Raw genomic sequence first — 95,118 nt, forward strand, 5'->3', positions numbered from 1 at the left:
CTCTCGCCGAGACCTACCGCCAATGGCTCCTGACCGCTTGACAGCCAATAGGAGCATCATTCACCGACCCCTTTGCACCCGGGCCCGCTTCTTCGGCTTCCGGTGGATCCACCACTCGGCGAAGAGGAGGTTCACCACGAACGACACCCAGGCGGATGCGATCGCCGCGCCCTCGATCTCGGGCGCGCCGAACTGGATGCTCGGGTCGGTGAGTGCCCCCGGCACGTAGACCGCGACGAGGAACGTGGACGAGAACCGGTTGGTGACGATCGAGAAGGCCAGCGCGGTGCTCCGGATCATCCACTCCCGGTGGTCGGCGAACCGGCGCTGCCGCACCGCCCGGTAGCCGAGCAGGGTGAACGTCAGGAGCAGGATGCCCATCATCGTGTTCGCCACCTGCTGCGCCACGCCCGCGCTCGGGAACTGGGCCACGATCAGCGCCGCGATCGCGGTCGGGATCGCGGAGGCGACATAGACCCGCCCGCTCCACCGGTGCACCCGGGGATGGTGGGCGCGCAGCCACGGCCAGAGCTGCAGCACGGCGGCGCTCAGCATGATCGACCCGGTGAAGATGTGGGTCACGAGCGCCGGGTAGAAGGCGGGGCCACGGTCGGTCGGCACCAGGGACTGCGCCGGGTCCAGGCCCACGTAGCGCGGCAGGGACGTCGCGAGGAACAGGGCCGTCACGATGGCGAGCGGCGCTATCCAGGGGCGCCGCCACCAGCGGACCCGCTGCGGCGAACGAGCCGGGGCGGGGGTGGGCGTCGTGTCGGTTGCCATGCCATACCTGCTTTCGCCAGGACGGAGGGAACGGGAGAGTGGTCAGCGCCGGGCACGGAAGGCCAGGCCGGCCGACACCGCGAAGAGCAGGCCGAGGCCCAGGCACCAGATGATCGCGAGCGCCGCGACGCCGCCTGGGTCGGCGACCGTCGCGACGTCGCCGGCCAGGAGGCTGCGCACGGTCTCGATCACGGGCGTGACCGGCTGGTGCTCGGCGAACCCGCGCAGCCAGCTCGGCAGCGTGTCGACGGGCACGAACGCACTCGACACGTAGGGCAGGAACATCACGAAGAAGGAGAATCCGCCGGCGGCGTCGGGTGACCGGACGAGCACCCCGACGAGGGCGGCGAGCCACGTGATCCAGCCGACGAAGAGCAGGATCATGCCCACCGCGGCGAGCCACTCCAGTGGCGTCGCCTCGGGCCGGAAGCCCATCAGGATCGACACCCCGAAGACGACGGCGGTCGTGACCAGGTTCTTCACCAGGCTCGCCGCCACGTGACCCGAGAGCACGGTCCAGGCGGTGACGGGCATCGACCGGAGCCGTTCGACCATGCCGCTCGACATGTCGCGCTCCACGGCGAGTGCCGTGTTCGCGGCGCCGAACCCGGCCGCCAGCAGGATCACGCCCGGCGTCACGTAGTTGATGTAGTCGGTGCCGATGTCGACGGCGCCACCGAACACGAGCACGAACATCAGCAGGATGATCACGGGCAGCAGCACCGCGGTGATAATGGCGTCCACGTCGCGCGAGACGAGCCGCAAACCCCGGACCGTCATCGTCGAGACGTCTCTGAGCAAGTACGTCATGCCGCCACCTCCGCCGATCGCGCCGGGCGGTCCTGGCCGACGTGCCCGGTCAGGGCGAGAAAGACGTCGTCGAGGGTGGGCGCACGCACCTCCCAGTGCTCGGGAACCACCCCCGTCGCCTCGACCACGGAGAGCACCGACCGGACGTGCGCCACCGAGCCGTCCGTGGGAACCCGCACCCGCGCGCCGTCGACCGTCGCGGCGGTGACCGTCGCGGCGGTGAGCACGGGAGCGACCCGTCCGGCGTCGGCCGGGGAGACGAAGGTGAGCTCGACGCCCGCCTCGCCCACCTGGCGCTTGAGCTGCGCGGGCGTGCCCTCGGCGGCCACACGGCCGCCGTCCACGAGCGCCACCCGCTGGGCCAGCCGGTCGGCCTCCTCCAGGTACTGGGTGGTGAGGAAGACGCTGGTGCCCTCGTCGACGACGGCGCGGACGACGTCCCACAGGGCCTGCCGCGACCGCGGGTCGAGGCCGGTGGTGGGTTCGTCGAGGAACATGATCCGGGGCCGGGTCAGGAGGCCCGCCGCCAGGTCGAGCCGACGACGCATGCCGCCCGAGTACGTGTCGACGCGGCGGCTCGCGGCGTCCGCCAGGTCGAACGCCGTGAGCAGCTCCGCGACGCGGTCCCGCACCACGCGGCGCGGGAGGTGCGCGAGGTGGCCCATCATCGTGAGGTTCTCGGCGCCGGTCTGCTTGCCGTCGACGGCTACCTGCTGACCGGTGAGGCTGATGATCTCGCGGACCCGTCGCGCGTCCCGCACCACGTCGAAACCGGCAACGGTCGCGCGGCCGGCGTCAGGCCGCAGCAGCGTGGACAGGATGCGGACGGTGGTGGTCTTGCCCGCCCCGTTAGGGCCGAGCAGCGCGAGGACCGCTCCCTCCTCGAGCTCCAGGTCGAGCCCGTCCAGCACGGGCGGGCTCGTCGAGCCGCGTCTGGCGAAGGACTTGTGCAGGCCCTCGGCCGTGACGATCGCAGCCATGGTCTCCTCTTCTCTCTGGTCGTGAACGCTTACTGTTTACGTCCCACGCGTTTTAGTGTGGGGCGTAAACAGTATGTGGTCAAGAGAGTTTCGGATCGGCACGCGCCGTCGAGCAGGGCAGGATGGGGACCGATGAGCATCGACACCACGCCCGAGCCGGGCGAACCGCCGCGGGATCCCGTCGAGCGGCCCCAGGGCACAGGTCCGGAGACCGAGCTGCCCGCCGCCGTGCAGCGCCTCTGGGGCGCGGTGGCGCCGCGGCGGCGCGGGCCCAAGCCCGCCCTGTCGGCGGCACGGATCGTGCAGGCTGCGCTGGAGCTGGCCGACGCCGAGGGCCTAGCCGCCGTCTCGATGGCACGCATCGCGGAGGCCGTCGGGTACACGCCGATGGCGCTGTACCGGCACGTGGCCGGCAAGGAGGAGCTGCTCATCCTGATGTCGGACGCCGTGGCGGCCGACCTGCCGGTCCTCCCCGCCGAGGGCGGCTGGCGCGCCGGGCTCGAGGCCTGGACCCGGGCGCAGATCGAGCTGGGAATCTCCCGCCCATGGATGCTGGAGCTGCCCCTCTCCGCCGCGCCGCCCGGGCCGAACCGGGTGCGCTGGCTCGACCAGGCCTTCGGGGTCCTGCGCTCGATCGAGCTCCCCCCGGACGAGAAGCTCGCCGTGGTCGGCCTGCTCGCCCAGCACGTCCTGGGCGAGGCCCGCGTGCACATCGAGTCCAGGCGCGCGGCGGTCCAGCAGGTACGCCGCGAGGCCGGGCTGACCGACGCGACCCCGGAGTCGGAGCTCGACCCCGCCGCCATCAACGCGGCCAACCCCTACGCCGACTTCGAGACCGTCCTGGCCCGGTACGCCGACCCGACGACGTACCCGAACCTGTTCGAATCGTTCGCCACGTGGCCCGAGAACCCCACGACCGCGCCGTCCGACGACGACATCGCCTTTGGGATCAGCATCGTCCTGGACGGCATCGAGGCCTACCTCAGGCGCCGCGGCGCGATTCCCGACGACGAGTCCTGAGCCCCTCGGCACGCCGGCACGTGGGTCCTGGCGTGACCACAGGCAGCGGTTTTCGGACCTTGTGCACAGGTCGGCGGTCGGAGCGCGTGGAGTGTCGGTGGCGTGCGTCAGAGTGGTGCCGTGACAAGTGATCCCATGACAGACGGCAACACGACGGCGGCGACCGTGAGCACGGCCCTGCGCTGCTTCGGCGATGGCGACCCGCTCTACGAGGCGTACCACGACAAGGAGTGGGGCGTTCCGGTGCACGGCGAGCCGGCCCTGCTGGAGCGCATAGCCCTGGAGGGCTTCCAGTCCGGGCTCTCCTGGATCACCGTGCTGCGCAAGCGTCCCGCGTTCCGGGAAGTCTTCGAGGGCTTCGACCCGGAGCGCGTGGCGGCCTTCGGGCCGGACGACGTCGAGCGGCTGCTGACCGACACCCGCATCATCCGGAACCGCATGAAGATCGAGGCCACCGTCGACAACGCGCGGGCCGTCGTCGCGCTGCACGACTCCCGGCGCACGCTGGACGAGCTGTTCTGGTCGTTCGCCCCCGAGGCCGCCGGCCGGCGGCGTGCGGTCACCTTCGGGGACGTGCCGGCGTGGACCGAGGAGTCGAAGGCGATGAGCAAGGCGATGAAGAGGGTGGGGTTCCGGTTCATCGGACCCACCACCGCCTACGCGGCGATGCAGGCCTGCGGCCTGGTGGACGACCACCTGGCCGGCTGCCCGGTGGTGCTCGGCCGCACCGGTGCGGCCGAGCAGGGACCGGCTAGCTGAATGTCACAGCTCCGCGCACGGCTCCACGACCGGGACGACGGCGTCGCGCACCCACTCGGCGAGCGACGTCGCCGGCGGCCGCAGGATCACCGTGTCCACGCCGTGCTCGGCGAAACCGCGCATCTCCCTGACGAAGTCCGCGGTGTCACCCGGGCCGATCGCCGCCCCGCGGTGCAGCATCGTGACGCGGATGTCGGCGGGGTCGCGGCCGACGTCGGCGCAGTGCCGGTGCAGCACGTCCAGCAGGTGGCGCAGCCGCTCGGGAGTCTCGGCGAACAGGTTGCACGCGTCTGCGTACTGCGCGACGAGCTTGAGGGTCCGCTTCTCCCCGGACCCGCCGATCATGATCTCGGGCCCCGACAGCGGCGCCGGCGAGCAGAGCGTCTCGGCGAGCTGGTAGTGCTTCCCCTCGAACGGGCCGTTGTTGTCGAGGTCGTACATCTGCCGCGCGATCCGTACCGTCTCCTCGAGCATCTCGAAGCGGTCCTTGAGCGGCGGGAACGGCACCCCGAGCGCCGCATGCTCCTTGTCGTACCAGGCCGCGCCGATGCCGTAGGTGGCGCGACCACCCGAGACCACGTCGAGCGACGCGACGATCTTCGCCAGCAGACCCGGGTAGCGGTACGTCACGCCGGTCACCAGCGCGCCGAGCTGCACCTTCTCGGTCACTCCGGCCAGGTAGCCCAGAGTCGTGTACGCCTCCAGCATCGGGTCCGACGCCGGGAAGCCCTGATGCTCCATCTGGAAGTAGTGGTCCATCACGGAGACCCACGCGACACCGCCGTCGTCGGCGTACCGGGCGGCGTCCGCCAGCTCGGTCCGCATCCGCGCGGGTTCCATCGAGTCGTAACGCATGAAGTGGGTGCCGATTCGCATGTCTCGATCCTCCTACGCCGACGCGCGCCGTCAAACGCGGGATCGGGGCGAGACACGTCGTCAGGCGCGGGGCTCGATCATGGTGTCTGGGTCGGGGTCCACCGGCGCTCCGGTGCGTACCAGGACCTGCGCGACGAGCCACGTGATCGACTCGGCGGTCTCGTGCGGCGTCGCCGTGGGCTGCATGACATGGCTGAGCGCGGCCCGCACCACGATGTCGATGACCGTGGCGATCCGCTCCGGCTCCAGGTCGATCTCATAGGTGTCCACCCGGTCCTGCACCACTACCTTGATGGTGCCGAGCAGGGACTCGGAGTGGGTGGTGAGCAGGGGCAGCAGCTCGGTGTCCGCGCCGTGCGTCGCGGACACCACCGCGCGCAGCAGCTCGTTCCCCTCGGCGAGCACCAGCGTGTTCTCCAGGGCCGCGCGGATCGCGGCCAGCAGGTCGTCGGGGTGGCTGTCGAAGCCCTCGACGATCTTGAAGATGAACTTGGCCGACTCCGTCAGCACCATCGCCTCGGCGAGATCCTCCCGGCTGCCGACGGCGTTGTAGACGGTCTGCCTGCTCACGCCGGCCTCCGTGGCGAGGCGCCCCATCGTCACCTTCGACCAGCCGTCGGAACAGGTGAGGCGCGCCGCAGCCGCGATGATCCGACTCCGGCTGGAGATCGGATCCTCGTACCCGGCGGTCACCTCGGCCATACCTCGATCGTAGGCAACGGGTGGCTTCCGGTCAGGCAAAGCATCGCCGGACGGAAGATATTTCACCCTCCGGCCATTTCTCCCTGCGGATCGTCGGGCACGAGCGGCCCGAACCCCCGCAACCTGGAAACCCCATAGGGTGGCGAGCATGGACCTCGAAGAACGCCTTGCAGTCTTCATCGACTACGAGAACCTGGCGCTCGGCGCCCGGGAGCACCTGGGCGGGATGCAGTTCGACTTCGGCCCGATCGCCGACGCCCTCGCCGTGCGCGGACGGGTCGTCGCGCGCCGGGCCTACGCGGACTGGTCGTACTTCGACGAGGACCGGCGCATGCTGACCCGGCACCAGGTCGAGCTGATCGAGATGACGCAGCGGATGGGCGCCTCCCGCAAGAACGCCGCCGACATCAAGATGGTCGTCGACGCCATCGAGATGGCCTTCGAGCGCGACTACATCTCGACGTTCGTCATGTGCACGGGTGACAGCGACTTCTCCCCGCTCGTCCACAAGCTGCGCGAGCTGAACAAGCGCGTCATCGGCGTCGGCGTCGAGAAGTCGACGTCGCGCCTGCTGCCGGCCGCATGCGACGAGTTCCTCTTCTACGACCGCCTCGAAGGCGTCGAGGTGCCCGACGACGACCAGGCCGCTCCGGCGCCGAAGCGCGGCACCCGCTCCCGCAAGGCCGCGCCCGCGCCGGAGCGCGCCGCAGCGCAGAAGGCCCCCGCCGCGTCGCGTCGCGCCAAGGCCGCTGAGGCGGTGGCGGAGGCCGTCGCCGAGGCCCCGGCAGTCGAGATCGCCGCCGAGCCCGACTCGAAGCCCGCCACCCGTCGTCGCAAGAAGGCGGAGCCCGCACCGGCGCCCGTCGACGTCGCGCCGGAGGCCGAGATCGACACGAGCGAGCAGGAGGAGGAGGCCCCGGCGTCGAGCGACGCACCCATGGAGGTGCGCGTGGCGCAGACGCTCGCCGACCTGCAGTCGTCCACGAGCGGCGCCGTGACGGCGTCCGCCCTGAAGCGCACGCTGCTGCGCAAGGACCCGACGTTCAGCGAGTCCGACTACGGGTTCCGCACCTTCGGCGAGTTCCTGCGGTTCCTCGCGGACCGCGGGTTCGTCGAGCTGGCGACGGGGCCGTCGGCGGGCGACCCGGAAGTATCGCTGCCGGAGCAGGGCGACACCGACGCCGCGTTCGTGCTGCTGCGGACGGTGGTACAGGAGTCGAACGGCTCGGCCGCGCTGTCCGGTCTGAAGAACGCCGTACGCAAGAAGCGCCCGGACTTCTCCGAGAAGGCGCTCGGCTTCCGCGGGTTCCTCCAGTTCGCGAAGGCCGCGGAGACCGCCGGCGCCGTCTCCCTGGCCTGGGACGACGACGCCGACGACTACCTGGTCACCGCCTGACCCGGAGCGGAGTCGCAGGCTCGGGCAGCAATGATCACCGCCTGGTACCCGTCACTCGGCGAGCACGCCCGGCACCGTGGCGAGCCGACGGGTGAGCTCGGCCCCGTCCCGGCCCGCGACGGTCGACACCCGGGGGACGTCGGGACCGCCGTCGGATGAGCCGGCATCCGGCAGGTTCCCGGCGAGCACCTGCTGACCGCCTGTGAGCTGCCGGATCGCCACGGCACGGACGCGGCCAGGATGACGGCGCACGGCCCGCGCGTAGATCTCGACGTCGTGCTGGCCGTCATCGCCGAAGAGCACCCAGCGCACGTGCGGGAACCACGACATGAGGTGTTCGAGGCTCGCCTCCTTGTGCGCCTGGCCGCTGCGGAACCACCCGGTGAGGGTCGGTCCCCAGTCGGTCAGGAGCAGCGGGCCCCGCGGATAGTCGTGGCGCGAGAGGAAGGCGCGCAGCGTGCCCGCGGTGTTCCAGGCGCCGGTCGACAGGTAGAAGAAGGCGGCGTCCGGGTGCGCATCCTGTAGTGCCCGATACAGCTCGGGCATGCCCGGCACAGCCCGGCGGCTGCTGGAGTGCCGCACGAATGTGTTCCACACCGCTAGCAGCGGCCGCGGCACCGCCGTCACCATCGTGGTGTCGTCGATGTCGCTGACGACGCCGAACCTCGTCCGCTCGTCCAGCACCAGGACCGACGCGTCGGCCGTGGACGGGTCGGGACCGTCGAGGCACGTCAGGACCGCCGTCTGCCAGCCGGCGAGCAACGCCGCGCCGACGGGTACCTCGACGTCGACGTAGCCGGCGCGGTCGCTCACCACGACGGACGTGTGCTCGCCGACCTCGAGCCGCACCCGGCGACTGGGCGCCGGCACGGTGAGGAAGTGGCGGAACCCGCGCCGCCCGGCGCGGAGGAGGTCCCCGTCGGGCGAGACGGGCCGCGGCCGCGCGATCAGCACGCGGGCGAGCACCCGCACCTTGTCGGGTGTGCCGTACCCCGTGTAGGTCTCGATCCGGGGGCGCCAGCCGGCGCGGCGCAGCACCCACCCCGCCGCGGCGTAGAAGCGATCTTCCACCACCGCGGCGAGGTGCGGGCGCTGCGAGGGATGCGGGGTCGGGGTAGCCACACCGAATTGTGACCTGTTACTGACCGCCCATGCCCGTCGTTGCCACACCCTGCACGATGCGGCGCTGGAACAGCATGAACACGACCAGCAGCGGCAGCGCCGCGATCATCGCGGAGGCCATGTTCTGCGCGTACTGCACGCCGTAGGCGTCCTTCACGGTGGACAAGCCGACGGGCAGCGTCATGAACTGCGGGTCGGTGGTGATGATGAACGGCCACAGGAAGTTGTTCCAGGCGCCGATGAACACGAAGATCGCCACGGCCACGAGGATCGAGCGCGACAGCGGCAGCACGATCGTCCAGAACAGCCGCCACGAGCTCGCGCCGTCGATCCGTGCGGCGTCCAGCAGCTCCTGCGGGATGGCGTCGAAGAACCGCTTGAGGATGAACACCATCACGGGTGCCACCACCTGCGGCAGCACGATCCCCGCGAACGTGTCCACGAGCCCCAGGACCTGCATCTCCCGGAACAGGGGCACGATGAGGATCTGCCCGGGCATCATGATCGAGGCGATGGTGAGCCACTGCATCAGGGCCCGCCCCTTGAACAGAGTCTGCGAGAACGCGAAGGCCGCCATCGCGGAGATCAGCACGGTGAGCGCCGTCACCAGCACGGCGACCACCAGGCTGTTCCACATCCACAACGGCAGCTCGCTATTGCTGAGCACCTTCTGGTAGGCGTCGAGCGTCCAGCCCATGGTGGGCCACAACGACGCCGGGAGCGCGGCCTCGGCCTCGTGCTTGAAGCTCGTGACCGCGCCCCAGAACAGGGGCACGAGCCAAATCCCGGCGAGCACGACCAGCGCCGCGAGCGCCCCTGCCCGCGCCCAGGGCGACGGGCCGATGGTCAGCTTGGTGAGGGCCCGGTTCTCGGCCCGGTCCTGCGCAGCCTTCGTCCGGCGGACGGCGGAGATGTCGGCGACAGCCATCTCAGGCCTCCTTCCGGGCCGGCATCAGCCGTACCAGCGTGAACACGAGGATCAATGCGAAGAACACGTACGAGATCGCAGAGGCGTAGCCGAGCCGGTAGTTGGTGAAGCCCATGTCGTAGATGTACTCCAGGATGGGCCGTGTGCTGCCGTTCGGGCCGCCTTTGGTCAGCAGGTAGATCTGGTCGAACACCTTGAGCGAGGCCAGGAGCTGCAGCACCACGATGACGCCGGTGATGGTGCGTAGCTGGGGCAGCGTGATGGAGAACAGCCGCTGCCAGCCGCCTGCGCCGTCGATGGTGGCCGCCTCGTACTGCTGGGCCGGAATGCCCTGCAGTGCCGCGAGGTAGAGCAGGAAGTTGAAGCCCACGGTCCACCACACGGTGACCCCGGCGATGGAGAACATCGCGACGTTCTCGTCGGTGAGCCAGCCGAGGGGCTGCAGGCCCAGGCCTGTCATCCAGGTGTCGAGCAGGCCGATGTCGGGTTGGAACATCCAGTTGCTCAGGTGCCAGACCACGGCGCTGGTCAGCAGGTACGGCGCGAAGAACGACATCCGCCACACCCACTGTCCCGGCAGGCCCGTGTGCACGAGCAACGCCATCACGAGGGCAACCACCACCAGGGGGACGGTGCTGAGGATCGTGAACCACACGGTGTGCCACAGCGTCTGCCAGACCTGTGGATCGCTGAAGGCCTCGGCGTAGTTGGCGAAGCCGATGAACTCGCTGCCGGTGCCCGTGAGGCTCTGGTTCGTGAAGCTCATCCACAGGCCGTAGAGCGTCGGCAGCACCAGGAAGAGCCCGGTGGCCAGGGCGAACGGCGCGACGAACAGGTAGCCGGACCTGTCGCGCTCGCGCATGGACTTGCGGGCGGTCTCGGCGTGCGTACCGGGTCGGCTCGCGGAGGCCCTCCGGCCGGGCAGTGCCCGCCCCAGGGGCGCGGTGACACTGGCATTCGAGGCAGTCATCGTCGTCCTTCCTCTCAGGCGGGGTTGGGCTGGGCGAGGAACCGGTCCATCGCGCTCAGCATCCGGGTCACGGCGGTGCGGGCAGGGGCCTTGCCTGCGAGGGTGTCGGTCATGGCGTCGGCCATGCGCGTCTGGAAGTCGCTGCCGCCGCCCGTGAACCAGGCGTCGGGGTCGAAGACGGCGATCTCGGCGGCGGGCGCGTAGTCACGCTGTGGCGTGAGCTCCTGGTACTCGGGCTCCTCGACGATGGGCTGGTAGGCGGGGATGTGCCCGGCCGAGGCCCACGTCAGACCCTCTTTGAGGAGACCGGCGAGGACCCGGTACGTCGCCTCGCGCGCTGCGGCGTCCGGCGTGCCCTGCTTGGGCAGCACGAACGCGTGCGAGTCCGCATAGTTGGCCGGCGTGTCGAAGATCGCCGGGAACTGCGTGGCCCCGACCTCGGGCAGCGCCTCGCGGAACATCGGCAGGTCCCACTCGCCGGCGAATGTCATGCCTGTGCGTTCCGCCATGAAGCGGGCAGCGGCGGCGTTGCCGTCCTGGTTCTTCGCGGCGACGGTGCCGTCGAGCATGGCCTGGAGGAACTCGAAGACCTCGGTGGCGGCCTCCTCGTCGAGCGCGGCGGGGCGGCCCGGCGTCAGCTCGTAACCGCCGCCGTTCTGGGAATAGAGGCCCCAGAACATGCGCCAGCACCCGGCCGGGTCACGCTGGTAGCCCCAGCCGACGCCGGTCTCGCCCGTGACCTCGGCCAGCGCGCGTCCGGCCGCGAGGAAGTTGTCGGCACCGGCGACGGCGTCCAGGTCGAGCTTGCCGTCCGCCGTCGCGAGGCCCGCGTCCCCGATGATCGCCGGGTTGTGGAACACGATGTACGGATGGGTGTCCAGCGGCAGGGCGTAGAGCTGCCCGTCGAACTGGGCCTTCTCCCACACCGCGGGAGCGAAGTGCTCCTCGCGCACCCCGAGGTCGGCGAGCGCCTCGATGTCGAACGGCTCCAGGAGCCCGCCCGGCGCGTACCCGGCGAGCCGGGACATGTGCATGACGGCGGCCTCGGGCGGGCGCCCACCCGACGACGCCATCGCGAGCTTCGTGTAATACGGCGGCCCCCACTCGAGCGTCGTCGACTCGACGGCGATATCCGGGTTGGCCGACGCGACGACGCCCACCATCTCCTGCATGAGCGCGCCGTCACCGCCCGAGAAGAGGTCCCAGATCATCACCTGCGTCTTGCCGCTGCCTGCGGCGCTCGGCGTCGCGCAGCCGGCGAGCGTCCCGCCGAGCGCGACACCACCGGCACCGACCAGGGCTGCCCGCAGCAGATCGCGGCGGCTGAGGCCCCCCGAACTTGCCGCACGGCTGCGGTTTCTCGACACGGTCCCGGGGCTTCCTCGGCCCGGGACATCGCGTCCGCGTAGCACGGTCATCGTCGACCCTCCCATGGTGCAACGTTGCGATCCAACGTTGGATCACGATGGACTAGGCGGAGCGTCCCGTCAAGGGGTCGCGATGCGGAAGGAAGTGAAGGGTTGTCGGAACGAGCGGGTCGCCGCGTGGGCATCAAGGAGGTCGCCGCCGCGGCGGGCGTCTCCTGGAAGACCGTCTCCAACGTTGTCAACGACACGGGCCGGGTAGGCGACGCCACCCGGGCACGAGTTGAGGCGGTGATCGCCGAGCTGGGCTACCGGCCCAACCTCGCGGGACGCCAGCTGCGGCGGGGCCGCACCAACACGCTCGCGCTGGCCGTGCCCTGGGTGCACGCGCCCTACTTCTCGGTGCTGGCCCACGAGGTGATCGACGTCGGCAACGCCCGTGGCTACCGCGTGCTCATCGAGGAGACCCGGTCCTCGCGTGACACCGAGCTCGAGGTGGCGCGCGGCTTCGACGTCCAGGCGATCGACGGCATCATCTTCTCGCCGCTGGAGCTGACCCCGGCCGAGATCGACGAGGTGCGGGAGTCGGTGCCCCTCGTGCTGCTGGGCGAGCGGGCCGACCCGGACCCGGCCCGCGAGCGGCGGACGGACCATGTGAGCATCGACAACGTCGAGGCCGCGGCCCAGGTAACGGCCCATCTCCTGGAGGCCGGACGGCGCAGGCTCGGGTTCCTCGGCGCGGAGCCGCGCGGCGCCGGCCGCACCGGCGCGCAGCGTGTCCAGGGCTTCCTCGACGCGCACACCGCGGCCGGGCTCGAGGCCGACGAACGCTGGGTGCTCCAGGTGCCGCAGTTCTCCCGCTCGGCGGGCGCCGCGACCATCGAGTCGGTGCTGCCCAGGATCGATCAGATCGACGGACTGGTCTGTGCCAACGACGAGCTGGCCCTGGGCGCGCTGTACGCGCTGCGCCGGAACGGCGTGCGGGTCCCCGAGGACCTCGCCGTGACAGGCTGGGACAACACGGAGGACGGCCGGTTCTCGAACCCGTCGCTGACCACCGTCGCGCCAGACCTGCGCGCCATCGCGGAGACGGCGGTGGACCGGATCATCGCGCAGCTCGAGAAGCCCGCCATCGAGCCGGTCGACGCGCTGGTGCCGCACCGGCTGCTGATCCGGGAGAGCAGTCGCACGTAGGCTCGGGGCGCACACCACGACCTGGTTGTGGGCGCAACCGTTGCGACCACCCGCCCGTTTTAGGCGCAACGGTCACGCCCACAACTAAGCCCCAGACTGATACAACGTTGCATTCCGTGCGCAAGCCGTGTTGAATCACCGCGCACCTGTCGTAGACGCAACGGAGCAGCTGATGACCTTCCTCGACCGCTTCTCGCCCGCCGGCGTACCAACGGCCACCGCCGTACCGCGCCCCGAGTACCCCCGCCCGCAGATGGCCCGTGACCGATGGCTGAACCTCAACGGCACCTGGCAGTTCGAGATCGACTCGGGCGACTCCGGGCTCGAGCGCGGGCTCGTCGAGAACCCGCTCCAGAGCGAGATCGCCGTCCCGTTCGCGCCCGAGTCGCAGCTCTCCGGCATCGAGAACACCGACTTCCTCGAGGCGGTCTGGTACCGCCGCGAGGTCACCGTCCCGGCGGAGTGGGCCGCCGTCGGCGACGACCCGCACGTCCTGCTGCACTTCGGCGCGGTCGACCACGACACGACCGTGTGGGTCGACGGCACCGAGGTGGTGCGGCACCGCGGCGGGTTCACCCCGTTCACGGCCGATCTGCACGGCATCGCGCGCCCGGGCGACACGGTCACCGTCGTCGTGCGGGCCCGGGACACCCGGCACGGGCCGCAGGCCCGCGGCAAGCAGAGCAACCGCTACGCGAACTTCGAATGCAACTACACCCGCACGACGGGGATCTGGCAGACCGTGTGGCTCGAGCCCGTGCCGTCCGTGCACCTGCGCCGCCCGCGGATCACGCCGGACCTGGCCAGCTCGGCGTTCGACGTCGTGGTGCCGCTTTCGGCGAACCGGCGCGGCCACACCGTGACCGTCACCGTGACGGATGCCGACGGCGAGGTAGCGACCGCCACGGCCCGCGCCGACCTGGACCTGGCGCCCGCGCTGCGCGCCGTCGTCCCCGCGGACCGCGTGCGCACCTGGGGGCCGAGCGATCCACACCTGTACGGCGTCGACATCGAGCTGCGCGACGGGGACGGCGTCCTCGTCGACTCCGTGCGTTCCTACGCGGGCCTGCGCTCCGTCTCCATCGACGGGCAGGGGGTGCGGATCAACGGCGAGACGGTGTTCCAGCGCCTCGTGCTCGACCAGGGCTACTGGCCCGAGTCGCTGATGACCGCGCCCTCGGACGCCGCGCTCGCGCGCGACATCGAGCTCGGCCTCGCGGCCGGCTTCAACGGCGCCCGCCTGCACCAGAAGGTCTTCGAGGAGCGGTACCTGTTCCACGCGGACCGGCTCGGCTACCTCGTCTGGGGCGAGTTCGGCGACTGGGGCGTGAGCGGCTACGGCACGCCCGCCGACGGTCAGCGGCCGACGACGTCGTTCGTCGCCGAGTGGATGGAGGCGCTGCAGCGCGACCACTCGCACCCGTCGATCATCGGTTGGTGCCCGCTCAACGAGACGCACCAGGACCTGCACGACCGCATCACCCAGCTCGACGACGTCACCCGGGCCATGTGGCTCGCCACCAAGGTGGCCGACCCCTCCCGGCCGGTGCTGGACGCCAGCGGCTACTCGCACCGCGTCCTCGAGACCGACATCTGGGACTCGCACCTGTACGAGCAGGATCCGGAACGGTTCGCGGAGCTCGTGGGCGGCCTCGCCGAGGGGCGACCGTACGAGAACGCGCGCGACAACGGCACGAAGATGTCGGTGCCGTACCGCGGCCAGCCGTACTTCGTCAGCGAGTACGGCGGCATCTGGTGGAACCCGGACGTGGCGGCGACCGCGTCGGGAAACTCGCCGGATTCCTGGGGCTACGGCCAGCGGGTTGCGGATGAGGAGGAGTTCCATGTCCGGTTCCGCGGGCTGACCGACGCGCTCCTCGGGGACCCGCGGATGTTCGCCTACTGCTACACGCAGCTCACGGACGTGTTCCAGGAGGAGAACGGGATCTACCGGTTCGACCGCAGCGAGAAGCTCGACGTCGCGCGCGTGCGGGAGGTCCAGGTCCAGGTCGCGGCCGTGGAGGCGGCGGAGAACGCCGCGGTGTCGGCCGGCCGGGGCGTCTGACCAGGGACGGGGCTTGTAGGTCTCTTTAGTCTTTTTCACCACATATCACCCCGTCCACAGGGGCGCTTGGGGGGTGCACAATAGGCCGGTGACGTACCGGTTCCTCAAGCTCATCCTCTCGCTCCTCGTGCTCGTGCTTCTGCGCCCGCGCGTCACTGGCCTGCAGAACATCCCGAAGCGCGGCGCCGTGATCCTGGCGAGCAACCACCTGTCGTTCATCGACTCGCTGCTCATCCCGATCATGGCGCCGCGCCACGTCGCGTTCCTGGCCAAGGCCGAGTACTGGACCGGCAAGGGCCTCAAGGGGCGCATGTCCCGCTGGTTCTTCACCAAGATGGGCGACATCCCGGTACAGCGGGACGACCCGCGCGCCGGGCAGCGTTCCCTCGAGGACGCACTCGCCGTGCTGCAGCGTGGCGGCGCGTTCGGCATCTACCCCGAGGGCACCCGCTCGCGCGACGGCAAGCTGCACAAGGGGCACACCGGCGTCGCGTGGCTGGCGCTGACCGGCAAGGCGCCAGTCGTCCCCGTGGCACTGCTCGGGACGGACAAGGTCAAGCCCATCGGCAAGATGCCGCGGTTCGCGAAGGTCGAACTGCATTTCGGGGTGCCGATCGACCCGTCCCGCCAGATCGCGGCCGGCACCAAGCCCGCCCAGGCGCGGCGCGAGCTGACGGAACAGGTCATGCAGTCGATCCAGGCGATGAGCGGCCAGGAACGCGCCGACGACTGATCTGTCCAGCGCCCCCACGTTGCCGAGGTAGAACCGTGGCGAGGTAGGACCCTGGCGAGGTAGGACCCTGGCGAGGTAGAACTGCAGCGGACCATCGTGCGCTGCAGTCCTACCTCGCTGCAGTCCTACCTCGCCACGGTTCTACCTCGCTGCAGTCCTACCTCGGCGACTCCGGGCGTCAGAGGCGGGTGAGGCGGATCGCGTCCGCTATGACGTATGCCGTGCCCTGGGTCCAGCGGCTGACCGCCACGACGGTGCGGGTGCCCGCCGTCATCGCGTATGTGCCGAGCGAGAGCCAGGCGCCGCCACCCGTCGACTGGTCCACCCGGATCGTCGACGAGCCGCTCCCGGTGTAGACGATGAACGGCGTCGACGTGTTGTAACCGTCGATCCCCGGGAACCACGCCTCCACCCGGTAAGAGCCGTTGGACGGGATCGTCGCCGAGAACGTCGCCAGGTCGCTCACCTCGGCCGGCGTCGCGTAGCGGTAGCTGGCGCCGTAACGCTCGGCCGAGAAGGACGAGGTCAGCCACGATGCGCCCGCCGCGAAGCCCGCGGACGTGTTGTCGACGATGACCGACCAGCTGGAGCCCGCCAGGGCCGCCGCCACCTCCGAGCGCAGCTGCGGCAGCATCGAGTAGAGGACGTCGCCCGGGCAGGCCGTGGCCGTGTAGTCCCGGTGCCCGTAGATCTGGGTCGGGGCGATCCCGTACTGGTCGCAGATGTAGGCGCACAGCTCGACCAGCCGGCTCCAGAGCTGCGCGGGCGGCGTCGCGCTCGTGTAAGTGCCCTGGTTCTCGATCCCGATGGCCTGGCTGTTCTGGCCGGGGGCGTGCGCGCCCACCACCGTGCCGCTGCCGTTCTGCAGGCGGGACAGCGAACCGTGCCGGCCCTCCATGACGTATCCGCCGCGGCTCACCGTGAGGTGCTGGCCCGTGTCGACCCAGCCGTTGGCGAAGTGCCACTGCTGGATGTCGCGGGCGATCTGATAGCCGGCGGCCTGCGAGTAGTCGGTGACATTGGCCGACGCCGTGTGGTGGATCAGGATCTTGTTCGGGTTCGTCGAGACGGTGTCGATGGTGCCCCGGGCCGCGGCCGCACCCCAGGTGGCGCAGCTCGCGATGGTCGGCGCAGCGACCTCGACACCCGCCAGCGCACCCGGGGGTGCGTCGGCAGGGGCCTCGGGGTCGGGCGCCAGGGACGGCGGGGCGTCAGCGGCGCGCGCCGCGACGGCCTGCGTCGCAACGCGCGGGGCCGCTGCGGCCGGGGCAGCACCCGCGGGCGCCGCTATCGTCGCACCCGCGGCCCCGATGCCGAGGACGACGGCGCTGCGCAGCAGGTCGCGCCGGTCGAGGGAGCTGTGGTCGTCGTGACTGTCGTCGTCGTGACGGTGGTCGGTGGAGCTGGGGACGTGTTCGTGCACGGTAGGCCTCCACGGTTCGGTCGCGCTGGCACGGGCCGATTTCATCCGTAGTATCGGCCGACCGTGCATGCGCCCGATACATCACATCCGGGATATACCCCCCACGCGATACCGCCCCCGTCTGACACGCGCGAGCGCGCCGGGGTCAGGACTCTATCGTCTGGGTCTCCGACGAACCCTGGCCGATCGGCGTCGAACCGGCCGCGTGCGCCACCTCGATCTTGCGCGGCTTCGCCTCCTCGCTGACCGGGATCGTCAGTGAGAGCACGCCGTCCGTGTACGAGGCGGAGATGCTGTCGAGTGCGAGACCGCGGCCTACCGTGAGCTGCCGGGCGAATGTGCCCATGGGCCGCTCGCGGACCAGCCACTGCGCCTCGGTGTCCGTACGCTGCGAACGTTCGCAGCGGACCGTGAGCGTCCGGTCGTCGACCGAGACGTCGATGGTGCCCGGGTCTACACCGGGCAGGTCCATGGACAGGACGTAGTGGTCGCCCGTGCGGAACAGGTCCATCGGCATGCCGTCGGTCTGCCTCGCGTTGGTGGCGAACGTGCTGAACAGCCGCTCCATCTCCTGGAACGGGTCCCAATAGGTAGCCATCGCGCATCACCTCCTACGACGACGTGGCCCTGGCCCGTCCAGGGCCGTCGCGCTCGGCGGCGGCCTCGTCCGCCGCCCGGCTACGCCATCAATTTTGGCACTCTGACCCCGAGAGTGCCAAGACCTGATCCCGCTACGCGGACGTGTCACGCCCACAGATCACTCGGTGACCTGTGGGCCTGACACGTCGCAGGCTCCCGCTCTGGGGTCAGGCCGCGGCGCGGCCCGTCAGGCCTACCCGCTCCAGCAGGTCGAGGGCCGGGCGGTGCTTGTTGAACGTGTACACGTGCACGCCTGGCGCACCGGCGTCGAGCACCTCGCGGGCGAGCTTCGCGGAGTAGCAGATGCCGTGCTCGTGCTGTGCTTCGGGGTCGACGGCGCCGTCGGAACCGGTGAGCCGGTCGAGCTCCCGCAGCAGCTCCGAGGGTGCGACCACACCCGTCAGCTCCTCGACCCGGCGTAGTCGACGCGCCTCCGTGGCGGGTAGGACGCCGGCCAGGATCGGGATGGTCACGCCCGCCGCCCGGGCCGCCTCGACGAATCCCGTGTAGGACTCGGCGCGGTAGAAGAACTGGGTGATGGCGAAGCTCGCCCCCGCCTCCTGCTTCTCCAGGAGCCGCCGCACCTCCTGGTCGCGCGTGGTGCCGGCCCCGGGGTTGCCGTCCGGGAACGTCGCCACGGCGATGGTGAGCGGACGGGTCGCCGCCCGCAGCGCCGCGCTGGCGTGGGCGGCGGCACGGCGCTGGTCCACCTGCGTGAGCAGGCGGACCAGGTCGACGCTGGACCGCACCCCGTCCGACGCCGGGCGCCAGTGCGGCTCGTCGCGCGGCGGGTCCCCGCGCAGGGCGAGGAACGACCGCACGCCGGCCTCGAGGAACTCGTCGATCACCTCGGACACGTCCTCGCGGGACGCGCCCACGCAGGTCAGGTGGGCCACCGGCAGCACCGGTGTGCCGCGCAGCAGCGTGGCGAGCACCTCTCGCGACGTCGCCCGGTCGCCGCCGGCGGCGCCGTAGGTGACGGACACGAAGTCGGGGCGAGCCGCCACCAGCCGCTGCGCCGTCTCCCAGAAGTTGGGGGCGGCCTCGGGCCGACGCGGTGGCATCAGCTCGAACGACACTGTGGGACGCTGCGGGTATGCCTCGACGACCATGGCTGCTCCATCGGACCTGGCGTTAGCACCTTACGTCCACGCGCCACGTCAACGAGGCAGGAAGTCGGCAGGTTGCTGCGGTGTCAGGGAGCCAGGACTCTCGACCGCTCTGGATGGGATCGCCACCATGCTAAGCGATTGTCCAGCACTGGGACAGAATCCGTCCGGCGATCGAGACGCCCTGTCTTGTGCTACCCACCAGCTGCCCGAGGAGCTATTTCACCGACCCCGCCACCAGCCCGCCTACCAGGCGCTTCTCGATCGCCATGAACAGGATGACCACGGGCACGATCGCCACCACGGACACCCCGAACACGTAGTGCCACGACGTCTCGTACTGGCCCACGAACTTCGTCAGCGCCACCGACAGCGGTTGGTTGCCCGCCGTCGACAGCAGCACCAGCGAGGCCGCGAACTCGTTCCAGGACGCGACGAACGTGAACACGACCGCCGTCACGATCCCCGGCCACACGAGCGGCAGGTTGATCTTCGTCAGGACGGCGAACGTGCCGGCGCCGTCGAGCTGGGCCGCCTCGTCGACCTCCTTCGGGATGCCCGCGAAGAAGCTGTGCATGATCCAGACCGCGAACGAGAGGTTGAACGCCGCGTTGACCAGGATCATCGCGGCCCATGTGTCGAGGATCCCCCACGAGATGAACTGCCGGAACAGGCCCGAGGTCAGCACGGCGGGCTGCACCATCTGGGTCACGATCACGAGGAACAGGAAGACGAGCCGCCCCGGGAACCGGAACCGCGCCGTGTAGTAGGACGCGGGCAGCGCGACGGCGAGCACGAGCAGCGTCGCGCAGACCGAGATCACCAGAGTGGAGATCAGGTTCTGCAGCAGCGGGGTCTCGGGCGTCGACCACATCGTGGCGTAGTTCTCCCAGTGCCACTCCGTGGGGAAGTAGGTGGGATCGACCGACCTGATCTCCGCCTTGGTCTTCACCGAGCCGAAGAACATGATCAGGTACGGCAGCAGGAACACCACCAGCACCACGAGCCCGGCGAACATGCGTAGCAGCAGGGATCCGATCGGCACCTGGTCGGCGGTGTACTTCCGCACCCGCCGCCCGTTGCCCGACGTCGGACGGATCACCTTGCGCGGGGTCGTCGCCGAATCTGTGATCGCGGTCATCAGACCTCCTCCAGGGGGCGAACGGCCCGCACGTAGATGGCCACGATCCCGATGACCACCAGGAACGCGATGACGGACAGTGCGCTCGCCAGGTCGATCTGCCGCTGGTTCTGCATGTACTTGAAGATCATGGTCATGACGGTGTCGGCGTCGTACCCGGGGATGGACCCGGTCATGACGCGCAGGATGGGCAGGGAGTTGAACACGTTGATGATGTTGATCAGCACGGCCACGGAGATCGCGCCCCGCAGCTGCGGCAGCACCACGCTGAAATACGTCCGCACCCCGTTGGCACCGTCGATGCGCGCGGCCTCGACGGTCTCGCCGGGCACGGTCTGCAGGCCTGCCAGGATCGTGTAGGTGGTGAACGGCAGCGACACGAACACGGCGACCGCCATGGCCCACGCGAACGCGGTGCCTGCGTGCCGGGTCCAGCCGTAGCCCTCCGGCGTGTCGATCAGGCCGATGTCCACGAGGAACGAGTTGATGATGCCGAAGTACGGCTCCAGCCCGTAGTGCACGACCAGAGTGGTCATGACCACGCTCGCCGCCCACGGCACGATGACGGCCATACGCACCAGGCGACGGCCGGGGAACGCCTTGTTCAGCAGCGCCGCGAGGGCGAGCGAACCGAGCAGGGTGCAGGCGACGACGACGACCACCCAGATAACGGTGCGTCCGAGGATGGGCCAGAAGTACTGGAACCCCACCACCGTCGCGAAGTTCGCGAGGCCTACGCCCCCGTCGTCCACGCCGCTCTGGCTGATGTCGCGGGTCGAGTTCCAGAACATCAGGCCCACCGGGAACAGGACCACGGCCGCGATGAGTGCGACCGCGGGCCCGATCCACGGCAGGGCCTTCAAGAGGTCCTTCACAAGTGTTCCAATCAGCCCGCGTCGACCTGGGCCTGGATCTCGGCCAGGACGTCCTTGGCGGACTTGTTGCTGTCGAGCTGGCCGAAGAGCGCCTTGAACGCGGAGTCCGCGGCGGCCCAGTCGGGGTTGGTGCTCGGGTAGAACTGCGCGTCCGGCAGGGTCTCGAGGAACGGGGCGAGCGCCTCGTCGTCGGCCAGCTGCTCGGAACCCGACAGGGTGGTGGGCAGGAAGCCCTCGGCCTGGACCCACGGGACGTAGACGTCGGCGGTGTAGAGGTAGTCGAAGAAGGCGGTGATGGCCTCCTGCTTGTCGCCGTCGTTCTGGAACGCCATCAGGTGGTCCGCGACGCCCAGGGTGAACGGCCCGCCGTCCTTGGTGGGGATCGGGTGGATCGAGTACTCGAGGTCCGGGTTGTCGGACTCGATCTGGCCCACGCTCGGCGGCAGACCAACCTGCATGCCGAGCTTGCCCTGGACGAAGATGTCGAAGAGCGGGCTGCGGTCCGACGCACCGGCGTCGGCCTGCGTGGCACCCTCGTCGATCATCTTCTTGATGAACTCGGCACCCTCGAGGTTCTCGGGGGTGTCGATGGTGATCTGCTCGGCGTCCCCGAAGGACCCGCCCCCGCCCCACAGCCACACCGCGGCCTCGGCCTGCGCCTCCTCGGAGCCGAGCGGCATGCCGTAACCGGACACGCCACCGCCGAGCTCGGAGACCTGCTTCGCCGACGCGAGCAGCTCGTCCCAGGTGGTGGGAACCTCGGCGCCCGCCTCCTCGAGGAGCGCGTCGTTGACGAACAGCGCACGGGACGACGCGATCCACGGCAGGCCGTAGGTGGTGTCACCCACCTGGGCGTTCTCCAGGAACGTCGGCTGGAAGTCGGCGTAGGTCTCGTCGGAGGTGACCTCCTCGACCGGGTACAGGAGCTCGTCCTCGGCGAAGCCGGCGAAGGGGCCGCCGTTGTAGATGTCGGGTGCGTCGTTGCCCTGGATGCGGGTAGCGATGACCGACTCGAGGTTGTCCCAGGACTCGACCTGCAGCTCGACGTTGATGTCGGGGTTTTCCTCCTCGAATCCCGCGATCACGTCGTTCCACAGACCCTGGGTGGCGTCGGAGTAGGCGGGAACGAGCAGGTCGAGCGTGGTTGCGCCACCACCCTCCTCCCCGCCGCCGGAGCCGCCGAACCCGCAGGCTGTCAGTCCCGTTGTCGCGGCCAGCGTGATCGCCATGATCCCGCCGAACCTCTTGTACTGGGCCATTACCGTCCCTCGCTCTCTTCGTGGTGTCGGTCACGTTTTCACTTGGCCCCTAATCTGTCAAGGGTTCTAACAAACCTGTGACATACGGGTGACACGATGGACCCGAAGGGCCCGCGAGGCCAGCGGAGAAGCCAAAAAGGAGGGCCGCAGCGCGTCGCTGCGACCCTCCCCCGTTGTGCCTCCTGACCGAGGGCGGGGCCTCGTTCGAGGTGCCGCGGCCGCCCGGCGCCGATCAGCAGCTGCAGAGCTCGGGGATCCAGCCCGTGGAGCTGGCGAAGCGGGAGTTCCCCGGGTAGGTGACCTTCCAGTACCCCTCACGGGTCTTCACCACCGTCGAGATCCGTGCGTCGGACCCGATCGTCAGGTCCCGCACGAACACGGCCCGCCCCTCCTCGTACGGACCGTCGGCGTCGAACGAGAGGATCGCGTCGCCCGAGCGCAGCCGCAGCCACGAGAGGGTGCCGTCGTCGTCGATCCGCAGCACCCGCGTGGTGGCGTTGATCCGCGCGGGACGGCCGTCGGTCGCCTCCGTCGAGATCGTCGCGCGGGTCCAGGTGGCGCGCCGGAACTGCACCTTGTTGGCGTTGTGGACGTCGATCTGGTGCCGGACCCGCGTCCCGTCGGCCTTGCGCACCACCGCGAAGATCTCGACCCCCGCGTAGTACGTTCCGGGATCGATCGACCCGTGGAAGGGAATCCGCCCCCGACTCACCATGGCGGTGCTGCTGGTCCGGTCCATCACGATCGTGCGCTTACGCACCGGCTCGCGGTCGATCTTCTGGACCGTGACCTCGGCCTCTACCCGCGCCAGCCGCCCACCGGACGCCTTCACGGCGACGGTGTACCCGAACCTGGCGGGGTAGAGCTCCTGCGCGTCCACGTTGCCCCAGATCGTGGAACCAGAGGCGAACATCGACGTCGTCACGGTGGTGCCCCGGGACGTGCTGGTGTCGACGACCGGCAGTGCCTGCGCCGCCGGGGCGGTGACCAGGCCCGCGGCCAGAAGAGCCGTGGCGGCGGCGAGCGCCGTCAGACCTTGGCGGAAGGTGGAAGTACGAGACGTACTGGGCAGTGACATCGCAGTTTCCCGTCTGCTCGATGGCGCCTGTCCCAGCGGGCGGGTATCGCTCGCCGTCAGGCTTCACCACCGAGTACGGACGGGAATACCGGAACGTTGTGGGTGAAGAAAAAAGCTTCCCTAGCGTTCGGTGGAACCGATCATGGGCACGCCGAACGCCAGCCCGACGGCAAGGATGCCGCCCACGAACAGGAACGGCGACGACGCGCCCTCACCGATCGATCCGATGGCCATCAGCGCGAGCCCGCCCAGGAACACGGCGAAGCACACGATGAAGCGAACCAGCAGGGTCGCCGTGGGCTCCTGCTTCTGCCTGCGGGCCACCTCGAAATCACTCATGGGGCAAATCTACCGTCCTATCGGGTGGTGCCGACTGCCAGCTCGCCGACCTGCCCGTTGACCGTGACGGTCACCGTGGCCTCGCCGGCGCGCAGGGCCGTCACCTCGTGCGTGTCCGGGTCGAGCGCGAGCACCGTGCCGCGCGGGCAGTCCCACAGGGCGGCGCGGCCGGTCTCACCGGTGGTGCACACCCGCTCGCCGCCCCACGCCGACGACACCGGCCACGCGACCGGCACCTCACGGGTGTCGTCCTGTACGACGACGGCGCTCACCGCCGCCGAATCGCCCACCCGGAGCGACTCGGGGCCGGTCACCGTGACGCCCTCGGCGCGCGTGTTGACCTCCCAGGACAGCCACGTTCCCGTCGCGCCCGTGCCCGACGCCGGCCGGAGGCCCAGCATGGACCAGCCGGTGAAGCCGCCGTCGGCCGGAGTGCTGGCCGGGCCCTTCCCGGAGTTGCCGTTGACCAGGTACGGGACGCCGTCCTGGGTGCTCGCGTGGAAGACGCCGGCGTGCGCGTTCACCGACGCTATCGACTTGCCCGACGTCTCCTCGAAGTCCTCGTACCAGCCGCGCAGCGTGTCGGCCTCGAGCCGGTCGGTGAGCTGGCTGGCCTTGGTCGGCAGCGGGTCGTCCAGGGGGTGGTGGGCGAACACGACGACGCCGGTGACGGAACGGTCGGTGGCGGCGTCGTCGAGCGCTTCGCGCAGCATCCGCACCTGGGCGAAGTCCGCGCCCAGGCGGCCGGCCGACGAGTCGAGCATGACCAGCCGGGTGGTCCCACCGGCCCGGCCGGGCGTCGGCACGTCCAGCACCCGGGTCCGCTCGCCGAACTCCTCCTCGAAGTTCGCGATCGACCCGCCCATGACCTCGTGGTTGCCGGGCACGTAGTACCAGGGGAAGTCCGCGTCGGCGAGCTCCTCGGTGAGGATGCGCCGGGCGAGGTCGAAGTCCTCGGGGGCCGCCTCGTCGACCAGGTCGCCGTTGATGACCAGCAGGTCCGGGTCGTCGGCGACGATCTCGCGGAGCGCGTCCCGGGCGCCCGCCACCGCGCCGGACTCGGGGTTGCGCGCGACGAACTGCGCGTCCGACATCACCGCCACCCGCAGGGGTGCGCCGTCGGTCCCGCCGTCCGCGGCGACCGTCGGGTCCTCCACCCGGGGAGCCTCGGGCGCGTCCACATCGGGCGGCACCTGCGCCGCGATCGCGGAGAGGGTCAGCCCGCCGGAGTACTGCTGACCGGCCGTGGTCTCCAGCGCGCGAACGCGCTGCAGCTTCAGCGGGAACGCGACGCCGTCGGGCACCGGGAACGTGACCTGCCGCCACCCGGTCCAGGTGACCTCCGGGCCGTCGAGCTGCGTGACGACGCCGTCGCCCTGCCGCACCTGCAGCCGCAGCCAGGCACCGTTACCGTCGCCGTCCACCCACATCGTCACCGCGCGCGGCGAGCCGGGGAGCTCACGCCCGCCGGAGGCCGCCTCGGGCAGCACGGCGTACTGGCCGCGCGTCGCCGTGGACTGCGTGAAGTCGTAGGTCATGCGCAGGCCGCCCGCGCCGTCGTGCCCCGTCGCGGGCGCCACCGAGCCGCCGGGGGCCCGGTCGTGCGCGGACGTCCAGGAGGCGGCGTCGGCGAAGTCGGCGACCACCTCCTCCTCGAGGCTGACGGTCACCGCCACCTCGGTCGTCAGCTCGCGGCCGCCGGGGCCAGGCACGGACAGCTCGAAGGTGGTGCCGCCCACGGGTGCGAGCGCCCGCACCTCGAAGGATCCGTCGGGCGCGGGGACGAGCTCGGCGACGTCGTCGCCGCCCGTCACCGTGACGTCCCGGGCCTCGATCGGCGCGGCGAACCCCTGCGCGTCGTAACCAGTCAGGACCAGCGGTGCGGTCGCGTCGGCGTCGGCCAGCCCGATCACCGGCGTGGCCACACCGGTCCGGACCAGGGGGCCCAGCACCTCGACCTCGGTGGTACCGGAGGCGAGGCCCCAACGGCTCAGGGTCGCGGCGGTGACGACGGTGCTGCCGGGCCGCCGGCCGGTCACCACGCCGTCACGCACCGACGCCACCGATCCGTCACGGGTGCGCCACGCGGACGGCTCGGTGTCGACGGGACCCATCGCGTCGTCGTAGCCCTTGCCGACCAGGGTGCGGTGCAGGCCGGGGAAGACCCGGTCGGCATCGGCGGCCGGGACCGTGGTGCGCACGTCGAAGGCCGAGACCCGGCCGGATCCGGCCGGCACGAACAGGCCGAGGCCGTTCGCGTCGGAACGCTCGTAACCGTCGGACGGGCTGTTCAGGATCGTGGTGCCGGCGTCGCCGGGCAGCCGGGCGACCATCTCGGAGGAGCCGCCGCCGTCGAGGTTGATCGCGTCGTCGGCGCCGAGCTGGGCCATGAGCTCGCCCAGCTCGTACAGGTTCATGCCGATGCTGTGCGTCTGGCGGCCGTCGACGACCACGAAGTACGCGCGGGTCCCGGACTCGTCGAAGCCAACGGCGGTGCGCGGGTGCCGCAGCTCGACGTGGTCACCGGTCGCGCTGGTGACCTCGCCGTCCTCCAGCAACGGGTCCTCGACCCCGCCGCCGATGGCCACGGCGACGTCGGCGGCGTCCTCCCGTAGGCCGTAGTCCAGGTCGACGCGGTCTCCGGGGGCCAGGGTCGCGAGGGCATCGGCCGCGGCGCCGGGCCGGGCCACGACGGCACGCGTCCCGTCGGGCAGCTGCCCTCCTGCGGGCTGCCCGACCGCGGTCACGGTTCCGTCGGCGTCAACCCACACCTCGACGCCCTGCTCGCCCGCGGCGAGCGGACGGGCGCGCGTGAAGGTGCCCCAGCCGGCGTCGTACACGGCGACACCGCCGGCGGGCAGCGCGGTGACGTTGAGGCCGCTGACAGGGAACTCGGTGGAACCGTCGGTGGCCGAGCTCGTCGAGACCTTCCAGCTCACCGAGCCCTCGAGAAAGAGCTGCGCGAGCCGCCCCACGCCGTCGGGCCCGATCGCCACCGAACGCTCCCGGCCCGGCGACGCCGACTTGATCAGCGTTCCGTCGTCCACCGCCGCGCCCAGGGCGGCACCCGAGTTGTTGATGTCGAAGTAGTCGCCGTTGATCGCGGCGATCGCGCCCCGCGAGGCCGCCATCTGGGAGACCGTGGCGTTGCCGGCGATGTGGTCCGGGCCGACGTAGCCGACCTGCAGCCCTCCCATTGATGCCCGACCACCCGCCCCTGATGCCCGACCACCCGCCCCGGGCAGCGTGCCGTCGGCCGACGAGCCGAGATCTGCGACGAGCACCTCGCCGCTCAGCCAGCCGTCCTCGCCCATCCGCGCGAACCGCGTGAGCTCCAGCCCGGGCGCGATGCGCTGCTCCTCGAGCCGGGTGACAATCGCGTCGCCGTCGTCGTCGAGGGGAAGATGGGTGACATCTTCGGAAATTTCGACGGGCCGGCCGGACGCCAGCGGGGCGTTCGCGAACGGCGTCGGCGCCGTCAGCGCGGCGCCTGAACGGGGCACGTCCTCGGGCTCGGGAAGGGGCGTGGCGGCCGCGGCCGTCGTCGGGACGATGAGGAGAGCGGCGGTGATTCCGCAGGTCAGCGCATTGCTCAAGGTTGTGCGCGGCGTAACCGGATGCTCTGCGGACGTCACTCGTCGCATGCTCGTTCCTTCTGGGGCGTCGGGGGAGCGTTCTGCGGCAGCGTTGCGCGGCGAGGTTATGACCCGGCGGCGGGAGTGTGAATAGTGGCCGAACCGCAACGGTGTTCGCTGAGCGCGAAACATGGGCGAGTTCGGGTGACACTACGATGCGTTCGTGGCAAACACGTCCCCCGCTTTCGACCAGCGTCCTGCCCGTGTGCGCACGGACTGGGGCATCTCCGGCGCACTAGCCCTCACCGCCACCGATGCGCGCTCGTCGCTCGTGGTCGTCGTGGACGTGCTCTCCTTCTCCACCACGGTCACCGTCGCCTGTGAACAGGGCGCGGGCGTGTACCCGTTCCCGTATCACGATCCCGCCGGCGCGGCCCGGCTCGCGCGCACCATGCGTGCGGCCCTCGCCGGCCCGCGGTGGGAGGACGGCATCAGCATCTCCCCCGCGTCGCTGCAGGACCTCGACGCCGAGCGCCTCGTGATCCCGTCGCCCAGCGCGGCCCAGATCTGCCACACGATCGCCAACCGAGGTGCCCTCATCGTCGCGGGCAGCCTGCGCAACGCGAAGGCGGTGGCCGGGCTCGCCGCCGCACACCTGGACGCGTCCGAGAAGCACGACATCGTGCTTGTCCCCGTGGGCGAGCGGTGGCCCGACGACACGCTGCGCCCCGCGCTCGAGGACTACCTGGCCGTCGGTGCGATCGCGGCACGCCTCACCGCCATGCTGCCGTCCGTCAGCGTCTCCCCGGAGACCGCAGCGACCGTCACCCTGTGGAAGGGCACCAAGGACATCGTCGACTCGGTGGGCGGCACCGCGAGCGGCCGCGAGCTGCTCGACTCGGGGTTCGCCGACGACGTCACGATCGCCACCGACGTCGACACCACCGACGTGGTGCCGGTGCTGATGGACGGCGCGTTCGTGCCGCTCGGGCACCGTGCGGCCGCGGCCCGCAACCGCAAGAGCGTCCCGGCGGCCTCCCGCTGACCTGCCACCCCGCCGAGGTAGAACCAGGGCGAAGTAGAACTGTGGCGAGATAGAACTCTGGCGCTGGCGTTCTACTTCGCCACAGTTCTACCTCGCCAGGGTTCTACCTCGGCGAGAGGTGTTGGGCCAGGGTCTTCACGATCTGGATGTCGCCGTCCAGCCACGGGACGTCGTCGAGCTCGGTGGCCGTGAGCCACCGCAGCTCGTCGTGGTCCTCCAGCGGTTCGGGCGTGCCGTCCCGCAGGCACGCGAACCAGACCCGCATGCGGTGCTTGCTCGTGATCGGCCACGCGCCGCCGTCGGGCGCGGGCAGCTCGGCGCCGACGGACACCGTCACGCCGAGCTCCTCGACGAGCTCACGACGCAGCGCGGCGAGCCCTTCCTCGCCGGGCTCCACCTTGCCGCCGGGAAATTCCCAGCGGCCGGCAAGGGCCGCCGGGGCCGAACGGCGGGCGGCGAGCAGCCGGCTGGGATGGTCCAGGTCGTCCACGATCACCGCGGCGACCACGTCGATGAGGGTCTCCTGCATGCCGAGCAGTCTTCCACTCGCCAGCCGACCGGCCGCTATCTCTCGACCCGACATCTCGCCGGACACAACGACGACGGCACCTCTGGGGAATGGCGCCGTCGTCGTCGAACTGTGTGTCAGTCAGCGATCTGGAACTCGTTCGCCTTCGCGATCGCCTCGGCGCGCGAAGACACGCCGAGCTTGCGGTAGACACTGCGAACCTGCGTCTTCACCGTGTTGCGGGTGACGTACAGGCGTCGAGCGATCTGCTCGAGCGTGGCGTCCTCAGTGAGGTTCGCCAGGATTACCCGCTCACGACGGGTGAGGCTGGGCACACGGTGGTCAAGGGTCATCGCGGTCATGGTCGTTTTCCTCCACACAGCGGCCGGTTCTGGGGTTCCGGCCTACGGTTGCTGCTACGAGATAAAGCGACCTGCATGGAGTTCATGACGCGGTTCTGGACGAACTTTTCGACTGTTACCGTTCCGAGACCAAACCGCCCCCCAGATGCGACAGAGCGACCTGAGGGGCGGTGGGGACGCAGGCCCTGAAGGGCATGGAGCGGGTCAGTTCCCGGTGTGCGCGGCGTACTCCGCCGCCGTGAGCAGCTCGCCCGTCCCGGTGACCTCGACCTTGAAGAGCCAGCCCTTGCCGTACGGGTCCTGGTTGACGATCTCGGGGTTGTCCACGGCCTCGGTGTTCACCTCGGTGATCGTGCCGCTGACCGGGGAGTACAGCTCGGAGACGGACTTGGTGGACTCGATCTCGCCCACCACGGCGCCCGCCTCGACGGCGGCGCCCACCTCGGGGAGCTCCAGGTAGACCACGTCACCGAGCGCTTCGGCCGCGACGTCGGTCACGCCGATGACGGCGGGCGTGGACCCGTCCAGCCATTCGTGCTCGGTTGTGTACTTGAGGTTCTCGGGAAAGTCGGCCATGACGGGCTCCTTGAGGTTCCGGGAGGGAAAGGGTTCAGTTCTGGGGACGACGGTAGAACGGCATGGGCACGACCACGAACGGTTCGGCCCGCCCGCGGACGTCGACCGCGAGCTCGGTGCCCTCGGCCGACACCTCGGGCGTCACGTAGGCCATGGCGATCGGGTAGCCGAGCGTGGGCGACGGCGCCCCGGACGTCACCCGGCCGACCACCGTTCCGGGCTCGGTGCCGGTGCCGCGCAGCACGACGTCGTAGTCCGCGCGCGCCGGGCGCCGGCCCTCGCCCCGCAGCCCCACGAGCACGCGTGCGGGCGCCGACTCCTTGCGGGCTGCCAGGGCGTCCCGGCCGACGAAGGGGACCGGCGTGCCGTCGTCGGACACCTTGTCGAGGCGCACCACGCGACCCATCCCCGCCTCGAAGGGCGTGGTCGTGGTGTCGAGCTCGTGGCCGTACAGCGGCATGCCGGCCTCGAGGCGCAGCGAGTCGCGTGCGGAGAGACCCGCCGGGACGAGACCCAGCGGCTCGCCTGCCGCGAGCAGCGCGCGCCACAGCGCGACGGCCTGCCCGGCCGGGACCCAGATCTCGAACCCGTCCTCACCCGTGTAGCCGGTGCGGCCGACGAGCACGGGCTCGCCCTCGAAGCGCATGCCCATGCAGGCGTAGTACTTGAGGTCGGCGAACGCGGTGCCGCCCGAGATCTCGGCGTCCTCCACGAGGCCGGCGGTGGCGAGCATGATCTCCACGGCTCGCGGACCCTGCACGGCGATCAGCGCCTGACCGGCCTGGACGTCCTTGAGCACTACGTCGAATCCGGCGGTGCGCTCCTGGAGCTTCGCCAGGACGAGCTCCGCGTTGGCGGCGTTCGCGATGACCGAGTACTCGCCCGGGGCCTTGTGGTAGACGATCAGGTCGTCCAGCACGCTGCCGTCCTCGGCGCAGATAATCGAGTAGCGCGCGCCCATCAGGCGCACCTTCGAGATGTAGCCGACGAGCGCGTGGTCGAGGAACGCCGCGGCGTCGGGGCCCGTCACGTTGATGTTGCCCATGTGCGACAGGTCGAACAGGCCGGCGGCCTCGCGCACCGCTCGGTGCTCGGCCAGGTCGGACGTGTACCGCAGCGGCATGAGCCAGCCGCCGAACGGCGTCATCGAGGCGCCGAGCGCCACGTGCTCGTCATAGAGCGCGGTCTTCTTGTCAGTCACAGGCCCTCCTTCGTTGTGAGCACAATCTTTGCGACTATCTGTCCGTTTTGGGCGCAACGGTCGCGCTCACAGCAAAGTCGTGTCACTCGGCGAACGCCTCTACCGGCGGGCAGGAGCAGACCAGGTTGCGGTCGCCCTTGGCGCCGTCGATGCGGCGCACCGGCGGCCAGTACTTGTTGCCACGGAGGCTCGCCACGGGGAAGGCGGCCAGCTCGCGCGAGTAGGGCTTGTCCCACTTGTCCGTCATGAGCGACGCCGCCGTGTGCGGCGCAGCGCGCAGCGGCGAGTCCACGGCGCTCCAGCGGCCCGCCGCGACGGCGTCGATCTCACCGCGGATCGCGATCATCGCGTCGATGAACCGGTCCAGCTCGGCGAGGTCCTCCGACTCCGTCGGCTCCACCATGAGGGTGCCCGGCACGGGGAAGGCGAGGGTCGGCGCGTGGAAGCCGTAGTCCATGAGCCGCTTGGAGACGTCCTCGGCGGTCACGCCGGTCTCTGCGGTGATCTTGCGCAGGTCGAGGATGCACTCGTGCGCCACCAGCCCGTTCGGGCCCGTGTACAGCACGGGGAAATGCGGGTTCAGGCGCGAGGCCACGTAGTTCGCCGTCAGGACGGCGGCCTTGGTCGCCTCGGTCAGCCCGTCCGGCCCCATGAGCGCCAAGTAGGCGTACGAGATCGGGAGGATGCCGGCCGAGCCGTAGCGCGTCGAGGCCACCGGGATGCCCGACGTCGCCGTGGTCGCCCCGGACACGCCCGTCACGCCAGGCGTCGGGTCGCCCGGGAGGAACGGCACGAGGTGCTCGGCCACCGCGACCGGGCCCACGCCGGGACCGCCGCCGCCGTGCGGGATGCAGAACGTCTTGTGCAGGTTCAGGTGCGAGACGTCGCCGCCGAACTCACCCGGCCGTGCCAGGCCCACCAGCGCGTTCAGGTTTGCGCCGTCGATGTACACCTGGCCGCCGGCGTCGTGCACCAGGTCGCAGACCTCGCGCACGTGCTCCTCGTACACGCCGTGCGTGGACGGGTAGGTGATCATGATCCCTGCGACCTGCGGACCGTGCTGGTCCAGCTTGGCGCGCAGGTCGTCGAGCAGGATCTCGCCGTCGTCCGCCGTCGCGACCACCACGACCCGCAGACCCGCGAGCGCCGCCGACGCCGCGTTCGTGCCGTGCGCCGACGCCGGGATGAGCACGATGTCGCGGCCCTCGTCGCCGCGCGACGCGTGATAGCCCTTGATCGCGAGCAAGCCGGCGAACTCGCCCTGGCTGCCCGCGTTGGGCTGGAGCGAGACGGCGGCGTAGCCGGTGATCTCGGCGAGCTGGTTCTCCAGCGCCGAGACCAGCTCCTCGTAACCCTGCGTCTGGTCGACGGGCGCGTACGGGTGGATGTCCGCGAAGCCGGGCCAGGAGATGGCCTCCATCTCGGCGGTGGCGTTGAGCTTCATGGTGCAGGAGCCCAGCGGGATCATCGTGCGGTCGAGCGCCAGGTCCTTGTCGGAGAGCTTGCGCAGGTACCGGAGCATGCTCGTCTCGGAGCGGTGCTGGTGGAAGATCGGGTGCTGCAGGTACTGGGTCTTCCTGGTCACTTCCGCAGGAAGCTCCGCCCCGGTGGTGGAGCCTGTCGAGACCTCGCCGCCCAGCAGCTGCGCCACGACGGCGACGTCCTGAGCGGTCGTCGTCTCGTCGAGGCTGATCTGGATGTGGTTCTCGTCCGGGACGAAGAGGTTGTAGCCGGCATCGGCTGCCGCTCGCGCGATCTCCTGGGCCCTGCCCGGGACGACGGCGCGGACGGTGTCGAAGAAGGTGTCGTGCTCGATCTCGACGCTCGCTGCGTTCAGGGCCCCTGCCAGGGTGGCCGCGTGGGCGTGGACGCGGGTCGCGATCGCCTTCAGGCCCTCCGGGCCGTGGTAGACGGCGTACATGCTGGCGACGATGGCCAGGAGGGCCTGAGCCGTGCAGATGTTGCTCGTGGCCTTCTCGCGGCGGATGTGCTGCTCGCGGGTGGCCAGCGCGAGGCGGTAGCCGGCGGCGCCGTCGACGTCGATGGAGACGCCGACCAGGCGGCCGGGGAGCTGCCGCTCCAGGCCCTTCTTGACCGCCATGTAGGCGGCGTGCGGACCCCCGTAGAACAGCGGGACGCCGAAGCGCTGCGCGGAGCCGACGGAGATGTCCGCACCGAGCTCGCCCGGGCTGACCAGGAGCGTCAGGGCGAGCAAGTCGGTCGCGACCGTGACGAGTGCGCCGGCCTCCTTGGCCTCGGCGACGACGCCGCGCGCGTCGAGCACGCGACCCGACGCCCCTGCCTGCTGCACCACGAGGCCGACGAGCTGGCCCGGGGGCAGCTCCGCGGGCAGACCCGCGCGCAGACCCTGGGAGAGGTCCGCCACGATCACGGGGAGGCCGATCGCCTCGGCGCGTCCCTTGGCCACGGCGAGCGACTGCCCGAACAGGTCCGCGTCGAGGACGACATAACCCTCCTTGGCCCGCGACGCGCGCCACATCAGGGCGACGGCCTCGGCAACGGCGCTGGCCTCGTCGAGCAGGGAGGCGTTCGCGATCTCGAGGCCCGTGAGGTCCTCGACCGCGGTCTGGAAGTTGAGGAGCGCCTCCAGCCGGCCCTGGCTGATCTCCGGCTGGTAAGGCGTGTACGCCGTGTACCAGGCGGGCGACTCGAGCACGTTGCGCCGGATGACGGCGGGCGTGTGCGTCCCGTAGAAGCCCTGGCCGATCATCTGCGTCTTGACCTGGTTCTTGCCCGCGAGCTCACGCAGGTGCGCGAGCACCTCGGGCTCCGTGCGGGCGGCCGGCAGGTTCAGCGGCATCTGGCTGCGGATCGCCTTGGGGACCGCCAGGTCGACCAGGGTGTCCATGGTGTCGATGCCCAGCTGGTCCAGCATGGTGCTGACCTCGCGACCGCGCGGGCCGAGATGCCGGTCGGCAAAGACATCGGGATTGTGGGGCGTGCTCACGGCGGGCTCCTGGCTGTCCGGGGGCGTGGGGACGACTACGGTCCCTCCCCGCTCTGTCATCGGACACCCTGCCCACCCGGGCGTGCGTCTACCTGAGAGTTTTGCCGGTCCGTCGTACTCGGCCCGAGATCGGGAGGAGGGCGGGACGCGCCGGCTTGCACCGTCGGTGGAGCCTCTCTGCCCGACGGCGGAGCGGCTCGCTTTCCAGAGTTGCCTCACCGTGGCGGTACGGGGGCCTGAGAGATTCCCGGGGAGGAAATTGCTCCTTCGGCGCCGGTTCTCCAGGAGGCACCTCTGCCCGACGGCGGAAGCGCACACCCGGCCGGACTCTCCCGTCACGGTTCTGGCGGCATATTCGGTTATGGAGCCAAGCCTACTGTCACGCGGGGCTCACTCCGGCCATCCCTCGCGGATCTCTTCGAGGTACCCATCGGGAATCCAGAGGTCGGCGAGAGCAACCCGTGCGCGATGAGCTGGGTACAGATCTGCCGGCCCACGTCCCCGGTGGCCCCGACTACGGCAACGTCCATGGGCGCGAGCCTTTGGTTACCCCAGGTCGATCTCGCGCGCCGCCGCCACCATCTCGTCCACGACGGCTCGCACCGCCGGGCCTGGCTCGTGGCGGTTCTGCCGGTGCCGCACCACGAGCCGGCGCGAGCCGAGACCGGCGAGCGAGACCACGGCGACGCCGTCGGGCAGCTCCTGCTGCATGGCGAGGGCCGGCAGCATCGCGATGCCCTGACCAGCGGCGACGAGCGAGATGGCCGTGTCGAAGTCGTTGTAGGCGTGCCGTGTCTCGAAGGTCGTGCCGAGCTGGGTCGCGAGCCGGGCCGCTGCCCGCTCGGCCGCCGAGTCGGCCTGCGGCCCCACCCACGTGAGCGAGGCCAGGTCGTCGAGGCGCTCCGGCTCGGGAAGGCTGGTGGGCACGACGATGCGCCACGGCTCGTCGAGCAGCGGAACGTCGTGGGCGCCGCGCGGGGCGGGCGCGTCGACGTCGACGTCGCGCTCCAGCACCACCGCGTCCAGGTCGCCCGCCCGCAGCCGGCGGACGGATTCGGCCGGCTCGTACTCCTGCACGTCGACCTCGATGTGCGGGTGGCGCTCCCCGAGCGAGACGAGCATCGGCGCCACGACCATCCGGATCGCCGTCTGGATCGACCCGACCGACACCCGGCCGGTGAGCTCGCCCCCGAGGGCGGCGACGGCCTGACGCGCCTGGACCAGCTCAGCCTCGATGCGTTCGGCCGCGTCCGCCAGGACCCGGCCGGCCGGTGTGAGGGTCACGCCGCGGGGCCCGCGGTCCAGGACGTCGAGGCCCTCCTCGGCCTCCAGGCGGGCGATCTGCTGCGAGACGGCGGAGGGTGTGACATGCAGGAGATCGGCCGCCGCGAGCACGCCGCCGGCACGGTGCACGGCGAGCAGAAAAGCGAGTCTTCGCGGGTCGGTGGCCATGTAGCGATGCTACATCCCGGAGTCACGAACATTCGATTGTGCTGAACGTGATATTGCCTCATGCTTGATCCTGGCGGCGGTCGGGCCCAACTCTCCCGGACCCGTGGCCACACTCCCCACATGGACTCCGGATCTCGGACTCCAGCGCGCCCTCGAATCGTTTCGATACACACTTTCCCCAGGAGTATTGCCATGACCCTCATGATGGTTGCCACCGCTCTCGGCTGGGTCGGCGCGCTCGCCGGCCTCGTGGCCTACGCCATGGTCAGCCGTGGGCGCTGGAACGCCGACTCCCTCGCGTTCCAGGGCACCAACATGCTGGCAGCCGTGACCATGCTGACCGTCGCCGCGTCGAACGGCGTCTGGCCGTCCGCCGCGGCGAACATCGCCGCCATCCTGATCGGCGCGAACGCGGTCGCCACCGTCCTCCGCGCGAAGACGAAGCGGCAGGCGGAGAGCGCACCGGTGCTGACGATCGTCGAGGACTCCGAGCAGCACGAGGCGGAGCCCGCCGCTCAGCCCACCGTCGGCCACCGCGCGTACGCCGAGGCCGCCTGACCGTTGCGACCGTGCGGCGGGTGTGCTGCGCTGAGTAGATGACTCCAAGCATCAGACAGGTGGTGCTGGACACCACGGACGCCCGTGCCCTGGCCGAGTTCTACCGTCAGCTCTTCGGGCTCTCGTACCGCCCCGGCGACGAGCCTTCGCCACCGGGTGAGCCGGACGGAAACGGCAGCGACTGGCTCGTCCTGCGGAACGACGACGGCGTACGCCTCGCGTTCCAGCAGGTCGAGAACCTCCCGAGGTCGACCTGGCCGACGGCCGACGTGCCGCAGCAGCTCCACCTGGACACCACGGTGCCCGACGTCGCCGCGCTCACCGAGGCACGCGACCGGGCCTTGGCGCTCGGGGCGACCCTGCAGGACGACCGGTCGGACGACCCGCAGGAACCGCTGTACGTCTTCGCGGACCCGTCGGGTCACCCCTTCTGCATCTTCGTGGCGTGAGATCAGGCTTCGAACTCGATCCGAAGTTCGCGCACCGCGCCGGAACCAACAGCTCACCGATCGTCTGGTGACGCCTTCCCCGCAAGGGGTCAGGAAGGACGTCGTAGGCTCCGGTCGCGGCGTCCTTCGTTCGTCGGCTCAGAGCCGGTGGATGTCCACGACCAGCGCCCGGTGGTCCGAGACGCCCGTGTCCACGACGCGGCCCTCGACGTCGGGTACGGCGTCGCCGTCCCACAGGATGTGGTCGATCTGGAACCGCGGGTCGTGCCGGGGGTAGGTGTCGCCGGTCGCGAGCGAGCGCCAGCCGGTGCGCTCCGCCGGGATCGGCGCGCGCAGGTTGAAGTCGCCCAGCAGGACCAACGGCCGGGGTATCCCCTCGAGCCGACGGCGCAGGTGGTCCACCTGGCGTTCCGCGTGCCGCTCGCCCGGTGTGCCGTGGCGGTAGCCGACCGTGCGCCGTGCGAGCCCGCCCGCCCGGGTGACGGACGGGAATCGGTACACGCTGAGGTGCGTGCACACGCCGGTCACCGGCCCTGAGGGCGCTTCGATCTCGGCTGCGAGCGCCACGCGTGGCTCGTCGGTGCCGAGCTGGATCCGGCCCCAGACCCACGGCGTCGCGGGTGGCAGGAGAACGGTGTGCCAGCTCCGGACGGGGAACCGGGAGAGGAGCGCGATGCCGTAGCCGGGGGCGTCGGGGCGCTCTGTGCGGCGGGCGCGGCGTCGGACGCCGGGGTAGCGGAACGGGCCGGCGAGCGCCGGCCGGAACCGGTGATCGACCGCGCCCATCGCCTCCGCGCAGAGCCACGCCTGGTCCACTCCCCCGGACCGCGCCTGCCCCTGGTCTACTTCCTGCAGCCCGACGACGTCGGCGTCGAGCGCCGCTATCGCGTCGGCGAGCCGGCGATTGTCGACGCGGCCGTCGGGGCCGAGGCCGTGCTGGATGTTGAACGTGGCGATGCGCACGTCCCGATCTTGGGCCCTGTCGGGCCGGAGCCGCGACCCGACGTCGGAGTGGCGCGACTTTGGCGGCCGACCACCACGCCCTCGTGCAACCTTTGACCGAGACTCTCCGTAGTGGGTGGCATGGAGCACGAGAGCGGGGCGACCGTGAGCAACCTCTGGACGGGCATGCCGTCGGACGACGAGGCGCACGACGTGCGTGTCGACGTGCCCCGCAACCGCGACGCGGAGTTCACCGCGTTCGTGCGGGACTCCGGCGCCTACCTGCACCGCACCGCGTACCTGCTGTGCGGGGATCCACACCGTGCGGAGGAGCTGGTCCAGTCGACATTCGAGCGGGTCTACCGAACCTGGGCCAAAGTTCGGCCGGGCACCCAACGGGCCTATGCCCGCCGGATCCTGGTCAACCTGAAGATCGATAGCTGGCGGCACGGGCGCCGGGAGTCGTTCCCGGGGGACGACAAGATCCCCGTCACCCCGGCGTCGGACCACGCGGGGCGGATCGTCCTACGGGATGAGCTGGTCCGAGGGCTGGCGCAGCTTTCGACCACGCAGCGCCGCGTGGTGGTGCTGCGGCACCTGCTGGACCTGCCCGAGGCGGAGGTCGCACGCGAGCTCGGCCTCGCCGTCGGCACGGTCAAGGCGGCCAACTCGCGCGGGCTCGCCCGGCTCCGGGACCTGCTCCGCGCGGGCGCCGAGGCGATCGAGCCGGTGACGTTCGACGAGCGGGCCGTGCTCGACCAGAGCCGCGCCGCCCTGCGGCGGCGCCGGGCCGCACAGGCCGTCGGCGCCGCTTGTGTGGCGCTTCTGCTGACGCTCGGGGTGTTGACCCGCGGCCCGGTGCCCTTGCCGGGCGTCGGGCCGGTGGTGCTGCCGGGTGGTGAGCTCATCGCGCGCCTGTTCGACGACGGCCGCACCGACGGGTTCGGCCCAGCCCCAGCCGGCAACACCCCGGTCGACTGCCCCGAGGAAGTCCCCGCGCCGACGCCGACGCATACCGCCGGGCCGAGCGAGGACGTCGGCCCGCTGATCGACCCCGCGGTGGTCGACGCCGCCGATGCCCGCCCCTTGACGTGCTACGACGTCGACATCGAGGCGATCACCAGCGGGTCCCTGAACGATGCGGGACTGCTCGTCACCGAATACGGGGATCCGTTGCCCGAGCCCCGTGGGCTCTCCCGCACGGGCACGATCTCGTACTTCAGCAGCGCGGAGCTCTACGACGACAACGACGAGACCGCCGACGCGCGCATCTGGACGGACAACTGGGCGGGCGGGTCAGGGGCCTCGAGCCTGACGTGGTACCAGGGCAGCAGGGCGTTCCCGACCGGCCTCGCCGTCACCGGGAGCCGGGTGGTCTGGAGCGAGTACGCGGCGGCGGGCACGTCGCCCCGCAGTAGCTTCCTCCGTACGCTCAGCAGCCACTCCGACGGGGGCACCACCACCATGGTGGATCCCCTGGTTACCACCCAGGAACGCATGTGGCTGCTCGCCACCACCCGGGATCACGCCCTGTGGACGGCTGGGGTCACGTACGACGACACCCGCTTGTTCGCCACGACGCTCGACGGCGACGGCACGCCGACGGAACTCGCGCCTGGAGTCACCGCGCTCGCGGCGGACGACGACGAGGCGGTCGCCGCCGTCCTGACCCCTGGCGCCGGAGGGGTCAGCACGACAGCGATCCTGCTGTTCGACTACCTGACCGGCGCGGATCTCACCGGGACACTACTCCTTGAGTTCGACCACAACACGTCAGCCGAGGTCACCGCGATCGCCGTCTCGGACGACGTCATCGCCTGGACGGTCATGCCCGTCGGTGCCGGATCCGGCACCGCCGCCCTCTACGTCTTCGACCGCGTCGGCGACAGCGACAGCGTCGTGCAGCTCGCCGACGGCGTCGTCGAGGACCTCCGCGCGTCGGGCGGCCTGGTGTCGTGGACCAGCACCGACACCGGCGCCGAGAACCCGGCGAACTCGTCCTACCTGTACCGCGCGACGCCGTCGGCCTCCGGATTCGACGGCCCGGACCTCGCCCGCTTCCCGGGCGGCTCCGTCACCGCGAGCGTCGCCGGCGCCCGCACCGCATGGCTCGAGAACGCGGATGCGCGCCAGTGGCTCGTCAAAGGCGCGGTCATCCCCACCCTGGAACGCGATTGACGGCCCGCGCCTCTCAGTTGTGCAACCTTTGACCGGCATGCTCCGTGGTGGATGTCATGACGAGCGAGGGCGGGACGATCATGGACGGCATCGGGACGGGTGACCCGGCCACCGACGGCGACGACCACGGTGTCCAGGTCGAGGTTCTCCGGACGCACGACGAGGAGTTCACCGAGTTCGTCCGCGACGCCGCCCCGTACCTGCACCGCACGGCCTACCTGTTGTCCGGCGACGTCCTCCAGGCGGAGGAACTGGTTCAGGCCACGTTCGAGCGCGTCTATCGGGCGTGGCACAAGGCACGGGACGGCTCTCCCCGCGCCTACGCCCGCCGGATCCTGGTCAACCTGCGGATAGACGGCTGGCGTCGACGGCGCCGTGAGACATTTCCTGGCGACGACGAGCTCCAGCTCCCGCCGACGTCGGACCATGCCTCGCACATAGAGCTGCGGGACGAGCTGGTCCGCGCCCTGGCGCGGCTGTCGGCCACCCAGCGCCGCGTCGTCGTGCTGAGGCACCTGCTCGACCTGACCGAGGCGCAGGTCGCCCGCGAGCTGGGCCTGCCGTTGGGGACCGTCAAGGCCGCCAACTCGCGTGGGCTCGCCCGCTTGCGGGACCTGTTCCGCGAGGCCGCTGAAGCGATCGAGCCGGTGACACCCGACGAGGAAGGCGTGCTGGAGGCGAGCCGCCGTGCGCTGCGCCGGCGTCGGACGGCGCAGGGGGTGGGTGCCGTGGGTGCTGCCGTGCTGCTCGCGCTCGGTGTGCTGACCCGTGGCCCGGTGCCGCTGCCGATCGTGGGGGACGTCGTGCTGCCAGGCGGGCAGCTCATCCTGCCTCTGTTCGAAGCCTTCGGCTGGGCCGACTCACAGCCCACGCCGACCGCGGTCGCGTGCCCCGCCAAGCAACCGGCGCCACCCCCGGTGCGTGTCGTGATCCAGGGCGAGGAGCTTGTCCCGACACGCACACCGCTGGAGGTCGACCTGGCCGACGCGCGGGCCCTGACCTGCCACGACGTGACGGTGGAGGCGATCGTCAACGGCTCGGCCGATGACGGTTCGGCGCTGCTGGACCCGAGCGGGCTCACGGAGACCGGCGACGTCTGGGGGCCGGTTCTGGGGCCGGATGGCACCGACGGGCTGGTCACCGCGGCGTACGTCGACCCTGGTGCCTTCGGGCCCGCGGCGGCCGGACCGGCGGCCCGCACCACGACGATCCGCCAGGAGGCGGCGCTGCCGGAGCTGCTCACGGTCAGAAATGACCATGCGGCCTGGATCGAGGTGGCCCAGGACGGCGCCGAACCCGCCGTGGAGACGGACCTCAGCAGCGTCATCTACCTGCGAGCGGGGCGGGCCGGCGACGTGCCGTTCACGGTCATGATGCTCAACGGCACGACGCCCCAGAGCACACCGCAGGCGATAGCCCTCACCCGGGACACCGTCATGTGGCTGACCGGGGAACCCGGAGACCAGAACCTGTACACGGCGGTCGTGACCAGCCCGTACGATCCGGGCTACGCGGGCGGGATATCGGACAGCGAGGCGGCCGCCGATCTCCGGGACGACCTGGGCCCCGGCTGGACCGCCATCGGCGGCTCCGACGACGAGGCCGTCGCGGCACATCTGGAGCCCGGCCGGAACGGCCTCAGCACGACAACGATCCGGGGCTTCGACGGGAACGTCGAATGGGACGTGGACAACGGCGTCGCGTACGACACCACCGGCACCGACCTCGTGAGCTTCGAGCACGACGAGTCGCTGTTCGTCAGCGACGTCACGATCTCCCCGGAGCTCGTGGCCTGGGTACTCGCGCCGGCCGACGGCGCGGCCGCCGACAGCCTTCTCTATGTCCGGGACCGGCGGAACGGCTCTGACAGCCAGGTGCGCATCCCCGACGGACTCGTCTCGAGCCTGACGGCGTCGGACGGCGTCCTCACCTGGAACGTCGACCGCGGCTCCGCGCCGGGGGCCTACCTGTACCGCGCGACGCCGTCGGCCTCGGGCTATCCCGGGCCGGACCTCGCACGGATACCGGGCACGGCCATGTCGGTCGGGCTGGCGGGCAGCCGGGTCGCCTGGCGTGAGCAATCCGGCAACCACCAGTGGCTGAGCGTGGGCACGGTCGCCCCCACCCCGGACCTCGACTGAAACCCCTACTCGTTCTCGGCGATCTCCCTGGACTGCCGGTCGATGTCCACCGGGTCGAGCCCACGCTCACGGAGCAGGGCATCCACCTTGGCCTCGAGCCGCTGGTCGCCCTCGCGCGACTGCGACGACCCCCAGAAGTAGAACATCCCCAGGCCGACCGCCTGCCAGACGAGCTGCAGGAACTCGGACTGCCAGTTCTCGAACGTCGACGCCAGGAAGTCAGGCCAGTACTCGATCCAGGAGAACGACTTGCCCAGGTCGCTCGCCTCGTTGCCGAACTGAATCGCCTGGAACACGAACTGCGCGATCCAGGACAGCAGGAAGAACGCCCCGGTGACCAGCCCGAACGAGTAGGCCTTCCAGAACACCGGGCGAGACTTGATCTCGTCAGCCTTTGCGTCGCTCATCACGCCTCCTGGCAGTTGACGTTCGGTGTCCCGGACGTGGGACGTCAGTCCCATAAACCTAGGCCGGTGGGTCAGTCGGCGCCCGGCGGAACCGGGTTGTCCAGGAACTCGTCGATCGCCTCGCGCGTCGGGAAAACTGTCACGTTCGGGCCCGAGAACAGGTGCACGAGCGTGTAGGCGATATCCCGCACCGCGATGTTCGCGAGGTTGGAGGCCTGCCGCAGCTGCTCGAACGCCGACTCCTCGTCGATGCCGTGGACCACCATCAGCACGCCCTTGGCCTGCTCGATCACCGCACGCCGCTCCGCCGAGGCCTGGATCGACGCCGTCGCCTCGCGCGCCGCTGCCTCGCGCTGTGACTTGGTGACGTCGATGAAGTACCCGAAGAGCTCGGTCACCTGGCCCGTGGCGGGATCACGCCGCCCCTGGCCCGTCACGGCGAGCGTTCGCGTCTTGCCGTGCGCGTCCCGGATCCGGTGCACCGAGCTGAACGGCTGCCCTGTCTCGGCGGCACGCCGCAGCACCCCGTCGACCCGCGCGCGGTCGTCCGGGTGCTTGTGCGAGAGCATGAGCGGCGTCGTCGGGACGATCTGCCCCGGCTCGAAACCGTGCATCACGTACACCTCGTCGGACCACGCCCACCGGCCGGTCGCCAGGTCGAGCCGGTACCGACCCACTGGCGGTCGGTCACCTGCGGCAAGCACTTCCTCAGCCTTGTCCTCCAGCGGGCGCTCGGCAGGCGTTTGTGCGGAGCTCACGACGCTCCTTCCGGGGCGGGGTTCGCGGAACTTGTGCTCTGACAGTACGGGATATGCGACCTGCCAGCGCCAGGGATAACGTGAGAAAGGTCGAGGAAAGGCCACCACGTCGGTTCAAGATGCCGCACGACGATGGAGGACCAGATGAGCCAGGACCAACCCTTCCCACCACAGCAGCAGAACCCGCCCGGTATGACCGATCAGATGATCCCCACGCCGGACCACGGGGAGGCGAGCTATGTCGGCAGCGAGAAACTCGTCGGCTACAAGGCTTTGGTGACCGGCGGTGACTCCGGCATCGGGCGGGCGATCGCCATCGCGTTCGCCCGCGAGGGGGCCGACGTCGCCGTCTCCTACCTTCCCGAGGAGGAGAAGGACGCGCGGGTGACCGCGGAGTGGGTCCACAAGGCGGGCCGCCAGTGCGCGCTCCTCCCCGGCGACCTCCGGGACGAGGCGACCGCCCGCGGCGTCGCCCACCGGGCGGCCGGCGAGCTGGGTGGCCTGGACGTACTGGTGAACAACGCGGGCTACCAGATGGCTCGGCGCGAGGCGATCGAGGACGTGACGACCGACGAGCTGGACCGGGTGCTCAAGACCAATCTGTACGCGCTGTTCTGGGTGACGCAGTCGGCGCTCGGGCACCTCGGCGAGGGCAGTGCGATCATCAACAACTCGTCGATTCAGGCGTACCAGCCGTCGAGCTCGCTGCTCGACTACGCCGCAACGAAAGCCGCCATCAACAACATCACGGTGAACCTCGCCGCCGAGCTGGGCCCCCGGGGCATACGGGTGAACGCCGTGGCGCCGGGGCCGATCTGGACGCCCCTGCAGCCGGCCACCCAGCCGGAGCAGAAGGTCGCATCCTTCGGCTCGGACACTCCCCTGGGCCGCGCCGGCCAGCCCGCCGAGGTCGCACCGGCCTTCGTGTTCCTGGCGTCGCTCGTGACGGCGTCGTACATCTCCGGGACGGTCCTCGGAGTGACCGGCGGGCGGCCGGTGTTCTGACGCCCGAGTGGGCGTCCGGTGTTCTGAGCTCAGCCGTTCCCACCGTTCGCCGGCTCCAGGACCTCCACGGTCCCGTGCTCGCCGTCCACCCGGACCCGGTCACCCGTGCGCAGCCGCATCGTCGCGTTGCCGCAGCCCACGACCGCCGGGATCCCGAGCTCGCGGGCGACGATGGCGGCGTGCGAGAGCGGCGCCCCGACGTCGGTCACGACGGCGGCGGCACGCGGGAAGAGCGGCGTCCAGCCCACGTTGGTGACCGCGGTGACCAGGACCTCGCCGGGCAGCAGCGCCTCGGCGTCGTCCACCGAGAGCACCACTCGGGCGACGCCGTCGACCACGCCGGTCGCGCCCGGAAAGCCCCGGACCTGATCACTGGCCGCGGCCTCCTGGCCGTGCTCGTCGAAGACGTCGGTGCGCCGGTTCGGATCGGCCGCCCACCGCACCGGGTCGAACCGGCCCCGGATCACGGCGGGGTAGGCGGGCAGGCTCCGGTACTGCTCATACGTGGCCCGGCGGATCCGGATGACGTCGTGCGGCGCCGCGCCGCCCTCGAGAACCGCGAGGAGCTCGTCGACGTCCAGGTAGAAGACGTCGTCGCCGAGTCGCGTGAGCTCGCCAACCCGGACCGCGAAGGTACGCAGTGCCCAAAAGGTCCGGATCACCTCGGAGCGCGTACTCTCCCGGTCCCGCGCGGTCTTGGACCAGCGATCCAGCCGACGGTGGGAAACATGACGAGGGAGAGCGCACGACGATGTCTGCCTACGTGAGCGACGACGCGTTGGTCACGATCGACATCGCGCGGACCAAGGACCAGGAGTTCACGGCGTTCGTGCAGGACGCCGGGCCGTACCTTTACAAGCGGGTCGCGTTCCAGTGCGGTGCCCGCGACTCTGACGGTGACCGTCCCGGAGGATGCCATCTTCCGTAGTTACGACTGACTTCCGTTGGCGTCGCTCAACGGACCAGTTGCGGACGCTGACGGTGAGGGCAGCAAGAAGGTCCGCCTCCACCACACGGTTCGGCATGCTTTCTCGCAGGAATGCATGCGTGATCGTGTGGTGGAGGCGGACCTTTCTGAGTGGAACCAGTCGAGCTAGCCGACCGTCACAGTCACCGTCGCCCGCGACGGCGCCTGCAGGCTCGTGCCCGGGTACTTCGCGATCCACTTGCCGGAGGTGCTGGTCGAGACCTGAGTCGAGTAGGTCCCGTTGGAGCCGGTCCTCACCGTCTTCTTGTAGACCGGGGCCGACGCACCGGCCGGGTCGAAGTACAGCTGCACGGGGGTGTTCGGCGCCGGCTTGTCCTGCGCCCCGCCGCCGCTGACCAGCACGACCTTACGCACCCCACCGGACAGGGTGATGGTCCCCGGAGCAGGGAGCGACGTCGAGGACGCCGTGACGGTGGTGGTGCTGGCGCGCTTCACCACGATGGTCGTGACCGTCGAGTCCTGGACCAGCACATCGTGCGTACAGTTGCTCGCGCCGCTGGCGGCGTCGTTCGCATCCCAATCCGGTGCCGAACAGGCCTTCATGGCGTCCCGGAGGCCGATGTCGTAGATGCCGGCCGGGTGGGTCGGGTTGAAGGTGAACGTCACGGTGCTCGTGCCGACGCCCGCGTGCGTCATCTCGCGCTGCACCCGGTACCCGTCAGGGAAGCTGCCCTCGCCGCGCTGGCTCTCGGCGCTGACCCAGCCGGACTTCCCGCCGATGGTGAAGCCCAGGCTGCCGATGTCGACCCGTCGCTGCGCCGGCGCCAGGCCGACCACGACGTCGTGCGTCATCAGGTGATCGCCTGCGGTGTGGCCGTTCTGGGTCGCGCTGACCGAACCTTGCCGCAGTGTGGTGGTGCGCTCCCGTTCCGCGGAGGTGATGGTCCAGATCGCACGGGCGCCCGAGTCCGTCTGCGACATCTCGGCGCGCCACTTCCCGGACGCACCGGGCTTCTGCCGGCTCGTGAAGTAACCACGGGAGTCGGTTGTGAGAGTCGCCTTGAGGGCCTCGGGCGCGTCGCCCGTCGGGTCGAAGTAGAGCTTCACCTCCTGCCCGGTGGCCGGCGCGTAGTCGCCCGTACCCAGGCTCCTGATGTTCGCGGCGCCCGAGACCGAGATCGTCGAGCCCGCGGGCGCGCTCGTCGGGGACGTCCAGATCATCGGGATGTTGCGCTGCGCCCGGAACGGCACCAGCACTGGGTTCGTGGTGCGGATCGGCACGTTGACGACACCGTCGTCGGTGGTCACCGCGACCTCCGCGTTCACGCTGACCTCGTAGACGCCCGACTTCGCGTCCGCCGACAGCGGGACCGTCGAGGTCCATGCGTTGGTCGCGCCCGAGGGGACGAACTGCGCGCCCTGGAGGAAGCGATCGTCCGGGTCGACCATCGTCATGCTCCCGGACCGCATGGACGCTGAATTCCCGTTGTGCGTGATGCTGAGCGTCCCGACGATGGACCCCTGCACGTCCGAACCGGGCGGCAACGAGATCTTCGCGGTGACGGTAACGTCCTCCACCTGCCTCGTCATGGTCTGCGACTGCCCCGCAGAGGGTCCGGGCGACGCCGGCCCCTCAGGTGTCACGGCCATGCTCGACGTCGCAAGGCCGGTCGTCATCAGTGTCGCGCCGAGCGCCATGCTCAGCGGCACACGCATCTTTGATCTCATCACTGCACGCCCCCTCTTCCTCGGGACACGGACGCGTCCCGCCCAGCCGCATGTTCTCCCGGGTGACCGGGGCGGGCCACGGGGGGCGGTGATGCGACCGGGTGAATTTCTCTCGATCTGCCAGACGTACGCGACAGTTGCGACAATGGGACTGTGCAGAGTGACGGACGCAGCGAATCCCCCGCCGAACGCGCCGATCGGAACTGGAACGAGCTCCTCCAGGAGCTACGGGTCATGCAGACCGGCGTGCAGATCCTCACGGGGTTTCTGCTCACGCTGCCTTTTCAGGCCCGGTTCGCCCAGCTGGACGACTACCAGCGCACCGTCTACCTGGTCCTGGTCGTGACGTCTGTGGCAGCGACCGCCCTCATCGTGGCGCCGGTCAGCGTGCACCGGGCGCTGTTCCGCAAGCAGATGAAGCGCCACATCGTCACCCTGGGCGACGCGCTCACACGCATAGCGCTCGGCGTGCTGGCCCTGGTGATGACGGGCGCCGCCCTGCTCGTGTTCGACGTCGTGGTCGGGCGGACCGCGGGGATCGTCGCCGGCGCCTGTGTGCTCGTGGTGCTGGCGATCGTGTGGGTGGTCCTGCCGGAGGTGCTGCGGCGCCGGGGGTGATCAGAGCGTCTTGTGCCACGCGACGATCCGGTCCACCGCACGCGTCACCGTGTCCAGCGACGACGCGAACGACAGCCGCACCCACTCGTGCCCCTGGGCCCCGTCGAAGTCGGTCCCGGGGGTGATGGCGACGTCGGCCTCGGCGAGGAGCCGCGCGCAGTACGTGACGGAGTCCAGCCCGAACGACGCGATGTTGCCGTACAGGTAGAACGCGCCATCGGCGGGGGCGACGGGCCGCCAGCCGAGCTCACCGAGCCGCTCCAGGAGCAGGGTGCGCGACGACGCGTACCGGGCCACGTTCTCCGCCGCGGCCGCATATCCCTCGGGTGTGAACGCGGCGATGCCCGCCTGCTGTGCCAGCGCCGGCGGCGAGAGCGCCACGTTGCCGGCGAGTGCGTCGACCGGCGCGACCAGCTCGTCGGGCAGCACGAGCCAGCCGAGGCGCCAGCCGGTCATCGCCCAGTACTTCGAGAACGAGTTCACGACGACAGCGCCCTGGCCGACGAACGTCGCCGCCGTCGCCTGCGCGACCTCGTCCGAGTACGCGATGCCGTGGTAGATCTCGTCGCTGATCAGGCGCACGTCGTGGTCAGCGCACCACTCGGCGATCGCGGCCAGCTCGGCCGGCGTGATCATCGTGCCCGTCGGGTTCGCGGGTGAGGCGACCATGACGCCGTCGAGCCCGCCGCCGTAGTACGCCTCGTTGAGCTGCGACACCGTGGGCTGGTAGCGGGTCTCCGGGCCGCAGTCGAGCTCGACGACCTCGCAGCCCAGCGCGGAGAGGATGTTCTTGTACGCGGGGTAGCCGGGCCGGGCGAGGGCCACCCGGTCGCCGACGTCGAACGAGGCGAGGAACGCGAGCACGAACCCGCCGCTCGAGCCCGTGGTGACGGCGATGCGCGCGGGGTCGACGTCGACGTCGTACCAGCGCTTGTAGTGTCCGGCGATCTCGGCGCGCAGCGCGGGGACACCCATCGCCTCGGTGTAGCCGAGGGTGCCGTCACGGAGCAGCTCGATCGCCCGCTCCCGCACGACGTCGGACGCGCCGGTGGACGGCTCCCCCGCGCAGAGATTGAGCACGTCCGCCCCGGTGGCGCGGCGCGCGTTCGCGGCAGCGAGCACCTCCATGACGGCGAACGGGGGCACGTGAGACCGACGAGAGACCTTCATGCGGCCCATCATGACCCACTGCGCTGCCGGACGGCTGAGTCTGACGTTGACGGAAGGAAGTGGTCCTCCCCAGCCCCACTTCGGTCCACAATCCTGGATGTCTCTCCACAATTATGTATCTGGCGTTAGAATTGTGGACCAACCTATGGCGCCATGTGAAGGGGAGAGCCGTGGACTGGAACCACCCAGAGCATGTCTTCGGATCGGGTCTCGAGCCCGTCGTACTGCGCGTTCTCTGGCGAGCCGGTACGCCCATGACCGGCACGGAAGTGCACCGGGTCGCCAGCAAGGGCTCTGACAGCGGAATCCGGTTGGCCCTCTCCCGACTCGCACTCCAGGGAATCGTCGTGTCGTCCCGTGTCGGTATGGCGCTGACCCACACCTTGAACCGGAGGCATTTCGGCTTCGCCGCCATCGATGCGGCCTTCAGCGCACTCGACCCGTGGACCCAGTTCCGGTCGCGCGTCAGCGAGGTTGTAGCGGAACATTGTCCCGACGATCCTCTATCCGTGACGGTGGCCGTCTTTGGCTCCGTCGCGCGTGGCGAGGCCAGGCTGGACTCGGACATCGACCTTGCGGTCGTCGTCAACGAGTTGGACGACGTCGCGGAGAACCTCGCCGACGAACTCCGTAGCGAGCTCAGCGCGGCCACCGGACAAGCTGTCCAGGTCTACCTCACCACGCCCGCACGCCTGCATGACGCCGTACGTCTCGCGGACCCGATCGTCGACTCCTTCCGCTCGGATGCTCGTGCTGTGTCCGGTCCGGACATCCGCACGCACCTCCAGGAGCATCGATGACACCTCGCCAGCAGCCCCGAACACGACCAATGACCAGCGGCGACGTCCGTGTACGAGCCGCCACGGCGCGCAAGTATCAGGAGGTGGGCGAGATGGTCCTCGGCGAGGCACCCGACGAAAGACAGGTGGCCGGCGGGCTGGCCGCACTGGCTGCGATTGCCGCGTCGGATGCGATCTGCGGTGCCCGGCTCGGGCGCTGCGCCATCGGACAGGACCACGCACAGGCAGAGACTCTCATCGCCACGGTCCACCCCGACGGCCGAGAACTCGCCAAGAGGCTCGCGCGCGTCCTCGCCGAGAAATCCAACGCTCACTACGGGACGACCTACCTGAGCGGGGTGGAAACTCTGAGCATGATTAGGAACTCGCGCGCGCTCGTCGACGCGTTGGACACCCATCTCTCCTGAGCGTCGACGAGACGAGCACCGAACGAGCGCCCGCGCTCACCACCGGACGCGGCCGAACGTCAGGGACGCTCCGTCGTCGTCGAGCTGCGTCCACACGATGCGGTCGCCATGAACCCCTACCGAAGCCTGAGCTCGCGAGAGCTCGAGCACGCTCGGCAGGCCGCCGCGGCTGACCAGCGCGTACGCGCCGCCGTCCTCGGTGGACCACGCGGTGACCTCGTCCGAGACGTCGACGGCGACGGCAGGCGACCCGCCGCGCAGCCGAATGCCGGTGAGCGTGCGGGTGTCCACCACGTAGAGCAGGTTGCCGACGGCGAACGCCAGCCGCCCCTCGTCGTACCCGACCGCGGACACCGGATCGAACTCGAGCTCCCCGTTCCTGACCGACAGCAGGGTCGTCGTCGCCGTCTCGTCCGGGGCCGAGATCAGCTCGATCACGGTCGAGCCGCCGTCCCCTGCCCCGATTCCCGGCCCGCCGGACCCTTCCTGGTAGGCGACCACCAGGCCGTCCGGGGACGAGGCCACCGCACAGACCCGTTCGCGGACGGCCGCGGTGGTCGACGCCTCGGCTCCCAGGGTCGACGTGTGCAGGGTCTTGTCGCATCCCGTCGACGAAGGGCTCGACGCGGTGGTCCACCCGACCATCTCGTCCGAGAGTGCGACCGCTCGAGCCTCGGCCACCTGGAGCACCGTGGAGTCACTCACCGTCACCACGCTTCCGTCCCGGTCCAGCAGGCGCAGCGTCCAGGGCAACGTGCCGGCGATCTGCGTGTTCGGCGTCTCGAACCAGGCCGCGCGGTCACCCTGGCGCGCCAGCTCGATCCCGTACGGCCAGCGGCCGTCCACCCGCTCGTTCCGTGCGACGGTCATGGAGGCCAGGCGGTCGCCGTCCGGGACCAGCGCGTGCAGCGTGGACGGCCTGGTGAACTGGTCCCCGTCGAGCGCGGAGCCCGTGTCGGACCAGCCGAGCACGCTCTCGCCCGCCCCAATTGTGCCGGCCTCGACCGGGATGCGGACCCCGGTGGAGATCTCGTGGTCCACGGCCAGGTCGACGCAGGGCTGGACAGCGTGTGCGTCCGCTACGTCGATCACCCCGGTGACGGTGAACCCACCCAGCGCCGCAGCGGTCGAGTCGACCGGAATCGTGGGCGCGTCGTCGTCGGAACCGGTGCACGTGGTGGTGTCCGCGTGGTCCGACGACAGGTCGGCCAGCCCGCGCCCGTCCAGCCCGAGCACCGTGCGCAGCCAGTCGCTGCCCGGCAGCACCACCGGCCCGAACCCAGGCACCCGGACCGGCCCGGCGAGCATCAGTCCGAGCACAACAGCGACCACACCCGTCACCACGACGGCGCGCCGGACCACGCTCCGGCGTCGGGCGGCCACCTGGGCCTGTCGCAGCACCTGCTGACCGTCGAGGCGGAACTCGGGGACGGCCTCGATCACGGACTCGCTCAGCAAGGTGCGCAGGCGGACCAGACCGCGCGCGTTGGTGGACTTCACGGTTCCCACCGAGATCCCGAGCTCATCGGCGACCTGCCCCTCCGACAGGTCGAGCAGATGCCGCAGCACGACGACGCGCCGCTGGCGGGCCGGGAGCGTGCGCAGCGCCCGGCCCAGCTCGTCCCGCACCGCGACGGAGTGCGCATGGTCCGGCGCGGGTGAGAGCGGGACGATCCCGTCGTCGGTCACCGCGGTTCGTCGTTCCTTGCGCCAGCCGTCGATCCGCAGATTCATCAGGATGCGGCGCGCGTAGGCGCGGGGCTCCCCCGCGCGGGCCTTGGACCAGGCGCGGTATGTCCGTTCGAACGTGGCCTGGACCAGCTCTTCCGCCTGGTGTGCGTCGCCGCTGAGAAGGTGGGCCGTCCGGAACAGGTACGGGCCGGCGGACACCACGAACGCCACGAACTCCGCGTCCTTGTCCTGAGCGACTTCAACCCTGGCACGCGCCGGGTCGACGACCGGCTGCTCGGCAGTTTCCGCGTTCATGCCACCCACCACGGGCGAACCGGCGCGAAGGTTGCTCGGCTCGGACTCGTGGCTCACGTGGCTGATCCTCCCTCAGCCAACCCGCCGGACCCCTGTCTGGCCGCTTGTGAAAGTTGTAACATGACGTCATGGCGCCGGGACCGCGCAACGAAGCAGACAACGACCCCCTCCGCCGGGCCGCGCAGTACCGCGTGGACCGGGAGATCGCGAGCGACGAGGAGGCGGCCGGCTCCCCCGCGTCCGGCGAGACGAACGAGGGCGACGAGGGCAAGAAGCCGCTCGGCAGCATGAGCGCCGAGGAGCGCACCCGCTATGTCGACGTGGTCGTCGACCAGGCGATGCGCCGCGGCGAGTTCGACAATCTCCCCCTCCACGGCAAGCCGATCCCCGGGCTGACCGGCACCCACGATCCCGACTGGTGGGTCAAGGGCCTGATCGAGCGCGAGAACATCTCCGGCCTCCTGCCCTCGGCGCAGCTCCGCAAGGACGACGCCGAGCTGGACGGCACGCTCGACCTCGAGGCGATGGAGGAGCGCGTCCGGGAGATCGTCACGGACTTCAACGCCCGGGTCGTCGACGCCCGGCGCCAGCTCCAGGGCGGTCCGCCGGTCGTCACGCCCACCCGGGACGTCGACGAGGAGGTCCGGCGGTGGACGGCGCGGCGCGCGGCCCGTCGCGCGAGCACCAACGAGGCGTCGCCCGCGCGAGACGAGCAGGCGACGTCGGAGAACCGGCCGTGGTGGCGGTTCTGGTGACGAACCCTCGGGTTCAGAAGCCGTACGCGGTCACGATGACCACGACGGTGGTAAGCCAGTAGGGCACCGAGCCGAGCGCGAACCCCAGCCCAGCTGCCACGGCCATGCGGCCCCAGGTCGCGCCGAACTTGCCGAACAGCGCTCCGGCAGCCATGGCCAGACAGCCCGCGATCGTCACCCCCTCGGCTGCTCCCTGCGAGATCAGCATCCCGAGAATGAGCGCGACGATCCCGACTGTGGCCTCGCCGCGAGCGAGAAACGGCCCGCCCCGGCGAGCCCGGGGATGGGTCTCCTGGTGCGTTGTCATGGCGCATCGCCCCTCGTGCCTGACGTCGGTGTAGGCACCTCCATTCCAGGATCCCACCATGACTCCCGCATCGCCAGAGCGTGCGGAGACGAGCGAGCGGGCCGCTCGCCTCACGCGTCGGCGAGCACGTAACCGTGGAACCAGCGCCGCATCTGACGCCACGCCTGCTCGCGCGCGGGCTTCGCCGAGAGGGTCACGTCGTGCAGGCCGCCGTCGATGCGCGCGAGCGTGACGAGCGAGCCGACGTCGGGCACCCGGCGGGCGATGCCGACCACGTCCAGCACGGAGTCAGTGCTCTTCATCTCCTCGCTCCACCGCGTCGGGAGGGTGCTGCGTGTGCTGAGCAGGACCAGCACCGGCAGGTCGATATGCAGCCCGCGCGCCACCTCGTCCTGTCCCCGGAAGATCGCGGCGAGCCAGGCGGGCGTCGGCCGCCATCCGGCGTCGGGCCGCCAGGTGGCGTCGTAGTCCCACTCGCCGTCGAACCGCGACGAGATGGAGCGCGCGTACAGGCCACGGTCCAGGTTGACGAGCTGGCTGCGCGGCACGAGCACGGACTGCACGCGGATGCCGGGCTCCATCAGCTTGCGCACCGTCTCGCGGGGCTGGAACTCCAGCCATGGCGAGTTCAGCACCAGCCCGGCGATCCGCTCCTGGTTGCGCGCCGCCCACAGGCTGACGGTCAGGCCGCCCGTGGAGTGGCCCATGAGCACGAGCCTGCGTTCGGGCTGGTCGGCGCGCCCGTGCCCGATCGCGTCGAGCGCCGCCTCGATGTCCTCGTCGTAGATGGTGAGGCTGCGCACGTACCCAGGAGTCTGGCCCTCGCGCAGGCTGCGACCGTAACGCCGCAGGTCAAGGGCATGGAACCGCACCCCGAGGGACTCCCAGAAGTCAGCCAGGTGGGTCTGGAAGAAGTAGTCGAGCCACCCATGGACGTACAGCACGTCGACGCCGGTGTCAGGCGCGTCGGCCCGCGGCTCGCCGTCCTCTGCGTCCACGGGGATGGCGTCCGGCACGACGTCGGGATGCGGGCGCGTGGCGCCCCGCAGGTGCAGCCGCCGGCCCAGCTCCGACAGCTCGTCCCACAGCCGCGCCACCTGCGGGTTCTCCGCACCGACCCGGCGCAGACCGCGACGCGGCTCGGCGTCGTCAGACCGGTCCGGTGCGGGCCGGGCGCGGCGCACCAGGGTCGCCACGACCTCGGCTTCCTCCTCGTCAGGCTGCAGCGGCAGGGTCAGGTGCTCGAAGCCCGGCAGCACGTCGGGCTCCCACATCGGTTCCGGCGTCGTTCCGTCTTCCAGACCCGGGGAGAGGCTCGTCATCTGACTGACGGTAACCGCAGGTGCGCCCACTCCGTCGGATAGTCGTCGAGCCAGGCCTCCAGCGACCGCGCCGCACGCCCCGCCAGGTGCCCGACGTCGGGGCTCACCTCCGCGAGCACGCCCGCCTCGATCGCCTGGCACTGCGTGATCCAGTCCTCGACCTCACTGGCCGTCGACCGGTAGAAGAGTGCGCGCGCCTGCTCCACGGTCTGCGGCACGTAGCGGACGGTCCGCCCCACGACCCTGGTCAGCGCCGCGGCCACCTCGTCCAGGCTCAGCGCTTCGGGCCCGGTCAGGAGGTAGGTCCGGCCCGCGTGACGCTTCCGGTCCTCGTCGAGCAGGACGGCCGTGGCGGCGTCGGCTACGTCGTCGTGGGACACGGAGGCGACCCGGCCGTTCCCGGCGGGCGCGCGGAGCACCGTGCTCAGGCCGGAGTCGTCCGACTCGTCGTAGACCGCGAACGTCAGGGTGCGGTGGAACATCGCCGTCCGCAGCATCGTCCAGCGCAGGTCGGTGCCGCGCAGGTACTCCTCGGTGAGCCAGTCGTCGCGGGCGGCGGACGCTATGGCATTCGGCCCCGCCCCGATCGACGACACGTAGACCACGTGACGCACACCGGCGAGCACCGCCGCATCGATGGCCGCGCGATGCCGGCCGAGCCGCCCGGGGCGCGCCTGGCTCGGCACCAGGAACAGCGCATGAGCATCCGCGAACGCGCTGGTCAGGGTCCTGGGGTCGGCGTCGGACGGGACGGCGACGACCTCCGCCTCCGGCAGCGGTGCGCCGTCGGGGAGCCGAGGCGTGGTGCCCTTGCCGGCGACCAGGAGGCGCTGCTGACCACCCGCCGCGGCGATGCGGAAGGCAAGCCTGGAACCGAGACGGCCGTCGGCCCCTGTGAGAGCGACGAGCCGGTCAGGCGACGCGGGCGTCATTACCTCACGGTAGTCGGCTGATGATCAGCGAGCCGGGCGGAGGGGGGTGAATCGTCTGCCGATCACGCGCCCGAGGACACCCCGAGCTCCGCCCGGACGAAGTGGACCACGCCGTCCGCGGCCGCCTCGATCTCGGACAGGCACACCTCGAAGTCGCGGGAACCGCCGTACCAGGGGTCGGCGATGTCTAGCTCGTCCTCGGGGAAGTCTGCGACCGATGGATCGAACGACCGGTACATCCGGATCGTGGCGTCGCCCCCGACGCGTCCCGCGAGGTCGCGCAGCCCGCGCGCGTGCCGGGTGGTCATGGCGAGGATCAGATCCCGCGAACGGACGTCATCGGTGGTCACCTGGCGTGCCCGGTGCCCGTCACCCGTGGGGTAGCCGCGCTCCGCGAGGACCGCACGGGCACGCCGGTCGACCGGGTTGCCGTGCTCCTCGTCGCTCACTCCGGACGAGTCCACCACGACGGCGTCGCCCAGGCCCGCGGCCTCGAAGCGGTCCCGGAGCACGATCTCGGCCATCGGGGACCTGCAGATGTTTCCCGTACAGACGGTCATCACGCGGTAGGCAGTCACGTGCACATTCTCCCTGGCAGCTGGGGTTCGATCTGCCGGGCCTGGACGCGGCCCCGGCGTGGGGCAGGGGAAAGCCCGCGGGGCGACTTGCGTCAGCCGTGCTGGACGAGGGCACGGCACCCGCGGGCTCCGGTGGTCGCGAGAAACTCGCCACCATTGTCCCGTTGCGCCTGAGCAGATCAGGAAGGCCCCGTGCTGAGCCCTCCGACCGCCGTCGGCGCGAAACGCATACGCGTCACGCGACTAGCGCGCGACCACCTCATGGGTCCGATGTGAAATCACTACTCGGATCACCTCCCTTCTCATGTGCCCACGAACCTACGCTTTGCGGCGGCCGGCGCACAGGTTTTTTCCTCGCGGCGAAATCTGTAGCCCCGAGCACCGGCCCGAGCGACGACTTTTGGAGCTCTGCTCCGTCTGCCCTGTATGACCACCATCACCGCCGACGCCTTCACGACGTCGGCCGACGGCACCCGGATCGCGTACGACCTGACCGGTCCCACACCCGGTCTGGCGCCCGCGATAGTGGTGGTCGACGGCGTGCTCGCCCACCGCTTGCCCATCACGCTGGCCGTGGCGTCGGAGCTCCGTGATCGTGCGACGACGCTGCGGTACGACCGGCGGGGTCGAGGCGGGAGCGGAGACACGGTGCCCTATAGCGTGGACCGGGAGGTCGACGACATCGCCGCGCTGCTGGAGGTCACGGGCCCGGCGGCGCTGCTGGGTATCTCCTCGGGGGTGTTCCTGGCGCTACGCGCGGCGGCCGATCTCGGCACCGGGGTCACCGGCGTCCTCTGTTACGAGCCGACGTACGACGTGTCGAGCGGGGAACCACCTGCCGACCCACGGATGATCGCGGGGGTCGAGGCCTGCATCGAGGTGGGCGACCCGGGCAGCGCGGTCGAGCTGTTCCTCGACGTCGTCGGGATGCCCTGCCGGCTGCTGCCGCGGATGCGGGCGTCGGCGTCGTGGGCGAGCCTCGAGGCGATAGCGGCGACGATCGCCTACGACGGGCGGATCCTCGCGGGCGTCGCGCTGGGCCGAAGGGCCCTGATGCGCCGGTGGGACGTGATCACTCAGCCGGTCCTGGTCGCCGACGGCGCCGCGAGCGCCTCGGCGGTATCCGCGGCCGCCGACTCGCTGGCGGCGGTGCTCCCGGCGGCACGTCGGGTGACCCTGCCCGGGCAGGGGACCGACGTGCCGCCGGAGGCGATGGCGGAGGCGGTAGCACGCCTCCTCGACCTCAGTCGGTGAGCTGTGCTCGCGTCTGGTCGACCGGGGCGAGCTCGGGCTCGGTGCCGAGCCCGGTCACGCCGGCGGTCGGGCCGCCGAGCGCGTTGACGGCCGGAGCGTCGGGGGCGACCGCGTCGAGCTCGACACGGTCGTACTTCACGTACTGGTGGAAGACCTGACCGTCGGACCGGTCGGTGATGCGCCACCGGCCACCCACGCGCACCGACTGCGGGGCCTCGGAGTACGCGCCGAAGACGCCGCACCCGTTGGGGTCGAGTGCCACGCCGTTCGAGATGTGGTCGTCCATCTCCTGGCCCTCACCGGGGTAGACGCGCCCGTTGCTGCCGATGAACTGCACGGACACGTCACCGGTCGGGTGGTAGCCCGGCGCGGCGCAGACGAAGACGCCGACGGCGAGGTAGCCCGCGAAGTCGTCGTAGGACTCGCCGATCACGGCGCTGTAGTTCCAGAGGGCGAACACCTGGTTCGCCTGGAACGGCGACGACGTCGAGGACCGGACCCACATGTAGGTGCGGTTGCTGGTGTCCTTGCCGGCCATGTTCGACACGACCACGCGGAACCGGTTGAGCTCGTGGGCCGTCTTGGCGGTGAACCGGTACGTGGAGCTGTTCGAACCGACGTTGCTCCAGGCGCCGCTCGCCGGCGTCCAGCGCTGCCACTGGTACTTCAGGCCGCCGCCGGTGGCCGACACCTTGAGCGTCACGGTGCGGCCCGGCGTCGTGTCCACGTAGCGCGTCGGGTGGGTCGTCACGTCCGGGCGGCTGATGCCGAGCGGCCACTTCACGGTGTTCGTAGCGGCGCTGCGGCGGGTGGCCGGCAGATACGCGTACTTGCGGCCGACGATCTCGACGGAGATGTTCTTGCCGTGCTCCGCACGCGTGAGCTTGTAGGTGCGGCTCGTGGCGCCCGGGATCGGCCGGCCCTCGGCCCGCCACTGGTAGGTGACCACGGACGGCGTCGGCGACCAGGTGCCGCGGTTCGCGGTCAGGGTCTGGCCGACGCGGAGCGTGCCGCTGATCGTCGGGGAGGACGCCCGGTCGAACGGCTTCTTGACGACGGAGGCCGCCGACGTGATGCTCTTCGTCGTGTAGCCGGGCTTGGACCCGGTCACCGTGACCGTGAGCTGGTCACCGTGCAGGCGTGACGGGATGCGGTAGTTCCGGCTGGTCGCGCCCGAGATCGGGTTGCCGTTCGCCTTCCAGCGGTACGTCAGGGACGCCTCAGGGGAGAAGTGGCCGGTCGTGGCGCCGACGAGGCCCCCGACCTTGACGGTGCCGTTGATCTTCGGCGTCGTCGTGGTGAAGGAGGCCTTCGCGACCGTGGCGGACGCGCTGTAGACGGTCTTGGGGGCGTACCCCTCCTTCGTCCCGGTCACCGCGAGACGCAGCGTCTTGCCGGCGTGGGCGGCCTGCGGGATGAACGTGGACGTGGTGGCGACCGTGGCGCCGTCGATCTGCCACCCGTAGGCGAGCGCGGTGCCCTCGGTCCAGACGCCGGCCTGGGCGGCGAGCGTGGAGCCGACCTTGACCGTGCCGGAGATCCTTGCCGTGCCGGCCACCAGCTCGCCTTCGGCCACAGGTCCGACGGCGGGCGCGGCGACGGGGTCGCTCGTGGCGCCGGCCGTGGTCGCGGCGACCCTGCCGATCACGTACTTGCCCAGGTGTGCGGGCAGCACGGTGATGGACGCGTCGGTCGCACCCTCGACGAGTACGTCGGCGTCGTCGAGCACCGCGTCGTCGCTGAGCAGCCAGGAGTAGGCGCGGCTCTCGGGCTCGGGCGCCCAGGTACCGCCGGTCTCGTCGAGGGTGAGCTCGGAGCCCACCGCCGCGACACCGTCGACCTCGGTGGTCCCGGTGAAGACCGGTGCGTCGGCCGTCTCCGCGGCTGATGCGGGCACCGCGACGAGTGGCGTGGCGATCAGGGTGAGTGCGGCGAGCGATGCGCTGGCGCGCCAACGCCGAGCGGAGCTCCGAAAGGGTACGGCGAGCGCACGAGGAGCATCACCGAGGGGCGTGGGGTTCATGGGGGTCCTTCGCGATCCGTGACAGGACGTGGCGCGCCGGGACCGTCGTCGGCGCCCCGGGCTTCGCGAACGTAGCGCGCAGCGAACCCGTCCGGAAAGCAACATCTGCCAGGAATCGGCGGAACTCCGTCGGAGTTCACCCTCCACTTCACCCGCTGTGCGGCCGGTCCGGGGTGCCGAACCGGCCGGGCAGCCCTCAGAACGGCCGACGCGCCGTGACCAGGATGCGCGGCGCCTCGTCGACGAGCTCGTTGCCCGTCGCGAAGTGCATGTGCAGCGCGCGGAGCCCCGCCTCGTGCCGTGCGACGGCGGCCGGGCTGAGCTCGGAGAGCTCCGGCACCTGCCACGCGGCCATTCGCAGGTACCAGAGCACGGACGACAGGTCCTTGAACGTGCGCGTGCCCGCGTACTCCTTCGCCTCGACGATCTCCAAGCCGGACGCGACGAGCCCGTCCGAGATGACATCGATCGTCACGCCGTCCGGGTCCCAGCCGAGCGGCACCCCGAGCGCGCGATTCAGTGCGATGCCGTCGCGCGTGTCCACCTGCTCGGTGAGTAAGGTCCCGCCCGGCTCCAGCACGCGGCCGGCCTCGTCGGGGTCGATCGTGCTGAACCGGCTGAGCACCACGCTGTACTGGCCGTCGAAGAACGGCAGCAGCATGTCGCCCGTCCAGGACGGCTCCGCTCGGCGCACGTCCACGCCGAGCGGCTCCAGGCGGCGTCGGGCGGCGAGGAAGGCCGGGCCCGTCTCCGTGGCCGCCGAACCGCTGGGAAGCGGGCCGAGGCCCGCGAAGAAGTCGCCGTTGCCGGTGCCGATGTCGAGCACGGCACCCCGGGACTTGAGCACGATTTTTCGGGCGAGAGCTGGGTAGTCCCACTCCGGCGAGTCGATCGTGAGACGGTCGTCGACGGGCGAGTCGTCGAGACCTCCCGTGAACAGCGCTGCGGGGGTCGAAGGGGTCGCAGGGGCGTTGCGCGCCCATTCGATGTGGTCCTCGAACGGCGCGTCCGGCGCCGGAGCTGGGGCGATCGAGACGTCAAGCATGGTGCAGATTGTGGCGCAAAGTTGGACCAACGGGTTAACACAGTCGCGAACTCGACCGGAGGTGTCGCTCCAATGCTGGACCGGATCCGTGGAAATCGAGCTTCACCTGCAGAGACGCCAGCTCCGTTGCGCGTGGTCGGGCTCATGTCCGGCACCTCCCACGACGCCGTGGACGCCGCCGCGGTCGAGCTCCGGCTCGTCGGCGACACCCTGATGCTCACACTGCTCGGGCATCTCTCCGCCCCTTACCCGCAGCGACTCCGGTCGGAGCTCGTCGCAGCTCTGCCACCCGCGCCGACCACCTTGGAGACCGTGTGCCGGCTCGACACCGGAATCGGGCAGATCTTCGCCGACGTCGCCACCCGCGCCGTGGCCGAGCTCTGCGCAGGCCGCGCCGACCTCGTCGTCTCGCACGGGCAGACGGTCTTCCACTGGACCGCCGACGACGGCGTGCGCGGCACCCTGCAGATCGGCGAGCCCGCCTGGATCGCCGAGGCAACGGGGTTGCCTGTCGTCTCCGGCCTGCGGACGCGCGACGTCGCCGCGGGCGGCCAGGGCGCTCCCTTGGTCGGGCTGTTCGACGCGCTGTGGCTCGCCGGCCGGCCCGGCTCCGCCGTCGCGCTCAACCTGGGCGGCATCGCGAACGTGACGGTGCTGCGGGGGACGGTCGAGCCTCACTCACTGTTGGTCGAGCCTGTCGAGACCCCGCTCGCCTTCGACACCGGCCCCGCCTGCGCGCTGCTCGACGCCGCGACGCGGCACGTCACGAACGGGCGCCAGGCCTTCGATGCCGACGGCGCTCTCGCCGCCCGCGGCCGCGTGCTCCCCGATCTGCTGGACCGACTGCTCGACGAGCCGTACTACACACGCCCGGCACCGAAGTCGACCGGCAAGGAACTCTTCCACCTGGACTACCTGCTGGCTCGCCTGGGGCCGCTGCAGCCGACGCCCGAGGACCTGCTCGCCACCCTCGTGGCGCTCACCGCCCGCACCGTGGCCGACGCCGTCCGGGGCACCGCCACCGAAGTCGTCGCCTCGGGCGGGGGTACGCGCAACCCCGTGCTGATGGCGGCGCTCCGGCAGGAGCTGCCGGACGTCGCCGTCCGGACCTCCGACGAGCTGGGCGTGCCGACCCAGGCCAAGGAGGCGCTGGCCTTCGCGGTGCTCGGCTGGCACACCTGGTACGGCCTGCCCGGCGTGCTGCCGGGCGCCACGGGCGCGAGGCACCCGAGCGTGCTCGGCTCCGTGACGCCGGGCGCGGACGGGCGGTTCCCGCCAGGCCGGGCCGCCGCCGTCGGGCAGCCGAGCCGGCTGGAGCTCCGCGACGGGGCCTGAGCTGCTGGAACATCGCCGGGTGAAGTACGGGGCGGACGCCCCGATCTCGGCGAAAACGCAGGTGTGCGGCCGATACAGTCACGCGACTTGTCGTTCCGCGCATGGACCATGCGCCTCTTCTGCTGGAGCGCTCAATGCCGACCCCACATCTTCGGCGATTCCTTCCTTCGGCCCGCCGGGCCTGTGCGTCGCTGGTGGCGTCCGGGCTGGTGCTCGCGCTCGCCACGACGACCGCCGGCGCAGCGCCTGCCGAGGCGGGGCAGGTGCCGTCAAGCCCTGCAGTGGCGACGACGAACGCGACGGCCGAGCCGGCTCGGACCATCGTGGCAGTGAACGGCTCGGCGTCGTGGCGGACAGGGACCGAGTTCGTCCCGTTCGTCGTCAACGTCCGCACAGTCGAGGGGGCCCCGACCACCTCCGGGTACGTACAAATCCGTAACCCTACGACCGGCGAGCACCTCTATCACACTTCTCACGGCGAAGGCGAACAGTCGCTCGAGGTGTCAGACCTGGCGCCCGGCGACCACGAGCTGGTGGTACAGCACTTCGCGGACGACGGGACGGCTTCGTCGGAACCGCTCGTCTACCCGGTCACCGTCCTCCCGCCGTCTCCGACGAGGACCACGGCGACGATCGTCAACGAGACGGTGCACTATCAGAACCAGATCGACGTCGAGGCGCATGTCGAGACTCTGGACGGTTCACCTGTCGAGTGCGGGTCGCTCGTCGCGGAACTGACTGACGGGACGGATCTCGGAGAACTGACACAGGGCTGTTCGCAGACCTCTTCGCTCGAGCTCTCGGGGATGGCCCACACGTTCGATCTCGCGCCGGGTACATATCAGGTGATCGTCCGCTGGGAGGGAACGCACCCGGCTGATTCCGGTTCGGCAACCGCCGGGCCGACACTCGTGTCGCAGACGGGTCCATTGCCGGTCACGATCCGCAGGGCCGGGACCACGACGATCGTCTCGGGCATCACGGAGGACGTCGCGACCGGCAAGGTCCGCATAGACGTCGACGTGAATGGGCCGGACCCGGCCCTCGGTGGGCCCGGGAAGATCGTCCTGAGCATCAATGGCGCCGACGTCGCCACCCAGGCCACCGACAAGCTGGACGGCGCCTCGTTCGTGCTCGACACCGCGACCCTCCCCTACGGGATGCTCATCGTGGGTGCGCGCTACACGGGGTCGGCTTGGCACGCGCCCAGCCAGGCCATGACGGGTTGGGAGCACACCCAGAAGATCTTCTTCGCTCCGAATCCCACGGTCAGCGGCACGGCGCAGGTGGGCTCCACGCTCGTCGCAGGGACCGGCACCTGGTCCCCGGAGCCGATGATCATCACGTACTCGTGGCAAGCGAACGGAGCGATGATCGCGGGCGCGACGAACTCGACCCTCAAGGTTCCCGCTTCGGCCGTAGGCAAGCGGATCACCGTCCGGGCGACCGGCACGCGCCCTGGTTACCCGACGAAATCGATGACCAGCGCGCCGACAGCCGTGGTGGTCCCAGGCGCCTTCAAGGCGCCACAGCCGACGGTCACCGGAACAGCGAAGGTCGGCAAGACGCTCACGGTGAGCCGGGGAACGTGGTCGCCCACGCCGTCGTCCGTGAAGTACGTCTGGAAGGCGAACGGGGTCACCATCTCGACCCGGACCACCAACACCTTCGTGGTGCCGGCGTCGGCGAAGGGACGGCGGCTGACCGTCACAGTGACCGGTTCCAGTGCTGGTTACACGACGAAGTCCGTCACCAGCGAGCAGACTGCGGTGATCGCGCCCGGGACGTTCACCGCGTCGCGCCCCACCATCACCGGGACGAAGCGCGTCGGGTACACCCTGACCGTCAGCAAGGGCACCTGGTCGCCCGCGCCGTCGTCTGTCACGTACGTCTGGAAGGCGAGCGGCGTGAAGATCGCCACGCGGACGAGCAACCGGTTCGTGATCCCGGCATCCGCACGCGGAAAGCGCCTGACGGTCACGGTGATCGGTTCCCGCACCGGCTACACGACCAGGTCCGTCACGAGCGACCGCACAGCGACCATCCGCTGACCTCCGGCCCAACTACCCCACATCCGTTCGCGCGCATGGACCATGCGCCCTCCTCTCCTGGAGTACCCGATGGCGCTTTCAGCCCTCCGACCGTTTCTTCCGGCTGCCCGGCAGACATGCTCGTCCGTGCTGGCGTCCGGCCTCGTCCTCGGCCTGGCCGTGACGACGGTCGGTGCGGCTCCCGCCCAGGCCACTGAGGCGGCGTCGAGTGCCGTTTCCACGGCCCTCACCGAGCCGCTCGACCCGACATTCGTCCAAGAGGGCATGCCCAGCCCGCACGGCGGGCAGGTGGTGATGTGGGGAGACCGGGACTGGGCGTATCAGCCGGGCATGAACACTGTTCCCGCGGCACTGCCCGACGGCGTCGAGGCAACCGCGATCTCCTCTTACAGCAGCGAGCTCCTCGTGCTGCGTAGCGACGGACTCGTCGACGGGTACGACTCTTCCGGTGCGCTCGACCCACCCGCGCCGCCCGCAGGAATCTCGTACACGGCGATCTCCGCGAGCGCTGAACGGCTCCTACGGTCTGACGGAGTGGTCGTCGACACTTCCGGAAATGTCGTGCTCACTCCGCCGCCCGGCACGGTGTACACAGCGGTATCCGGGTTCGATGCCCTGAGGTCCGACGGCGTCATTGCTCCGCTCAGTGGTGACGGCGCCAGGTGTGCAGACGGACGCCGGCCGGGTCCGGGACTCCGGTACACGGCGATAAGCAGCTTTCCCGACTACCCGGTCTGGGCAGCACTCCGATCCGACGGCGCCCTGGTCTACTGCGCCAAGTCCGGCGAGACGGTCGTGACGAAGCCGACTGCGGGCACCCGCTTCGTCGGCGTCGACCAGTCCGAGGACGAGATCCTCGCCGCCACGTCGGACGGTCGGATCGTGGCGGTCCTAGGCGCGCAGCCGCCGGCGGTGCCGGACGGCCGCTCGGTCGTGTCACTGGCTGCGATGGGTGCCGGGCAGGGCGCCGCGGTCCTGGACGACGGGTCGATCCTCAGGTGGGGGCTGAGCGGCGAGGGCAGCGAGCTCCCGGCGCTGCCGGCCGAGCGGGCGGTGTACTCGGCCGTCGAGAACGGGGCGTACAACAGTCATCGCTGGGCGATCATGGTCGGCGATCCGATCCCGGTCGAGGTGACCGCGGACGTCGCGGAACCGGCGGACAGGCCGCTCCGAGTCACGGACGACCTGCTTGTCGATGTGACTGTTCACACCGCGGACGGGACTGCTGCGTTCGGGCACGTCTCGGCCCGGACGACCGGTCCAGAGGGGATCGAGGACCGATCGCCCAGGCGACACACGCTGACCGGAGCCGCCAGGATCGCTTTCAACACGTTCCTGGATCCCGGTGATGGGGTGGGCACTTGGGACGTGTCGGCAGTTTTCACAGGATCGCCTTTCGCGACCACGACGGCGACGACATCAGCCGACATGGCAGAGCCGAGCCCGGTACGGATCGTGACTTCCGGGCCCACGACATGGCGTGAGACCGCCAACGAGGGCACGCTCTGCTTCGACGTGGAGTCAGAGGACGGCTCGCCGTTGTGGTGGAGCGCCGGGTCCGCGTTGAGCGTGGAGGAGGACCCGACCAAGAGCATCAGCGGCGGGTTCTCGGGTCAGGAGTGCGTCAACAGCCTCCCCCTCGAACCAGGGAGCTGGACCGTGGCCTTCGACTACAGCGGCTGGGGTGCGATCGATCGTGGCGAGTGGAGAGGGACTGTCGTCGTGCGGGAGCCGGCGGTCAGCACGCTGCGGGTCGATCTGCCGACGACTTGGCGCTACGGCCAGATCCCCGACGAGATCCCGTTCACCGTGGACGCGGAGGAACTCTCCGCACGAGGGATCGTGCGGCTGGAGCTCAACGGCCAGTACGCGACCGGTGCGATGGTCGAGGGCGGCAAAGGTGTGTTCGAGACGTGGGCGGAGCTGGTGCCTGGTACGCACCACTACCTCTTCGAGTACGAGGGAGGCTTCGGTGCCCTCCCGTCGAGCTACCAGCAGACGGTCACGGTGCAGCCGGCGCTGTTCACAGCTGCAGCACCGACCGTGAGCGGCACTGCAAAGGTCGGGGCAACGCTGACCGCAGAGCGCGGCACCTGGGCGCCCGAGCCGACGGGCGTCCAGCACGTCTGGAAGGCCGACGGTGCCGTGATCAAGGAGGCGACCAGCTCCATGCTGACGGTGCCAGCTTCCGCGTTGGGCAAGAACATCACGGTCACCGTGATCGGTGAGCGGAGGTATCACACGACGCTGTCAAAGACGAGCGCCCCCACCGCCGTCGTCGCGCCCGGGTCCTTCGCCGCCCCGCGGCCGACCGTCACCGGCACGGCCAAGGTCGGCAAGACCCTGACGGTGAGCCGCGGGACGTGGTCGCCCACGCCGTCGTCGGTGAAGTACGTGTGGAAGGCGAACGGAGTCACGATCTCGACACGAACCACGAACACGTTCGTCGTGCCGGCGTCGGCGAAGAGCAAGCGCCTGACCGTCACGGTGATCGGTTCACGGGCCGGGTACACGACGAGGTCGGTGACGAGCGCCGCGACCGCAACGGTCGCGCCCGGGACCTTCACGGCGCCACGTCCGACGATCACGGGCACCAAGCGCGTCGGATCGACCCTGACCGTCAGCAAGGGCACCTGGTCGCCGGCGCCGTCGTCGGTCACGTACGTCTGGAAGGCGAGCGGCGTGAAGATCGCCACGCGGACGAGCAACCGGTTCGTGATCCCGGCATCGGCCCGTGGAAAGCGCCTGACGGTCACGGTGGTCGGATCCCGCACGGGCTACACGACCAGGTCCGTCACGAGCGACCGCACGGCGACGATCCGCTGACCGCCGGCTGAAGCAACGGGTCGGCCCATCGGCCTGTCATACCTCACCCGACGTGTCAGACGTACAGGTCACTCCGGTGACCTGTACGTCTGACAATTCGGGGAGGGTCTGACAACTCGGCCCGGTCACGACGAAGGCCCCGGCTCAATGAGCCGGGGCCTTTCGTATCAACGTGCGCGAGGGGGGAGTTGAACCCCCACGCCCTTTCGGGCACACGGACCTGAACCGTGCGCGTCTGCCTATTCCGCCACTCGCGCGCTGCTGGATGAGGCTAGCACGGCACGGAGGCCCGCTCCGAATCCAATAACGGTGAAGTGGTTCACGTCCTGCCGCAGGTCTAGTAGCGTGCGGATCCGCCCACACCTCTCCTCACCGCGCCACCTGAGGGAAGATCGGAGAAGATCCGCAGGACATCCACAGTATTGGAGTCTGCGGGGACCTACCGGTCTATACGATCTAGGTAGTCTGCCCGGCGCAGACCCTGGAAGGAGGTGGCATGGGCGCCCTGGACCGCTTCGAGAAGAGCGTGGAGCGCATGATGAACAACGCGTTCGCCAAGGTGGGACGTGGCGAAGTGAAGCCCGTCGAACTGGCGAGCAGGCTGCGGCGTGAGCTGGACGACCGTGCCGCGGTCGTCGGCCGCGACCGTACCGTCGCACCGAACGAGTTCACCATCGAGCTCGCTCCCGACGACTTCGCCCAGATCGAGGCGTGGGGTGCACAGACTCTCGCCGACGAGCTCGCGTCCAACATCACGGCGTACGCCGCGACGCAGCACTACGCGTTCGTAGGCCCCGTGAGCGTGACGTTCGACGAGCAGTACGAGCTGGTACCCGGCCGCTTCACCGTGCGGTCGCGCAGCGTGCAGGGGAGCGTCGCCCCGGCGACGTCCGGCGCGCCGACCGGCCGGCACCCGCTCATCGACATCGATGGCCAGCGATACCTGCTCACCGGACCCGTGACCGTCATCGGACGCGACGCCGAGGCGGACATCGTGGTGGACGACCCGGGTGTCTCCCGGCGTCACCTCGAGATCCGCGTGACACCCGACGGTGTCGTCGCGACCGACATGGGCTCGACGAACGGCCTGTACGTGGAGGGCCATCAGGTCCCGGCCGCGACGCTGCTCGACGGCAACACGATGACCATCGGCCGTACCCGCATCATGTTCTGGACCGGCAGTGCATCCGGTGCAGACAACGAGGACTGGTGAAGAACCCGACATGAGCGAGCTGACGTTCACCCTGCTTCGGCTGGGCTACCTCGTGCTGCTGTGGGTGTTCGTGCTCTCCGCTGTCGCCGTTCTCCGGCGCGACCTGGCGGGACCACGCACAGCCAGCAGCCGACGGCGCCGGCCGGAGCTCGCGGGGCCGGCCCCGGCGGCGGCCCCGGGCGGTGGCGCACCGCGCGCCCCCCAGCGGGGTGGTCCGTCACGACTCGTCGTGGTGGCCGGCCCGCTCACGGGGACGACCATCCCGCTCACCTCGTCCGGCGTCCTGATCGGGCGTGCGCCAAGCTGCACCCTCGTGCTCGACGACGACTACTCGTCGTCGCGCCATGCACGGATCTTCCCCCAGGGCGGCCAGTGGTTCGTGGAGGACCTCGGCTCCACGAACGGCACCTACATCGGCGAGGAGCGGGTGCAGGGGATCATCCCGCTCGCCCCGGGTGTAGGTGTGCAGATCGGACAGTCCGTCGTCGAGCTCCAGGGATGACCATCACGTGACCGTGACCTTGCGGTATGCCGCGCGCTCCGACGTCGGCCTCGTCCGCTCCAACAACCAGGACTCCGCCTACGCGGGGCCCAACCTCCTCGTCGTGGCGGACGGGATGGGCGGACACGCAGGCGGCGACGTCGCGTCCGCGCTGACGATCGCGGCCCTGGTGGGTCTGGATCGCCCCGATCACAGCTCCGAACAGTCGATGTCCGAGCTCGAGCGCACGATCGACCGCGCCCGGCAGGACCTCGTCGACGCGACGACCGCCGACCCGGACCTGGCAGGCATGGGCACCACGGTGACAGCCCTGCTGAAGTCCGGCAACACGCTGGCCATGGCCCACCTGGGTGATTCGCGCGCGTATCTGCTGCGCGACGGCACCCTGGCGCAGGTCACCGTGGACCACACCTTCGTGCAACACCTCGTCGACACCGGCCGCATCACGCCCGACGAAGCGGAGACGCACCCGCAGCGCAACGTCGTCATGCGGGTGCTGGGCGACTTCGACCTGGACCTCACGCCCGACCTGTCGATCCGCGAGGCGGTGCCTGGCGACCGCTGGATGCTCTGCTCCGACGGCCTCTCCGGGTTCGTCCCGGACGACGAGATCGCCGAGGTCCTCATCTCGGTCGCCAGCCCGGCGGACGCCGTCGAGCGGCTCGTCTCGATGTCCATGCGCGCGGGCAGCACCGACAACATCACGGTCGTCGTGGCCGACGTCCTGGACGAGGCCGCCGCGGCCACCACCGTCGCGACCCTGACCCCCGAGATCGTCGGTTCGGCGGCCCTCGCCGGAGTGACGGCGGCCGGCGACGACCCGCAGTCCCCCACGTCTCTGTCGCCGGGATCCGGCTCCGACATCGACGGCGACACCGTGACCGGCTTCACCCGGTCGACGGTGCAGCCGGGCGGCCAGCCCGGCACCTCGCCCGTCGCGGTGAGCGTCCTGCCCGACGCCGTCGCGCAGGACGGGCTCGCGAGCACGCTCGAGCAGGCCATGATCGCCGGCGGGCCGGACGAGGAGCAGTACCAGCCCGACGTACAGCCGGACGAGGACCTCGACGAGGACATCGCCGACGAGGAGACGCCGCCGAAGCGTCGCGCCTGGCTCACCGTGCTGGGTGCGGTCCTGCTGATCATCGGCCTCGGCCTTGCGGGCTGGGGCGGCTACCGCTGGACCCAGACCCAGTACTACGTCGGGGAGGCCGACGGCCAGGTCGCCGTGTTCCGCGGCATCCCGGCCACGGCGGGCCCCCTGACCTTCTCGACCCCGGTCGAGCTCACCGGAACACGCGTCGACGAGCTGCCCGGTTTCGTCGCCGACCGCGTGAACGAGACCATCCGCGCCACGTCCCTCGAGGACGCCCGCGGGCGCGCCGACCGGCTCATCGAGGACGCGGCCGAGGAGACCGGGCCCAGCCCGTCGCCCGACCCCAGCACGAGCCCCGAACCCAGCACGAGCCCCGACTCCAGCACGAGCGAGGAGCCGAACGGCGACTCGTCACCGAACGCCGGGGCAGACGCGAACGACTCCGGCCAGGGGAAGAACGGATGACCGCCCTCCGTCCCGAGGAGAACGCCCCGGCCCGCATCGCGGAGGCGGTGCTGCTCGTCATCGCGCTGGCGCTCGGCATGGGCGGCATGTGGATGGTGGGCTACTCGCTCGAGGATGGCCTGCCCGAAGGGTTCTGGACCTACACGATCGTGCTCGCCGCGCTGGCCTTCACCGCACACATCGTGCTGCGGCTGCGCGCGCCCTACGCCGACCAGGTGATCCTGCCGGCGGTGGTGCTGCTGAACAGCGTGAGCATGGCGATGATCCTGCGGCAGGACCTCGTCGACATCAGGGGCGCCAACGCGTCCCGTCACCTGATGTGGACGGCGCTGGGCATCATCGTGGCCTGCGTCGTCATCTTCGTCATCCGCGACCACCGCAGCCTGCGCCGCCTGACGTACACGGCGATGATCGTCGGCATCGTGCTGGTGGTCCTGCCCCTGATCCCTGGCCTGGGCCAGGAGGTCAACGGCGCGAAGATCTGGATCTACATCGGCGGCTTCTCACTGCAACCCGCGGAGTTCGCCAAGATCGCGTTCGCGGTGTTCTTCGCGGGCTATCTGGTCGCGAACCGCGACACCCTGGCCCTGGCAGGCAAGAAGTTCATGGGCCTGCAGCTCCCGCGCCTGCGTGACCTCGGCCCCATCCTCATCGTCTGGGCGGTCTCGCTGGCGGTCCTCATCGGCGAGAAGGACCTCGGGACGTCGCTCCTGTTCTTCGGCCTGTTCGTCGGCATGCTCTACCTCGCCACCGACCGGGTGGGCTGGATCGTCATCGGCCTCGTGATGTTCGCCGCCGGCGCCGTGGTGGCGTGGTCGATCTTCAGCCATGTCCAGGGCCGCGTCGACGTCTGGCTCGACCCCCTCAACGCCGAGCTGTACGACCGTGACTTCGGCGGGTCGTACCAGATCGTCCAGGGCATGTTCGCCATGGCCTACGGCGGCATGTTCGGAGCCGGCTGGGGCGAGGGCTACCCGCAGTACGTGCCTTTCGCGTTCTCCGACTTCATCTACGCGGCGCTCGGCGAGGAGCTCGGCCTCACGGGCCTGCTCGCGATCCTGCTGATCTACCTGGTGATCGTGCAGCGCGGCCTGCGGCACGCCATCGGTGTGCGCGACGGCTTCGGCAAGCTCCTCGCGGGCGGCCTCGCCTTCGTCATGGCGCTGCAGCTCTTCGTGGTGGTGGGCGGTATCACCCGCATCATCCCGCTGACCGGCCTGACCCTGCCGTTCATGGCCCAGGGTGGATCATCCCTGCTCGCGAACTGGATAGTCATCGCACTCATGCTGCGCATCTCCGATGCCGCCCGACGCCCGTCGTCGTTGCCGACCCGCGGCGCCCTCGCCGACCCGGCGCCCGCCATGGTGGGTGGTGGCGCCATCGAGGTCGGGGGCGGGAGCCCCGTGCAGGCGGAGACCGACGCCGGCGCCGGCCGCGGCGCCACGCCTGACGACGCCACGCAGATCGTCCGGGGGGTGGACCGGTGAACGCGACCCTGCGCCGCCTGTCGACCATCGTGATGGTGATGTTCCTGGCCCTCATGGTGTCGACCACCTGGATCCAGTTCGTGTCCGCGGAGAGCCTCAACAGCGACGGGCGCAACGTGCGCACCATCTACAGCGCGCTGGCCCGGGACCGCGGCCCCATCGTGGTCGGCGGTGAGCCGATCGTCACCTCCGTCCCGGTGGACGACAACTACAAGTACCTGCGCACCTACTCCGAGGGTGACGCCGGCGCTGCCAGCGTGTACGCGCCCGTCACCGGCTACTTCGCCATCAACGGCACGGTCACCGGGATGGAGCGGTACGCGAACAGCTACCTCGCGGGCGAGGACGACTCCCTGTGGCTCGACCGGCTGCAGAACCTCATCACGGGCGAGGAGGCGCAGGGCTCCTCGGTCGAGCTCACCATCGACCCCAAGGTCCAGAAGGCCGCCTGGGACGCGCTGGGTGACCGCAACGGCGCCGCCGTGGCCCTCGACCCGAAGACAGGTGCCATCCTCGCGATGGTCTCCAAGCCGTCGTACGACCCGAACACGCTCGCCGTGCACGACTCGGCCGAGGTCACCGCTACCTCCGAGGCGCTGATCAACGACAAGCCGCAGATCGGCACGATCGGAGGTGAGGAGCGGTTCAGCGTCTACGGCCCGACGATCAACCGCACGATCAACGCCACGTTCCCGCCCGGGTCGACGTTCAAGCTGCTCACCTCGGCCGCGGCCATCGAGTACGACGGCATGACCCCGGACACCACGATCCCGGCGCCCAACCTCTACCGGCTGCCCGGCACCTCGACGGACGTCCAGAACTACGGCGGCGAGACGTGCTCGAGCACCGGGGAGATGACGCTCAAGGATGCACTGGCGATCTCTTGCAACACAGCGTTCCTCGGCCTGGCCAACACGGTCGGCAAGGACGGCATGCAGCAGATGTTCGAGGACTTCGGGTTCACTGAGTCGCTGGACATCCCGATGTCGACCTCGATCGGCGCCTACCCAGGCCTCATCGGTGGCGAGAACGACGACGACTCGGACGCCCGCATCGCACTGTCCGGCATGGGTCAGGGCAGCGTGCGCATGACGCCGCTCCAGGTCGCCATGATCTCGGCCGCTGTCGCGAACGACGGCGAGCTCATGGAGCCGTACCTCATCGACAACGTGCGGGACAGCGACCTCGAGCTCGTCAGCCAGACCAAGCCGAGCCGCTACAAGAGCCCGTTCTCGTCGTCCACGGCCGACGCGCTCACCGAGATGATGCTCTCGGTCGTCACCGACGGCTCCGGCACGGGCGCGCAGATCCCGGGTGTCGAGGTGGCCGGCAAGACCGGTACCGCCGAGGACGACCCTCGGTCGCCCACGCTGTGGTTCACGTCGTTCGCCCCGGCCGACGACCCGCAGGTCGCGGTGGCGGTCGTGCTGGAGAACGAGGGCCAGTCCACCGACGAGTCCACCGGTGGCGCTCTCGCCAGCCCGATCGCCGCGCAGATCATGCAGGCGGCGATCGCGAAATGAGACCGGTCGAGGGTCTGACGCTCGGTGAGCGCTACACGCTCGTGCGGCGCATCGCCATGGGCGGCATGGGCGAGGTCTGGGTCGCGCGCGACGAGAAGCTCGCGCGCGAGATCGCCGTGAAGGTGCTCCGCGAGGAGTACACGGGCAACGAGGACTTTCTTCGTCGCCTGCGCACGGAGGCCCGGAACTCGTCGACCCTCGTTCACCCCAACATCGCGCAGATGTTCGACTACGGCGAGGAGCGCGGAGCCGGCTACCTCGTCATGGAGCTGGTCCTGGGGGAGCCGCTCGCCGACCTGCTCGAGCGGGAGCCGGTGCTCCAGCCGGCCCGGCTCCTGCCGATCCTGGCGCAGACGGCGCGCGGCCTGCACGCCGCGCACCTGGCCGGCGTCGTCCACCGGGACGTGAAACCGGGCAACATCCTGCTGGAGCACTCCGGAACGGTGAAGATCACCGACTTCGGCGTCTCGGTGGCGCAGAACCAGGTGCCCATGACAGCCACCGGAATGGTGATGGGTACCGCGCAGTACCTGTCCCCCGAGCAGGCGGTCGGCCAGTCGGCGACGGGTGCCTCGGACATCTACGCGCTCGGCGTGGTCGCCTACGAGGCCACGGCCGGGCGTCGGCCGTTCACGGGCCGGACGCCGGTCGACATCGCCATCGCCCACGTCAACGCGCCGGTTCCGCTGCTCCCGACGTCGGTCCACCCCGGCCTCGCCGAGACCATCACGAAGATGCTGGAGAAGGACCCGGCGCAGCGCATCTCGTCCGCCGACCAGCTCGCGCGGCACCTCGACGTGCTCGCCGCCGAGATCGCGGAGGACCCGTTCGGCAGCTCCCGCTACGCGCGCCGGACGCGCCGCGAGGGGCAGCCCCCGTCGTCGCAGCGGTCGAGCGCCAGCCGGAACGGTGCTCCGCAGCCCGGCCCGTCGCACGCACGCCGGCAGGCGCCGTTCGGTGGCGGCGGCCGGCACACCACGGTCGCCAACGCGCAGTCCGCTCCGCCGAGCCCCGACCAGGGCACCCCGGCCGGCGGATACGGCTCCGGCACACCCGCCGGCGGGTACGGCTCCGGCACCCCGGCAGGTGGTTACGGCTCGGGACCGTACGGTTCCGGGGGCTACGGCTCCGACTCGGCCGGGTACGGCACGACGTCGGGCGCCTATGGGACGGACGCCTACGGGCGTCCTTATTCGCCTGCGCCGGGAACACCGGCCGGCGCTCCGGGTTCCGGTTCCTACGGCACCGACTCCGCCGGGCACGGCGCGGACTCGGCCGGCTACGGCTCCGACTCGGCCGGGTACGGCACGACGTCGGGCGCCTACGGCACGGACGCCCACGGCCGGCAGCACGGCTCGGGGTACATCCCTCCGCCGTCCGCGGGCGGGCCCAACGGCAACGGGAACGGCGCGCGCGCCTACCCGTCGCGCCGGGATCTGCACTCGACACGCCAGGACGGCCGAAAGGTCCCCCAGCAGGGGCGTTCGGGAGGGCACCCTGGGAAGCGCCGGAGTCTGTCGTCCGACATCCAACGTTGGGTGGGCGGGATCGAGGACCGGGTAGGCGTCCGGGTGTCCTGGCCGCTGGTCGCGCTGGTTGCATTGCTGCTCGTGGTCCTCATCATCACGCTGGTCTCGGGTGGCGGCGACGACGGCGCTCTGCAGGAGCCGTGGGGTTCCTCCGAAATCTACGCCGAAACACTGAGTTCCCCTGCAGCGGCCACAGCCGCCGCTTCTGGGATGATGCTCCTCAACGAGTCGTATGCCCTGAGGCAGACGGCCATGACATCAAAGGACGTATGAGTGGTGGAGAACACGCCCCGCGTACTCGCCGGCCGTTATGAGGTCGGCGAGCTTGTCGGCCGTGGCGGCATGGCCGAGGTACACATCGGCCACGACACCCGCCTCGGTCGTACGGTGGCGATCAAGGTGCTGCGTTCCGACCTCGCTCGCGACCCGTCCTTCCTGACGCGCTTCCGCCGTGAGGCGCAGTCCGCCGCGGCGCTGAACCACCCCGCGGTCGTCGCCGTGTACGACACGGGCGAGGACATCCACCAGAACGCCGCCGGCGAGGACGTGCACGTCCCGTTCATCGTCATGGAGTACGTGGAGGGCCACACCGTCCGCGACATCCTGACCGACGGCGCCGCGGTGCCGATCGAGGAGGCCGTCGAGATCACGGTCGGCGTGCTGAGCGCGCTGGAGTACTCGCACCACGCGGGCATCGTGCACCGCGACATCAAGCCCGCGAACGTGATGATCACACCCACGGGCGCGGTCAAGGTGATGGACTTCGGCATCGCGCGCGCCATGGCGGACTCCGCCGCGACGATGACGCAGACGCACGCCGTGATCGGCACCGCGCAGTACCTCTCGCCGGAGCAGGCGCGCGGCGAACAGGTGGACACCCGCTCCGACCTGTACTCGACCGGTTGCATGCTGTTCGAGCTGCTCACCGGCCGGCCGCCGTTCCTGGGCGACTCGCCCGTGGCCGTCGCCTACCAGCACGTGGGCCAGGAGCCGCAGCGCCCGTCGGAGGTCGCCACCGACGTCCCCGACGTGCTGGACCGCATCACGCTCAAGGCACTGACCAAGGACCGCGACCAGCGGTACAGCACGGCCGCCGAGTTCCGGCGCGACCTGGAGGCCGCCATGCGCGGCGGCCAGGTCAGCGCGCCGATGGTCGGCGCCATGATGGGCGCCACGCAGGTTGCGGGCCAGCCCGCCTACGGCGCCACGCAGGTCATGACGCCGGGCCAGGCCTGGGGCCCGACCACCGCGCAGCAGAGCCCGGTCACGCCCGGCGGGGGCTACCCCGGCCAGCCGACGCGCGCCGACCAGCGCGAGCCGGAGAAGAAGAGCCGGGCGCTCATGTGGTGGCTGCTCGGGATCGCCCTGGCGGCGGTCGCGGCCATCGTCATCGCCATGGCGATGAACAACCAGACCCAGGAGCCGACGACGGTCGCGGTGCCCACCATCGCGGAGGGCATCTCCGCCGAGGAGGCGAGGCAGCAGATCGAGGCGGCCGGCCTGACGTTCGAGCGGGCCATCGACAAGGACTCCGACCTACCCGAGGGCCAGACCACAGGTGACACCGACCCGGTGGCGAACACGGAGGTCGAGGAGAACTCGACGGTCACGGTCTTCGTGGCCGGTGCCCCGGGGCAGGTCAACATTCCGGACGTGAAGAACCTGTCGGAGGCCGACGCCCGAGCCCGGCTCGAGGAGGAGAACCTCACGGTCAGCGGTACCGAGACGGAGAACAGCCCTGACGTCGCGCAGGGCGCTGCGACCAAGACCGAGCCGGGTGCCGGGCAGACGGTGGAGGAGGGCTCGGATGTCGTCCTGTACCTCTCGACCGGCCAGACCACGATTCCGAACGTCATCGGGCAGACCAGGGAGGCCGCCGAGCCGCAGCTGACGAACATCGGCCTCGGCACCATCAACTGGGACGAGGAGCCGAGCGACGAGGTCCCGGAGGGCTCTATCGCCCGCACCGATCCCGAGGCGGGTGACGTGCCGCAGGGCACGACGGTCACGGTCTACATCGCGACGGCTCCGGAGCCGGAGGAGACGACGGTTCCGCCCGACCTCTTCGGCAAGACGGTCGAGGAGGCCCAGGTCATGTGCACGGGCGTGCAGATCACCTGCCAGGAAGGGTCGCAGGAGCCTTCCGACTCCTTCGAGGCCGGCACGGTGATCACATCGGATCCTGCACCCGGTTCCACCGTCGAGGTGGGTGCGATCATCAACCTGGTGGTCTCGTCCGGCCCTCCCGAGGGTGAGGGCAACGGCAACGGCAACGGAGACGGCGAAGAGATCTTCCCGTAGAGCAGAACGCCGGCCGGGTGATCCCGGCCGGCGTTGGAGAGGCATGGCGTCGTCGGTCACGAGGTGACCAGCGGCGCCATTCCCTTTGCCCGCTCGACGGCGCCCTCGAGCCCGCAGGTCTCGAGCCAGTTCGCCAGCAGCCGGTGCCCGCCCTCGGTGAGCACCGACTCCGGGTGGAACTGAACGCCGTGCAGCGGCAGCTCGCGGTGCTGCAGGCCCATGACGATGCCCGACGCCGTCGTGCAGGTCACGTGCAGCTCGTCCGGCACGCTGTCCGGCGTCACGGCGAGCGAGTGGTAGCGCGTCGCCGTGAACGGCGTCGGCAGGCCGGCGAGCACACCGTCGCCGGAGTGCTCCACGAGACTCGTCTTGCCGTGCATGAGCTCGGGCGCGTGCGTCACCTCGCCCCCGTACACCTCGGCGAGGGCCTGGTGGCCCAGGCAGACGCCGAGCATCGGGGTGCTCGACCGGGCGCAGGCCCGGATGACGTCCTCGGAGGCGCCGGCCTCCGCGGGTGTTCCCGGACCGGGCGACACGAGCACGCCGTCGTAGGGCACGGGGGAGCTGTCGCCGCCGTCGTACCAGTAGCGGCCTTCGGCGTCGGGGGAGGGCACGGCGTCGTTCCTGACCACCACGGTCCGGGCGCCGATCTGGTCGAGGTAGCCGACGATCGTGTAGACGAACGAGTCGTAGTTGTCGACGACGAGGATGCGCGTCATGCAGGAATGCTACGCGCCGACGGTGGTGTCGTTGAACGGCATGTACTCGCTGAGCCACGGGAAGAACTCGGTGAAGCACACGGCGACCACGCCGAAGATGAGCACGACGCAGACCAGGAACTTGAACCAGCCCGGGCCGGGAATGGCCCGCCACAGCAGCGCGTACATCAGCCCACCAGCTCCTTCGGCTTGCCGTCGCCGACCGGCGACCAGTACTCGAGCTCGCCGTGCACGATGTACCGCTGGGTCGCGGAGAACATCGGGTGGCACGAGGTCAGCGTGATGAACCGGTCGGTCAGCTCGGGCATGGGCTGGTCGGACGTCACGCCGGGCACCGGCGCGATCACCTCGACGTTCTGCGGGTACACGATCTTCGACTCGGTCACCTTGTAGACGTACCAGGTCTTCTCGGTGCGGACCACCAGGGCGTCGCCGTTCTTGAGCTCCGCGATCTGGTTGAACGGCTTGCCGTACGTGGTGCGGTGCGCGGCGACGGCGAAGTTGCCGAGGTCGCCCGGCATCGCCGTGCCGTTGTAATGCCCGATGCCGATCGTGTCGAGCACCGTGGCCTTGTCCGTTCCCTCGGCGACCGGCTTGACGTAGTCGTCGCCGAACCGCGGGATGTACATCTGCGCGAAGAGCGTCCCGTCCTCGGGCGGCTCCTTCATGACGGGCGGCGGACCATGGTTCTCGGTCGCGGTCGCGGGGCCGGTGGGCGCGCTCCCCCAGTCCATCTCGGCGATGATCTCGTTCTGCGCCCGCGCGCCTTCGACGTCGGTCCACCAGAGCTGCCACACCACGAAGAGGCCGAGCACCAGACCCGCGGTCACGAGGAGCTCGCCCATCACACCGATCAGCCAGGCGACCGGCCGCATGGGCGACGAGGCCCCACGCGGGCGCCGCGCGTTACGCGGCCCCATGCCGGACGGACCGCGCTGATACGCGATGGGGAAGACCTCTTGTGCCAGGGGCACGTTGTGGCCGGCCTGCGCGTGGGTCATCCAAAGACCTCCGTACCATCGGGAACCTTCGCGTACTGGAGACCGCCGCCGTTGTACGCGGGGAGGTCCAGGTGGTCGCTGCGTTGCACGTCCCAGCCCAGATGCACCCAGTCGACGTACTCCAGGTACGTCTGGACGCCTTCGGAGCTCATCAGTGACGCCTCCATCTTCTCCGGGTCTCCCACAGCCGTCACCTTGTAGGGGGGTGAGAAAACCTTGCCGTGCAGCAGGAGGATATTGCCGGAGCAGCGGAACGCCGACGTCGACGTCACGCGCTCACCCTGCAGAGTCATGGCCTCGGCACCGCCGCCCCACAGCGCGTTGATCACGTGCTGCAGGTCCTGCTGGTGCACCACGAGGTCGTCGGGTTGCGGCTCCACACCACCCGGCCCGACATCGACCGACGTCGACGGGGCGTCGTCGAGCGTCACCGTCACACCCGGGCCCGCCACGGGCGCGGATCCCGACACCACGCCCTCACGCCCCACCAGGCCGGCGGCGGGCTCGGGGACGGCGGTACCCGCGCGGGCGCTCAGCGCCTCGATCTCACGATCGAGCTCACCGGTGCGTTCGGTGAGCTCCGTGACGCGTGCCGTCTCGGCGTCGACGAGCTGCGCGAGGTCCTGTGGATCACGGGTGTCGGCGCCACCGCCGTCCGCCAGGCGTGCGCTCGCGCTGAACATGAGGCCGGCCAGCACGGCGACGGCGCCGACGCTGAGCCACGAACGCCATCCGGCGTTCATCGAGGCGCGAAAGAAGCCCGTCGCACCGCTCGGGGCGGGCGGCGCGGGCGTCGGTTCGGCTCCGGTCACGCGTCACTCCTGCAACATTCGACAAACCCGCGGACGCGTCTGGTCACGACTCAGGCCTGTGGAGCACTACGCTAGTCCACGAGCAAGCAGACGTCGGCTCGGCACACCCGTCGGGACGACCACACCAGGACAGGAGCCCGCCTCGTGCCCGAGTCGAAGTCCCGCAACAAGAAGAAGGCCAAGGTCGAGAAGGCCGAGGCCAAGGTCGCGCTGCCCGGTGAGGCGGTCAACCCGCGCTGGCTCGCCCCGCTGATGCTGGGCCTGATGATCCTCGGCCTGGTCTGGATCGTGACGTTCTACCTCACGAGCTCCGACCTCGGCCTGCCGATCCCGCCGCTCGGGCAGTGGAACCTCGCGATCGGCTTCGGCCTGATCATCGTCGGTTTCGGCCTCACCACACGCTGGAAGTGACGGGTCCGCGGCCGCGCTGAGGCGGCCGCGGAACTGTGTCCCTATTTATCCACAGCTGTGGGTAAAGCTGGGGAAAAGAGAGTGGTGACACACCGCCAGGTGGTCAGATCGGCCCAGCTCCGCGGTTTTGGCGGAGTCCGGCCGAGGGGTCACCAGCCTGTTCACAGGACGCCCAGCGAGCTGTAGCGCCACACCGCCAGGCCCACCAGGAGCGCGACGCCCACCACCGGGACCACCCAGGCGACGGCGGCCCGGCGCTCCTTCGGCGCATACGCGTAGGCATAGGCCACCAGCGCTCCGGTGACGAGCCCGCCCAGGTGCGCCTGCCACGAGATGTTCGGCACGAAGAACCCGATGGCGCCGTTGATCGCGAGCAGGACCAGCACCTGCCCCATGCTCCGGCCCAGCCGGCGCATCACCGGGAGCATCGCCCCGAAGAGGCCGAACACCATGCCGGAGGCACCCACCACGGGCGTCACCCAGGCGCTCGAGGTGAACGGGTCGCCCGCCAGCAGGAGGACGCCGACCGAACCACCCACGGCGGAGAGCAGGCACAGGACCGCGAACCGCAGCCGACCGAGCAGCGGCTCGAGGAACTGGCCGGTTATCCACAGGGCGTACATGTTGAACAGGATGTGCAGCGGCGACGTGGAGTGCAGGAACGAGGCCGTCAGAAAGCGCCACGGCTCGACCGCGCCGCCCCAGGGCCAGAACCAGAGCAGCTCCGTCCACCGGCCACCCGTCACCAGCTGCAGCAGCCAGCTCGCGACGCAGATCCCGATGATGGTGAAGGTGACGATCGGGCGGCCGCCCGCCCCCGTCTCGCCGGCCGAGCCGCCGAAGACTGTCCGCACGCGGGGAGCGGTGCGCTTCGACTCCCGCACGCAGTCCACGCACTGCACGCCGACGGCGGCCGGCCGCTGGCACTCCGGGCAGGCAGGCCGGCCACAGCGCTGGCAGCGTACGTAGGACACCCGGTCGGGGTGTCGCGGGCAGACGGGAGCCGCGGCCTCGGTCGGCTCCTCGGCGGCCGGGTCGTTCGTTGCGATACGTCCTCAGTCCCCTCGGTCCTCAGTACTCAGGGTGGTGCTGGGTCCAGCACAGCGGCGCGGTCGCCGCCGTCCCTCAGGGCTCGATGGTGACCGACTCGATGGTGATGTCGTCGACGGGGCGGTCACCAGGACGCGTGCGCGTCTTGCCGACCTGGTCGACGACCTTGCGGGAAGCGTCGTCAGCCACCTTGCCGAAGATGGTGTGCTTGCCGTTCAGCCACGGGGTCTCGGCAGTGGTGAGGAAGAACTGCGAACCGTTGGTGCCCTCGATCTCGCCCGTCACCGGGTTGCGGCGCTTGCCGGCGTTGGCCATCGCGAGGATGTACTTCTCGTTGAACTGGAGCTCCGGGTGGATCTCGTCGTTGAACGTGTACCCCGGGCCGCCGGTTCCCGTGCCGAGCGGGCAGCCGCCCTGGATCATGAAGTCGTCGATGACACGGTGGAAGATGAGACCGTCGTAGAACGGGTCCTTGCGCTCCTCTCCCGTCCGCGGGTCCGTCCAGGCCTTCTCACCGGTCGCGAGGCCGACGAAGTTCTCGACAGTCTTGGGCGCGTGGTTCGGGAAGAGCTCGATACGGATGTCACCAGAGGTGGTGTGCAGGATTGCGAACATGTATCAATCCTCCCACGGAGCAGCCCGCTGGTGCTGCATCGTCCGCGCCTTACCTCGCCAGCAAGCCCAGGCGGTGGCAGAGTGGCATCTTGAGGAGTATTTGAACAGTTCGGGGGGAGCTTCATGACCCGCAAGAAGGTGACCGACTACGTGGATACGAGCAAGATCGACACCGAGAAGGTCAAGGAGAGGGCCGCGGAGGCCACAGCTCTGCTTTCCGACGTCAGCTCCAAGGCCGCAACGCAGGCGGGGTCCCTCGCGGCCCAGGCCAAGGACCGGGCCTCGAACGCCAAGGACTGGGCACAGCCCCGCGTGAACGACTTCATCGCCTGGCTCACGCCGCGTGCGGAGAAGGCTTGGCAGGACAGCCTCCAGGCTGCCGCTCCCCAGGTCGAGAAGGCCGCGAGCAAGGCGGCACCGCTCATCGACTCAGCACACGACAAGCTCGTGGACGACCTGCTGCCGAAGATGGTCTCCGCGTTCAACGCCGCGGCGGCCAACGCCGCGACAGCGCAGAGCAAGGCATCGCTCGCCGAGACCGTCACCGATGCGGCGGACAAGGCGAGCAAGAAGAGCTCCAAGAAGGGCTGGCTCGTAGCTCTGGCCGCGGGCGGCGCCGCCGTCGCGGGCTACGTGTTCTGGAAGCGAGCACAGCCCCAGACCGACCCGTGGGCCGAACCCTGGGAGCAGGGCACGGGTGCCGACTACTCGAACGGCGCCGCACGGCACTCCTCCGGCGTCGGCGCAGCCGCAGGTTCCGCCGTCGCCAAGGGCAAGGAGGCAGGGGCCAAGGCGGCGCAGACCGCCAAGGACCTCGGTGTCCGCGCCTACTCGGCGGCCGGCCCCGCGTTCGAGGCCGCCAAGGAGAAGGCCGGCCCCGTGCTGGAGAAGGCCGCTCCGGTGTTCGACGCCGCGAAGGAGAAGGCCGCTCCGGTCATCGACGCGGCGAAGGCAAGGGCGCAGAAGGCAGGCGCCGCCGTGTCCGACGCCGCGCAGAAGGCCGGCGGCGACAGCCCGACGGTGCCCACCTCGGAGGCCGCGGACCTCGGGCCGACGGAGGACGTTCCGCCCGCGACGGACCAGCCCCTCGTCGACGAGGTCCCGCCGGTCGAGACCAAGCCGGCGGGGGAGGCCAAGCAGGAGGGCTGACCTCAGTAGGGCCGCGAAGTAGAGCGCCTGTCCGGCTTGGCACGAGGAGTTCTCGTGCCAAGCCGGACAGGCGCTCTGCTTCGCGGCCCTACGTCACCCGCCGATCGGCGTGGCGGCGCCCGTGAACGGGTCCAGCTGGATGAATGCCTCGGTCGGGTCGCCGTCGTGCACGAGCGACTCCTGGTTGACGACGTCGTCGAACGCGAAGGCGTACGCCTTACCGTCCGCCATCTGCTCGTGGATGTACTTGGCGTAGTAGTTCGTCACCGAGTCCTGGTAGAACCCTGCCGGATCCTGGGTCGGCTGCGTGGTGCTGTCGAGCAGCGAGGACCGGTTGAATCCGGCGCACAGCGTGCGGGCGATGGCGCCGATGTCGTCGTTCGGCGCTGCCAGGTCACCGGCGCACCCGAAGATCGACTCGCCCGAGGGCTTCGGGAAGGTGGTGATGACCGCCCCGGAGGTGTCGGTGAAGGTCATGGTGTCGCCCGACACCGTGCCGAGGAACTTCTTCTCCGGCTGGTCGCCGTACGGGACGACCGTCAGGGTCTCCGTGGAGTACTTGCTCCACACGCGGTCGACGTAGTCGGACAGGACGTTCTCGTCGACCTGGCCCGTGCCGACGCCGTGGCCGGGGGAGAGGACGCGGAGCACGGAGCCGTCCGGCCCGGTCTGCGCGAGCCCGTCCCAGCCCTCCTGCTGCGACAGGGCGGACACAACGTTGTCCCACCCGTCGGGCTTGAGCATCCCGGTGCGCATGAGCTCGCCGCTCGAGGACCGCAGGCCCGTCTGGTAGGGCGCGGAGAAGAAGTCGACCTGCGTGCTGTTGATCCACAGGCCGGAGTCGTTGAGCGTGTACTCGGTCCAGCTGAACAGGATGTCCCGGTTCGGGTCGTCGGGGTTCTGCACGGCGGGCTGCACGAGCTGGCCGTCGTTGACGATCTTGAAGTCGAGCTTGCTGCCGTACGAGAAGTAGACCCGGCCCGACAGCTTGGGCATCTGGATGGTGATGTCCTGCCCGTTCGCGGGGCCCGCGATCGACGCGTCCGGCGCCGGTTCGGGGACGCTCCCGGCGTCCGGCCAGGCATGGAACGTCCCGTCGGCGTCGGCGTAGCCGAGCTCGCCGCCGGACTCGCCCAGGACGTAGACGAAGACCTGGTCACCACGACCGGAGTCGTTGGTGATCGTGAGCGGGATCGTGTCAGGGACTGCGGTGGCCGTCGGTGTGGCGACCACGGCGGCCGATAGGGCTGCGGTCAGCGCGGCGGCAGTGCCGATGAGTTTCCTGGTCAGGGACACGCGGTCCTCCTCGGATCACGAGGGGCCGGTCAGTTGGATGGTGCGTGCCCCTCCGGCTCGACGATATGGAAGGAGCCCTTCCTTGTCAGTACTCGAACCCTCATTGCGGGTGAAAAATCTGGGACGAGGGCCAGATGTACGGGGATGCCACACGGCGATCTACGTGGTCCCCCTGATGCGAGGACGCCGCCCACGGGAGCCTCGCGCTAGCGCGGACCGCGCGGGCGCATGATGAGCGCGGCGACGTAGTAGGCACACGGATCGCTGCCCGGATTGGCATACGCGTGCGGAGCGTCAGCCGCGAAGTAGCCGGAGTCGCCCGCCGAGAGCTCCGCGACCTGATCGGCGACGCGGAGCCGTAGGGTCCCGGTCTCGACGACGACGAACTCGTGCGAGCCCGGCGCGTAGGCGGGGAACTCGCCGGCGTCGCAGCCACCCGGCAGGGTGGTCCGGATCCATTCGAAGTTCACGCCGGGCACGACCGGACTGACGATCGTCCTGCGCCAGCCGCCGGGCTCCTCGACCGCGTCCTGGTCTGCGGCACGACGGACGATCATGCGGCGGGGTTCGGTATCGGCGATCAGGTCAGCCAGCCCGACGCCGAGCCCGCCCGCGATGCGGGACAGGACCACGACCGTGGCGGCCTTCTGCCCGCGCTCGACCGAGGACAGCATGCTCACGCTCACCTCCGCGGCCGAGGCCAGCTCGGCCAGGGTCATGCCGCGGTCGTGGCGCAGCCCCTGGACGTGGGTACCCAGCTTCGCGAGGTCAAACATTCCGCTATAATAGCATGCGTGTTTACTATAGCGGAATCGGCGGAGATACCGGCGCACCCGGCGATCATCCGGCCCGTCGTACCGAGCAACTCCGACCTCGTCGCCGTGACGGCGATCATGGCGCACTACGTCGAGCACACCGTCGCGACCTTCAACGAGATCCCGCCGACCACCGACGACTGGGCCCAGCGGCACTCGGAGCTGATCGCGCACGGCCTCCCGTTCCTGGTCGCCGAGACCGACGGGGAAGTGCTCGGCTTCGCCTACGTCGCGCCGTGGCGCTCCAAGTCCGCGTACCGATACACCGTCGAGAACACGGTCTATCTGGCGCCGGGCGCCACGGGTCGCGGCGTCGGCACCGCGCTGCTCGCGGAGCTGGTCGACCGATCCGCCGCGGCCGGATGCCGCCAGATGATCGCGGTGATCGCCGACACGGGCAGCGCGGCGTCCGTCCGGCTGCATGAACGTCTCGGCTTTGTCGACGCCGGCCGGCTGCAGGCGGTGGGATTCAAGCACGGCCGATGGATCGATACCCGGCTCATGCAGCGTGACCTGACGGCGTCCCCGTGACGCGCGGTCGTCGTCCACACCGGCGTCGCGCCTGTCGCGACCAGCGCACCAAAGAAGACCTGCAGCGAAAGTATCGCCGCAGGTCATTCCGGCGGTGCGGCCGCCAGCCTGCGAAGGGCTGCCGCCCAGTCGAGGGCCTCGCCGAGATTGCCCGCATCGACTGCGTGGATCGCGCACCACACGAGCTCGCGGGCGAGAGCATCCTGCGCAGGCTCCATGTCGACTGTCGCCGCCATGTACATGGCGCGGACGAGCGTCGAGAACACGACGTCGCTCGCGCTGAGCTCGAGCCTCGACACGTCAAGCCGGAGGGAGGCTGTGGTGCGCACGTCCACGGCTTCCCGCAGAGCCCGCCGAAAGCGTCTCTGCTGAGCGAAGGTTCCCCGCGAACGCCGTCGCGCACGGGGGTCCTGCAGCAGATTGTCATGAAAGTCAGCGAGCTCCTCGGGGGTGAGGATCGGCGGCAGGACGGTGTCCACCCGGCTGGTCGCCTCGCCGAGGAGCGAGGTCACGTCGTTGTTCTGCACGAGGGTGGCGTACCCCCAGATGGTGGGTACGACGACATGGTCAGCGGGACTGTGCATACAGAGCCTCCCTGATTCCGGGATGACGGACGAGGGATCGTGACGAGGTGACGAAGGGCCCTGCCCGGCGACCAAGTGACTGGTCGCCGGGCAGGACCCCCGGTGTCAGACGCACAGGCCCCCCAGCGATCTGTGCGTCTGACACGTTGTGTCAGCCGACGTTGCGGCGGTGACGCGCGATGATGATCGCGGCCGCGCCGAGCAGGATCAGGAGTGCACCTCCTCCGGCGATCCAGCCGACGTCGGCGCCCGTGGACGCGAGCGGAGGCGTCGGCGGGCTGTGGGGCGGTTCGTTCGGCGTGGCGCAGGCGTCGGCGGTGTCGGTCAGGTCGTTGTGACCGATGCCGGCCGTGTTCGCGAACCCACCCGGCTCACCGGAGCCGGGCTCGGGGCAGGTGAACGTAGAGGGGTCGCCTGAGCCACCTGGGACGGTGGCCACCACCTGCACCCGGTAGGTGTGCTTGCCCCCGGCCCGCAATGTCACGTCGGTAGCGACCACGTTCGCCGGTGCGTCCTGGCCCGCGCCCTGACCGGTCCACGACTTGGCGGCGGTCACGCCCTTGGGCGTATCCGTCACCGTGGCCTTGTCGACCGTGATGCCGGTGCCGAACCGCAGGCGGTCGGTCAGGGTGTAGGTGCCCTGGGCGTCGCCGTCGTTGACTGCGGTGATCGCGTACGTCACCGTCCACTTCCCGTCCGTGCCGGCGACCGGGTCACCGACCACGGACTTGGTGATGTCGATCGACGGCACCGGAGCACAGTCCGTATCGGTCTGCTTCCCCCCGGTCTCGTCGGTCAACGTGGCGGCGTTGTTCAGCCCCTGCTCCAGCGTGTTCGACCCGGCGGGCGCGGTGCAGGCCGGCGAACCGGTCCCGTCCCCGCCCACCTCGTCGAAGTGCAGCGGCACGTTCGCGATCACCGTGACCTGGTAGACGTGCGGGGCATACCCCGCGTCGTCCAGGCCGCCGATTGTCACGTCGGTGGCGATCCGCTGGTCGGCCTCGCCGTCGAAGCCCTCGTTGAGGGCCACACCCTCAGGGCCGGTGACGGCGACGGACTCGGCCGTGATGACCGGGGCGAAGAGCAGCTCGTCGTCCAGGTCGTACGTGGTCGGCTCGGTGCCGACGTTGCCCACGGTCAGGTCGTAGACGACCTTCCACTTTCCGTCGCCCACGGCCTTGGCCGAGACCAGGGCCTTGTCCAGGGTCGGCTTACCGGGGCGCACGCACTCGTCGTCGGTGTCCTTGATCCCGTTCCAGGTGACCTCGGCGACGTTGTTCAGCGCCCCATCGGCAGTTCCGCCCAGGGTGGTGCACCCGTCGGCGTCGGGGAACACGATCCCGGACAGGTCGGCCCGGTACCGCACCGTGACGGTGTAGGTGTGCACCACCGGGGCGTCGGGCGCCTCGGCGATGGGCTGATCTGTCACGACCCGCGGCTCGTCCACGCCGTCGAAGTCGGGGTTGATCCCGACCGGCTCCGGGGCATCGGTCGCGACGTCCTGGATACCGACCACGGTGATGCCCTCACCGGGTTCCAGGGTGTCGTCCAGGTTGTAGACGCCGGTCCCCGGACCGCTGTTGGTGACCGTGATCTCGTAGGTGGCGTCGTACACGCCGTCCTCGCCGTCGACCGGGACCACCGCGCCCGCTATGGACTTGGTGATGTCGATCAGCGGCAGCGGCGCGCACACGTCGTCGTCCTGGGTCTCGCCGTTGTGCGTGAGCTCACCACCGTTGGCCAGGCCACCGGTCTCGCCCGAACCGGGCTCCGGGCACGCGAGCGTGTCCGGCGTTGCCGCCTCGTCGAGCGAGACGACCACCTGCACCTGATAGGTGTGGCTCTCCCCGGCGGGCAGGGCGATGTCGGTGGCGACCACGTTCTCGTCGGCCCCGTCCTCGCCCTGACCTGTCCAGTCGTCCGACGGCGTGACACCGTCGGGCGCGGTGGTCACGTCCGCGGACTCGACCACGATGCCCTCGCCGTACAGCAGCCGGTCGCTCAGGTCGTAGTCACCCTCGGCCTGACCGATGTTGGCGGCGACCAGGTCGTAGGTGATGGTCCACGTCCCGTCACCGTTCGGCGTCGGACCGTCGCTGATCGTCTTGTCGATAGTGATCAGCGGCAGGGTCGGGCAGACCTCGTCCACACCCACGATGCCGTTGTGGTCCAGCAGCGTGCCGTTGGCCAGGCCGCCGCTCTCACTCGACCCGGGGGGCGGGCAGACCAGGGTGCTCGGGTCGATCGTCTCCTCGTCCATCTGGACGACCAGCTCGACCTGGTAGAGGTGCATGGCGCCCGCCGCCAGGCTCACCCCCGAAGCGACCAGGTTCTCCGGCGCGTCGGGCGTGTCCCCCAGGCCGGTCCACCCGTCCTGGAGCGTCACACCGGCCGGCGGGGTCACCCCCTTGGAGACCACCTCCACTCCCTCACCCAGGCGCAGCTGGTCGTACACCTTGTACTCCCCGGTGGCAGCCCCGAAGTTCTCCGCGACGACGTCGTAGACCACTGTCCAGGTCCCGTCACCGTTCGGCGTCGGGCCCTCGGCCACCGTCTTGTCCACGACGATGTACGCGATCGTGACGCACGCCGAGTCGTCGTCCGTCAGGTCGTTGTGCTCGATCTGCGCGGTGTTCGACAGGCCGCCGTTCTCGCCGGGCTCGGCCGAGCACGGCGTGATCACCGGGCTGCCCCCGGCATCACCGGAGATCCCGATGACCACCTCGACCTGATAGGTGTGCGACTCCCCCGCCGGCAGGTTCACGTCGGCGGCGATCAGGTTCTCCGGCGAGGTCTGCTCGGCGCCCAGGCCGGTCCAGTCCGGCGACGCCGTCACACCCTCCGGAGTCGTGACGACCGAACCGGAGATAACCTCCAGGTCACCGTCCGCCGTCATCTTGTCGGTGACGTCGTACTCGCCGTCGGCCTTGCCGGAGTTCTCCGCGACGATGTCGTACGTGACCGTCCAGGTGCCGTCCCCGTTCGGGACCGGACCCTCGCTCACGGACTTGTCGATGTCGATCGAAGGAATCTCAGCACATGCCTGGTCCTCCTCGATCTCACCGAGCTCGTCCGTCATCTGCGACGTGTTGTTGAACGCCGTGTCGGAGTCATCACCCTCTGGACCGCACGCGGTCGGGTCGTCGTCCGACCCCGCACCGGGCACCTGCAGCGGCACCTCGGCGATCACGGTCAGCTCGTAGTTGTGCGGTGCGTACCCCTCGTCGTCGTTACCCAGGAGCGGGACGCCGAGCGCGACGTCCAGGTTGCCCTGACCATCCCATGCGGGGTCAGCCAGCGTCACGCCGTCCGGCGAACCGGTCACCGTGGCCGAGACGATGGTCGCGTGCTCGGTGAAGTGCAGCTCATCGTCCAGGTTGTAGGACGTCGAGGCCGCGCTCTCGTTGATCACCTCGATGCCGTAGACGACCTCCCACCGACCGTCACCGATCGGGGTAGCCGAGACCAGCGTCTTGTCGTGCGTCGGGTCGCCGTCGATCTCGATGCCGGCCGGGTCGCAGTTGATCGTCGGCGGCGTCTCGGAGTCGTCCGGCTGGTCCGCCTCGGCGCACGCGGTGTTCACCACGCTGTCCCCGACCGTGGCGTCGGCGGTGATCTCGAACTCGTGGCTCTCGGTGTCACCCGGCGCCAGCGAATCGATGGTGAACGCGCCGAGCTCGGGCTGCTTGTCGTCGGACACGACGACGTTCGTCAGCGTGCCCTGGCCGGTGTTCTCCACCACGATCCGATACCGGATCGGGTCACCGTCCCGGAAGACCGGGTAGTCGGCCGGGTCGTTCGCGTCGTGCCAGTTCCCCTCGAGGTCCTGCACGTACTTCTTGAGCGACGCCGAGTACATCGTGCCCATGGTCAGCGGCTCCGACGTACGCATCACCAGCCTCGTGTGCTCGGCGATCGCCTGCGCCCGGTTCACCCAGACGTCGCCCGGGTCGGCGCCGTCCGTGGCGATGTTGACCTTGAAGGCCAGTGTCTCGCCCGGCGCGAGCTCACCACCGATCACCCGGATAGCCGTCGGGTTGGCCGGCATGGTCGTGGTCCAGCCCGCCGTGTTGCCGGCCGGGTTGCCCGCCGCGCCATTCATGTCGTGCGCCGGGTCGTCCGAGAGGGTCGCCGGGTCTGCCGTCGTGTAGTAGACGGTCGCGCCAGCCGGCGCCTCCACGCTCGTCACCTGATAGGTGCCCGCGTAATCCGTCCCCCGGCCGTCACCGTTGTACGGGAGGATGTCGATCGTGTCCGTGAAGGCCTGCGGGAGCGGGTCCTCGGACTTGAGGGTCACTGTCCATGAACCCTCCCCGTCACCCGAACCGTCAGGGTTGGCGATGAACCACTGGTCCGTCGACTTCCCGATCAACGTCCACCCGTTGGTCGTCACTGTGACCTGGGCAGTCGCCGGCCGAGACGTCTGGCCACCCACCGAGCTCCTGACGGTGTTGGTGAGCACCTGGCCCGGCTGGACCGAGTCGCCGGCCACTGCCTGATAGGTCAGCGTCTGCTCGGCGTTCGTCGGCACGTCGTTGATGGTCCAGCGCAGGACCTGCTGCCCCGAGGCGTTCGTCGTAACCGTCGGCGCCGGATTCGCGGACCCCGCGACATAGGTCATGCCCACCGGGAGGGTGTCCACGATCACGTAGTTGTCCATCGTGTCGGGGATCGCGCCCGCACCGTTCGCCGAGTAGGTCAGCGTGAACGTCGCGGGGTCGCCCGGCCGCACCACCGACCGGTCCGCGCTCTTCTCGATCGCCGGGCTGGCAGAGATGATCCGCAGGATGTCGCGACGGCCGTTCGTGAACGGGTACCGCGCGCCCGGCGTACGGATGACGTCCGACGAGTTCCACGGCTCGCCCGGGCCCTCCCAGACACCGCTGGCCGGGTTGTACACCGAGCCGAACATCCACACGTCCTGGCCGGCGGGCACGTTGTCCTTGATCGTCGTATACGCCGCGAGCTGGATGGCGTTGTAGCCCTCCGCCTCGAGCAGCGAGTCCGGGTACATGATCCGCACTGCCTTCACCGTCGACAGGTCTGCCGGCGGAGTGGTGGTCCAGCCCGCCGGGTTGGAGCCACAGTTGAACGAGTTCGGGTCGGCGACGTTGCCCACGTAGTACTGGATCGGCGGCGGGTTGTCCAGCTCGGCCGCGCCTCCACCCTCGACCGGATCAAAACCCCGGATCATCGGGATCCACGTGTCGGCGGGCGGCGGGGTATAGGTGACGTAGGCGGTGTCGAACACCAGGCACTGACCGTGCTGCGCGGTGGGAGGGACGTCCAGGAGGCCGGCCCGGTTGTTGACGTACTGCATGACCGTCGTCCCGGCCGAGACACGGTAGGTGTCGTCCCAGTTGGTGCCACCCGCACCGGTGTATTCCCGGTACCACGGTGCGGCCCACCGGCCCGGAAGCGTGTACGACTTGTTGGTGGTGTTGTTGGCGGTCAGGTCGGTGGACCTCAGCCCGGTCGTCGAGGTGTGGGTCGGCGCGTTGGACTGCAGCGTGATCGAGCCGCTCTGGTCAGTGTCGATGTGGAGCCAGATGCTGCCGCTGGCGATGTAGCTCCAGTCCGTCGGCAGCGGGTCCGCCCCGAGCGTCGAGTCATACTTCGGCGCATCGTCGACCTCGTAGTCGATGCCGGTCAGCCTCAGGTCGAACACGCCGGGCTGGCCCGCGACCGGGGTCAGGGTGCAGCTGTCCACGAAGTCGGTCTGCTGGTCCGCCGGTTGGCTCGGCACATCCGACCACGGGACGCCGCTGGCCCGGTTGGCGTTGAACGCCGAACAGCCCACATCACCACGGTTGCCCGTGCCGACAGTCACGCGCGCGCCATTACTGTCGGTGAGCCGCAGCCGGTAGGTCACGCTGTCGGGGCCGGGATCCGAACCCTTACCCAGCCGCAGGGCCCACTGCAGGTCCAGGTCCACCCCCTGGTATTCGTCGCCCCACCGCTGGTAGACGGTGTTGCCGCCGAACTGCATGTCCATCGCGAAGTCGTTCACGATGTCGATCGGATCCAGCGGCGCCTGCAGGCCGTTGGTCTCACCGACCGCGGTGAGCTGCTCGCCCGTCTCGCCGTCCACGACCACGGGGGTCTGCACCACTACCGCGGTGCCCTGGTCGACGGTGCCCAGGTTGCAGGTCAGCGTCTTGCCGTCCTCGGAGATCGCCGACACCGGGTCGACGTCGGCCTCGAGGCACAGATCTGGGATCTCGCTGAACAGCCCGCGGTCCAGGGTGACGGTGAACGTCACGTTGTCCACCGGGTCGTTCGACGGCGCGGGCTGGTCGTCGTTGACGTTGACCCGCCACACGGCGTTGACCACGTCACCGCGGCCCACGGTGGTCGGCGTGTTCGCCGCCCACTCGCCCTCGATCTCGTACACGGTGGCCGCGGCCGCCGGCGCCGCGACGGACACGATGAGTCCCGTCGTCGCCGTCGCGACCGCGAGCGCCCCCGCGACCACACGCTTCACCGCCCCGGTGCTCGGACGACTGTGTCCGTGTCGGGCTGAGGCTCCGCGTCGACTCCGCCTGTCACGGGCGCCGTTTTCGCCTTTATTGTCCCAGAATCCGGTTCGCATACTGTCCCCTTCTGCTGCGTGCACACGGGTGCGCATGTAGGTCGACTAGAACCGGTCCTTGGCAAGTGATGCCGGGCGAAGGATGAAATTTCATCAAGCACTTCCTCAATTTCAGGGGTTTTTTCACCCTGCTCCCGATGTTTGCGCTCACGCGAAGCGGCGCGTCCGGAGGCACGATCAGGAGGTGACGTCACTCGATGACCAAAAGACGCTGGACAGTAAGGAGATCCGGCGAGCCCTGCGCTCCGGAGACCTCTCGGCCATTGAGTCCCTGTTCGACCAGCTGTGGTACGACCTGCCGACCCGCTTCGCCGACGAGATCATCAGTGCGACGACCGGTGTCAGCGCGCAAGAGCTCGACCGGCGGCCGCGCCTGCTGCACGCGACCCTGCTCGCTCACGGCCAGCAGCACTTCGTCACCGGTGATGCCTCGCTGCGTAAGCTCCTCCATCACTTCGGCACCTATGGTCGGCGGTTCGCGGGCCGGCTGTCCTCGTACCGGGACCCAGGTGACCTCCTGTCTGCGGGAACCCTCGCGGTCATCTCTGCCCGGCTACGTGGCGCCTACGACGATTCGGCACGACTGGGCTCCTGGGTCGACCAGCAGCTCGCGGTGCGGGCGGGCAACTACACGCGGCCGTGGGGTATGACGAGCACGGCACGGCCCGGCTGGCTGTCGACCGAGCGCGGCGTCACCGCGACGCTTGCCGGAGACCTCGACCGCGCCGTCCACCTCTACTCACGGGCTCATGCCGAGGCGGGCCCGGCACCGACCGAGCACTACGCGGGAGCCAACGCGGTGGCGAACCTCGCGATGCTCGCCGCGTTCCAGGGGCATATCGACCTCGCCCGGAGATGGCTCGTGACGCTCGACGAGATGGGCGGCGTGCCCTACTGGCTCGAGCACGTGTCCACCGTCGGCGCGAGGATCGCTCGCGCCCTGATCGCCGTCGAGGAGGGAGATGCCGAGGGTGCGTCGCACCACTTGGCCATGGTGGGCCCGGCGACGCAGGGCATCGAGCTGTGGCCGTTCGCCGCCTTCGCACACGCCAACTACGACGCACACTTCGGAGATCCGCACCAGGGACTGCGGCGGCTGCAGGAGGCGCGCTTCGTCCACAGCGCACACCCGCTGACGGACGGTGGCTCGATCGCCGATCGGCTCACCCTTCGTGCGGAGGCCAAGCTGCTGCTGCAGACCGACGCCGGCCACCGCGTCCTCGCTCTCGCACAGGAGCACCCCGACGCGGACTACCTCGAGCAGCAGGTCGCATGGGTCCACCTGCTCGCCGGGCACAACCAGCAGGCGATCCGTGTCGCCGCGAAGACGCTCAACCACATGCGCCTCTCGGAGCCGGACGCGATCAGCGTCAACCTCGTCCTGGCGATCGCACACCTGCGCGAGGACAATCTCGACCGAGCCGCGCACGCTTTCGAGACCGCGGTCCGGCTGCGCTCCAGCCCGGCGCTCATCAGGCCGTTCCTCTCGGCGACGAGCGAGGACCTGGAAAAGCTCTCCCGGCTGGCCCGGGTGCCCAACCCCCTGACACTCACCCGCGTCATCGTCCGGTCGAACCCGCCGAGCGCGGGCTCGATCGTCCGGCTGACCCGCCGCGAGCAGGAAGTCCTGGAGGCCCTGGACCGCGGGGGAACCGCCGAGCAGGCCGCCGCCGCCTTCGGCGTCGCCGTCAGCACTGTGCGCAGCCAGGTACGCAGCCTCTACAAGAAGCTCGGAGTCACCAAGCGTGCCGCCGCGCTCGCCCGCGCCCACGAGCTCGGGCTCCTGAGCGATTCAAGACAGCAGCGTCACTGACGTCTCAGGGCTGCGCCGCGCTGCCATCCACATCGGACCCGATTGTCAGCCAGAACTCAAGAAATCATCAAGTGAGTCATCAACTCGCCGCAGTTTTCACCCACAGCGTCTGTGCCCAGTGATTGCAGCGGCGGGATTGGCCTCAGTGGGTCACGAGGCGCCGATGCCGTCGATCTCGCCTCGAACGCTCCGCAGACCCGTGGTACTTCTTTACTGCTTGTTGACCGATCCGCATCTACCGCGCACCGCAAGGCAACACACGACCGAGAGGGCGACGCGTGAAGGACCAGTCGAAGAAGCTCGTTTCGCACATCTACCGTCCGAGCCGTCGCAGGCTGTTGCGCACCGTGTGGGGAGGCGCGCTCGTGGCCGTGGCAGCGGGAGGTCTGGCGGTCACCGCCCCGGACGGGGCCCCTCCCGTACGCGTCGCCGACAGCAATCTGGGGCACCCGGTCCAGCTCTACGGGCTGAGCGAGAACTTGACGGTGCGGCAGGCCGAGACCATCCCGGACAGCGTGAGCCTGGACCAGATCGAGGCAGTCCTGGAGCGCGCGGAACTGCAGGCGCGGGAGCAGGGCCCGGACTTCAGCCCGACGACGGCGCAGGCCGCCGCCGAGCTGGGCATGCTCTACACCACGTATCTGATGCAGCAGCAGGCGCTCAGCGAGAAGAACGACGGACCACGCGTCCAGGACGCACCGAACGCCCCCACCTCCGGGACGGACGGTCCCGCCGACGACGGCGTCCGGCGCCTCGCGCTACCCGAGACCGTCGGGCCCGCAGTGCAGGTGTCCAATGAGGTGAGCTCGGTGACCGGGCCGGACGGGGTCGATCCGGACGGCGTCGATCCGGACAGGATCGAGCCGGACAGGATCGAGCCGGAGGCGGACCAGGTCACTTTCGGCCAGCTCGTGATCGCGGCGGAGCGGCTGGCGAATCTGCTGGACTCGTCCCTGTCCGACGCCCTGGTGGACGTGCAGCGCTCCGACGAGCACGACGGCCTTTCGCCCCGGCAGCGTCGGGCATTGTCGGACGCGCAGATCTCGGGCTTCTCGCTGCGCGAGAGCCTGCTGGACGTCGTCGCGATGTTCGGCGGCTCGACCCTGGGCTACGCCAACGGCCGGATTCCGTCCGCGGTGCTGTGCCCGTTGGAGTTCGCGCCGGGGCACATGCTCCGTTGCGACGCCGCGCAGCAGCTGACGGCGTTGAGCGAGGAGTTCGAGCGGGAATTCGGATACCCCATCCCGATCACCGATTCCTACCGGTCCTACGTGCAGCAGATCGCCCTCGCGAGCGTCAAGCCGCACCTGGCGGCGGTCCCGGGTACGTCCAACCACGGTTGGGGCCTCGCGGTGGACCTGAGTGATCCGATCGCCGGTGGTGCCTCCCCGGAGTACGTCTGGTTGCGGGTGCACGGTCCGCACTACGGGTGGGACAACCCGTCGTGGGCGCGGCCGGACGGGGCGAAGCCCGAGCCGTGGCACTTCGAGTTCTTCGCCGCCGGCGCGGTCCCCGACCGCGCGATCGACCCGTCCGACGTCGGCACATGGGCTGCGAGTGACTCGTCCGCCTCGTCCGATGGTGCGAGGCGACGCGTCGAAGCGACGCGTGATCCCGAGCCGGGGGACAGTCCGTCTGCGGCTGAGATTCGCAAGCCGGCAACCAAGCCGACGACGCCGACGAAGGACCCGAGCACCAGTCCGCCGGCACAGAAACCCTCCGACCCCAGTCCAAAGCCGACGCCGACGCCGAAGCCGACGCCGACGCCGACGCCGACGCCGAGTGATCCAAAGCCGACGAAGCCGCCGACGAGCCCTGCTCCTTCACCGACTCCGTCGCCAGCACCGTCAGAACCGAGCCAAGAA

The 95,118-nt window shown here is 70.1% G+C and carries 80 protein-coding genes, 1 tRNA gene and 2 riboswitches; of the genes, 33 read left to right on the forward strand and 48 right to left on the reverse strand.

The features are described from left to right. Nucleotides 1-60 precede the first annotated feature (60 nt). Genes EW117_RS24995 through EW117_RS25005 form a run of 3 tightly spaced genes read right to left on the reverse strand, consistent with a single transcriptional unit; the run spans nucleotide 61 to nucleotide 2,570 of the window. A complete protein-coding gene (locus EW117_RS24995) occupies nucleotides 61-780 on the reverse strand; it encodes a DUF2306 domain-containing protein (RefSeq protein WP_129789453.1) in 720 nt (239 codons plus the stop codon). A 42-nt stretch (nucleotides 781-822) separates the two neighbouring features. Further along, a complete protein-coding gene (locus tag EW117_RS25000) occupies nucleotides 823-1,590 on the reverse strand; it encodes an ABC transporter permease (protein WP_129789454.1) in 768 nt (255 codons plus the stop codon). Next, entirely contained in the window at nucleotides 1,587-2,570 is a 984-nt protein-coding gene (locus tag EW117_RS25005; RefSeq protein WP_129789455.1) for an ATP-binding cassette domain-containing protein, read from the reverse strand. Before EW117_RS25005 ends, EW117_RS25000 begins: the two co-directional genes overlap by 4 nt. A gap of 132 nt (nucleotides 2,571-2,702) precedes the next feature. On the opposite strand from EW117_RS25005, the gene EW117_RS25010 reads away from it, so the two are divergent. Together EW117_RS25010 and EW117_RS25015 are read left to right on the forward strand one after the other, a co-directional pair. Continuing rightward, a complete protein-coding gene (locus EW117_RS25010; protein ID WP_129789456.1) occupies nucleotides 2,703-3,590 on the forward strand; it encodes a TetR/AcrR family transcriptional regulator in 888 nt (295 codons plus the stop codon). Nucleotides 3,591-3,725: 135 nt separating this feature from the next. Further along, a complete protein-coding gene (locus EW117_RS25015) occupies nucleotides 3,726-4,349 on the forward strand; it encodes a DNA-3-methyladenine glycosylase I (RefSeq protein WP_129789517.1) in 624 nt (207 codons plus the stop codon). 3 nt (nucleotides 4,350-4,352) lie between these two features. Here EW117_RS25015 and EW117_RS25020 read toward each other — a convergent pair whose 3' ends face one another. Next, nucleotides 4,353-5,225, reverse strand: coding sequence for an LLM class F420-dependent oxidoreductase (locus tag EW117_RS25020; RefSeq protein ID WP_129789457.1), 873 nt, complete (start codon nucleotides 5,223-5,225; stop codon nucleotides 4,353-4,355). 60 nt (nucleotides 5,226-5,285) lie between these two features. Further along, nucleotides 5,286-5,927 (reverse strand): TetR/AcrR family transcriptional regulator, encoded by a 642-nt coding sequence (locus EW117_RS25025; protein WP_129789458.1) that lies wholly within the window; start codon nucleotides 5,925-5,927, stop codon nucleotides 5,286-5,288. A 148-nt stretch (nucleotides 5,928-6,075) separates the two neighbouring features. Here EW117_RS25025 and EW117_RS25030 point away from each other — a divergent pair, with 148 nt between their 5' ends. Further along, nucleotides 6,076-7,323 carry an NYN domain-containing protein gene (locus EW117_RS25030; protein WP_129789459.1) on the forward strand — a complete coding sequence of 416 codons (1,248 nt, stop codon included), beginning with the start codon at nucleotides 6,076-6,078 and terminating at the stop codon, nucleotides 7,321-7,323. Nucleotides 7,324-7,374: 51 nt separating this feature from the next. Here the strand turns inward: EW117_RS25030 and EW117_RS25035 are convergent, their stop codons facing one another. The 4 genes from EW117_RS25035 to EW117_RS25050 are packed head-to-tail and all read right to left on the reverse strand — an operon-like array spanning nucleotide 7,375 to nucleotide 11,710. After that, nucleotides 7,375-8,445 carry an App1 family protein gene (locus EW117_RS25035; RefSeq protein ID WP_129789460.1) on the reverse strand — a complete coding sequence of 357 codons (1,071 nt, stop codon included), beginning with the start codon at nucleotides 8,443-8,445 and terminating at the stop codon, nucleotides 7,375-7,377. A gap of 16 nt (nucleotides 8,446-8,461) precedes the next feature. Beyond that, nucleotides 8,462-9,373, reverse strand: a complete 912-nt coding sequence (locus EW117_RS25040; RefSeq protein WP_129789461.1) for a carbohydrate ABC transporter permease — start codon at nucleotides 9,371-9,373, stop codon at nucleotides 8,462-8,464. Between the two features lies 1 nt (nucleotide 9,374). Further along, the gene (locus tag EW117_RS25045; protein ID WP_129789462.1) at nucleotides 9,375-10,343 is read right to left on the reverse strand and encodes a carbohydrate ABC transporter permease; all 969 of its coding nucleotides are present in this window, start codon (nucleotides 10,341-10,343) and stop codon (nucleotides 9,375-9,377) included. Nucleotides 10,344-10,357: 14 nt separating this feature from the next. Further along, nucleotides 10,358-11,710 carry an extracellular solute-binding protein gene (locus EW117_RS25050; protein ID WP_242504549.1) on the reverse strand — a complete coding sequence of 451 codons (1,353 nt, stop codon included), beginning with the start codon at nucleotides 11,708-11,710 and terminating at the stop codon, nucleotides 10,358-10,360. Between the two features lie 177 nt (nucleotides 11,711-11,887). On the opposite strand from EW117_RS25050, the gene EW117_RS25055 reads away from it, so the two are divergent. The 3 genes from EW117_RS25055 (at nucleotide 11,888) to EW117_RS25065 (ending at nucleotide 15,699) form a co-directional block, all read left to right on the forward strand. Then, the gene (locus tag EW117_RS25055) at nucleotides 11,888-12,901 is read left to right on the forward strand and encodes a LacI family DNA-binding transcriptional regulator (RefSeq protein ID WP_165362860.1); all 1,014 of its coding nucleotides are present in this window, start codon (nucleotides 11,888-11,890) and stop codon (nucleotides 12,899-12,901) included. Nucleotides 12,902-13,073: 172 nt separating this feature from the next. Further along, on the forward strand, nucleotides 13,074-14,966 hold the full coding sequence (locus EW117_RS25060; protein WP_129789464.1) for a glycoside hydrolase family 2 protein: 1,893 nt from the start codon (nucleotides 13,074-13,076) through the stop codon (nucleotides 14,964-14,966). An 88-nt stretch (nucleotides 14,967-15,054) separates the two neighbouring features. Continuing rightward, the gene (locus EW117_RS25065; RefSeq protein ID WP_129789465.1) at nucleotides 15,055-15,699 is read left to right on the forward strand and encodes a lysophospholipid acyltransferase family protein; all 645 of its coding nucleotides are present in this window, start codon (nucleotides 15,055-15,057) and stop codon (nucleotides 15,697-15,699) included. A 178-nt stretch (nucleotides 15,700-15,877) separates the two neighbouring features. Here the strand turns inward: EW117_RS25065 and EW117_RS25070 are convergent, their stop codons facing one another. From EW117_RS25070 to EW117_RS25110, 9 genes are all read right to left on the reverse strand, one after another. Further along, nucleotides 15,878-17,122, reverse strand: a complete 1,245-nt coding sequence (locus tag EW117_RS25070) for a golvesin C-terminal-like domain-containing protein (RefSeq protein WP_129789466.1) — start codon at nucleotides 17,120-17,122, stop codon at nucleotides 15,878-15,880. A 145-nt stretch (nucleotides 17,123-17,267) separates the two neighbouring features. Further along, entirely contained in the window at nucleotides 17,268-17,720 is a 453-nt protein-coding gene (locus EW117_RS25075; protein ID WP_129789467.1) for an Hsp20/alpha crystallin family protein, read from the reverse strand. Nucleotides 17,721-17,928: 208 nt separating this feature from the next. Continuing rightward, nucleotides 17,929-18,873, reverse strand: coding sequence for a methylenetetrahydrofolate reductase (locus EW117_RS25080; protein WP_129789468.1), 945 nt, complete (start codon nucleotides 18,871-18,873; stop codon nucleotides 17,929-17,931). Nucleotides 18,874-18,877: 4 nt separating this feature from the next. Continuing rightward, nucleotides 18,878-18,993, reverse strand: a riboswitch (SAM riboswitch). A gap of 94 nt (nucleotides 18,994-19,087) precedes the next feature. Further along, nucleotides 19,088-20,011: a carbohydrate ABC transporter permease gene (locus EW117_RS25085; RefSeq protein ID WP_207212036.1), complete on the reverse strand. Its 924-nt coding sequence runs from the start codon at nucleotides 20,009-20,011 to the stop codon at nucleotides 19,088-19,090. Next, the gene (locus tag EW117_RS25090; protein ID WP_129789469.1) at nucleotides 20,011-20,886 is read right to left on the reverse strand and encodes a carbohydrate ABC transporter permease; all 876 of its coding nucleotides are present in this window, start codon (nucleotides 20,884-20,886) and stop codon (nucleotides 20,011-20,013) included. The genes EW117_RS25085 and EW117_RS25090 overlap by 1 nt, the downstream gene beginning before the upstream one ends. Before the next feature lie 11 nt (nucleotides 20,887-20,897). Next, nucleotides 20,898-22,145 carry an extracellular solute-binding protein gene (locus tag EW117_RS25095; RefSeq protein ID WP_129789470.1) on the reverse strand — a complete coding sequence of 416 codons (1,248 nt, stop codon included), beginning with the start codon at nucleotides 22,143-22,145 and terminating at the stop codon, nucleotides 20,898-20,900. Between the two features lie 232 nt (nucleotides 22,146-22,377). Then, nucleotides 22,378-23,223 (reverse strand): hypothetical protein, encoded by an 846-nt coding sequence (locus tag EW117_RS25100; protein ID WP_129789471.1) that lies wholly within the window; start codon nucleotides 23,221-23,223, stop codon nucleotides 22,378-22,380. A 120-nt stretch (nucleotides 23,224-23,343) separates the two neighbouring features. Beyond that, nucleotides 23,344-23,562, reverse strand: a complete 219-nt coding sequence (locus tag EW117_RS25105) for a hypothetical protein (protein ID WP_129789472.1) — start codon at nucleotides 23,560-23,562, stop codon at nucleotides 23,344-23,346. Between the two features lie 17 nt (nucleotides 23,563-23,579). Further along, entirely contained in the window at nucleotides 23,580-27,206 is a 3,627-nt protein-coding gene (locus EW117_RS25110; RefSeq protein ID WP_242504550.1) for a phosphodiester glycosidase family protein, read from the reverse strand. Nucleotides 27,207-27,360: 154 nt separating this feature from the next. Between EW117_RS25110 and EW117_RS25115 the strand changes: the two genes are divergently transcribed. After that, entirely contained in the window at nucleotides 27,361-28,182 is an 822-nt protein-coding gene (locus EW117_RS25115) for a 2-phosphosulfolactate phosphatase (RefSeq protein ID WP_129789473.1), read from the forward strand. 103 nt (nucleotides 28,183-28,285) lie between these two features. Here the strand turns inward: EW117_RS25115 and EW117_RS25120 are convergent, their stop codons facing one another. The 6 genes from EW117_RS25120 to EW117_RS25145 form a co-directional block, all read right to left on the reverse strand. Next, nucleotides 28,286-28,711: a (deoxy)nucleoside triphosphate pyrophosphohydrolase gene (locus tag EW117_RS25120; RefSeq protein ID WP_129789474.1), complete on the reverse strand. Its 426-nt coding sequence runs from the start codon at nucleotides 28,709-28,711 to the stop codon at nucleotides 28,286-28,288. Nucleotides 28,712-28,827: 116 nt separating this feature from the next. Next, nucleotides 28,828-29,052, reverse strand: coding sequence for a helix-turn-helix domain-containing protein (locus EW117_RS25125; RefSeq protein WP_129789475.1), 225 nt, complete (start codon nucleotides 29,050-29,052; stop codon nucleotides 28,828-28,830). A 204-nt stretch (nucleotides 29,053-29,256) separates the two neighbouring features. Beyond that, nucleotides 29,257-29,628, reverse strand: coding sequence for a glycine cleavage system protein GcvH (gcvH, locus tag EW117_RS25130; RefSeq protein WP_129789476.1), 372 nt, complete (start codon nucleotides 29,626-29,628; stop codon nucleotides 29,257-29,259). A gap of 34 nt (nucleotides 29,629-29,662) precedes the next feature. After that, a complete protein-coding gene (gene gcvT / locus EW117_RS25135; RefSeq protein ID WP_129789477.1) occupies nucleotides 29,663-30,829 on the reverse strand; it encodes a glycine cleavage system aminomethyltransferase GcvT in 1,167 nt (388 codons plus the stop codon). Between the two features lie 82 nt (nucleotides 30,830-30,911). Then, nucleotides 30,912-33,857: an aminomethyl-transferring glycine dehydrogenase gene (gcvP, locus tag EW117_RS25140; RefSeq protein ID WP_422891555.1), complete on the reverse strand. Its 2,946-nt coding sequence runs from the start codon at nucleotides 33,855-33,857 to the stop codon at nucleotides 30,912-30,914. A gap of 154 nt (nucleotides 33,858-34,011) precedes the next feature. Beyond that, a riboswitch (glycine riboswitch) is annotated at nucleotides 34,012-34,142 on the reverse strand. A 201-nt stretch (nucleotides 34,143-34,343) separates the two neighbouring features. After that, nucleotides 34,344-35,249: a LysR family transcriptional regulator gene (locus tag EW117_RS25145; RefSeq protein ID WP_129789479.1), complete on the reverse strand. Its 906-nt coding sequence runs from the start codon at nucleotides 35,247-35,249 to the stop codon at nucleotides 34,344-34,346. A gap of 192 nt (nucleotides 35,250-35,441) precedes the next feature. Between EW117_RS25145 and EW117_RS25150 the strand changes: the two genes are divergently transcribed. Both EW117_RS25150 and EW117_RS25155 read left to right on the forward strand, forming a co-directional pair. After that, nucleotides 35,442-35,807 (forward strand): CBU_0592 family membrane protein, encoded by a 366-nt coding sequence (locus EW117_RS25150; protein WP_207212037.1) that lies wholly within the window; start codon nucleotides 35,442-35,444, stop codon nucleotides 35,805-35,807. 38 nt (nucleotides 35,808-35,845) lie between these two features. Further along, a complete protein-coding gene (locus tag EW117_RS25155) occupies nucleotides 35,846-36,256 on the forward strand; it encodes a VOC family protein (RefSeq protein WP_129789480.1) in 411 nt (136 codons plus the stop codon). Between the two features lie 138 nt (nucleotides 36,257-36,394). On the opposite strand, the gene EW117_RS25160 is transcribed toward EW117_RS25155, so the two are convergent. Continuing rightward, nucleotides 36,395-37,219: an endonuclease/exonuclease/phosphatase family protein gene (locus tag EW117_RS25160; RefSeq protein WP_129789481.1), complete on the reverse strand. Its 825-nt coding sequence runs from the start codon at nucleotides 37,217-37,219 to the stop codon at nucleotides 36,395-36,397. Nucleotides 37,220-37,339: 120 nt separating this feature from the next. On the opposite strand from EW117_RS25160, the gene EW117_RS29855 reads away from it, so the two are divergent. Both EW117_RS29855 and EW117_RS25170 read left to right on the forward strand, forming a co-directional pair. After that, nucleotides 37,340-39,376, forward strand: coding sequence for a SigE family RNA polymerase sigma factor (locus EW117_RS29855; protein WP_242504551.1), 2,037 nt, complete (start codon nucleotides 37,340-37,342; stop codon nucleotides 39,374-39,376). Nucleotides 39,377-39,432: 56 nt separating this feature from the next. After that, nucleotides 39,433-41,517: a SigE family RNA polymerase sigma factor gene (locus EW117_RS25170; RefSeq protein WP_242504552.1), complete on the forward strand. Its 2,085-nt coding sequence runs from the start codon at nucleotides 39,433-39,435 to the stop codon at nucleotides 41,515-41,517. 5 nt (nucleotides 41,518-41,522) lie between these two features. Here EW117_RS25170 and EW117_RS25175 read toward each other — a convergent pair whose 3' ends face one another. Then, nucleotides 41,523-41,924 (reverse strand): DUF6766 family protein, encoded by a 402-nt coding sequence (locus EW117_RS25175; RefSeq protein ID WP_129789482.1) that lies wholly within the window; start codon nucleotides 41,922-41,924, stop codon nucleotides 41,523-41,525. 71 nt (nucleotides 41,925-41,995) lie between these two features. Next, nucleotides 41,996-42,682 carry a PAS and ANTAR domain-containing protein gene (locus tag EW117_RS25180; protein ID WP_242504553.1) on the reverse strand — a complete coding sequence of 229 codons (687 nt, stop codon included), beginning with the start codon at nucleotides 42,680-42,682 and terminating at the stop codon, nucleotides 41,996-41,998. Nucleotides 42,683-42,826: 144 nt separating this feature from the next. Between EW117_RS25180 and EW117_RS25185 the strand changes: the two genes are divergently transcribed. Continuing rightward, a complete protein-coding gene (locus tag EW117_RS25185; protein ID WP_129789483.1) occupies nucleotides 42,827-43,687 on the forward strand; it encodes an SDR family oxidoreductase in 861 nt (286 codons plus the stop codon). Nucleotides 43,688-43,716: 29 nt separating this feature from the next. On the opposite strand, the gene EW117_RS25190 is transcribed toward EW117_RS25185, so the two are convergent. Next, the gene (locus EW117_RS25190) at nucleotides 43,717-44,349 is read right to left on the reverse strand and encodes a PEP-utilizing enzyme (RefSeq protein ID WP_242504554.1); all 633 of its coding nucleotides are present in this window, start codon (nucleotides 44,347-44,349) and stop codon (nucleotides 43,717-43,719) included. Nucleotides 44,350-44,438: 89 nt separating this feature from the next. Here EW117_RS25190 and EW117_RS29860 point away from each other — a divergent pair, with 89 nt between their 5' ends. Then, complete coding sequence (locus EW117_RS29860; RefSeq protein ID WP_207212038.1) at nucleotides 44,439-44,615, forward strand: hypothetical protein; 177 nt, start codon at nucleotides 44,439-44,441, stop codon at nucleotides 44,613-44,615. A 165-nt stretch (nucleotides 44,616-44,780) separates the two neighbouring features. On the opposite strand, the gene EW117_RS25200 is transcribed toward EW117_RS29860, so the two are convergent. Continuing rightward, a complete protein-coding gene (locus EW117_RS25200) occupies nucleotides 44,781-46,331 on the reverse strand; it encodes a hypothetical protein (protein ID WP_129789484.1) in 1,551 nt (516 codons plus the stop codon). Between the two features lie 165 nt (nucleotides 46,332-46,496). Here EW117_RS25200 and EW117_RS25205 point away from each other — a divergent pair, with 165 nt between their 5' ends. Beyond that, nucleotides 46,497-46,961, forward strand: a complete 465-nt coding sequence (locus EW117_RS25205; protein ID WP_129789485.1) for a DUF6328 family protein — start codon at nucleotides 46,497-46,499, stop codon at nucleotides 46,959-46,961. Here the strand turns inward: EW117_RS25205 and EW117_RS25210 are convergent, their stop codons facing one another. After that, nucleotides 46,962-48,131, reverse strand: a complete 1,170-nt coding sequence (locus tag EW117_RS25210) for a pyridoxal phosphate-dependent aminotransferase (protein WP_129789486.1) — start codon at nucleotides 48,129-48,131, stop codon at nucleotides 46,962-46,964. Nucleotides 48,132-48,301: 170 nt separating this feature from the next. Here EW117_RS25210 and EW117_RS25215 point away from each other — a divergent pair, with 170 nt between their 5' ends. Together EW117_RS25215 and EW117_RS25220 are read left to right on the forward strand one after the other, a co-directional pair. After that, on the forward strand, nucleotides 48,302-48,931 hold the full coding sequence (locus tag EW117_RS25215) for a nucleotidyltransferase domain-containing protein (RefSeq protein WP_165362861.1): 630 nt from the start codon (nucleotides 48,302-48,304) through the stop codon (nucleotides 48,929-48,931). Nucleotides 48,932-48,960: 29 nt separating this feature from the next. Beyond that, nucleotides 48,961-49,338, forward strand: coding sequence for a hypothetical protein (locus EW117_RS25220; protein WP_129789488.1), 378 nt, complete (start codon nucleotides 48,961-48,963; stop codon nucleotides 49,336-49,338). Nucleotides 49,339-49,374: 36 nt separating this feature from the next. Here EW117_RS25220 and EW117_RS29865 read toward each other — a convergent pair whose 3' ends face one another. Next, nucleotides 49,375-51,381, reverse strand: a complete 2,007-nt coding sequence (locus tag EW117_RS29865) for a SigE family RNA polymerase sigma factor (protein WP_242504555.1) — start codon at nucleotides 51,379-51,381, stop codon at nucleotides 49,375-49,377. 71 nt (nucleotides 51,382-51,452) lie between these two features. On the opposite strand from EW117_RS29865, the gene EW117_RS25230 reads away from it, so the two are divergent. Beyond that, nucleotides 51,453-52,079 (forward strand): DnaJ family domain-containing protein, encoded by a 627-nt coding sequence (locus tag EW117_RS25230; RefSeq protein WP_129789489.1) that lies wholly within the window; start codon nucleotides 51,453-51,455, stop codon nucleotides 52,077-52,079. A gap of 13 nt (nucleotides 52,080-52,092) precedes the next feature. Here EW117_RS25230 and EW117_RS25235 read toward each other — a convergent pair whose 3' ends face one another. The 4 genes from EW117_RS25235 to EW117_RS25250 form a co-directional block, all read right to left on the reverse strand. Then, a complete protein-coding gene (locus EW117_RS25235) occupies nucleotides 52,093-52,386 on the reverse strand; it encodes a hypothetical protein (protein ID WP_129789490.1) in 294 nt (97 codons plus the stop codon). A gap of 110 nt (nucleotides 52,387-52,496) precedes the next feature. Next, entirely contained in the window at nucleotides 52,497-53,708 is a 1,212-nt protein-coding gene (locus tag EW117_RS25240) for an alpha/beta hydrolase (protein ID WP_129789491.1), read from the reverse strand. Next, nucleotides 53,705-54,640: an NAD(P)H-binding protein gene (locus tag EW117_RS25245; protein ID WP_129789492.1), complete on the reverse strand. Its 936-nt coding sequence runs from the start codon at nucleotides 54,638-54,640 to the stop codon at nucleotides 53,705-53,707. The genes EW117_RS25240 and EW117_RS25245 overlap by 4 nt, the downstream gene beginning before the upstream one ends. 62 nt (nucleotides 54,641-54,702) lie before the next feature. Further along, complete coding sequence (locus tag EW117_RS25250; protein ID WP_129789523.1) at nucleotides 54,703-55,200, reverse strand: low molecular weight protein-tyrosine-phosphatase; 498 nt, start codon at nucleotides 55,198-55,200, stop codon at nucleotides 54,703-54,705. 444 nt (nucleotides 55,201-55,644) lie between these two features. On the opposite strand from EW117_RS25250, the gene EW117_RS25255 reads away from it, so the two are divergent. Beyond that, nucleotides 55,645-56,472, forward strand: coding sequence for an alpha/beta hydrolase (locus tag EW117_RS25255; protein WP_129789493.1), 828 nt, complete (start codon nucleotides 55,645-55,647; stop codon nucleotides 56,470-56,472). Here EW117_RS25255 and EW117_RS25260 read toward each other — a convergent pair. Together EW117_RS25260 and EW117_RS25265 are read right to left on the reverse strand one after the other, a co-directional pair. Then, complete coding sequence (locus tag EW117_RS25260; protein WP_129789494.1) at nucleotides 56,462-58,495, reverse strand: hypothetical protein; 2,034 nt, start codon at nucleotides 58,493-58,495, stop codon at nucleotides 56,462-56,464. The genes EW117_RS25255 and EW117_RS25260 overlap by 11 nt on opposite strands. Before the next feature lie 196 nt (nucleotides 58,496-58,691). Continuing rightward, nucleotides 58,692-59,540: a class I SAM-dependent methyltransferase gene (locus EW117_RS25265; protein WP_129789495.1), complete on the reverse strand. Its 849-nt coding sequence runs from the start codon at nucleotides 59,538-59,540 to the stop codon at nucleotides 58,692-58,694. 72 nt (nucleotides 59,541-59,612) lie between these two features. Here EW117_RS25265 and EW117_RS25270 point away from each other — a divergent pair, with 72 nt between their 5' ends. The 3 genes from EW117_RS25270 (at nucleotide 59,613) to EW117_RS25280 (ending at nucleotide 65,752) form a co-directional block, all read left to right on the forward strand. Continuing rightward, nucleotides 59,613-60,875, forward strand: a complete 1,263-nt coding sequence (locus EW117_RS25270) for an anhydro-N-acetylmuramic acid kinase (RefSeq protein ID WP_207212039.1) — start codon at nucleotides 59,613-59,615, stop codon at nucleotides 60,873-60,875. Between the two features lie 134 nt (nucleotides 60,876-61,009). Beyond that, nucleotides 61,010-62,926, forward strand: coding sequence for a hypothetical protein (locus tag EW117_RS25275; protein WP_129789497.1), 1,917 nt, complete (start codon nucleotides 61,010-61,012; stop codon nucleotides 62,924-62,926). 69 nt (nucleotides 62,927-62,995) lie between these two features. Further along, a complete protein-coding gene (locus tag EW117_RS25280; protein ID WP_129789498.1) occupies nucleotides 62,996-65,752 on the forward strand; it encodes a hypothetical protein in 2,757 nt (918 codons plus the stop codon). Between the two features lie 173 nt (nucleotides 65,753-65,925). Here EW117_RS25280 and EW117_RS25285 read toward each other — a convergent pair. Beyond that, a tRNA-Leu gene (locus tag EW117_RS25285) sits at nucleotides 65,926-66,009 on the reverse strand. Nucleotides 66,010-66,248: 239 nt separating this feature from the next. Here EW117_RS25285 and EW117_RS25290 point away from each other — a divergent pair. From EW117_RS25290 to pknB, 7 genes are read left to right on the forward strand one after another with little or no spacing between them, the layout of a single operon-like run. Next, nucleotides 66,249-66,965 carry an FhaA domain-containing protein gene (locus EW117_RS25290; protein WP_020017306.1) on the forward strand — a complete coding sequence of 239 codons (717 nt, stop codon included), beginning with the start codon at nucleotides 66,249-66,251 and terminating at the stop codon, nucleotides 66,963-66,965. A 10-nt stretch (nucleotides 66,966-66,975) separates the two neighbouring features. Beyond that, nucleotides 66,976-67,467 carry an FHA domain-containing protein FhaB/FipA gene (locus tag EW117_RS25295; protein ID WP_129789499.1) on the forward strand — a complete coding sequence of 164 codons (492 nt, stop codon included), beginning with the start codon at nucleotides 66,976-66,978 and terminating at the stop codon, nucleotides 67,465-67,467. Between the two features lie 7 nt (nucleotides 67,468-67,474). Continuing rightward, on the forward strand, nucleotides 67,475-69,025 hold the full coding sequence (locus EW117_RS25300) for a PP2C family protein-serine/threonine phosphatase (protein WP_129789500.1): 1,551 nt from the start codon (nucleotides 67,475-67,477) through the stop codon (nucleotides 69,023-69,025). Then, nucleotides 69,022-70,512 carry an FtsW/RodA/SpoVE family cell cycle protein gene (locus EW117_RS25305; protein ID WP_129789501.1) on the forward strand — a complete coding sequence of 497 codons (1,491 nt, stop codon included), beginning with the start codon at nucleotides 69,022-69,024 and terminating at the stop codon, nucleotides 70,510-70,512. The genes EW117_RS25300 and EW117_RS25305 overlap by 4 nt, the downstream gene beginning before the upstream one ends. Next, on the forward strand, nucleotides 70,509-72,035 hold the full coding sequence (locus EW117_RS25310; protein WP_129789502.1) for a peptidoglycan D,D-transpeptidase FtsI family protein: 1,527 nt from the start codon (nucleotides 70,509-70,511) through the stop codon (nucleotides 72,033-72,035). Before EW117_RS25305 ends, EW117_RS25310 begins: the two co-directional genes overlap by 4 nt. Beyond that, nucleotides 72,032-73,837, forward strand: coding sequence for a serine/threonine-protein kinase (locus EW117_RS25315; protein ID WP_129789503.1), 1,806 nt, complete (start codon nucleotides 72,032-72,034; stop codon nucleotides 73,835-73,837). Before EW117_RS25310 ends, EW117_RS25315 begins: the two co-directional genes overlap by 4 nt. Next, on the forward strand, nucleotides 73,838-75,865 hold the full coding sequence (pknB, locus tag EW117_RS25320) for a Stk1 family PASTA domain-containing Ser/Thr kinase (protein WP_129789504.1): 2,028 nt from the start codon (nucleotides 73,838-73,840) through the stop codon (nucleotides 75,863-75,865). Between the two features lie 56 nt (nucleotides 75,866-75,921). Here the strand turns inward: pknB and EW117_RS25325 are convergent, their stop codons facing one another. Genes EW117_RS25325 through EW117_RS25335 form a run of 4 tightly spaced genes read right to left on the reverse strand, consistent with a single transcriptional unit; the run spans nucleotide 75,922 to nucleotide 78,397 of the window. After that, nucleotides 75,922-76,584, reverse strand: coding sequence for an aminodeoxychorismate/anthranilate synthase component II (locus EW117_RS25325; RefSeq protein ID WP_129789505.1), 663 nt, complete (start codon nucleotides 76,582-76,584; stop codon nucleotides 75,922-75,924). Nucleotides 76,585-76,593: 9 nt separating this feature from the next. After that, on the reverse strand, nucleotides 76,594-76,752 hold the full coding sequence (locus EW117_RS29555; protein ID WP_165362862.1) for a hypothetical protein: 159 nt from the start codon (nucleotides 76,750-76,752) through the stop codon (nucleotides 76,594-76,596). Beyond that, nucleotides 76,752-77,585 carry a class E sortase gene (locus EW117_RS25330; RefSeq protein WP_129789506.1) on the reverse strand — a complete coding sequence of 278 codons (834 nt, stop codon included), beginning with the start codon at nucleotides 77,583-77,585 and terminating at the stop codon, nucleotides 76,752-76,754. The genes EW117_RS29555 and EW117_RS25330 overlap by 1 nt, the downstream gene beginning before the upstream one ends. Next, nucleotides 77,582-78,397, reverse strand: coding sequence for a DUF881 domain-containing protein (locus EW117_RS25335; RefSeq protein ID WP_129789507.1), 816 nt, complete (start codon nucleotides 78,395-78,397; stop codon nucleotides 77,582-77,584). The genes EW117_RS25330 and EW117_RS25335 overlap by 4 nt, the downstream gene beginning before the upstream one ends. 144 nt (nucleotides 78,398-78,541) lie before the next feature. On the opposite strand from EW117_RS25335, the gene EW117_RS25340 reads away from it, so the two are divergent. After that, nucleotides 78,542-78,808: a cell division protein CrgA gene (locus EW117_RS25340; protein ID WP_129789508.1), complete on the forward strand. Its 267-nt coding sequence runs from the start codon at nucleotides 78,542-78,544 to the stop codon at nucleotides 78,806-78,808. 161 nt (nucleotides 78,809-78,969) lie between these two features. On the opposite strand, the gene EW117_RS25345 is transcribed toward EW117_RS25340, so the two are convergent. Both EW117_RS25345 and EW117_RS25350 read right to left on the reverse strand, forming a co-directional pair. Next, on the reverse strand, nucleotides 78,970-79,857 hold the full coding sequence (locus EW117_RS25345) for a rhomboid family intramembrane serine protease (protein ID WP_129789509.1): 888 nt from the start codon (nucleotides 79,855-79,857) through the stop codon (nucleotides 78,970-78,972). 76 nt (nucleotides 79,858-79,933) lie between these two features. After that, on the reverse strand, nucleotides 79,934-80,473 hold the full coding sequence (locus EW117_RS25350; RefSeq protein ID WP_129789510.1) for a peptidylprolyl isomerase: 540 nt from the start codon (nucleotides 80,471-80,473) through the stop codon (nucleotides 79,934-79,936). Between the two features lie 123 nt (nucleotides 80,474-80,596). Between EW117_RS25350 and EW117_RS25355 the strand changes: the two genes are divergently transcribed. Further along, a complete protein-coding gene (locus EW117_RS25355) occupies nucleotides 80,597-81,622 on the forward strand; it encodes a prolipoprotein diacylglyceryl transferase (protein ID WP_129789511.1) in 1,026 nt (341 codons plus the stop codon). 93 nt (nucleotides 81,623-81,715) lie between these two features. Here EW117_RS25355 and EW117_RS25360 read toward each other — a convergent pair whose 3' ends face one another. Both EW117_RS25360 and EW117_RS25365 read right to left on the reverse strand, forming a co-directional pair. After that, a complete protein-coding gene (locus EW117_RS25360; protein WP_129789512.1) occupies nucleotides 81,716-82,918 on the reverse strand; it encodes a beta-1,3-glucanase family protein in 1,203 nt (400 codons plus the stop codon). Nucleotides 82,919-83,124: 206 nt separating this feature from the next. After that, entirely contained in the window at nucleotides 83,125-83,694 is a 570-nt protein-coding gene (locus EW117_RS25365) for a helix-turn-helix domain-containing protein (RefSeq protein WP_129789513.1), read from the reverse strand. 18 nt (nucleotides 83,695-83,712) lie between these two features. Here EW117_RS25365 and EW117_RS25370 point away from each other — a divergent pair, with 18 nt between their 5' ends. Beyond that, nucleotides 83,713-84,264: a GNAT family N-acetyltransferase gene (locus EW117_RS25370; protein WP_242504557.1), complete on the forward strand. Its 552-nt coding sequence runs from the start codon at nucleotides 83,713-83,715 to the stop codon at nucleotides 84,262-84,264. Nucleotides 84,265-84,347: 83 nt separating this feature from the next. On the opposite strand, the gene EW117_RS25375 is transcribed toward EW117_RS25370, so the two are convergent. Then, a complete protein-coding gene (locus EW117_RS25375; protein ID WP_129789514.1) occupies nucleotides 84,348-84,791 on the reverse strand; it encodes a hypothetical protein in 444 nt (147 codons plus the stop codon). A 208-nt stretch (nucleotides 84,792-84,999) separates the two neighbouring features. Next, nucleotides 85,000-91,332, reverse strand: coding sequence for a DUF7507 domain-containing protein (locus EW117_RS25380; protein WP_129789515.1), 6,333 nt, complete (start codon nucleotides 91,330-91,332; stop codon nucleotides 85,000-85,002). Between the two features lie 292 nt (nucleotides 91,333-91,624). On the opposite strand from EW117_RS25380, the gene EW117_RS30350 reads away from it, so the two are divergent. Continuing rightward, nucleotides 91,625-93,253 (forward strand): helix-turn-helix transcriptional regulator, encoded by a 1,629-nt coding sequence (locus tag EW117_RS30350; RefSeq protein ID WP_129789516.1) that lies wholly within the window; start codon nucleotides 91,625-91,627, stop codon nucleotides 93,251-93,253. 278 nt (nucleotides 93,254-93,531) lie between these two features. Continuing rightward, nucleotides 93,532-95,118, forward strand: a 1,587-nt coding sequence (locus tag EW117_RS25390) for a M15 family metallopeptidase (protein ID WP_207212040.1), incomplete at its 3' end; no start/stop codon positions are given.

The organism is Promicromonospora panici (genome assembly GCF_900608595.1).
Classification (GTDB): Bacteria; Actinomycetota; Actinomycetes; order Actinomycetales; family Cellulomonadaceae; genus Promicromonospora; species Promicromonospora panici.

Excerpts from the sequence above, each read along its gene's own strand:
- EW117_RS24995 (WP_129789453.1), bottom strand. The coding sequence starts at position 780 with ATGGCAACCGACACGACGCCCACCCCCGCCCCGGCTCGTTCGCCGCAG.
- EW117_RS25000 (WP_129789454.1), bottom strand. The coding sequence starts at position 1,590 with ATGACGTACTTGCTCAGAGACGTCTCGACGATGACGGTCCGGGGTTTG.
- EW117_RS25005 (WP_129789455.1), bottom strand. The coding sequence starts at position 2,570 with ATGGCTGCGATCGTCACGGCCGAGGGCCTGCACAAGTCCTTCGCCAGA.
- EW117_RS25010 (WP_129789456.1), top strand. The coding sequence starts at position 2,703 with ATGAGCATCGACACCACGCCCGAGCCGGGCGAACCGCCGCGGGATCCC.
- EW117_RS25015 (WP_129789517.1), top strand. The coding sequence starts at position 3,726 with ATGACAGACGGCAACACGACGGCGGCGACCGTGAGCACGGCCCTGCGC.
- EW117_RS25020 (WP_129789457.1), bottom strand. The coding sequence starts at position 5,225 with ATGCGAATCGGCACCCACTTCATGCGTTACGACTCGATGGAACCCGCG.
- EW117_RS25025 (WP_129789458.1), bottom strand. The coding sequence starts at position 5,927 with ATGGCCGAGGTGACCGCCGGGTACGAGGATCCGATCTCCAGCCGGAGT.
- EW117_RS25030 (WP_129789459.1), top strand. The coding sequence starts at position 6,076 with ATGGACCTCGAAGAACGCCTTGCAGTCTTCATCGACTACGAGAACCTG.
- EW117_RS25040 (WP_129789461.1), bottom strand. The coding sequence starts at position 9,373 with ATGGCTGTCGCCGACATCTCCGCCGTCCGCCGGACGAAGGCTGCGCAG.
- EW117_RS25045 (WP_129789462.1), bottom strand. The coding sequence starts at position 10,343 with ATGACTGCCTCGAATGCCAGTGTCACCGCGCCCCTGGGGCGGGCACTG.
- EW117_RS25060 (WP_129789464.1), top strand. The coding sequence starts at position 13,074 with ATGACCTTCCTCGACCGCTTCTCGCCCGCCGGCGTACCAACGGCCACC.
- EW117_RS25075 (WP_129789467.1), bottom strand. The coding sequence starts at position 17,720 with ATGGCTACCTATTGGGACCCGTTCCAGGAGATGGAGCGGCTGTTCAGC.
- EW117_RS25080 (WP_129789468.1), bottom strand. The coding sequence starts at position 18,873 with ATGGTCGTCGAGGCATACCCGCAGCGTCCCACAGTGTCGTTCGAGCTG.
- EW117_RS25085 (WP_207212036.1), bottom strand. The coding sequence starts at position 20,011 with ATGACCGCGATCACAGATTCGGCGACGACCCCGCGCAAGGTGATCCGT.
- EW117_RS25095 (WP_129789470.1), bottom strand. The coding sequence starts at position 22,145 with ATGGCCCAGTACAAGAGGTTCGGCGGGATCATGGCGATCACGCTGGCC.
- EW117_RS25100 (WP_129789471.1), bottom strand. The coding sequence starts at position 23,223 with ATGTCACTGCCCAGTACGTCTCGTACTTCCACCTTCCGCCAAGGTCTG.
- EW117_RS25105 (WP_129789472.1), bottom strand. The coding sequence starts at position 23,562 with ATGAGTGATTTCGAGGTGGCCCGCAGGCAGAAGCAGGAGCCCACGGCG.
- EW117_RS25110 (WP_242504550.1), bottom strand. The coding sequence starts at position 27,206 with ATGCGACGAGTGACGTCCGCAGAGCATCCGGTTACGCCGCGCACAACC.
- EW117_RS25120 (WP_129789474.1), bottom strand. The coding sequence starts at position 28,711 with ATGCAGGAGACCCTCATCGACGTGGTCGCCGCGGTGATCGTGGACGAC.
- EW117_RS25125 (WP_129789475.1), bottom strand. The coding sequence starts at position 29,052 with ATGACCGCGATGACCCTTGACCACCGTGTGCCCAGCCTCACCCGTCGT.
- gcvH (WP_129789476.1), bottom strand. The coding sequence starts at position 29,628 with ATGGCCGACTTTCCCGAGAACCTCAAGTACACAACCGAGCACGAATGG.
- gcvP (WP_422891555.1), bottom strand. The coding sequence starts at position 33,857 with ATGACAGAGCGGGGAGGGACCGTAGTCGTCCCCACGCCCCCGGACAGC.
- EW117_RS25145 (WP_129789479.1), bottom strand. The coding sequence starts at position 35,249 with ATGGCCACCGACCCGCGAAGACTCGCTTTTCTGCTCGCCGTGCACCGT.
- EW117_RS25150 (WP_207212037.1), top strand. The coding sequence starts at position 35,442 with ATGACCCTCATGATGGTTGCCACCGCTCTCGGCTGGGTCGGCGCGCTC.
- EW117_RS25155 (WP_129789480.1), top strand. The coding sequence starts at position 35,846 with ATGACTCCAAGCATCAGACAGGTGGTGCTGGACACCACGGACGCCCGT.
- EW117_RS29855 (WP_242504551.1), top strand. The coding sequence starts at position 37,340 with ATGGAGCACGAGAGCGGGGCGACCGTGAGCAACCTCTGGACGGGCATG.
- EW117_RS25170 (WP_242504552.1), top strand. The coding sequence starts at position 39,433 with ATGACGAGCGAGGGCGGGACGATCATGGACGGCATCGGGACGGGTGAC.
- EW117_RS25175 (WP_129789482.1), bottom strand. The coding sequence starts at position 41,924 with ATGAGCGACGCAAAGGCTGACGAGATCAAGTCTCGCCCGGTGTTCTGG.
- EW117_RS25185 (WP_129789483.1), top strand. The coding sequence starts at position 42,827 with ATGAGCCAGGACCAACCCTTCCCACCACAGCAGCAGAACCCGCCCGGT.
- EW117_RS29860 (WP_207212038.1), top strand. The coding sequence starts at position 44,439 with ATGTCTGCCTACGTGAGCGACGACGCGTTGGTCACGATCGACATCGCG.
- EW117_RS25200 (WP_129789484.1), bottom strand. The coding sequence starts at position 46,331 with ATGCGTGTGCCGCTGAGCATGGCGCTCGGCGCGACACTGATGACGACC.
- EW117_RS25210 (WP_129789486.1), bottom strand. The coding sequence starts at position 48,131 with ATGAAGGTCTCTCGTCGGTCTCACGTGCCCCCGTTCGCCGTCATGGAG.
- EW117_RS25220 (WP_129789488.1), top strand. The coding sequence starts at position 48,961 with ATGACCAGCGGCGACGTCCGTGTACGAGCCGCCACGGCGCGCAAGTAT.
- EW117_RS25230 (WP_129789489.1), top strand. The coding sequence starts at position 51,453 with ATGGCGCCGGGACCGCGCAACGAAGCAGACAACGACCCCCTCCGCCGG.
- EW117_RS25235 (WP_129789490.1), bottom strand. The coding sequence starts at position 52,386 with ATGACAACGCACCAGGAGACCCATCCCCGGGCTCGCCGGGGCGGGCCG.
- EW117_RS25240 (WP_129789491.1), bottom strand. The coding sequence starts at position 53,708 with ATGACGAGCCTCTCCCCGGGTCTGGAAGACGGAACGACGCCGGAACCG.
- EW117_RS25245 (WP_129789492.1), bottom strand. The coding sequence starts at position 54,640 with ATGACGCCCGCGTCGCCTGACCGGCTCGTCGCTCTCACAGGGGCCGAC.
- EW117_RS25250 (WP_129789523.1), bottom strand. The coding sequence starts at position 55,200 with ATGACCGTCTGTACGGGAAACATCTGCAGGTCCCCGATGGCCGAGATC.
- EW117_RS25255 (WP_129789493.1), top strand. The coding sequence starts at position 55,645 with ATGACCACCATCACCGCCGACGCCTTCACGACGTCGGCCGACGGCACC.
- EW117_RS25260 (WP_129789494.1), bottom strand. The coding sequence starts at position 58,495 with ATGAACCCCACGCCCCTCGGTGATGCTCCTCGTGCGCTCGCCGTACCC.
- EW117_RS25265 (WP_129789495.1), bottom strand. The coding sequence starts at position 59,540 with ATGCTTGACGTCTCGATCGCCCCAGCTCCGGCGCCGGACGCGCCGTTC.
- EW117_RS25270 (WP_207212039.1), top strand. The coding sequence starts at position 59,613 with ATGCTGGACCGGATCCGTGGAAATCGAGCTTCACCTGCAGAGACGCCA.
- EW117_RS25275 (WP_129789497.1), top strand. The coding sequence starts at position 61,010 with ATGCCGACCCCACATCTTCGGCGATTCCTTCCTTCGGCCCGCCGGGCC.
- EW117_RS25280 (WP_129789498.1), top strand. The coding sequence starts at position 62,996 with ATGGCGCTTTCAGCCCTCCGACCGTTTCTTCCGGCTGCCCGGCAGACA.
- EW117_RS25290 (WP_020017306.1), top strand. The coding sequence starts at position 66,249 with ATGGGCGCCCTGGACCGCTTCGAGAAGAGCGTGGAGCGCATGATGAAC.
- EW117_RS25295 (WP_129789499.1), top strand. The coding sequence starts at position 66,976 with ATGAGCGAGCTGACGTTCACCCTGCTTCGGCTGGGCTACCTCGTGCTG.
- EW117_RS25305 (WP_129789501.1), top strand. The coding sequence starts at position 69,022 with ATGACCGCCCTCCGTCCCGAGGAGAACGCCCCGGCCCGCATCGCGGAG.
- EW117_RS25315 (WP_129789503.1), top strand. The coding sequence starts at position 72,032 with ATGAGACCGGTCGAGGGTCTGACGCTCGGTGAGCGCTACACGCTCGTG.
- EW117_RS25325 (WP_129789505.1), bottom strand. The coding sequence starts at position 76,584 with ATGACGCGCATCCTCGTCGTCGACAACTACGACTCGTTCGTCTACACG.
- EW117_RS29555 (WP_165362862.1), bottom strand. The coding sequence starts at position 76,752 with ATGTACGCGCTGCTGTGGCGGGCCATTCCCGGCCCGGGCTGGTTCAAG.
- EW117_RS25330 (WP_129789506.1), bottom strand. The coding sequence starts at position 77,585 with ATGACCCACGCGCAGGCCGGCCACAACGTGCCCCTGGCACAAGAGGTC.
- EW117_RS25350 (WP_129789510.1), bottom strand. The coding sequence starts at position 80,473 with ATGTTCGCAATCCTGCACACCACCTCTGGTGACATCCGTATCGAGCTC.
- EW117_RS25355 (WP_129789511.1), top strand. The coding sequence starts at position 80,597 with ATGACCCGCAAGAAGGTGACCGACTACGTGGATACGAGCAAGATCGAC.
- EW117_RS25365 (WP_129789513.1), bottom strand. The coding sequence starts at position 83,694 with ATGTTTGACCTCGCGAAGCTGGGTACCCACGTCCAGGGGCTGCGCCAC.